Origin of the sequence: Methylomonas sp. AM2-LC, from assembly GCF_039904985.1 — a bacterium.
Taxonomy (GTDB): Bacteria; Pseudomonadota; Gammaproteobacteria; order Methylococcales; family Methylomonadaceae; genus Methylomonas.
This window is the reverse complement of the sequence record NZ_CP157005.1, coordinates 2,652,887-2,768,229: the sequence shown is the minus strand read 5'-3', so window position 1 is coordinate 2,768,229 and position 115,343 is coordinate 2,652,887. Positions and strand designations below refer to the sequence as shown.

Genomic DNA, 115,343 nt, shown 5'->3' with positions numbered 1-115,343 from the left:
TGCCTAACACCAATAAAATTTTAAAACTGTATCCCGATGCCGATGGCATGAAAACGGGTTTTACCTGCGGCTCCGGTTTTAACTTAATTGCCTCTGCCAGACGCAATGGGCATCGGGTTATTGGTGTGCTACTGGGTGCGCATTCCAGTGCAGAACGTTTTGCACAAATGGGCGATTTACTGGATATAGGCTTTGAAAAATTTAATAATGTCAGCACTGCTCAACATGTATCAGAACTGCACGCATTAAACGACACCCCACCGCCTTTTCAATTATCGTCTAACCGATGTGCAGGCAGTGCCGAACTAATGGGTGCAGAAACAGGTGGCCGTACAGAGCCTATACATGTTAAACCGCTGGATAAATACACCGAAACACATAAGCATAACGAACCAGAGTCGGAACCTACCACGTTGGCCTCTAATCATTGGTCGGTAGTTTTGGCGGTTGCCGGACGTAAACAGGATGCAGAACATACACTGGACACGGCACGCCAGTCTTTAGGTGTTTTGGCAAACGCTGGGCAGTCACAGCTGGTAAAAACAAAATTTAAAGGTGCACCCAGCTGGCGACCAGGCTGGACTAATCTAACCGAAACCGATGCACATGCTTTCTGCAAATACTTACAAAGTAAAAATCAGAGCTGTACCTTGGTATCTGGTAGAAGCAGCCATCATAAACCAAGCCTGCCAGTCCATCATACTGTTCATAGTAAACATATTTTACCAAGCAAACATGTCAAGCTTAATACACAGAGCAAGTCAGTAACACAGGTGACTAAACACACCCCTAAACATAGCAAACACCTTAAACAAGTGCATAAAGAAATTTCGTAACCTTTATATTTAGGCATAGACACAAAGATGATGCGTCATCACCACAGATGCGCATCACTTTCTAAGCATTAATAAAGCTTTTTGCCCTTACCAATATCTATTAAATCAGTTACATGTGCTTATTGAAACGCGGGTGACGTAAACACATAATCATTATTTTTTACGGTGGTATGGCAGGCAAAACAGGTAGCACTTTGTTGGGCATCATTCATAACCAACTTGGCTCCTTCCCAGCGACCAAACCCCCAACCGCCGGTTTCCTTATACTTTAAACTATCTTTAACCATTGCTTCAGCACCCGCAAACTCTCCAGGTACTATCGCTTGTGGCCAACTGGGATGAGTTTGTGCTTTCCATGATAATTTGGCAATGACTGTACCATCTGGCCAGGGTTTGGTTTTTCCTGCACGTCCAGCATGGATGGCAACTGTATTACCCACAATACTGCGCACATAGTTTTTATCCAATCGATGTGACACTGATAACACGCGCCAATCTATATAATCACCATAAACGGTTTTCGAGGTGGGTAGACTTTCAGCAACAGCCAAAGAAGAGCTAGCTAGACTGCTTATGGCTACTATTAAGCCAAGCAAACCCAGTTTCTGTGTAATATTCAAGGCAATCTCCTACGGGTTATAATGATATAATTGTCACAAATTAACGTTAATAATATGCGGATGCAAGTGGTACTTCACTGCGTTGAATGCATTCTGATGCGGATACATTCCACAGGCTTTAGCCTCATCCAACCTAGATATAAACTATAACGCTGAATAGTGACAAACATTTTAAAGCACTTATCCAATTAACTATACAGCGAAAATACGGTTTCGCACATTGTAAAGTGCATTGATTTTATACTTTAAAAAATTACGCTGATAACACCCACAGGAATACGCATGTCTGGCAACAAACTTAATCTACCTTCTACACTACTCTGGTTGAGCATTGGCATTTTAGGTGTTGGCGCGTTAGGATTTATTGCTTTACAACGCGGCGAATCCATCAATAGCCTCTGGCTGATTATTGCTGCACTGTGTGTGTATGCGTTAGGGTATCGATTTTACAGTGCCTTTATCGCCACCAAAGTCTTAATGCTGGATGCCAGTCGAGCCACACCAGCCGAACGTTTTAATGATGGTCGCGATTTTATTCCTACCCATAAATGGGTGGTGTTTGGGCATCATTTTGCAGCCATTGCCGGTCCCGGCCCTTTAATTGGCCCCACGCTGGCTGCACAATTTGGCTATCTTCCTGGTACCTTATGGATACTCATCGGTGCCGTATTAGGTGGCTGTGTTCAGGATTTTGTTACCTTATTTTTCTCTATACGTCGTGATGGCCGCTCTTTAGGACAAATGGCCAGAGACGAATTAGGCCTAATTGGCGGAACCACCGCCATGCTGGGCGTTATGTCCATCATGCTAATTTTAATTGCGGTATTGGGATTAGTGGTGGTCAACGCCATGAAACACAGTCCATGGGCAACCTCTACAGTTGCCGCTACCATCCCCATTGCCATGCTGATGGGAATTTACCTGCAACAACTGCGCCCTGGACGGGTTCTAGAAGCCACTTTAATCGGAGTAGCACTGTTAGTAATGGCCGTGGTGGGTGGCGGCTGGATTGATGATAACCCAATGCTACGCACTTTTTTCGATTTTGAAGCACCGCAATTGGCCATGATGCTAATTTTTTATGGTTTTGCAGCGGCTGTATTACCTGTGTGGTTACTACTTGCTCCGCGCGATTACCTGTCTACCTTTATGAAACTGGGTACCATTGGTGCGTTAGCCATTGCCATTTTACTGTTACGCCCAGAATTAAAAATGCCCGCATTAACACCGTTTATTGATGGCAGTGGCCCTATTTTTGGCGGCAAACTGTTTCCATTTGTATTTATTACCATCGCCTGCGGTGCTATATCGGGTTTTCATTCACTGATCGCTTCGGGTACCACCCCTAAATTATTAGCCAATGAACAAGATGCTCGCTTTATTGGTTATGGTGCCATGATGATGGAATCGTTTGTTGCCATTATGGCCATGATTGCCGCCACCGTTTTAGAGCCGGGTGTGTATTTTGCTATTAATAGTCCCGCTGGCATGGTGGGGAGTGATGCGGCACAGGCTGTTGCCAAAATCAGTAGCTGGGGTTTTATCGTCACCCAGGAACAAATGCAAGAACTGGCAAAAACCATGGGCGAGTCCACGCTATTTGCCCGTACCGGTGGCGCGCCCTCCTTGGCAGTCGGCATGGCCAGTTTGTTTGCACAAGTATTTGGCAAAAATCTACTGGCAGTGTGGTACCACTTTGCCATTATGTTCGAAGCCTTATTCATACTCACCACGCTAGATGCAGGTACCCGCGTTGCGCGCTTCATGTTACAAGACATGCTGGCCAGTTTTAATCTAAACCTGGGCAAATCCACAGACTATGCCAATATATTGATCACCAGCGCCATCGTCGTTTCGGCGTGGGGCTATTTTCTCTATATGGGAACCATAGACCCGCTAGGCGGCATTAACAGTCTGTGGCCACTGTTTGGCATCGCCAACCAAATGTTGGCGGCAATTGCTTTATGTGTAGCCACCACTATTCTGGTTAAATCGGGCAAAGTGCGCTATGTCTGGGTCAGTGCCCTACCCTTAACCTGGTTAATCATTGTCACCAGCTGTGCGGCTTGGGAAAAGTTATTTGACAATGACACCAGAGTGGGCTTTTTGGCGCATGCCCAGCAATTATCAGATAAACTGGCCAACGGTTTACTCTCCGCCGAACAAGCGCACAATGCACCGCGATTAATCTTTAACGATTATCTGGATGCAGGTCTAACGCTTATGTTTATGTTAATCAGCTGGTTATTGATTGCTGATACCCTACGCGTGATTTATTGCGTACTGAAAGGAAAATCTTATCCCCCATCCAGCGAAGCTGCACACATACCCAGCCGCTTGGTGGAAAATTGGGTCAGAGATTAATTTTAGGGAACTTCAGAAAACCATCAACAAGGGTCCCAGAGCAAAGTCGAAAGGCTCAGGCTGAACGGTGGCATTTATATATCAATGCCTTACCGTTCGTACTGAGCTCTTCGAGACAACTCAGAAGAGCCCTGTCGAAGCACAAAAGCCAGGTTTTAGACTAAACCTAAAACCATCCACACACTCAATACTTTACTGTACTGCCTTATCCTCTACTAGCTAAGGGTTTAACCGCTCTTTGCGGTTCGCCTATATAGAGTTGGCGTGGTCGGCCAATTTTTTGATTAGGATCGGATATCATTTCGTCCCAATGCGCTATCCAGCCCACGCTGCGCCCCATGGCAAACATGGCGGTAAACATATTACTGGGTATGCCCAGCGCTTTCAGCACAATGCCAGAATAAAAATCGACATTGGGATACAATTTTTTCTCCACAAAGTAAGGATCTTCCAACGCAATACGTTCCAGCTCTAATGCCAGTTTGAATAATGGATCGTCGTGCAAATTAAGCGCATCCAATACTTCGTAACAAGTGTCACGTATCAGTTTGGCACGCGGATCAAAGTTTTTATAAACCCGGTGTCCAAAACCCATTAAACGGAATGGATCGCTTTTATCCTTAGCTTTTTTAATGTAACGGTCAATATTATCAACACTGCCAATTTCCAAAAGCATGTTTAGTACTGCTTCATTGGCTCCCCCATGCGCGGGTCCCCACAGGCAAACAATACCGGATGTCACACAGGCATAGGGATTTGCACCGCTAGAACCAGCTAATCGAACCGTAGAGGTAGACGCATTTTGCTCATGATCGGCATGTAAAATTAAAATTCTGTCCAATGCTCTAACTAATACCGGATTTGGGCGATATTCTTCACAAGGATTGCCCAGCATCATACGCATAAAGTTTTCAACATAACTTAAATCATTGCGTGGATACATAAACGGCAAGCCAATACTGTATTTATAACTCATCGCCACTATGGTGGGGATTTTGGCAATAATACGGATTGCACACATATCGCGATCTTCTTTAGAACGAATATCTAGCGCATCATGGTAAAAAGCCGACAAAGCCCCTACCACACCCACCATAATCGCCATAGGGTGTGCATCACGACGAAACCCTTTAAAGAAATTGGTTAATTGATCATGCAATAAGGTGTGATGGATAATATCATCGGTAAATTTGTGTAACTGTGTCTGATCGGGTAGTTCACCCGTCAACAGTAAATGGCATACTTCTAAAAAGGTGCAGTGTTCGGCCAGTTCTTCAATAGGATAACCACGATACATTAAAATACCAGCATCACCATCGATATAAGTAATTTTAGATTTACAGCTAGCCGTTGAGGTAAAACCAGGGTCGTAGGCAAACATACCTGTGCGTTGATACAGTGTTTGCATATCCAGTACATCTGGCCCAACTGTGCCGCATAAAGTACTTAATTCATAATCGGTCTGTGTAGTCTCGTTTTTTAAGGTAAACTGATAATTCGTATTCATATTTTAATTCTCCGTAATAAAAACGCTTTTTCTGCGTGGCTCGCTGCAAGTATTCCTGTAAAAAAATTTAAAATTTCTTACTATAATAAATAATGTACAAAATTGGTTAATCAGCCATTGCCCGCTTCGGCATGACTTTTTAAACCTATTACATTTAGAACCGATAGTGATATCCAACGCTCCTTTACTAAAAATGCAAGCTTTACGCCAAAATGTCATATTTGGCTGTTATGGCAGCAATAGTTTGATTATTGCTTATAAATTCAATGCATCTAAACCTATCGTAAAAAATCTGACTTAATCAAAAACACAGATTATGCACTATAACTGTGCGTCATGTTATTATTGGTGCATAGTGCAATTCAGCAAAAAAGCCAAACCTTAAAATCACCGCCCTAACATTAAGCGCCACTTTAACCAGCAACCCTTTCCAACAGTTAGGTAACTAAGAGTAAGTGAACATTTAGCACACACGGGCATGAACAGGTATAATTCAATAAAGTAAGACCCTAGCCATTTAGCCATTCAACCCCTGACTATTTTAATGAACGATTCAGTTGTATACGCTTTAGATTTTGATGGTGTAATTTGTGATAGCGCCATAGAAACAGCTATTTCCGGTTGGAAATCCGCATGCCAAATTTGGGATGATATGCCTGAAGCCATACCAATGGACATGATCGAACACTTTCGTCAAGTAAGACCCATCATAGAAACCGGTTACGAAGCCATTTTAACTATGCGCTTGCTGTATGTGGGCGAGTCTATCGAAACAATTTATCAAGGTTATAGCCAGTTTTTTCAAACTTTGATGCGGGACGCGCAGACCAATAGTACCGAGTTAAAAAAGATATTTGGTGAAACCCGAGACAATTGGATTGCAAATGATAAGCAGGATTGGATAGAAAAAAACCCGCTCTATTCAGGTGTGGCAGAAAAATTGATGCAACTTAATCAAAGCAATACCTGGTATGTGATTACTACCAAGCAGGAGCGTTTTACCAAAAAAATTCTGTATGCCAACCAAATCGAACTAAACGAAGCGCATATTTTTGGATTGGAACGTAATATGAGCAAACCCGATATATTAAAAATGCTTTTTTACCGCCACTCCGGCCAAACCATGCACTTTGTAGAGGACAGATTGCCAGCACTGCTAAAAGTACGCGAACTCCCCGAACTGGATACTGTTAAGTTATCCTTCGCCTCTTGGGGATATAACTGTGCCGCCGATAAAGTGCAAGCCAAAGCCCACGATTTTACCTACTTAACACTGCACGAATTTTTAGTATAAATGCTTCGGCTTTATTGTTTAATTAACCAGACACACGGGTAACTTTCTGTAATCCCTGTTTAGAAAAAAACCATAATTCCGAGCCAAGAAAAAAAGTCGCCAGTACCAAAACAGCTATAACGCCCGTAAACATAATGCCATAATCAATTATATTTTTAAACATTTGATTTCTCACTTTATTTATTAAAATATAGATAAAGTTTATTGGCTTTGAAGTGTATTAACTGCGTGGTTTTTGGCAAAAAATTAGTTAATTTTGTTACCAAAGTCTAGAATAATAAGATGATTGCCATTGAGCGCAACAACCCAATTTTGCTTTCCAAATCCCCATGTACAGACCCGCACAATTTGATCAACAAAACATAGAACTAATGCACAATTTGATTCGTTCTAGACCATTAGCCACATTGGTGACAATAGACTCTGACGGCATCAATGCCAATCACATTCCATTACATTTATCAGCATTACCTGCTCCCTATGGCACCCTGCAAGGGCATGTTGCACGATCAAATTCCCTCTGGCAAGATTTTGCAGCCGATACCGAAGTATTAGCCATATTCCATGGGCCGGAAAGCTATATTAGCCCCTCTTGGTACGCCACCAAGAAAGAAACAGGAAAAGTGGTTCCCACTTGGAATTACGTGGTAGTGCATGCTTACGGTACATTACGCATCATTGATGATGCGGCATGGATTCGTCAGCAACTGCAAGCCTTAACCAATGAACAAGAAACAGACTTTGCAGACCCCTGGACGCTGGACGATGCACCTGCAGATTTTACTGAAAAACTGATAGGCTCGATTATTGGCATTGAAATGGTGATTACCCGGTTAGCGGGCAAATGGAAAATAAGCCAAAATCAACCGCTAAAAAATCAGCTGGGTGTCATTCAAGGGCTAAATTCTAGGCAACAAACGGAGATGGCAACGCTGGTAAGCAGCGGGATAGATCAAGTTTGATCATCGGAAAGTATTGCATCATCACGACTGCTAATTAAACCCCGGCATACGATTGATCTCTTCAAACAACCATTGACGAAACGCGATAAAGCTTGGGTTTTGTGCCGATTCCTGGGTATAAATCAAGTAATAAGTAAAATCCATGGTCAAACTTTTTTCAAAGGGAATGACAAGTCGCCCAGCGCCAATATCCGAAGCAGCAAGCATGGTGTGCGTAATGGCCACACCCAGCCCATTAACTGCCGCTTCCAGCGCCATGTAAGCATGATTAAAATGCATACCGCGAACCGGATCGACTTTATCCACTATACCCATGGCTTCCAACCAAATTTCCCAATACGACTTCTGTTGAATCTGATAAATTGGATCAACATGCAACAGTGTAACGTTGGCTAAATCAATCGGTTTTTTCAAAGCTTGCTTACCCTTTAATAATGTAGGGCTACATAAGGTAACCACCTGACCTGTAAACAGCTTTTCTACCTCAAAACCAGGAAAATCGCCAGAGCCAAAACGCACCGCCACATCAATATTGCCGTGTTCAACATCCACTAACTCTCTATCTTGCAAAACAGTCATGGTTTTAGAGCCGACTAATTTGGTACTGGCCGTAATTCTAACTTCGATATCCGGATGCTTGGCAACAAAATGATAAAGACGCGGCATTAACCACTTATTTGCAAACGAAGGTGTCACGTTAACACTAAAAATGGGCGCAGTATCAAAGCTTCGCATCTCATCAACCGCAGCAATCAGTAAATTAAAACCACTTTGTAGCTTATCCAGCGAGGCCTGACCCACAGCTGTTAAAACTAAAGCGCGATTGCCGCGGTGAAATAACCGTACATTAAGATGATCTTCCAACGCCTTAATCTGATGACTAATCGCCGCAGGCGTAACATACAGCTCGTCCGCTGCTTTTTTAAAGCTTAAATGTCTGGCCGCAGCTTCGAAAGCACGAAGCGAATTTAAGGGGGGTAAGCTACTACTCATAGGCTTAATTACTCACAATTAGTAAACAAACTATTAATAAAGCCTGCATTAGATTAGTTTTTTTAAACAATCAGGTTATATTTTATCATTTGTCAGCAAGTTACACATCACCTATAGTGGAATCGTCATCAACACCGATGACGACTTTGGACAAAATTATGAACATCAAAAATTTAATGCTTATTACAGTATTGTCTTTGACCGCTGCAACAGCTGTAGCTAAAGACACAAACAATCTTGCGATTCAGAAAAGTAGTGGCGGATTACCAGCAAGCCCGCTTCAGTATCAAATATTAGGCCCTAAGCCCAATAAACCAGCTGAATTCGCGCGTTTCGAAGCAGTACCCGTCCGTTACACTAAAGCAAATACTTATCAGGGCAACGCCATCAGTCCTAATCAGTTAGAAGTGCTTGGGAAGAAAGTGAAATAAGTGGGCTACCAGCTATCGCAATGCGCTAACTTTTATTGGCGTATTGCGATCTTCCTGGCGATTGCCATTACAATCACTCAATTGTAATGACGGCGGTGACATGGAAAAAACCACTGAACTGACTTTACTTAAGGCGCTAAGCCCCAGTATTTGTCGGTTTTCGCCTGGAAAAACAGCGGCATCAACGTTTTTTAACACACAGTTGTTACCAATATCAATAGACTGAATAGTGTAGAGCGCTACGACTTTAACGGAACCATCCGCTGTCACCCCTTTGATTTGATTAGTGTATTTTGCTTGCCCATTGGCTTTTAAAATAGCCAGAGTATTTTCGTTGATAATGGTATAGCTTGAACCGGTATCGACCAGAAAATCCATTTGCTGCATACCTTTAATATGAATAGGAATATAAAAAGTACCCGCTTCGCTTACGTGCATCGCGATAGGCTTGTCTACGTCACCGCCTAAGCAGTTGTCAAAAGACATTAAACAAACAATCAAAAAGATAATTCGCATCATAACCAGCTCTGCCTAATAGAGTTAATGCCCAGCAATGCGAGTGCAATGCATGAGTAATTGACGAATACTAACATTAATATTAGGTATAAAACAATTGTACGAATGTCTTGATTGTTTACATGTAGTAAAACAATATAAATTTAGGGTTATATGCAAAATAATGTGGGTAAAAAACCATATAAATCAATCTTGTTCGCTTCGAAAAATATTAGTAGAGACTTGTAAAATTAAATCCGTTCGTCCTGAGCCAGTCGAAGGATGAGCGGATTTACTTTTGGCTAATCGTGAAACCACTGCCCAATTACCACACATCATGACTTCTTTCTTCTTACGACTCCATCCTTTGATTTGTCTTTCCGCTGACAATGCTTCATAAACATATACCACATCTATGAGGCTAATGCCGACTCAAGGTTAAGGAATGTATTCACTAAGTCCTCTGACATAACACCCGGTAACATGATTATTCAACACGGACTAATAGCTTAGAATTCAGGTAGCGAGTCAAGGTTATTGGGCGTGAAGTTGTCAGCTACGGTTTTAAGATACCAAGTTTCAACAATAACATTAGCCCGGCGACCATCCACCAATGTATAAAAGGTTCCTTGTCCAGAAGTGATAATGTTGGCGACATCTGCTTCGGCCAGTACCCAACGGCCATTTCCATTCCCTGGGCCGCTGACCATCTGAATGAACTGTCTATGCCCACCGCCTCTTTCGGTAACTTTGCGAACAGAGTCTATCTGGTAATCGTCCGGCACCAGAACAGGCACGGGTGGGGACGGTAGCATACAAGCTCCAAGAGTGTCCGAGAAATAGGAGGAAACAACAACGCCATTGTAAACCCCCGAAGAGCAACAAACGTCGCAGATTTCGTTCCAGTTGGTCGGGTTGCTCGGGTTAATCTGCATGGCATCGCCGTGCGGATCGGTCATGGCTTCGACAATCTCATGCGAAAAGGTGAAGGTGATATTGGCGAGCGTCGCGGAATAATCGACCCACGCGTATTCTACGGAAGGATCTCCGGCATCCCAGTAATAGGAATGTGCACCCGACGCCCCGTTGGCAGTGTTAAAGCCGGGCGGCATAAAGATGACCAATAGATCCCAAGATTGGTGTGGGCCAAGAGTATGCACAATTGCGCGAGCTGCACTTTCAATATCAGACGGTTGAAATGAGGGGGGAATGTTGACCGTGGAACTGGTGACCACCAGCGGAGGCCCGGCAAGATCAAATCCCCATCCTGTCCCAAGACCATCGAAATAACTATAGGAACCATACTGATTGGTCACTGGTGTGGAAAGTGAAGTTAACGCAGCGTAAATGGCACCAACGCCAGGTGTAATGGGCGTGTTCCAGATAGCCCCCCAAAAAACGCAAAGCACCACGGGTTGATTAAGGAATGGACCACCGCCAAAAGTTACGGTTGTTCCAGCCGGGGCATCGCAAGCTGTATGAAAAGTCGTAGGTGTACCTGGTTGCCCAGGGAACTGAATAGCCGAATCAAGCCCGCGAGCCGGAATATGCGTGATGCCTTGTCCAGTACTTGCCGTTAGTAGAATTTCCTGCGGGGCATTAACCTCCACGGTGCGATAAGGTCCATGTGCCCAAGCGCGTAGACGTCCCAAACGTTCTTCACGTGTTTCGGATTTATTCTTCATGGCACATCCCCTTGTATAAAATATCATGAAATTATTTATTCCAAGCAGCGTGAAGCCTGCTCTTAAATCGCTTTGGCGACCTGTAACTAGCACAAGCACGATGATGTATCAAAACTTTACGGACACATCAGCAATTATTCTATTCTCACTTCAAATTTTGGCTGTAAAAAAGTATATGAGTTTGAAAGCTAGATTTCTATATCAATTTTCATAGTTATTTAGTGAAAGATTACACTGTTGACAAAAAAATTATAAACAGGCAGGTAAAATGAAGTTGAGTGATGGTAATAGGTACGCAAATAACATTGATACTAGACGGAAAATCCGCTCACATTACAGAGGTGCGGCAGCGATTGCAGACACCGCTACCACCTGTTTAAGTTTTTTAAATTCGATAAGCTGTTTTCCGACACTGTAGCCTTCGACCATGCGGCACATTGCGCTAAAGATAATGTTCCCTATTAGGGGGTTTAGGCCCAAACCGCCGAAAATTCTGGCGACTCTTTAGCAAACTGTTTTTGAATAGATGATCCTCATTCAAGTTTTTCAACCTTGTGCTGCAAAAATTCAATTAACCAATTTGCCCAGAAACCAATTAGGTTAGTATTCGCCTATGGAGAAACGAATCCCTCATTGCAAGCTATTGGTGATCAAAGCCATGGTGGAAGCAAGCAAGGTGCGAACGAGTTACTCGGCTGAACAGGGAGCGGCGCAAGCGTATCCGATATGCTGGCTGTCGTACTGGCACTCACGACTGCGGATTTCTACAAGAGTATGACCACCCATGCCGACCATACGATCTGGCAGGATGTGTACCTGAAATTAACGGTCATCGATAACGTGCTGATTGTATCCTTCAAGGAGCTTTGATCATGAAATATCCTGTTTGCGGTGCGGCGGAACTGATCCATGATACCCGCCGACCAACCCTATACCTATAAGGGTGTTATCATCACTATCGAAGCAGTTACCGGCGACTTTTGTCCTGTGTGCGATGAAGCCGTTCTGGATATGGCAGAATCGAAGCTGCAATTCAACAAACAAGTTAATGCTGCTTATGTCGATCCAGGTTTTATCGCCAATGTACGCAAGAAGCTTCGCCTGGATCAGCGCGAAGCTGCTGAATTCATCGGGCGGCCAATGCTTTCTCACGCTATGAGAGTGGCAAGACCAAGCCACCAGTGGCCTTGGTGAAGTTGCTCAAGCAGCTAGACCGTCACCCTGATCTACTCAAAGAAGTAAGAACTGTCTAAGGGATATAATAATTCAACTTAATTTGTTTTATGTATCGATTAGTTAAGATAAATTTTGACAAAATTATATGAGTCCAGGCCAATTTTCTTATTTGACTGCTGTAAACTTCGTTTGTTGAAAACTGTAGGCGTTAAAACTTTTGAATGTCTGGGCTTCCTTGGCTGTTCTGACTAATTAGCAGTTCTTCAAGTTGATCTCACAATACGCTTAAAGCCTGCTGTTTATCACCTTGGTTATTGGCCTGAATGATCAGGGTCACGGTTTTTATCTACAAGGATGTAGAGTATGCAGAAATTGCAGGAGCAAATTTCTGCCCGGCTGGCATTGCGGAGTTCACTACCCAGGGTGTATTTATGTGGTAGTGGCTAAAACTGGCGACGATATTTCAAAATGCAACGCCAGATTTAAGGTGTCCGGGTAAATCGGCATATGTTCGTAACGCGCCATTCCTTTCCTTACCTCGCAGATCGCCTTTATCCTAAAAGGGTCAAATGACCCAAAACACACAATTACTCACCGTGACCACGTCGCTTCAAGCCCAGTAATGCCAACATACCAGAGCCAAACAGCCACACAGCGCCTGGTACCGGTACGGCGTTCACTTGTCCAGGGCTGACTGCCCAAGCATACAATTGGAGGTTCTTATAGACACTGTACTGGAGGCCATAGACAGTAACAAAATCCCATGCATTGCTAGTATAGCCCACATACTCCGTACCAGACCAGTACGTATAGGTGTGGGCGTTTATGAAAGGTCCCACTGAACCCGAAGTATCATTTAAGGCTCCTGTGCCCAGAATGCCAAAATTTGCCGCAGGATATTCTAATGCGTGAAGTTCGTTGTAATATAGCTCACCCAGTTGGCTATTAGTAATATTGTTGCTACCAGTTTGATCTGGTTGGGTTGGCAAAGCCCACTGATTTGAACCTCCGTAATTTTGCGTGTCCAGATAATGTACCAATGCTTGACCCGCCCACCAGTCTACGGTGCCGCCGCTGCCAAAATCCGCTGCAGTGAGTGTGTAGGTTCCAGTAGGATCAGGATAAGGAAAATTAGTATTAGGCGTGTCATGAATCACGCCATTGCTTGCCTTAATGATGGCATTGACGATGTTATTATAGCTAGTTGAGCCGTAGGCCCCTTCCCAGGTGCCTAACAGGTTCGCGTCCTGTGTCCAAGTAGTGTTATTACCTGAGTCATAAACCAAATTTTGGCCGTTGACCGTTTCGCTGGTCAGTGCCGCCTGGGCGCTAAAGCTAGCCAGACCGAATACTAGGCCAGCGGCCAGCAGGGTTTTTCCGAGTTGCATGGGTGATTTCCTTTCGTTTGTGTTGGTTGGTTCTATTTGGTGTGCTGCCCAATCGGCTGACCTTGACTTTTTTACCACCCCAAAAAAAAGATATAGCTAGTAGCTAGAGCTAGTGGCTAATTGTATGCAAGTCTACATTATCATATTTGCTAATTGTTTTACATTTAATTTTTGTGACACTATATGCTCACAGCATGTTTGATCATAGCTACTGGCTTAATGGTCTCTGAAAAAAAAAGCAAAGCAGAGAGAATGTCAACGGCTGCTTTTTTTAAGATAAGTGGCCGTTTTGAATCTTTTTGGGTGGCTATTAAACCAGAATATACAGGCAAACGTTACCAGCACTTATTCCGGTGCCAATTTGCCCGCACTATCGTGGCCACTCTGGGAATCAAGGAAATGACTCAAAGTACGCTGATTCAGAAATTATGTACCTACACGCAATCAAACCCCACCCGTAGCGCGGTCTTCGAGTTCAATAAGCTAATCCGCAGCATATACGCATTGCGATATATGCTCGACCCACAAATCGTGCGCAACTCGCATCATTCGCGCAGGTTGGCGGCTAATCGCAAATGCGATCATTTACTATAACTCCGCCATCCTGTCACGGATACTCGACAAATATAAAGCGTCCCCAAAACTGAAGATTTTGGCGCTCATCAAGAAAGTCTCGCCAGCGGCCTGGCAGAATATTCATTTTAATGGCCATTATGCTTTCAGAGATAGCAGACAGAGCATAGATCTTGATGCGATTGTGGCCAAATTGGAGTTGGAATAATAGCGCTGTAACGCTTGCTAAAGACTCCCCGGAATTTTCGGCTGTTTGCCCTATTAGGCAATGCGATGTCAATTACGACTTACCGATTTGGATTCTAGTAAGTATATTAGAATAAGAAGATCAAAATTGACAGATGGATACTGAAAAGCAAGGCATCATATAGCCGACTATTCGCAAAATCAGAGCAAAATAATTGTCGCCATGATTAATAGTTTTGAGTTTTTTAAATTTTATATATTGTGGTGGAGATAGGTGGACTTGAACCACCGACCTGTGGGTTATGAATCCACCGCTCTAACCAACTGAGCTATATCTCCATTACATCAAAGACGTGACATTAAAATCTAAACCTAAAATCTTTTGATATATAAACAATCTTATTTAAGGTTTAGTAATTAGAAAAAGGTTTTTCTAACTCAAATTTTTGTACCTTACAACTTCCTTTTAACTTTCTTTCCCTCTGTTTGAGCCGTGTATTATGCCACATCTAAAAATTTCTTCAACTATTATCAACAAAAGATACACAACTTTAAATCTTTAAAGTGTAAATAATTTGTAACTATTCAGCGTAAATAATTAAAAAAAAGCTTGACAAGGTTTTTGGTCGAAAAATAAAAAATTCAGTGAACTGCCAGCTTGTAGTGGAATGACGTATTTAGCTACGCATTCGGCAACTACAATTCCTCAATTGCAACATTAAATAGAAGGGTAGTGACTCTTGGTCGTTCGTGGCCTACATCGCAACCTCGAAGGCAAAAATCGACTTTTAAAACTGGCCTTATAATACCGCTAACAGTAACGGTTTAGCGGTATATTAGTTTGACTGTCGATAATATCAACATTGAAGACACCATCAAAAAAGTTCAGCAACTGATCGCTGATGAAGAGCATATGTCATCAGCTTTGCGTGCGACCTTAGAAGTCATGATCATGCTGATTCAAATAATGGCTAATCGTTTAAGCCTGACTAGCCGAAATAGCAGCAAACCGCCTTCTACGGATCGTTTTAAAGATCAAGACAAAGTCAGTGGCGATGACGAGAACAAAGGCAAAAATAGAAAGCGCGGTGGGCAGTTCGGTCGGATAGGTACAACTTTAAAAAAAGTGGACGATCCCGATGAAATTGAAATTCTGGAATTAGATCGGGCGACTTTACCACCAGGGAACTATCAGGAAGTTGGTTTTGAGATCCGCCAAGTATTTGATATTGAGATTCAGCGCCTTGTGACCGAATACCGCGCTCAAGTTCTGGAAGATCAATTTGGCAAACGTTTTACAGCCTCTTTTCCGGTTGAAGTCACTAAAGCGGTGCAATACGGGAATGGCGTCAAAGCACAGGCCGTGTATTTGTCTCAATATCAACTCATTCCCTACCAACGTGTTCAAGAGCAATTTCAGGATCAATTCCAACTACCGATCAGTGTCGGCTCAATCTTTGAATTTAACCAGCAAGCTTATCATTTGCTCGAACAATTTGAATTGAAACTCATCACGAAAATACTCGCCTCGTCCCTATTGCATTCCGATGAGACCGGGATCAACATCAATGGGAAAAATCATTGGCTGCACTGTATTTCGAACCAGCAATGGACGCTCTTTTACGCCCACGCCAAACGCGGCATGGAAGCAATAACCGCTATGAATGTTTTAACCCGTTTTACAGGTATTCTCTGCCACGATCACTGGAAGCCCTATTTCCAGTTGAACTGCCTGCATGCCTTATGTAACGCTCACCATTTGCGCGAGCTGACCTATGCCGAAGAACAAGAGAACCAAGCATGGGCTAAGGATATGCGAGAGTTGCTTGTTTCTATCAATGAGGCTGTTAAGGCCCAGGGCGGTGTTTTATCCGATTCTATAGCGGCAGGCTATACCGATCAATATCGGGCAATTCTTAAAGAGGCTGAGCAGGAATGTCCTCCCCCGCTCCCAGAGAGAAAGGAAGGACAACGGGGACGACTTAAACGCAGTAAATCGCGAAACTTATTGGAGCGGTTAATCAACTTTGAGCAGCAAACCTTAAGGTTTATGACTGATGCCAAGGTACCCTTTACCAATAACCAAGGAGAGAACGACATCAGAATGACCAAGGTTCACCAAAAGATTTCAGGCTGTTTTCGTAGTCAGGAAGGTGCTGATATTTTTTGCCGTGTTCGAAGTTATTTATCAACATGCCGGAAAAACAACATATCAGCCAGCGAAGCGTTGACACTGCTCTTTAATGGCAAATTGCCGGATTTTATACGGTGACGACCAAAATTCGCTGAGCGTGATAAATTACGCTGAATAGTTACAATAATTTAAAATCGCCCCGAAAGGCGATTCTTAAGTCATGATCGTCCCCTCACTCTGGATTTGGGCCGTTATGGCAGCTATAACAACTGACTTGATAACCTGCAGCCCAGGTTTTGACACCATAATCACCCGCGTTAATAGTTGTCGCTGACTTGACTGCGCTCAATGGTGTACCCACACTGGAGCTACTATGACAATAAGTACAATCTGGGGAAGTTGCCGTACCTTTTTTATTAGCTTCCTGATGCTGACTAACCCAGGCTTGACCTGTAGTATGCATGCCGTGCGGGCCACCATTTACAGTATTGGGTACAGTGGTGTGACAAGCTTTACAAGCCGCAACGGGTCCTGCGTGTCCTTGTAAGGCAATGCTCTGCAAATTCTCTTCGGCATGACCAGACGGATATTCCGCATGTGTAGAGCCATGACAAGCCTCACACTGCAACCCGCCATGTCCTTTACTAAAACGGTATAAATTCAAACCAGGTACTGGTGTATCTGCATTGGTAGCAAAGGTATGGTCAGCAGGTAGAACAGCGTTACCATTTAGGTCAACAGCAGAGGTTGATCGACCACCCGGTGCAGCATCGTTATGGCAGGATTCGCACACCGGCTCGTTGAACCAACCTTGACGTGTATTACTACCCACATTTTTCAAATTGCCGTGACAACTTTGACAACTCATGGTGGCGTTGCCTTTGGCATCGACCGCATTACCCATTACACCACGTAAACAACGTGTCAGTGAACCGGGATGACATTCATAACAGGACGAACGATTATTGATACTACCTAAAGCTATATTGCTAACTGGATCAATTACATCGGCGTGTTTAAGATGTATTGATTGAGTAAATGCTGGAATCCCGGCAATTCCCCCCATTAACGTTTTCTTATTTTCTTTATCAAAATACGCGTTACTGGCATGGCAGGACACACAAAGTACAGGCTTACCATTATCTGCCGATGCCAGCAGACCTTTGGCATAACCTGCCTTGGTAAGCGCCGATTTAAATGTGCTATTGCTGGCCTGTTTTTGGTCATGCAACATTAAAATATTACGCTTCCAATCTTTGTTTGGATCATTGTCAAACACCCAGTTTGGTGAAGGCTTGGCTGCTACTTGCGCCGGAGTGCCAACATCTATAGAAGCATGGCAATCCTTGCAGGTCATTTCATCACTTACCGGTAATAGTGTTGTGGCGGTAGCCAAAATATTGCCGGTGGTAGCATCTCTGGCGACCACTTTTACATTAGGATAAAAGTTTTTATTCATCTTATCATCGTAAGGGGTAACCGGTATGCCCTCAGCTTCGAACCAACCATAAGCCAGATTATAAGTCATTGCTGCTGGTGTCAAAGACGGCGTTTTATTACCGGGCATTGGTGTACCGTTGGCAAGCCCATCAAGGTTTAGACCCACATTAGGTGCAGGGTTTAAGCCAAATAAATCATAAACCCAACTCCAAAAATTGGTTTTGTTGGCGCTACTGGTGTTTATAGACCCAGTGCTATCCGCAACTGCTTCGTAAGTTAACAAAACATTTGTGTTTACTAACTTACCGTTTTTATCTTTTAGTTGGGCATGTAAAGTATTATAAGGCGGCAATATTGAAAAGATGGAAAAATCTAGACCATCCATACAATGCATCCCCAAATCATTCCAAGCTAAAAGCATGTAATTACCTACCGCAGTTGAACTTAAAACCGTTACAGTGACTGTTTTACTGGTTTTATTGTCGTTTATGGTGATAATCGCAGTTCCGGATTAAATGCCAGTCACTACAGCAGTGGTATTTGACAAACTGACGGTTGCAATCGAGGTATCCGAAGAGCGAACTGTTAGCGTGCCTGAAGCATTAGCTATCGAAATATTGGCAGTACTGCCCGCATTGATGGCAATGGTAGATGGAGAAACTGTTAGTGCAGGGATGGCAACAGTGTTGACCGTCACAGCAACCGTTTTTGATGTTTTGCTATCAGTAATGGTGATAGTTGCGAAACCCGTCTTAACACCTTTTACTACAGCAGTATTATTAGTAAAACTCACTGTGGCGACTGTCGAATCCGACGAATGTACACGCACAGCTCCACTAGCATTAGCCACCGCTATATTGCTGCTAGCCCCTACATTTACAGCAATAGTGGCAGGAGAAACAGTCAGTGTCGCGTAAGATGCAGCCTTGACTGTTAAAGTTATCGTTTTAGTACTTTCCTCATCCTTAACCGTGACAGTTGCCGATCCAGCCTTGACAGCCTTGATGGTAATGGCGTTACTGGCATAACTTACTGTAGCAACGCTGTTATTACTGGAGCTGACCCTGACAGTATCGGAGGCTTCAGAGACTGTTACTTTAACGGCATTACCTGCTGTAATGACCAGCGAATTGCTACTAAGGTAAAGAGCATATGCGCTATTGAATGCACATAACCCAAAAATAATAAGCAAAAAACGATAGGCAAATAGATTGGTGCGCATGACATATACCCTTAATATTTAATTGTTTACAATTTAGTACTCAGTATTAGTGAATGATTAATTTAGAATATACTAATATATGTAACTAAACAAAAGTAACCAAGTCTATTATCTAATTTTTAGGTTGATGAAATGTTGATTTAGATCAAGATTATTTGTATTAATGAATGTTTATGTGCTGTACAAGCATAAGACGAATAGTTGCAGTTGATTGCAGGGTGATTCTTGATATTTTCCAGATGTCAGTAGTTTGTAAACTAACACCCGTATTTCGTTACACTGCATACGGGTTACGTGTGTACTATCAAATAACCGCTTTAGGATAGGAGCCCAGAATTTTAAGGAATTTGACATTGGTTTTTAGCGATTCGATGGCCTTGGCAACATCGGCATCGTCTCTATGCCCTTCTATATCAATAAAAAACACATAATCCCACAAAGCCTGACGAGACGGACGTGATTCTATATGCACCATGCTAATACCATACTCAGCAAACGGTGCCAGTATTTTATGTAATGCACCGGCTTGATTGCCTGTAGAAACCAGCATAGAGGTTTTATCTGCCCCGGTAGAAACAGGTTGTTGCTGACCGATGACGATAAAACGCGTGGTATTATTGGCTTCGTCTTCGATATGTCTTTCCAGTACATTCAAATCATACAACTCAGCAGCAACCAAACTGGCTATGGCAGCCTTAGTGTTATCTTGCGAGGCCAGACGCGCGGCCTCAGCATTACTGCTAACAGGTGTACACACCACATTGGGTAAATTGTTCAGCAGCCATTGCCGACATTGCGCAAGCGATTGCTGGTGCGAATAAACTTCGCTAATCTCTGCCAAAGATTGCATATTGCCCAGTAAATTTTGATGCACGCGAATTTCGACTTCACCACAAATTTGCAATGTCGAATCGATAAACCGATCCAGCGTATGGGCAATTACCCCTTCTGTGGAATTTTCAACCGGCACCACACCAAACTGACAATGTCCGGTATCCACAGCCCTAAAGATATCGGGGATGGTGGCGACTGGCACATCTTTTACGGCATGACCAAAATGTTTAAATACCGCCTGCTGGGTAAACGTACCTTGCGGCCCTAAAAAGGCTACTTCTAAGGGCTTTTCCAGCGCCAGACAGGCCGACATTAATTCTCTAAACAAGTGAACAACAGTATCGCCCGCCAAAGGCCCCGGATTTAAAGAGCGGATACGACGCAGTACTTGGGCTTCACGATCAGGACGATAAAAACTTCCAGTTTCTCCCGCCGCTTGTTTGGTACGCGCCACTTCCAGCGCACAGCCCGCCCGCTGATTAAGCAACTGTAAAATCTGTTGATCTATCGCATCGATTTGATCACGTAATTCAGAAAGTGGGATTATGCTGCTCATGGTCGTTAATTAATGCGTACGTTCAAACTCTACCATAAACTCAATTAAGGCATCAATTCCCGCTTCGGGCATGGCATTGTAAATGCTGGCACGCATACCGCCGACGGATCGATGTCCCGGTAAAGAGCCAAGACCCTGTTTTTCGGCTAATTGTAAAAACTCTTTATCCAATGCGGCATCAGCCAGTACAAAGGGTACGTTCATGCGCGAACGATAAGCCACATCTACCGGATTGCGATATAAGTTGGAATCATCAATGGCACGATACAGTTTTTTGGCTTTGTTAATATTTCGCTGCTCAATGGCCGCAACACCACCTTGTTTTTTTAACCATTGCAACACCAAGCCCAGTAAGTACCAGTTATAGGTTGCCGGTGTATTCAACATGGAATCACCTTTGGCTTGCTGCGCATAATCAAATACGGCCGGCACATTAGCCGCTGCCAAACCCACCAGATCTTCGCGGACTATCACCACGGTTACCCCTGCTGGACCCATATTTTTTTGAGTACCCGCATAAATGAGTCCGTAACGACTCACATCAAATTCGCGCGATAAAATATTGGATGACATATCACACACCAGCGGTATAGCGCCGCTATCGGGTATGTCAGAAAACTCGACACCATGTATGGTTTCGTTAGAGGTATAGTGCAAATAGGCTGTATCGCTGTCTATGTGCCAGTCATTTAAAGCTGGGATAGTGGTAAAGCCACTGGCTTCTGCACTGGCAACAATTTGTACCTGGCAATATTTACTGGCTTCTTTAATAGCACTGGTAGACCAGGCTCCAGTATTCACATAGCTGGCTTTGTGTTGACCATTCAGTATATTTTGCGGTATTAAAGCAAATTGAGCGCTAGCGCCGCCTTGTAAAAACAGCACTTTATAATTAGCGGGTATTGCCATTAGCTCAATCAGGTCGTTCTTCAGCGTTTCGGCAATTGCCATAAACTGTTTGCCTCGATGACTCATTTCCATCACCGACATGCCACTGCCCTGCCAATCCAGCAACTCTTGTTTGGCTATTTCCAACACTTCAACCGGTAACATGGAAGGACCGGCACTAAAATTAAATATTCTGGACATTATTCCTCTTCAGAACCGTTATCGGTTTGCTCAATATCTGCATCATCAGTCAGCTCGGTGTTAAGTTCTTCGTCGTCCTCGTCCTCATCACCCAGTCCATCTATTCTATCTACACCAACCACTTTTTCGCCTTTATCCAAACGAATGACGGTCACACCCTGTGTATTTCTACCGACCACAGAAATTTCTTTAACGCGGGTTCTCACCAAGATACCGCCATTGGTAATCAGCATAATTTCATCGCTGTCGTTAACCAGAACGGCACCCACCACTGCACCATTACGTTCGGAGGTTTGTATGGCAATTAAGCCTTGTCCACCACGTCTGTGCTGGGTAAATTCTTCCAGCTTAGTGCGTTTACCATAACCATTTTCGGTAATATTTAAAACTGTGCCTTCACTAGCAATAATCAGAGAGATCACTTTTTGATCAGATTGCAAACGAATACCGCGTACCCCGGTCGCGGTTCTACCCATAGAACGCACATCGCTTTCGTTAAAGCACACCGCTTTACCGTCACTACTAAACAGCAGTACATTTTGCTGGCCGTCGGTAATCGCCACGCCCACTAGTACGTCATTTTCGTTTAGATCAATAGCAATTTTACCGTTGCTACGCTGACGTTCAAATTCAGGTAACGGTGTTTTCTTAACAGTACCGGAAGAGGTGGCCATAAAGATGTATTTATCGGCACTGTATTCGCGCACTGGTAACATGGCATTAATTTTTTCGCCTTCTTCCAAAGGCAACAGGTTTACAAACGGTTTACCGCGTGAGGCACGGCTGGCAACCGGTAAATCGAATACCCGTAACCAATATACTTTACCGCTTGAAGAAAAACACAAAATGGTATCGTGGGTATTGGCAATAATCAGTTTTTCGACAAAATCATTTTCTTTGGTCGCTGTAGCCGATTTACCACGTCCACCGCGTTTTTGTGCTTTATAATCGGTCAACGGCTGGGTTTTAACATAGCCTTCGTGCGACATGGTGACTACCATGTCTTCTTCGGTAATTAAATCTTCGCGTGATAAATTAGAGTAATCCTGAATGATTTCAGTACGACGGGCATCCGCATACTGGCTTTTAATCTCTTCCAGCTCTTCCTTGATGACTTCCATCAAACGCACATCACTACCCAAAATAAACAAATATTCGTCAATCAGTTCCAGTAAAGATTTGTATTCATTAACAATCTTTTCCTGCTCCAATCCGGTTAAACGATGTAAGCGTAAATCTAAAATAGCTTGCGCTTGTGCTTCAGACAAACGGTATAAGCTGCCATCCATGCCAAACTCGGCACCTAAATCTTCCGGACGCGAACGATCAGCATCCGCTCTGTCCAACAAGCTGGCCACTAAACCAGACGCCCAACTTTTTGCCAACAAACCAATTTTGGCTTCTTGTGGATTAGGCGAGGATTTAATCAGCTCGATCATGTCATCAATATTGGCCAGCGCAATTGCCAAACCTTCTAATAAATGAGCTCTTTCCCGTGCTTTGCGTAAATTATAGATAGTACGGCGCGTTACAATTTCGCGACGATGATCAATAAACGCTAATAGAATATCTTTCAACGGCATCAAATGTGGACGGCCATCGTACAAGGCCACCATATTGATACCAAATACGGTTTGCAACTGGGTTTGCTTGTACAGATTATTTAATACCACATCAGGCACTTCGCCACGACGCAGTTCGATAACCATGCGCATACCGTCTTTATCAGATTCGTCACGTAAACCGGAAATACCTTCCAATTTACCTTCTTTAACCAATTCGGCAATTTTTTCCAACAAACGCGCTTTATTAACCTGATAAGGTAATTCGGTAGTAATAATGGCCTGGCGTCCGCCATCACCAATATCTTCAAAATGACTGCGCGCTCGTAAATAGATACGGCCACGTCCGGTTTCATAGGCTTCGTAAATACCCGACGCACCATTAATAATGGCAGCGGTAGGAAAATCCGGACCTGGAATAATTTCCATTAACTCGGCAACGCCCAGATCGGCATTTTCAATCAAGGCCAAACACGCGGTAATAATTTCACCCAGATTATGCGGCGGAATATTGGTCGCCATGCCAACGGCAATACCAGAAGAACCATTAATCAGTAAGGTGGGTATGCGGGTAGGCATTACTGTGGGTTCGGATTCGGATTCATCGTAGTTAGCGACAAAATCAACGGTTTCCTTATCCAGATCAGCCAAAAGCTCATGGGCAATCTTAGACATGCGCACTTCGGTATACCGCATTGCCGCTGGTGAATCACCATCCACCGAACCAAAGTTACCTTGGCCGTCGATCAGCATATAACGTAAGGAAAACGGCTGCGCCATCCTTACTATAGTGTCGTAAACAGCCGTATCGCCATGCGGATGGTATTTACCGATCACATCACCGACGACACGCGCCGATTTTTTATACGGTTTGTTCCAGTCGTTGCCAAGTTCTCGCATCGCAAACAGCACACGACGATGCACTGGCTTTAAGCCATCTCTGACATCTGGTAGGGCTCGACCGACAATCACGCTCATGGCGTAATCAAGGTAGGATTGTTTCATCTCGTCTTCGAGATTAACCGGAATAATTTCTTTTGCGAAGTCTGACATGTGTCCGTGATTCCAGTGCCACCGTTAAGGCGGGTCCCTCTAGCCGTTAATACTGTTATCCAGCATTCCAAGCAGTGTAAGGGTGTAAAAAACCACTATTGTAACAAACATAACAGGCTTAGTGGAGAACCAGTGCATGATGTGGGGTAAAGTTGCAAAGACTTACCTGGACAATTTAACTATCAACAGGCAATATCAGTTGTGTTTAACGTCATTTGTTGATGTTGCACACAGAAGTAAGGCATTGATTTTTTATAAATATTGGTATAATAAACCCATCGATTATGCTTTTATGGATAACCTATTTAATAACCTATGTCTGAAACTGATATTTACGAACTGATAGAATGTATGACGACACTAATACGCTCTGAAGAGCGTAAGAAATGTGCCGAACTGGGCTTGCAACCCGTACATTTTCAAATTCTAAATTACTTGTCACGCTGTAACAAATACAGCGATACACCTGCAGCCATTGCCAATTACTTAGGCATGACCCGCGGCACTGTTTCGCAATCGCTGATCATTCTTGAAAACAAAGAATATCTAGGCAAATCCACAGACCTGACTGACAAACGCATTAAACATTTGCGCTTACTGCCAGAGGGCGAAAAGGTATTAAAACAAGCGCGACCTTCCGATTTGTTTCAAACTGCAACGTCCATTTTACATAGCACAGAAAATTTATCTGCTGATACCAATGTTTTTCAGCAAGCATTAACCGCACTACAAAAAGCCAATCACTCGCAATCGTTTGGCGTCTGTAATAGCTGCCGAAATTTCAGTGAAAAACACGGTGAGTTTTTTTGTCAACTGACGCAAGAAAAACTCAGTAAAACCGACAGTGACAAAATATGCCAGGAACATATACCGGTATAAATTCATACTCGGCATAATGTGTTATATCCGTGGTGGTTTTACTCAGTCGAAGCAGAGAATATACTTCCGCTCCGACTGAGGAATAACTAAAACTGCTTAGCCTTTTCCCGGCAACATGCCAACACTACCCGGCTTTATTCTTTTACAAGATACAACCACATCTTCTTGGTGACAGTTATTTAAGGTGTTATTGTCAGTACAGGTATTACAAACAGTTTTGCCTAAATCTTTAACCTTATCAACATGCCAACCATAACCTTGTGACTGGCAAAACTTCTTGCTGTATTTATCTATCGTAAATGGTTGTGTAGCCGTCTGCTTTGCGGTATTTAACGCCTCGCAGCGCACAGCCGGAAGACTGTTAGCCATTAAATCCCGATAAATATACTCGGTGGCGCATACTGGCAAACTTAAACCGATACTCAACACAAACAGCCCTATTACTGTGTATTTCATTTAACTAATCTCCCCGCTCATTGATAACGCGAATATTCATCATGCGATTTTCTTCGTTAATTTGCGCTTTTATGGGTGCAAATTTTTCATGTTCATTCAACCACACCGCCACAATGATGCTTACAAAAGCAACTGCAGCGAGTAATGAATAGCCTAAAAAATGGTCTTTACCTTGTTCATGCATGGCAATTCACCATAACGAGTAAGCTATAGTTATGGAAACTGTTTTTCATTGCATCCAGGCAAGATTTTATAAATTTATTTTTAATTGTCATATACGCTCCTGAAAGTTTTAATAGCGAATCGCTACATTATCGAATATAATCCCGACTGTCAAGTTGGTATCGAATCGATACTTTATTGATACTTTTTAATTTTTGGAGTCAAACACATGAAAAAATTATTATTAGGCAGTTTATTGCTAAGTTCATGCCTTTTGAGTGAATCAAACTTTGCCTACGAGAACAAGCACAACAGTCATAGCGAAGACTATGCAAAAGTTTCAAGCTATAAAACCAGCGCGGCAATGGAAGAACAAGAAGTTGCCTTATGGGAAGAGCTCACCATCTACGCAATGATTGCAGGAATTTATGCCACTTATTTGTTGATACAAAAAGAATAAAAAAGCAACGGTGAGTTCAACTGGTCATTGCAACGCATTCGTTTAGTTTATCACCAGGCATCATGTAGCCCAGTGTTTTTCTAGGTCTCGTATTAAGCTTTAAAGCAATCTCATCTAGGTCTTGCTGACTATAACCGCTTAAATCGGTCCCTTTGGGAAAATATTGTCTTAATAATCGGTTTGTATTTTCATTGGTTCCTCGCTGCCAAGGGCTTCTTGGATCGCAAAAATACATTGCCACATCGGTGGCTACAGTAAATCTTTTATGTTGAGCTAATTCAGTACCACGATCCCATGTCAACGAAGCCATTAAGCCGGAAGGAAGTTGCTGTACCTGACGAATTAATGCATTCACAACATTCGTCGTATCTTTGCCATCAACTTGAACCAGCAACACAAATCGTGACCGACGTTCAACTAGAGTAGCAATATGGCTGTTTTTAGACCCCGTAATCAGATCACCTTCCCAATGCCCAGGTATTGCACGATCCTCAACCTCTGCAGGTCGATCTTTTATCGATACCGCATCAATAATTTGCCCTCTTGGCTGGCCTTCAGTTGTTGATGCCTTACCTCGCCGCATCATTCGTTTCGATCGTAGATGTCCGATTAATTCCTTTTTCAAAACGCCGCGTGCTTGAATATACAGGCTTTTATAGATTGTTTCATGTGAGACATGCATATTGATATCGTTTGGATATTTATGTTTAAGCCAGCCAGCAATTTGCTCAGGAGACCAATCGAAACCGAGTTTAGTTGCCACCATGATTTGTAGTTGAGAATGTGTAGCCAGTCGACAGGGCTTAGGTCGCTGTGCTTGATCCCATGCTTTTGAATCAGCTTCGATTGCTCGATATTGATCTTTATTACCATTACGGGCAATTTCACGGCAGATAGTAGAGGGTGATCTTGCTAGTTTTGATGCAATCTGTCGCATTGATTCACCAGCCGCCAGTCCTCGCGATATTTCTTCGCGCTCAACTAGACTCAGTGACCTAGCCGATCTTGAGCGAGTTGCAGGAATAATTCCACCATGAGCGGATAAAACAGTATGCACGGATCCAGCATGCTTACCAAGGGCACGACCTATCTCACTGAGTGATTGTCCTAATTTCCATCTTTGCCACAACTCAACCTTTTGAGCTGCGGATAAACCGGGTCGACCTTTCTGTGCCATTGATTCACCTCTGTTAATAATATTAAATCAGATAGTGTTGCAATGACCAGTTGAACTCACCACAGATTAGATAAATATTTAAAAGCACGTTACTGAGTTTCGACTTTCGCCGAAACTCAGCATACGGCACTTACAGACAGAAGAAAGTGGCGGGATAATTATTCAGTCGCTAACCAGGACTGTAGCGCATCAATAATCTCCTGCGCCTGTTTTTCGCTGGAAATATTAAATTTGGATTTTTGCTGATATTCACCGTTACGTTTTTGATAACGGCGAATAGTGAATCTGTCAGCGCTGTATTGTTCTTTACTGGGTTCCCAATCTTGATAGCGATAGATAACAGTGGCCCATGCGCCTTTACTTAGTACTTTTTTATCCAATTCTTTAACGGTTTCTATACCGCCATCTTCGTAACGAACGGTTAATTCTTCAACGGTTTCAGCCATGATACTCTCTAGCAATGTTTAAACGGGCGCAGTCTACCATACAGTAATTGTGCTGCCCACCTTAAGTTTATGGGCTAATAAAATCACCAAACGCGCGACTACCTTCTCCAGTACGAATAGTATTAACTACTTTCAAGGTGTTAGCATCAATGACCGATACATTATTATCGAACCAATTGGCCACATATACATGTTGATCGTCAACATGGGTGCTAATACCCTCGGGTTTATCGCCAACAGTCAGCACTGCCACCTGTTTTAAGCTTTGCGTATCTACCACAGATACCGTGCTATCATCTTGATTAGTCACAAATAACAGGCGATTATTTAAAGCCAGACTCAGCGCATAAGGCCGAGCGCCTACCTTAACGGTGGCAATACGTTTTAGATTGTGAGCATCCAGCACCGTGACATCATCACTTTCCACATTAGCTGTATAAAGCCGCAAGCCCTGACTATCCAGTGTTAACCCAAACGGATGCGCGCCTACTTTCGTGGTATTGCGAATGCTGTATTTTTTTAAATCCACTTGCGAGACAGAATCATCCATGCGATTAGCAACATACAAATAACGGTTATCCGGACTAACGATCATCCCCGAAGGCGATTTACCAACAGCAATAGTGGCAATGTTTTTAAAGTTTTGCGTATCAAACACCGATACGTTATTTTCATACCAATCGGCTACGAACACTTGCGCACCCGGTCGATCCACGGCAATACCTAAAGACCCCCCACCCACTTTAACGGACTTTATAGTCGTAAATTGTTTAGCATCCAACACCACAAACCCGCCAGCCTCCGGAGTGCTAATATATACTTGCGACAACGCTCTGTTAACGGCTACGCCCGCAGGTTTTCCCGGTACTTTAACGGTGGCTATCACTTTCTGATTAGCTGTATCAATCACCGATACCGAATTATCCAATTGGTTACTAATAAACGCCTTAACCTCAGCGTTGGCATTACCAACTAAGATAAAAAACAGCAAGGTAGATAAAATTGGAAAAGTAAAATTTAGCATAGACATAATCGTTAAGATTGTTATAGAGGCAGCCCAATCTACGAACTAAGCAAAAGCAATTCCTAAACTGGGCAGAACAACGTGAAGCTCAACAATGGATGCAGACATAACATCAATTGTTGTCTGCTTGAATTTAACATCAGCCTCAAAAAATGCAGACTTAATTGACTATAATGGTTGGGCTTCCTGGCGTCAGCCCAACCTAAGAACTAAAAATGAATCACCATCAACCCATCTAAGATGTTAATAGCATTCATAACAACTTAACGTTTAATATCTATCTGTACACTGTGTCTGGCATTCGGTGTAATCAATTTAGACAAATTGGTTAAACCATGTGTCAATACATCATTCACTGCTTTATCAGCTGCTTCTTCGTTTAATTCAGCGGGTGGGTTATTATTCACATAAGCACGATAATAAGTAGTTACCCATTCAACTTCAGCTTTACCGCCTTTATCGGTAACGGATAATTCAGCCGCATAATTGCCTACAGGCAATACTGGAATATGTTCATCCTGACCTGCATGTTTAATAGTACCGATATTGCTCATTTCGGTAATTTTATATTTATAAGTCATTTTGGCCGCATCATAGGCTTTTAATTCTTCGGTTATGGTACCGCCGTTTGCCAATGTCAGTACCCGAATAGCACCTTTAGCATTGCTACCATCACCTTTTACACTTTTAACGGGTGGCAACCAAGACAAATCATCATAGTTTTTAATCAGATCCCAAACTTTTGCAGCGGGTGCATCAACTTCTAAAGTAGCTGTCATTTTAGCTCTGACCGGACCGTGGGCATTAACCACACCAGCAAACATCAGCAAGGCGGCAGAAATGATAAGCGAGGTTTTTTTCATAAAACGTTCCTATGGGTTAACACAAAATAAAGACAGCAATTATAAAATAAAAACTCGTCTTCAGGCGATAAACAGTTATAAAAATAGCAGAAGCTAACTGGCAGGCATACTGATTTAGCTTACTACAAACTTAAAATGTTCCACGCGGAACTCCTAACAACTTACCTTATGCAACATTAAAAACAGTGTGTAATCAACTATAAGACTATCATCTATATTAATGTTTTTAAAGTGGTTTTCAATGATATTTTTTTTCAAAAAAAATCCCAACCTAATTATTAAACACACCACTCTTACATGCCGAAAATTTGCAGTTGGTTTTTATGTGTATTTTTTATCCGCAAAATGACTATAAAACATACGCAAAAAATTAAAAACCGAAACTTATAACCAGTTATAGTTATATTTAACATTAAATATATAGTCTATACATTTAATATATATAGACTATATGTATATTTTTGTCTCTAACTAACTCTGTATTAGACAACAAATAAAATTAAGTTTGCAAATTAAACAAATACCACGAACAAAGCCAGTAAAATAGCTCTCTTTCATCCTCACCATCCATTACATGCAACTCCGTTTATCTCGCTTACTCACCCGCTCAGCGTGGCTTAATGTGCATACCTATCTGGCCCTTAGTCTGGGGTTGGTATTTTCTATCATCGGTTTAACGGGTAGCCTGTGTATTTATAGCGAAGAACTGGATACCTTATTTAATCCTGACCTGTATATAGAAGCGACCCAGCAACCGCTGCAATCTCCGGATCAAATTATTGCCGCAGTACGCGCCGCCCATCCTAATCGACACGGCGTATGGACTTTGGAGATGCCACGTACCCCGCACAGCCCCATCACCGCTTGGTTCGAAAACCCCGCAGAATCAACAGGAGCCTTTTATGCGCCGTTAGTGGTTGCGGTACATCCTTATACGGGTAAAGTGTTGAGTAGTCGCTTTTGGGGACAAACCTTAACCACCTATATAACCGATCTACATACTCAATTATTACTCGATGGATTTGGTCGGCAAATAATGGCTGTACTTGCCTGGCTATTATGTGTTTCTGTTTGTAGCGGCTTGTATTTATGGTGGCCGAAAAATTCGCATGTGTTAGCAGCTTTTTCGGTACGTCATGATCAGGGTTTGTGTCGGTTTATCTTTGATTTACACCGCTTACTTGGTGTATTTAGCGCTACATTATTGTTGATACTGGCCTTTACCGGGTTTCATCTGGCTTATCCGCCACTACTTGAATATTTAACCTCTGCAGAAGGTATGGGGCATGGCGATGAGGGTCCCACCGTACGTAGTTCGGCCATACCCAATGACAGGCCCATAAAATTACAAGAAGCTGTATTAATAGCCAGAGCGCCCTTCCCCAGCTCTGAAGTGCGACGTATATCCACACCGCGTGGAGAAACAGGCACTTACCGCATTAATCTGCGCCAACGTGATGAAATCAATCAACATCATCCCATGACCACCGTATGGATAGATCGTTGGAGCGGCCAGATTCGAGATGTACAAAATCCACAGAAATTTAGCAGCGGACAGCGCTTCACCACCTGGATGTGGCCTTTGCACACCGGCGAAGCCTATGGCAACACCGGTAAATTTCTATGGTTTTTAGGCGGACTCAGCCCAGCATTTTTATATGTCAGTGGTTTATGGCATTGGCTATATAGACGCGGCGCGGTGCAAGACCGGCCAGTGGATATAGCCGCACTAGGGCAGCATTTGTTAGCAACAGTACAAAATGCTTATCATTTAAGTCAAAAAGCATGGATTTATCTAAAACCTAAGCTACAAAAATTACTTAATTATCTTAATACTATCAATAAGTAACTTTATTTATCTATAATTTACATTAAAATATTTCGTAATGGTTTGAATTATTAATCTGCCTAAATGGATAGGCGTAGAATAGGCACCGCATCTTAAGATAGTTGAATCATTGCACTATTAAAGCAAAATACCCCTACAAACTTGCTACGCTTAATACTTTTGCATTAACATTAACTAGACGTTTATTGGTCATAAAACACACTGAACTTAGGTAGTTGTCATGCAAAGCAAAATCATACTCGTAGTTATCACGCTTATGTTTCCCATTAGCACTGCTTTTGCTGATCAAATTGGCAGTTATGTCGGTCCGCATGGACACAATCCTAAGCAGCTAGCAAAAGAGCTAGACTTAACTCCACAACAAACCAATCAGTTAGCTATTATTCTTAAAGAAGAACATGAAAAGTTTCGTGCCCTACATGAAGAAGCACATGCACGTATAAAAGCGGTTTTATCCGGCGATCAGGCAGAAAAATGGGAACAGTTAATTGCCAATCATAAAAGAAACCATCATCACCGCGATGCCTCACCAGAAATTGCACAATAATCGCTGTTGGTATACAACAAATACAGCAATTGTACCGCCGCCTATCAATGCATAAAAATGATCAGGCTTACAGCATAATGTTATTATATAAGCAATTTAATACCTTTAAATCCACCTGCAATGACGATTGAATTTGATTTTGAAGTAGATGCTACTGGCTTGCAATGCCCTTTGCCTTTGCTACGTTTAAAAAAAGCGATTATGGAAATTGACAGCGGCAAAGTGGTTAAAATAATCGCCACCGACCCTGCAGCACATTTAGATTTTGGTGTATATATCAATCAGGCAGGACATACAGCCTTAAAATCCTTTAAAGAAGCAGAAAAACATATTTTTTATATTCAAAAAAAATAGTATCTATACACTTTAACAGAAAACCATATAGGATGTGCCGACGCCAGGAGATGATAGATTAACTTCCAATTGATGCGCCGCCCGTTGGTTGGCACATCCTACCCAGCCTACTTCTGCTAAGCCAATTAGATTACTCCCCCAAAGCCATCATCGATTAAAGCACTAAAATCCGTTTCCAGTTTCTCCACCCGCACAGGTCTACTAAACAAGTATCCTTGCAACATATCGCAGTTTTGCGTTTTAAGGAATTGATATTGATGTAGATCTTCTACACCCTCCGCCGTAACATCCAATTTTAACTCATGAGCCAAAGCAATGATAGCGCGTACCAAAGTCATACTACCTTCATCATCTGGAATATTTTGCACGAAAGATCGATCTATCTTAACGCTGTGAACCGGAAATTGGCGTAGATACATTAAACTGGAATAACCGGTACCAAAATCATCGATACTAAGCCGCACCCCCAATTCATTAAGTTGCTGTAAAATTTCCAGGGTGCGCTTGGGGTCTTGCATGACAGCAGACTCGGTAATTTCAAGTTCTAGAGCAGATGGTTGCAGACCGGTTTCATCCAAAACAGTTTTAATACAATCAAATAAATCCGGTTCCTGAAATTGCCGGGCTGACAAATTAACGGCAACCAGTTTAAAAAGACTATTGCTATCCTGCCATGCTTTAACTTGTATACAAGCAGTTCGCAATACCCATAGACCTATGGCTACAATTAAGCCGGTTTCTTCAGCAATGCCAATAAAACGATCAGGATAAACCAATCCCCACTCAGGGTGTCGCCAGCGCACCAGCGCTTCCACACTGTTGGCACAGCCATCAACAGGATTAATTTGTGGCTGGTATTCAAGCACAAACTCACCATTCTTTAAGGCTAGTCGTAAACCTCTTTCTATAGTCATGCGCTCCAGAGATCTTGTCGTCATTTCCAGCGTATAAAACTGATAATTATTTTTGCCACGCTCTTTGGCTAAATACATGGCTGTATCGGCATTCATCATCAGATCATGACTAGATTGTCCATCATTTGGATAAACACTGATGCCGATACTGGCAGTAATAACAATATCCTGTTCTTCAAACGAAAAGGGCTGCGCCAGCGTATCAATAATTTTTTGTGCAATCCGTCCAATGTCGTTAATATCGATAATATCGCTCAACATTAGGATAAATTCATCACCACCTAGCCTGGCCAAAATATCGTTACTGCGTATGGCTTTTTTGAGGCGTTCACTCACCGCTTTTATCAAGCAATCCCCAATGCGATGCCCCAGGGTATCATTGATCAGCTTGAACCTATCCAAATCCAAAAACAATAAGGCTAATTTATTATCATGCCTATGCATTGCAGACAATGCCTGATTAAATTGCTCAAGAAAATTAACTCGATTTAGTAGTCCGGTAAGTGGATCGTGATTGGCGATATAGAGTAATTTCCGTTCGGCGGCCTTACGTTCCGAAATATCCTGAACTTGGATAATGAAATAAAGGGGTTCGTTCACATCATTTCGCACCAACGATACGCTTATCAGTGTCCATACCCTTCTATCCACTTTTTTATGTTGACACTGCACTTCGGTTTGAAACGATAACAGTTGGTTGGATAACACTTTGTTAAGATGACGACTGAGCGATTGCTCATAATGATCGACAGGCACATGATCTTGAAGCAGAGTATTCAACAATTCTTCATGCGTGTAACCTAATATTTCGCAAATTGAACTGTTAACCTGTAAAAAACGACCATCAATAGACACCAAAGCCATACCAATAGCAGCTTGTTCAAAAGCACTATGAAAACGTTCTTCGCTTTCGCGCAGACGACGCTCAATCTCCAGACGTTCGGTAATATCGCGAAACACCAGCACCGCGCCTAACAACGTGCCGTTATTGCCAATAATAGGTGCCGCACCATCATCAATGGGGATAAGCGTATTTGTACGATTTAACAGAAAAGTTGTAGAACTTAAACGCGCTAAGGCACGACTATGCAAAGCTTTTAAAACCGGATTATCTATCACAGACAAGTCAGATTCCGTCTTCAGTGTCATGATTTCGGTGATTTTACAACCCTTGGCACTCTTTAAACTCCAGCCAGTTAAAGCCTCAGCTACCGGGTTCATGAATTGTACATTCCCCTGGTTATCCGTCGCAATTACCGCGTCGCTGATGCAATGCAAGGTTTTGGCAAACCATTGTTCACTTTCCTTTAACTTGCATTCCAATTTGTGTTTATACAGAGCGACTTCAATGGAAGAATGCATCTCATCTGCACGAAAAGGTTTAATCAAATACCCATAGGCACCTGCTGTTTTAGCCCGTTGTAACGTAGCAGCATCACTATATGCTGTTAGAAAAATGACGGGAATATCTAAAGAATCTTTGATAATTTGCGCAGCACTGATACCGTCCATACTGCCTTTTAAGACGATATCCATCATGATAAGATCTGGCTTTTGTTCAGCCGCTAACGAAATAGCCTGCCCGCCGGAAAAAGCAATGGCAACCACCTGATAACCGAAACCTTCTAACAGTTTGCGAATATCCATAGCGATAATGCCTTCATCTTCAACGATCATAATTCTGCTGGCATTCATCGTGTGTTACTCTTAGAGTTTAAGAAATACTGCAAAATTGCAATGTAAATTTACAACCAGTTGTTGTATCCATGGTCATATTGCCCAACAAATGATTGGTTAAAAATTCGACTAATTGCAGGCCGAGTGATGGGCTTTTTCTCAAGTTTTGTTCTGTTAAAACAGCTATACCGTTATCCGCTATCTCTAGCACAAAATTATCTTGAAGTTTAGCAAAACTCACCTGAATTGTTCTGGGTCTGTTATGTGGAAAGGCATGTTTCAATGCGTTAGTGAGCAGTTTATTAATAATCAAACCGCAAGGTATAGCAGTATTTACATCCAGAAACACATCCACTACCCGGATATCGACGCTGATTTGCTCGGATTGCACCTCATAACCGAATAAAAGATAATTAACTAGACCCTTAGTATAGTCGTTAAAATCGATTCTAGCTAAATCATTGGATTGATAAAGTTTTTCATGTAGAAAAGCCATAGATTTAATCCGATCTGCACTTTGATGCAATAAAACGACTTTTGCCGGATGGATGGCACTGTTTGCGGCAATAAATATGACTGGAATAAAAGCGGCTAGATACAAGCAAGATACTATGAATATGCTTACCAACTAATGCACCCACTGCATATCCAAATGTTTTTTCCAGAGTCTGATTAGCCATCAACGCTATGCTGTCATTACTTTGCGATTGAAACCCACAAGCTGCGGTATTAAGTAGCTCATCCATCCGTCAAGCACCCTAACTATTAAGATAGTCTTTCATAATTTGTATGGTTGTACTGCATTGCATTTTTTTAAAATGTTTCCAGCCAAATGCTCATGCATATACTAAGCATAATCAGTGTCGTTTTATTCAATGCCAATAAATCACAAGAATTATGCACATAAAATGCTGCAATTAGTTTAGCCAGCCGATTGTTTTCAATTCCGATTAAAAGGCTACAAAAACAAAAACCACCCGTATAGATTTACTCACGCAGACTGATTACAGGCCAATTAGCTTGACGGGCAAATTGCAAAAGCTTTTCATCGGGATCAACCGCTACCGGATGAGTAACCCATTTTAAAAGGGGTAAATCGTTATGTGAATCGCTGTAAAACCAGCTATTATCCATATTTTCTACATGGTTTTCCAGCCAATTTTTCAAGTGGGTAATTTTACCGGCCTGATAACAAGGGGTATCGGTAAACTTACCGGTATATTGCCCATTCACAAATTCTGGTGTCGTGGCTAACAGGTTATCAATACCATACAACTTGACGATGGGCGCGGTAATAAAGCGATTGGTTGCTGTGATAACCATTAGCGTGTCACCCTGCTGCCGGTGTTTATCAACCAGTGCTTGCGCAGCGGGCAACACAATCGGCTTTATGCAGCTTTCCACAAATTCTTCACGCCAACGGTGTAATTGTTCGGCATCATGCAAGGCTAACGGGGCAAGCGAAAACTCTAAAAATTTAACAATATCCAAGCTACCTTGCAGATAATCTTCATAAAACTTTTGATTTGCCTGTTCATAATAATCGCGATCAACAATGCCAGAATCGACTAAAAACTGACCCCATAAAAAATCACTATCATTGGCAATTAAGGTATTGTCTAGATCAAAAATGGCTAAGCTCACAGGAAACCTTTAGAAAAATAAAATTAAATGCGGTAGATGATGGCTTCTGCCGTTAATTTGTGGAACAATTGCACCATTAAAATTAATTAAGTGCGTTTTCGAACTTATTATTATAGTCGATAACAATGCGCTACAAATATAACAGGTTTTTTTGACATGATAGACTCGAAGGGATATCGGCCTAATGTTGGCATTATCCTTTGCAATGACGAGGGTCGTGTGTTCTGGGCAAAGCGCAAGGGCGCTAATTCATGGCAATTTCCGCAAGGCGGTATTGATGACAATGAAGACCCAGAAACTGCGATGTATCGCGAATTGTGGGAGGAAACGGGATTAAGCGCAGAACATGTGCAGTTAATTGGCAGAACCAGATATTGGTTACGTTATAAACTGCCCGATAAATATGTGCGTAAAAACTCGATGCCGCTGTGCATAGGCCAAAAACAAATTTGGTTCATTTTACGTTTGGTCACAGACGAAGCCAATGTACGTTTTGACTGCGGACTAAAGCAGGAGTTTGATAACTGGAAATGGGTAGACTTTTGGTACCCACTTAAAGATGTGGTTTATTTCAAGCGCCGTGTTTACCGTAAAGCAATGGATGAACTGGGCATATTACTGACTGGAGAAGACATTAATGTCAAAGCAGACAGTTATTTGTCTAAAAAATAACACATAAATGTAATGAGGCTGCCAGTTGTCTAACCACCATTACATACGCTTTCGTCTAAATCTAGGCTACGATCAGTTTTTGGCTGTCTATCAGGGCATCGCAAAAACAGTAGTAGCCAGAGCCGATGATGGACGCAATATTTCCTTTCCCGCCGGCAATATACAGCGATATCTAAGTAAAAATGGCATACAAGGCTATTTTGAACTAGAACTGACCGAAAAAAATAAATTTATTGCCATCAAAAAGCTGGATTAACGCCACGTAAACTAAAGGTAAATTGTGGTTGAGCTACAGCAAACTGCATCAATTAGCAAAAAATCAAATGCAGCTCGCTCATCCTAACGTAGGATGATGGCATGGACTTCTCCCCACCCCTAACGGTGTCATAATGCACCTGGCAAATAAACAAGGGTAAGGAGAAATCCATGATCAAGAATAACGTAATTGGTTTAGATTTAGCAAAAAACATTTTTCATCTGGTGAGTTTTAATGCTGAACTGAAACAGATTAAAAAGAAAGTAAAGCGAGCGGATTTATTGTCGTACATAGCGAACTTGCCAGTCAGTATCATTGGTATGGAAGCCTGTGGAGGCTCGCATTATTGGGCGCGAGAAATCAAGAAACTGGGGCATGAAGTGGTATTGCTGAATGCCCGTTATGTGAAAGGGTTTGTGGTGGGCAATAAAAATGATTATAACGATGCAGAGGCTATTTGGACGGCAACACACCAACCGAAAAGACGAACAGTTTCGCTTAAGACGCTTGAGCAGCAAGATATTCAAATGCTGCATCGATTGCGTCAAAGTACAGTGGATGAACGGACGGCGGTGGCGAATCGAATTCGGGGTTTTTTAGGTGAGTGGGGAATTGTGCTGCCTATAGGCATCAATCAGCTCAGAACGCACCTCACTGAAATTATTGAAGATGCTGAGAATGGTTTAAGCGTGATCAGTCGAAATCTGTTTGCCAAACAGCTTGAAAAACTCAAGGAATTGGATAAAACGATCAAAGAGTATGATAAGCAGATTGATCAACTCTGTATTCAGAGCGAATTATGTCAACGATTTGTAGAGGTTCCAGGTATAGGAGCCATTACGGCTACTATGGCTGCATCGGATATAGGGGACGGTAAAGGCTATACCAAAAGCAAAAATTATGCAGCCAGTTTAGGCATTGTACCCAAACAGCACACGAGTGGTGACAAGGTGGTGTTGTTGGGTATCAGTAAACGAGGTAATGGCTATCTGCGAACTTTACTGATTCACGGCGCCCGATCAGTCTTGAAAAACTGCCAAGGTAAAACAGACTCGCTAAGTCGATGGTTGCAGGCGCTAATTGAACGACGTGGTTTTAACAAAGCGGCCGTCGCACTGGCCAATAAAAATGCCCGAATTTTGTGGGTAATGGCTACACAAAATAAGAGGTATGAGGTTAGGTCCGCCGATGTAGTCATGTCGTAGCGTGTAGGCCGGGTTATCCACGCCTTACCCAACACCTACACGTGATAGAAGGGTTCCGGTGTTGGGTAAGGCGTGGATAACCCTCAGTTGATATGATTAAAAGTGAATGGTGTAACACAGAGTAAAACAGATTGCGGAGGCAAGTAAATCCAATTGATGATAACAACAGGTCAGACCGGTGCTATTTATCCCGTTCAAGCACATAGATTTTAAAAATCGTTAGGATGTTTGTGGAAATAGCGCGCGAATACGTTCATCAAGGTTCAGTGGTTAAATTAATCAACCTCTAATTGAAACCGAATATATGGCGGCAATCTTGATTACTTTTGAAATCATTCATTTTGGTAAAATTTGTCTTGCAATAGGGGGGAAGTCCATATATGTGGTGAGCGACAGCGAACCGCATCAATCGGCAAAGAAGAATTTCCGGCTGGATAAAAAATTAATCTAACAACGCCTGTATACGACTATGACAGGAACCACAGTGCGTGCCTGCTTCCAGACACAAGCCAACCGCTTCAACGCTGCAAAGTTTATGTTTTTTAATAGCTGACTTTATACTTTCTTCATCCACATTAAAACAATAACAAACGGTAACGCCCTCCTCAGCAGCTATTTCTGTCGTCACAACTTGCATCTGTATAACTTCATTTTCCGCAACTTGGGCTGTTTGCTTACCTAGCCATGGGCTAAACCAACGACTTTTTGGAGGGCTGTGTTTTTCTGTCATATCTTTGCTCGTTACCCATTCAAGTAAGTTTAAAATAAGCGAATTAATGTATGGAAGCAACGTGAGACGCATTAATCGCCACTGTTACGCTACAATCCATAAATATATGTTAGCGAAGCTTAACTGATAAAACCTACAGTATGCGTCACAGTTCAGCACATCAACGATTTTAGGGGACAAAAAAAAGGTGTCTGATTCAAAATCGAGACACCTTTGTCAATAATTATGACTAGTTACAGACTCAGCAGGAGACTTGATAATAGTAAAGCAGAAAATATGCCAACCTATACAATCCAGAAATAAAGGCAATTTACCCACTTTAATTTTTAAAAAGCCCCGCTAACGCACCAGTAAATAGCACCAAAAGCGTAAAAACGCACCAACTTAAGGCGCTAATATCACCCAATTGACCTAACAAACGATAATAGATTCGCCCTGCCCTATATCACTCTGGAAAACTGCTGTTGTTTCTGTGTCAGATATTTATCAAATACCATACAAATATTACGAATCAACAAACGTCCGGCTGACAACACCTTGACGCCCTGGCTTGATAACGTTAACAAGCCATCTGTTTGCATTATCTGTAAGTTTTCCAATTCCGGCGCAAAATAACTGCTGAAATTGATACTAAATTCGCGTTCTATGCGACTAAAATTTAGATCGAAATGACAGATTAACTGTGTAATCACCGCGCGGCGCAATTTATCATCCTGATCCAGATCTACACCACGAAACACAGGCAGTTTTCCATCGGCAATGGCTTCACTATATTCAAATAATTCTTTCAAATTTTGCATATAGGCATCGCCGACCCGGCCAATTGAGGTTACCCCCATACCCACCAGATCACAATCCGAATGCGTGGAATAGCCTTGAAAATTGCGATATAACTTGCCTTCACGTTGTGCTATGGCCAATTCATCGTCCGGTCTGGCAAAATGATCCATGCCTATGTACACATAACCCGCATCGGACAGCTTTTTTCCCACCATTTGCAATATATCCAATCGCACAGAGGGCGCGGGTAAATCCGCTTCATTAATTTGGCGCTGCGTTTTAAAGCGACTGGGCATGTGCGCGTAATTAAAGATCGAGAAGCGATCCGGCACATACTCCAGCACTTCATCCAGCGTTCTGGCAAAAGTGTCTTCGGTTTGCAGCGGCAATCCATAAATTAAATCAATATTGGTGGACCGAAAACCTTCCCGCCGGGCAGCTTCCAGCACGGTAAAGGTTTGTTCTTTGCTTTGCAGACGATTAACGGCTTTTTGTACCGCCGGATCAAAATCCTGTAAACCCAGACTAATGCGATTAAAACCCAGGCCCCGCAGTTGCGCAATGGTTAAATCATTAGTTTCGCGCGGGTCTACTTCAATTGAATACTCGCCGCTGTCATCATTATGCAAATTAAAATGTTCGCGCGTAGCCAACATCAGGCTTTGCATTTGTTCAAAACTTAAAAATGTGGGCGTTCCACCGCCCCAATGCAACTGGTTTACCTTGCGATTTTTATCAAACAAAGCCCCTTGCATGGTGATTTCTTGTAACAAGCTTTCCAGATAAGGTACTGCATGCGCACGGTTTTTGGTAATAATCTTATTACAGGCGCAGTAAAAACATACCGTGTCGCAAAACGGTATATGAAAATATAAAGATAACGGGCCACCCGCCGCATTGGATTTGTCTATGTGCTGGCGGTATTCGGCATCAGCAAAACCTTCATGTAATTCCAGCGCGGTTGGGTACGAAGTATAACGTGGCCCGGATTTGTCGTAACGGTGGATTAAATCCAGATCGAATTTGATTGATTGATCCATTAGGGCACTTCTTGATTAATAAGTAGGCTGACAGCCTGTGATTCGGTGGTGACATCCAATGCAGAGCTGCCGATTAAATCACCACTTTTGGGTATGGCATCGCCAGATTTAGACACTCTAGCGACTATTTTTAATTGTTTAAAATCAGCCAGATGTATACCGGGTTGCATGGCCATACTGTCATTAAGTTCCACAGTCAACGGTAAATCGGCCATTTTTTTACGCACAATGGCCAGCGGCATTTTCATGCCATTTAACGCCTGTGCATAAATAAATACGGTTTGTTGTGGTTGCGTAGCGGCTTTTTGCGCGGGTGCAATATCCACACTCACTTGAATACGGGTGGTAATAGCAACACTGGCTTGGCTAGCACTGCCCGCCTCTTCTTCAGCTTGCTGCGCCGCCAGTTCGGCTATCATTTGTTGCACTTGTTTACTGCCATCCGAATCGGGCGGTAATTGCACTAATAGCTTATGCCAATAATTCAACGCCTGCTTAGTATCGCCCTCTTCTGCTTTTGCCATACCCGCCAACCATAAAGCGTTGCCATTATCCGGTGCTTTTTTTACTGCCTTTTCTATCAATTCTGCCGGTTCACCTGCAAGTTGACCGTTATTATTCATAGCTAAACAGTTCGCGTAATTCAGCATCACTTCAACATTGTCCGGTTGAAACTGATAAATGCGGGCAAACACATCTTTGGCAGCCGGATAGTTTTGCACATACATATAAGAACGACCCAGCATTAGCCATCCTTCTAAATCTTCCGGATTTTGTTTCAGGCGCTCAATAATTTGCGGTATCATCATTCTGACATTACTCAGATGTTGATCGGTTTCCTGTTGCATTTCAATTTTGCTTAACGCTTCCGGCTCACCCAGGCCCACATACAAAGCTAAACTCAGCAAAGGTAAAAACAGGATGATAACAGCTATCATCCAGCGGCCATTGCTTGAATCCTTTATTGCAACCGACTTACGCGTATCGATCTCATTACTCAGATTAGCCTGTAACTCCTGATATTGGGCGTCAAACTGGTGTTGTAGTAAACGACCATCTTGCAATTGCTGTTTTAATTCAGCCAACTGCTGACGGGCAATTTTTAAGTTACGTTGTTCACCATCAACAACCACTAGCTCAGTCTTTTTTAATAAAGGCAAAAGCAAAATAATTAGCGCAACAGCAATCATGGTCGCGACTATTAACCAAAATTGAATATTCACTCCTGATCACCCTTTTCCAAAAGCTTTTGCACACGTGATTGCTGTTCTGCATTCAGTTCAGACGCAGTCGCTTGTTTATTGCGCCGTTTAATAATGAGTAATACCGTGACTAGCCCACCCAGTAAAAATACGGCTGGCCCTAACCATAATAAAGCCGTTTTTTCGTTAAACAGCGGACGGTACAACACAAAGTCGCCATAGCGCTCGGTCATATAATCCACAATCTGCGATTTTGACTGCCCTTTTTGTACCATTTCATAGACTTGCCGGCGTAAATCTTTGGCTAAATCCGCATTGGAATCGGCAATAGTCTGATTTTGACAAACCAGACAACGCAACTCCTTAATCAAATTTAGATAAATTTGTTCTTGTTCTGGTTGTTTAAAGTCATGATATTCAACCACGGCACTTGCCAGTGCGGCATAGCTAAACAACAGTAAAACCATTACAAATTTCATACTGTCTCCGCCTGTAATTTTTGTATGAGCGGTAAAAACACACGCTCAACATCGGCAGGCGTAACAGGACCTGTGTGTTTGTAGCGTATAACGCCGTGTTTATCAATCACAAAGGTTTCAGGTACCCCATACACACCGTAATCAATACCGGTACGACCATCCTTATCCATAATACTTAGCTGATAAGGATTACCGTGTTTTTCCAGCCACAGATTAGCCGCATCACTTTCGTCTTTATAATTAAGGCCAATAATTGGCAATATCTGCTGTTTGGCCAATTGTATTAACACGGGATGCTCATCACGACAAGAAACACACCAGGATGCCCATACATTAAATAACCAAACCTGGCCTTTTAAATCCGCCGTTGCTAAGCTTTTTTCCGGATTTGCCAATATCGGCAACACAAATGCAGGCGCGGCTTTGTCGATCAAAGGTGACGGAATGTCTTTGGGATTAAGTTTCAAACCCAAAGCTAGAAATACGGCCAGACCAATAAACAAAAACAAGGGAATTAAATATTTAAACATGCGCAGTGGCCGATTGTTTTGGAGTGATACGATAACGACGATCACAAGCCGCCAGTAAACCACCGCAGGCCATGAATACGCCACCCATCCAAATCCAGCGGATAAAGGCTTTATAATAGATACGTAAGCTCCAGGCACCATCGTCGCCTAAGGGTTCACCAATGGCAACAAACAAATCCCGAAATACGCCTGCATCAATGGCAGCTTCGGTCATCGGCATTTTTTGTACGCGGTATACACGTTTTTGCGGTGCCAGCTCAGCCACCACTTCGCCTTTATAACTGACGGTTAAATAACCTTGTTGCGCACGATAATTTGGCCCTTCGGTTTGTTTAATACCGTGAAACTGAAAAATATAACCAAACAAATCCAGGGTTTCTTCAGGTGCCAGGCGCACATCGCGTTCGATACTGTATACCGAAGTAAAACTAATACCAATCACAAACACTGCTATACCCAAATGCGCCAGCGTCATACCGTAAAACCCCGCGGGAATTTGCTTAAAACGCTGCCAACTAAAGGTTTGCAAACGTTCTTTAAAGGCCAGTAGCGATATAGAGGTCGTCCACAAAGCCAACAAACAGCCCAACGCTGCCGCCCAGGAATAAAAAGGCATTAATAATGGCAGAGCCAACGCAATAACCACACAAGCAACAGCCAGACCGATTAAACGTTTACTTAAGGTTTTAAGATCATCGCTTTTCCAACGTAATAACACCCCAAAGCCTACCACCAACGCTAAAGGAGCCATCAAAGGAATGAACACCGCATTAAAATAAGGCGGGCCAACCGATAGTTTTCCGAGTCCCAGCGCGTCTATCACCAGTGGATACAAAGTACCCAGTAAAATACTGGCAGCAGTCACCACCAGTAATACATTATTAATTAATAGCACAGATTCTTTGGAGACCATTTCAAAGCGAGCCGTACTTACCACTTGCGGGGCGCGAATAGCGTAAAGCAATAAAGAACCGCCCACCACTACCGATAAAAATACCAGAATAAATACACCACGGGTTGGATCGCTGGCAAAGGCATGCACAGACGTCAATACCCCAGAACGCACTAAAAAAGTACCCAGTAAGCTTAAAGAAAACGCAAAAATAGCCAGTAACACGGTCCAGGTTTTAAACACCCCACGCTTTTCGGTAGCTGCCAGCGAATGCGTCAGTGCGGTACCAACCAGCCACGGCATAAACGAGGCATTTTCAACGGGGTCCCAAAACCACCAGCCGCCCCAGCCTAATTCATAGTAAGCCCACCAACTGCCTAAGGTGATACCCATGGTTAAAAACGTCCAGGCAACATTAGTCCAGGGACGCGACCAGCGCGCCCAGGCGCTGTCTAACCGGCCTTCTAATAAAGCCGCAATGGAAAAGGCAAAAGCCACCGAAAAACCGACATAGCCCATGTAAAGCATAGGCGGATGTATGGCAAGACCTGGGTCTTGCAATAACGGATTCAAATCACGGCCTTCCACAGGAGACGGAAACAAGCGCGTAAAAGGATTGGAGGTAAATAATAAAAACAGGATAAAACCCACACTCACCAAGCCCATAACACCTAACACGCGTGCCCGAGTAACATCGGGTATAGACTTGCTAAAAGCAGCCACCAAACCTGTCCAAATCGATAAACACAAACCCCACAACAATAAAGAGCCTTCGTGTGCGCCCCATACACCGGATATTAAATAGATTAACGGTAATGCGGTATTCGAATTTTGGGCAATATAGGCCACACTAAAATCATGTGTTATACAGCTATAGGTTAAGCTGGCATAAGCTAAGCCCATAAACAATAATTGTCCATAAGCCGTAGGCTTTGCCAAGGCTACCCAGCCGCTGATAGAACGTGCAGCACCGATAATCGGTAACAAGCCCTGTATCACAGCCATACACAAGGCCAGTATTAATGCGAAATGCCCTAACTCCGGGATCATTTTGACTCCATAGGTTTTTTTAGACTGCCCGCTACTTCCGGCGGCATATAATTTTCATCGTGTTTGGCCAACACTTCTTCAGCGATAAACACACCACGCGCATCCAAGCGGCCTTTTGCCACAATACCCTGCCCTTCTCTAAATAAATCCGGCAAAATTCCGGTATATTCAACCACAACTTCTTTACTGAAATCGCTTAAAGTAAAGCGCACCAACAAACTGGCATCGGGACGTTGCACACTGCCTTTTACCACCATCCCGCCCAAACGAAAAGCAGCATTCGATGGCGCTTTGCCCTCGACCACATCGGTAGTTGAAAAGAAATACATCAGGTTTTGATTAAATGCTTGCAGAGCAAAAGCAGCCGCCAGCCCCAAACCCAGCAACATTAAAGCGATCAACATCAAACGGCGTTTTCTGGCTGGTTTCATCGGTTTCCGCGTTTTTGTCTAAGAGATAATTGGCGTAGCAATTGTTTACGCTGCACAATAGGTAACACAATATTGATTAACAACACCAGAAAGGTAATGCCATAAGCCGACCATACATAGAATGCATAACCACCCATGGCAAAAAAAGTTTGCAGGGTCATACCTGATTCTCCAGCAGCGATTTCACCCATTGCGAACCCGATTCACGTTTGAGTAATTCCAGTTTCGCCGCTTGTAAAACAGCAATAAGGTAATAAAATTTAAAAGCTATTGCCATAATCAGTAATGGCACCAGCATGGTAACGTGTATAGAGGGTTTATCCATTTTGGTAACAGTAGGCCCCTGATGCAAGGTGTTCCACCATTCAACTGAATAATGGATAATGGGAATATTCACCACCCCAACCAAGGCCAATATAGAAACAGCACGCGCGGCATTGCGCTGATCTTCAATCGCGCCATGCAAGCTGATAATGCCTAAATACAAAAATAACAGTATCAATTCTGAAGTGAGCCTGGCATCCCATACCCACCAGGTTCCCCACATAGGTTTGCCCCATAATGAGCCGGTTACCAGCGCAATAAAGGTAAAACCGGCGCCAATGGGCGCACTGCTAATCAACATCACTTCAGCCAGCTTGATACGCCAAACCAGAGCAATACCGCCCATAATGGCCATTAACACATAAATGAACAAAGACATCCAGGCCGCTGGCACATGGATATAGATAATGCGATAACTATCACCCTGCTGATAATCGGATGGGGCCAAATACAAACCACCATACAAACCTGCCAGTAAAAGCACCCCAAAGATCACTGTCAACCAGGGTAACAACCGATCCGCTAAGGCATAAAAATGCGGCGGTGAAGCGGTACGATGAAAAAAACGGCCAACAGCATCAGGAAAAACAGACATATTAATTAACACTCATTTTTAAGGCAGCTGTGGTGGGTAATGGTACCAACACCAAAGCCAGGAATAATAAAGCCGTCAGCATGTTTAACTGTGCATTGACTGGCAAACCGCTAGCAGCTCTATCCACAGCACTACTGGCAAAAATCAGTACCGGCACATATAAAGGCAACACCAGTAGCGATAAAAGCATCCCACCTCTGCGTAAACCCACCGTTAGAGCTACGCCAATAGCCCCGATTAAACTAAGCAAGGGTGTAGCTAAGATCAAAGTGAGCAATAAAGTTCCCATGGCTTGTTCAGGCAAACCTAAAAACATGGCCAATAAAGGCGCGACTAATAATAAAGGTAAGCCAGTCACCAACCAGTGCGCAATAATTTTACCCAACACTAATAGCGACAAGGCATGCGGACTGAGTAGCATTTGTTCTAGCGAGCCATCTTCAAAATCGGAACGGAACAAGCCATCCAGCGATAATAAGGCCGCCAGCAAAGCCGATACCCAAATCACACCCGGCGCCATGCTTTGTAATAAATGCGCTTGCGCGCCCACTGCCAAGGGAAATAAAGTCACCACCAGCACAAAGAAAAACAATGGATTAGCCATTTCAGCCCGACGACGAAAAGCCAATAACAAATCACGGCGAATAATGGCAAAAAAAGCAGAACTTAATGACATGAATCTAAATGAATACGCTGTAAGTGCATATGCGACAAACTTAAATCGTGATGCGAGGTTAAAATCACCATACCGCCCTGCTGCACATGGTTAACCATCAGTGTTTCAATTAATTCTATGCCTTGTCGGTCTAAAGAAGTAAAAGGTTCGTCCAGTATCCACACCACTGCATGGGTAATTAACAAACGCGCTAACGAGACCCGCCGCTTTTGGCCAGCCGAAAGCGTATGCACTAGATTATCATCAAAGCCGGCTAACTCTACTTTCTGTAAAGCCTGTTCGATAGAATAAGCACCGCTGTGTTGTAAAGCCAGGGAAAATTGTAAATTTTCAAGTACCGACAGTTCCTTTTTTAGTCCATCGGCATGTCCCACATACGCCATATCCGCATAATAGGAACTTTCATCCAGCGTTTGACCACACCAATAGATAGCACCCGCATCCGCTTCGCGAAAACCGCATAATATGCGTAGCAGAGAGGTCTTACCACTGCCATTACTGCCTTCCAATAACAGCACCTGCCCAGGTTTCAAGCTAAAATTAAGTCCAGAAAACAACAACCTATCATCACGACTGCATGACAAATCTGTAACGACTAAAGCGGTTTGTTGCGAATTTTCCATGACTCCTGATGAGTGGCGCAGTTAAATGGGGGTATATCTTACCAAGAAATGCAGCATAATTTATAATTTAGAACACATGCCTAAAGTCGTACACGCATTTTTTAAGCTTTAGAGGTGGATTATCAACTTAACATCCCAAACGCAATTAGAGTAAGGCGTTTGATTTCCAGTTAGCTTGTGATAGCCTAAACCCAACTTAACTATTCATTGTTATACTTAGCCTGCCAACATCAGCACGCACATCAATCGCGCTAGATGGGCGTCACAAGGCTGCATAGTTAGCAAAAGCATACCCTCAACCATCAAAATTAGGCATAGTACGTTATGACTGACGATAACCTACAGAATCAAACACAATCGCAATCTCTGCTGGTGAATATTCAAAACGCGTCCGACCCAGCCTTTGAACGCAAAATATTTGCTGAAGTGGCGAGTGAAGGTCAGCAATTGGGTAGCATATCCGATGTAGTTGGAATTTTGCTGAACACCTATGAAAAAAGCGTTTCAATAGCCGATCCCAGCATAACTAAAACGATCCAACAGTTTCGCGATATACAGCAACAAATTGCCAATAAAAAGAAAGAACGCTCGGCACAACAGGTGATTGATGCGCTAGAAACCATGCGCAGCGAAGATAACGAAACCTATTTGTTAGTGGCTGCCAGTCTGCGTAAATGGTTGGATGATCATCCTGATGTGAGCAATGATTCAAAAAAATAACTCCGATAATCTAATACTTGGCAAGTGTGCGCTGACGTACCGACTTTGTTCAAAATTATCAGTAATATTAATTCTAGCAATGCCTCCGCATTTCAAAACATTCACATACGATAAACCAGTTGTAGCATGCTAGTAAAAGCAGTAAATTCTTGTCCAATATGTCTTCAAGCTAATTCATCTGAAAGGATACCAATATGAACACTCAAAATTTAATCAAAGTATGGGATCTCCCGCTTCGAATTTTCCATTGGCTGCTTGTTGCGGGCTTTATCATTGCTTACCTAACAGAAGATGATCTGTTAACACTACATGTTTGGGCTGGGTATCTGGTTTCAGGACTATTGGTTTTTCGTATTGCCTGGGGATTTATGGGTAACGAATATGCCAAATTCAGTCATTTTCTGGTTACTCCTGGACAAGCTATCCTCTACATTAAAGAGCTGATGGCTTGCAAAGCAAAACGTTATTTAGGACATAACCCGGCCGGTGCGGTCATGATTTTATTATTATTGCTTAGTTTAACACTGACGGTGATCAGCGGCTTTGCCGTTTACGGTGCAGATCAAGTGGCTGGTCCATTCGCAGGGATCGGATCAAGTAACGAAAAAATGTGGGAAGAATTGCATGAGTTTTTTGCTAACACTTCATTAGTCTTGGTTTTTATTCATGTGACCGGTGTAGCCTATGAAAGCTATATCCATCGAGAAAATCTGGCAAAAGCCATGCTAAATGGCTATAAAAAAATATCGACGGAATCCAGAAACAAACTTCAGGAGTGATAGCTTTCAAAATTGCTTGCAATATTGATAAGTCTAAAGGGAATTGAGCAAATGCCGACCAGAGTTTTAGGTGTTGCCTCCCGTACAAAAAAAGGCTGGATTAAGCAAGTAAGCTATGTTGTACGTAAATGGTATCATCAACTTATTCAGCATAATGAAACACCTTATCGTATCGCCATGGGGTGTGCTTGTGGCATTTTTAGTTCCACGCTGCCGGTTTTTGGGCAAACCTTTATCGCCATTCTATTTGCCCGGCTATGCGGTGCCAGTGTCTTGGCAAGTGTGCCTTGGTCATGGATTTCAAATCCACTGACAACGTTACCCATCTGGTATGCTGGATACAAACTTGGCCTGTGGCTTTTACCCACACAAGAAAATACCCTGAGTTATGCAGAAATCAAAACATACCTGCAGAATTTCGAAACCATTAAAGGATCTCAAGAACTGGTGGCGATATCTTCTGGCATATGGGACGTGCTTAAGCCACTATGGTTAGGTACAGTTTTGATGGGAATTGCGCTGGCTTTTCTGGGCTTTGCTGTAATCTATTGGATGCTAATCGTAAAACAACGTCGCCGCCTGTACAGACGCCATTCAGGGCAGCCCATGAAAACCTTTAAGCCTTTACATAATGATTTTAAGGGAAAGTCAATGACAGAAAAAAAGTCATCTAGTACCCAAAGCTCAACTTTTGAGAACAGTATTGCCGGATTAAGTATTCTGGGTATTTGTAGTTACTTGGTATTTCACACGTTATTAGATAGAGGGCATCAAGAGTATACCCTCTCATTAAATTTCGCATTCTCATCAAGCCTTGCCCATCTGTTTGATGGTTACCAGCAATTAAGCTTAGAAGTGGCGCAACTGCCACTCCTGGCCGTCTTAGTCGTGGGTGGCATACCACTGGTCTTTAAACTATGCGTGAAACTGTTTAAAGGTGAATTTGGTGCTGACTTGCTGGCAGGCATATCGATTATCACCGCCGTGTTGCTGGATGAATATTTGGCTGGCAGCCTAGTGGTGTTGATGCTGTCTGGTGGTGTTTCGCTTGAGAATTATGCGGTACGTAAAGCATCTTCAGTGCTGGAAGCTCTAGCTAAGCGTATGCCATCAGTTGCACATCGAAAAATAGATGCCACACTTAATGACATTAGCACAGACCAAGTCAAAATTGGCGATACCTTACTGATTTTACCTCACGAAATCTGTCCCGTAGACGGTACCGTGCTAGACGGTGAAGGCTGCATGGATGAATCCTATTTGACCGGCGAACCTTATATGATGTCAAAAACCACCGGTTCACCCGTCATGTCTGGGGCAATCAATGGGGATGCGGCATTAACCATTAGAGCAGACAAACTTGCAACGGATTCACGCTACTCCAAAATTATGGAAGTCATGCGCTCTTCCGAACAGTACCGTCCCAACATCAGACGTTTGGGAGATCAACTGGGCGCGCTTTATACACCATTAGCGGTTTTAATCGCGTGCGCAGCCTGGGTAGTGAGCGGCGATGAAATGCGATTTTTGGCAGTATTAGTGGTTGCAACACCTTGTCCATTACTAATTGGCATTCCAGTCACCATTATTAGTTCTATTTCGCTGGCGGCGCGTCTTGGAATTATCATCAAAAATCCGGCTATTCTTGAAACCATCGGCGCATGCCGCACAGCTATTTTTGATAAAACCGGTACATTGACTTATGGACGCCCGACCCTGACTGCATTGATTCCTGACAGTCATTATAAAGAACAGGAGGTATTAACCTTAATTGCCAGTTTGGAACGCTACTCTAAACATCCACTGTCCAGCGCCATTGTTAAAAAAGCCGAAAAATCCAACATCGTCTTATTAACCGTGGCAAATATTACCGAGTTGCCTGGACAGGGGCTGAAAGGTGATGTTGCAGGCAAACAAGTTCAACTAACCAGTCGTAAAAAATTTATTGAGCAACAACCCAATAAAATGGACTTATTACCGCCAACCACAGGTGGCCTTGAGTGTGTTGTACTTATTAATAATACTTATGCTGCGACACTGCAATTTCGTGATGAAGTGCGTTCGGATAGTTCATCATTCATTCATCACTTACGCCCCAAGCATCTTTTTGAAAAAGTGTTATTGGTTTCTGGAGACCGGGAATCTGAAGTTCGTTATTTGGCTGAACAAGTTGGGATTAAGCATGTATATTTTAGCCAAAGTCCTGAACAAAAATTGGACATTGTCCGTAACGAAACGCAGACAGCAAAAACTCTATTTCTGGGTGATGGCATTAACGATGCCCCCTCATTAACAGCCGCTACCATCGGCATTGCTTTTGGGCAAAATAGTGATATTACGGGTGAAGCTGCGGATGCAGTCATTATGGATAGTTCACTATTAAAAGTCGATGAACTGCTTCACATCGGCGAACGCATGCGTAGTATTGCTTTGCAAAGTGCAGTGGGTGGTATGCTTTTAAGTGTGGTGGCCATGGCATTTGCAGGATTGGGTTACTTAACGCCAGTTGCTGGGGCAATTACCCAAGAAATTATCGATGTTTTTGCAGTTTTAAACGCCTTGCGTGCCGCTTTTCAACCAAGATCAATTTCAGATTATGCATTGAAATAACATTATTACATAAATGCTAACTAAGCAAATATTAAAATAGCAACTGTGAAAGGATTTACCCCCACAATGACTAATTGGCCAGTAAAACTCGTGCCAACTCTTTGGTGGACACAAAGCGTTTCTCAAGTTGCTCGGTAATATACAGTTGCTGGTCGTTAGCGATACCTAAATCCAATAACACGCTATCCGCTACCCAATCAGTTTGATGAAATAATGCAGACACCATTTTGGCTGCACTACCCACCAACAGTATTTGCAGCGGTGTATTGACCGACACCTCCGGGTTACGATGCTGGGCAATAACACTGGTTAACACTTCGGGTATTTCCATGTGTCTTGCTATCCAAGCTCCTATAGCACAGTAATCTACCCCCAGGCTTTGCTGAAATGTCTGATTCACGCAAACGGATAAATGTGTACTGGTGTGATTTAATACTTGGTCGGTTTCCAAGGCAAAATTATCGGCCAACCACAACAAACCGATATTATGCAAAATACCGCTACTACGCAAAATGGGTTCAATATCTAAGGGATAAGGCGTTTTGTCCGGTATGTGGTTGAACAACAACACAGCCGTTTCTGCCACCAACAAACTGGTGGCCCAATGACGGATAGGTTTAAAAGCGGGACAGCGGGCAGTATTAAAACTTGAAGAAACGGCAATGGCAATACTGACACTTTTGATCAGTGCATTACCCAGACGTATACAAGCCGCTTCAACGCTGGTCACTGGTATAAGCGGGCTGGCCCAGGCGGAGTTTGCCAAACAAATTAAACGCGCACTGATAACCGGATAATGATAAATGACATCGGACATTTGCTTTGGCGTCATGTCATTATCGGCAAGCGCTTCCAGCAAACGCTGAATATTCATCTTTAATGGCGTTATACGAATTTGATCTTTATATTTTTCCAGAAAGTTGATAGGTAAACTGTCGGCTGGATATATCTGGCTCATTGATACTTAGGTCATTAATTGTTTTGCCGTATAGTGTAATCAATATTGAGCAAATCCGGTATTTTCTCGCTACTAACCGGACGGCTGAAAAAATAGCCTTGCACTATTTGACAACCCAAGCCCTGCATTACCAAAGCCTGATCTGCGTTTTCCACTCCTTCAGCAATGATGATATAACCTAAAGCATTGGCCAAACCAATAATCGTGCCAAGCAATAAAGCCGTATGGGTATTGGTTAACACGTCATCGACAAACACCTTATCCACTTTTAAGTAATCTAAAGGCAGTTGTTTCAAAGAGGCCAGACAAGAATAACCGGTACCGAAATCATCAATGGCGATGGTTAAGCCTAACTTACGTAATTCTGTGAATATGTGTAAAGAGCCTTCTGTTTGCAAGGCACTTTCAGTCACTTCCAGTTCCAAATATTGTGCCGGTATTGACGTTTCTTTCAATAACTCCTGAATGGTGATCAATAAGGCCGGATCTTGAAAATGTTTGGGGGCAATATTGACTGCAACTTTCATAAATGGCAAGCCTTGCGCACGCCATTGTAAAATTTGCTGACAGGCGTTGCGTAATACCCAATTACCTAATTCAACAATCAACCCCATACTTTCTATCAGTGGAATAAAATCATTGGGGGGTATCATGCCTTTTTCTGGGTGCTGCCAACGCACCAACGCCTCCATAGCCACCATCCGCCCGGTCTGCATAGAAATTTGTGGTTGATAATGCAGCAAGAACTGATTCAGTTCAAACGCTTCCAGTAACATTTGTTCAATTTCAAAGCGCAGCAGATTCTGACTGGACATTTCTTCAGAATAAAAAACATAGCGTTGTTTACCCGCTTGTTTAGCGGCATACATGGCTGCATCAGCTGCTTTCATTAAATCGGTCTCATTGCTACCATCATTCGGATAAAAGGCAATGCCAATACTGGCGCGAGGCTTGATAGACTGTTGATTGAGCTGCAAGGGTTGATTAATTGTATGCAGGCAACGCTCTGCTATTTCGGCGGCACTGTGTTTGTCGGCAATACCATCCAATAATATACAAAACTCATCGCCACCCAGTCTGGCAGCAAAATCAATATCGCGAATCACCAGTTTAATGCGCTCAGCGACGGTTTTAAGAAATTCATCACCCACATCGTGACCAAAACTGTCATTGATAGATTTAAAGCCATCCAGATCGATAAATAAAAAGGCAAATTGTTGTTCATGGCGATGAGCATAGCCAATAAAATCGTCTATGCGTTTATGGTAATAAGCCCGGCTAGCCAAGCCAGTCAAATTATCAAAATAAGCCAATTGATGCATTTGTTGTGCGGATTGTTTTTGGTCACTAATATCTTGTACTGTGCCAGTAATCAGGATATTATTGTTGTCGGTTAAAGTTTCGATTTCCTGATGCACATCAATATATTGGTTAACACCGACTTCAATACGATATTCAATAGCAGTATGTTTTAAATTAATAATACTGTCTTTAACCAAGTGTCTATCTTCTGGATGTATTAGCGCTAAATAAGCATCCAGAGTCTGATCAAATGTTTGCACAACAATGCCGCACAACTCGGCTAAATGCTCGGAAATTACAAATTGTCTGCGGCTTGCATGCCAGGTCCAATAACCTAAACGGGCTATGCGTTGTGCCGCACTTAATTGAATCTTGCTAGTTCTTAGTTCGGCAGTGGTCTGACTGGCGCGGAAGTTAAACCATAAGCGATTAACTAAAATTGGATAATTTAAGGGTTTAATTACAAAATCATTGGCACCAGCAGCAAATGCCAGATTAATGGATTCCAAATCGCCTAATCCGGTTGCCATAATGATAGGCACATCCGACATTTCGGGTAAATTACGCATGGCACGGCAAGTTTCAAAGCCGTCCATTCCTTCCATAACGGCATCTAATATGACTAAATCAGGCGTAAGTTGCGCAATAAGTTGCAGTGCTTGTCTACCACCACTCGCTTCAGTGACAGAAAATCCAGCTGTATTTAACGCCATGCGGGTGATAGATCGAAAATTACTCTCATCATCCACCAACAGTAATCTGACTACGCTTGATTCGTTTTCATCAACTTGTTTATTGACATTGAAATCGTGAGCAGCAACACTGTCAATTTGTTTAGCCAAAGCGATAATAACCTGTGGCAATAAAGCCTCTAGGCTGTGCATAACTCCGGATAAAGCATCTATATCCTCTTTCCTAGCCAAATTCTCTATGGATTGGCAACAAGCGGCTAAACCAACAGCACCCAAGTTAGCACAGACTGATTTCAAACCGTGTGCAGACTTCATTAACGCGCTGTAATTTTGTTCCGCTATAGCAGCTTTTAATTCCATCAAGTTCTGCGGGGCGGAATTAATAAACAGACGAATTGCATTGTTTGACAATGTTTCACCATTATCGGTGACAATGCCCCTTAACGCATCCAATGCCTCTAGGTTCAGTAAAGCTTCATCACTTGCTAATGGTTCTGGCAATGTTGCGATAAGTTTATGTTCGGGGTGAACATGTTCAATCTGTGCCGCGTTAGAGAGTGTGGGTAAAGTTAACCATTTACCGATGATGGCCTGTAATTGCTGTTTATTAAATGGCTTACTTAAATGACCATCCATACCCGCCTCAAGGCATTGTGTTTCTATGCCTTTTTGCACATCCGCCGTTAATGCAATTATCGGTATGCGCCTTTGTTCTAGCGTGGTTTGTTCGCGCAGCCGTATAGTTTTGGTCGCTTCAAAACCATCCATTTCCGGCATATGGCAATCCATCAAAATTAGATCAAATTGTTTATCGGCGCACATTCTCACTGCTTGCAAGCCGTTACTAACCACTTCAACCTGATAACCCAGATCGCGCAGCATGTAGAGACCTACTTGCTGGTTAATGGCTTGATCTTCAGCCAGCAGTATCCAAATACTCTTGTCAGGACGTTGATTTTCAGGGATGCAGTTTGTAGAAGAAGCGTCGCAGCAGGCCATCATGTTTGCAGTTAATACATCTAGCAAACAATTTAACAGTTTTTGTTGGATAATGGGTTTAGTCAGAAAACAACTAATACCAAAATCTAACTGATTCCCCTCATCAATCTGTATATTGTCCGAACTTAGCATAACCATCGGAATAGCGTGATAACGTGGATCGTGATGAATAATTTTTGCCAGGGTTAGACCATCCATTTTTGGCATATGCCAATCTAACACTATCAGTTGAAAGGGTTGTTGATTGTTAGTTGCGCGCTCTAAACTCTCCAACGCTTCTACACCACTAGCAACACAGCTTACTTTTACACCCCAGTAAATTAATTGATTGTATAAAATATCACGATTAGTCTCGTGATCATCTACCACCAAAATGGGAATACCTTGCAATATGGTGATATCTGCTTTGTGTAAAGTGGTATTGGCGCTACGCTCCAGTTTTAAACTAAAATAAAAGCGAGACCCCTTATCCAGAGTACTACTCACTTGCAATTGGCCACCCATTAAATCCACCAATTGTTTAGAAATAGTCAAGCCCAAACCCGTGCCGCCGAAACGCCGGGTAATGGAACCATCTACCTGCGTAAAACTTTCAAAAATCAGTGCGTGTTGCTCAGGGGCAATGCCGGTCCCGGTATCAATTACTTCAAATAATACGTGTAACTGCTGATCGTTATCGGGTGTCAAGCAGCTGGCTTTTAATTGAATTTCGCCGAATTGGGTAAAATTAATAGCGTTGCCCAGTAAATTAATCAATACCTGGCGTAAGCGTTCGCCATCGCCTCGAACCATACCAGTCAAATTAACGGGTAAATTCAAGATTAATTCAAGATTTTTATGATGCACTTGGCTAGCCAGCATTTCCGAAGTTTCTTCCAGTAAGGCTCGGATATCAAAGTCATACAGGTTTAATTGAAACTTATTCGCTTCGATTTTAGAAAAATCCAGAATATTATTGATAATGCTTAATAATGTTTCAGCAGAGCGATAAGCGGTTTCAGCCAAATGAGTTTGATGTTTGTTTAACGAGGTATTAATTAACAGCTCAGTCATGCCCAGTACTCCGTTCATCGGGGTACGGATTTCATGACTCATAGTTGCCAAAAATTGCGACTTGGCTTTACTAGCTATTTCTGCCTGTACTTTTGCGCTGATTGCTGCTTTGGTAATATTGAAGTTATTGCGAATTAATTGCACCAGCACAACCATAAACAGCAAGTTCATCACGCCAACAGCAATGCCTAAGTAAAGGTTGATTGCAGCCGCTATTTGCGAAGCTCTCAGTGTGTTGACAAAATTAACATAATTAACACTACGAAAATGACGAATATTCTCACGTAAACTAAGCAGGGATTGGTTCATTTCTGCTGCCAAGCCAGCTTTGTCTTCGCCGCCATTATGCAAAAGGGTTAATGAAGTCTGTTTTGCCAGTTCAAAATAATGTTTAAATTCAACTTTTAGCTGATTTATATCGGCTGCTTGAGCCTGATAAAGTGTTGCCATTTCTGCAAAATTTTTGTCAGCTTGCAGATAAATCCCCGTGGCGATGTCAATGTCATTACGTTCACCCGTCATGACTGATTGCATTAAATGTTCTTCTACATGATCAAGCCTGACAATATTGGCATCTATGCGCTCTAAAACAGGAAAGTACACCTCTTTGATAGTGGAAATTTGTGCGTTGTTTTTAATGGAGGTGTGCAAACTGTAAATGATAAAAACCATGAATACCAGAAATGCAACCCCAACCATGAGCATAATTTTACGCATGGGATATATTTGTGAGTATGCTTTAGCGGGCTTTGGCTTCTCTGTAGCCGGCTTAATGGGTAGCTGTAATAATTTTTTAATGTTCATCATGGCGTAAATACCACCTTTAAAGAATTGTTAAGCTCTGATTTTTCAATGTAACCAATTATTTTGGGATTGGCTGCAATCAGTTTAAGCAATTCTGTGCTAGTAACAATCTCTTTAGGCGGATTGCCTTGACCAGAGAATACCATTTTTGACCAATAGGATTTTAGCTGTGAATTGGATTTTTCAGTAACCTTGCGATGAAACTCATCATGAGCAGTGGACTCATCAAGCTGTTCTATCGGTTCGGCCTGATTACCATCGGGAAAAGTTGATGTTTTGCCCAGGAAAATAGCCGAAATCTTTTCTTTATCCAACTGGCTTACACTGGATTTGGCACTGACCACTACCACAATTTCGGCTTGGCTGGGATAGTGTAACAACATTAAAAATAGAAACAGGTAAACGGGTTTCATGCCAGCACCTTAAAAAACAAAGTCAAGGCTGACACTGAACACATCTACTTGCGTGGGGCCATTTCCAAAACCGGGTTGCTGATTAACAAATAAGCCACGACCGGTTCCCGCTAAACCGCCCTTGGTGGTAGTCTGTATATGATCCCACTGGCCTTTTAGGGCTAAGTTTGACATAAAATCATAACGAAGACCCAAGCTGATGGTATGTTGATCCATGGCATTAGCTTGAATAATACCCGTTACTATTTGATTAACAGTCGATCCAAATAGTAAATTGGTATCGCTATTGTAAGTAGCGGGTGAGTCATTATGGTAATTGGAATAGGTTAAATAAGGAGTAAACTTTTGAATATGTGCGCCGCTACTCACATACCAAGTCGTGACCCCTGAAACAAAACTGGTTTTAGCCGTGCGCTTTCCAAATTCCCCCATCACAAAATAATCGCCATTATCCCAGTTAAGACCAAAGGAACTGAAACTAACATTTTTACGTCTGGCACTGACTTTGTTGTATTGCGTACAGGCAGTCTGATCAAAACCTGATTGGCAGATACTATTTAAAGCCTTGAGTACATCATTGAAATTATCAGGCATGCCGATTAAATCGCCATCACTAAAGCCGGCACGTAAGGTTAAATTACTATAGGTAGCCGACACGTTAATACCGAGTATATTATCACTTTTAATTGAAGCGCCATTCCTCGGCAAAGCCAGTTGAGTTACACCAAAATAGGGCTGTATCAACCAACTAATATTACCTGTTGTCGGACGCCATAAAAAGTCTAAGCCTTCCATACGATCTAGAGGTGCCGTATAGAATTCGACGGGTGGTCTAATCCAGGGATTGGCATAATTAACATCCAGATAATCAGACAACATATAGATTGCTGGCCGAATTCGACCGGCACGAACCTCCAGATCGGGTATGATTTTGAATTTAGCAAAAGCCCATTCCAATACTGGCGTAAAGGATTTATTGTACTGTTGTTTAGATAGGCCTTGAGCGGTAAAGCTTAACCGATCAGTTGCTTGATAACTGAGTTGCATGCCCAGCTTGCTATCCACCACCAAACTAGTATCATTGGTCCAGCCTGCCCCGGCGGGTTGAAATATAGTATTAGCAACAAAATCGGCACCGCCACTGCTGCTATTGACCAGGCCGCCCGTACCAAAGCCTTTTAAGGTAAAACCATAACCGAGATCGATAGCCTGAACATTTCTTGCAAATAAACAATAGAAAGCAAAATAAAAGAGCTGATTAATTTTCATTAAAGCTTAAATTTTGTCGATTTAAATAGTTAAAAATCATAATAAAATTCTTCATAAGATTCACCTTTCAATTGTATAGTTAATAGAGTTTAAATTAATTTTTAAATTGTAAGAATGTGATGAGAATCAAACAAATACATTTAACATTTATGGCTACTTATTATGCTTCTTTTAATCCTTAAATGGACTGCCATTTCATAAATAAAAGCGTGTTAAGTAGTTAGCTATTTGAATAGCAAGCAGATTACAAATTCACTATGCACTACCATGTGCTTAGTTAGAACTTGATGGAATATGTTGACCCTACGGCCCCGACAAGCGTCATTCCAGCATTATTATTGGAAAAATATTTCCTGATGTGTATCAAAGCGGCACTTTCAACAAGCTCAGTAAGAACGGTCGTTATTTTCATTTTAGAGAACTTCGAAAAACCACCCTTCGACATGGTTCACCTGAGCAAAGTCGAGGGCTCAGGGCGAACGGCGGCATTTATATATCAATAAGTTACCGTACATACTGAGCCTGTCTAAGCACCAAAGCCAGGTTTTTCGAAGTTCGCTTTATTTCTTAGACTGCCAGTACTTACAACACATCTTCCAGTTTTTATCAACAAGACCAATCCAGAAGTGATAGATATCCAATAAATTTTAAATAAACTACGCAATAGTTACTTTTACGTATAGAATTTTTTATATTCTCACCTATAGTCACTTAATAATTCGTTTAAAATTCTTTAGGAAATAAATATGCGCTACTGGATAGGAGTTGCATCAAGGGACCATGTCATGCAGGGCATTGCTGGTGGTTTTTGTCAGCTTTGTCACGGCAAAGCTCAGCCACTAAAACGCATGAATGTAAACGACTGGCTTATTTATTATTCTCCTAAAACAGTGTTTAATGAAGATAAACCCTGTCAAAAATTTACTGCAATTGGTCAAGTTGTAGGTAGCGATGTTTATTCATTCGAAATGACACCTTTATTTATTCCGTACCGCAGAGACATAAATTTTCTAAATGCAATAGAAGTCCCCATCCGTCCCTTATTGGACAGGCTTTCATTTATTAGAGATAAAAGCAAATGGGGATACGTTTTCCGGTTTGGTTATCTAGAAATTCCGCAAGCAGATTTTGCATTAATAGCCGAAAACATGCTCGTGGAAAATAGTTAAGGTGCTGCTCAAAGTGATGCGTATCAATCGCGATAGATGCGCCTGCTGGCGTCGGTTCCTATAAAAACAGACAATTACGCTGAGTTGCTACAAATTATTTTTTAATATGTAAACCTCTTACTGCTAATCTTAGCTGTCTTAAATCCCGCTCATCACTAAGTCTTTCATAGCGCAAACGACTATACAACTGAGTAATCTCGTTAATCTGCTGCGCTAATTGTGGAAACTTTAACTGAGCGCGTTGGGCAAAATCTAAAGCCCCCTCCCCGGTTTGTATTACAAGACCCGCTTTAGCCAATTTGGTACAAAATTGCTGATAAAGATGTACCGCTGGCTCTGGTATATTTTTGCGTCCTCTAAGGATAAATAACACCAGTAATAAAACTAACAAGATAAACGCACCCGCAATCCAAACTATTAATTCAGTTAAACTGGTAATTCCCAAATGCATAAAAATCAGGGATTGGCTATGCTCACCATAATGAATGATCCAGCGTTGCCACTGATAATCGACATTGTGCCAAACTTGTTGCAGGTTTTGTATAGACGACTCAAATAAGGAGTGATTTGTATGTTGGCTTGGGCTGAGGACATTATCCAAACTAACCTCCGCTGCATTATCGACCAGTACTATAGCGCTAGTAGGGTCTACTCTTACCCAGCCTTTAGTGTCCAGCCACACTTCTGCCCAGGCATGCGCATTGGCCTGGCGGATTTCCAAAAACTCACCGATGCTATTTAGCTCTCCACCGTAATAGCCCGTCACTATGCGCGCAGGAATGCCAGCCACGCGCATTAAATACACAAAGGAACTGGCATAATGCACACAAAAGCCGCTTTTAGTCTCGAATAAAAAGCCTTCGATGGGTGAATGCCCCATATCTGGCGGGCTTAAGGTATACACAAACTGTTGATCACGATAATAACTTAACAACGCAGCAATAAATGCTTCAGGCGGAGTGGTAAAACCTTTTAATTGTTTAACCAATGCCAGCAGTCGTTGACTGGGTTCGCCCGGTAACTGCAGGCTTTCCTTATATTCGGTTTTAGTGATATAGCCGGTGTTATAGTTAACATTAGATAGCAGATCATATTCGCTGGCTTTGCTTTGTTTATGCAAGCTAGTGAGTTGATAATAACCATTACGTTGTAGTTTACTTTCATCGTATTGCACAGGAATATCCAGCCCATAAACCCAGTTAAATTCTTGGGGTTCCAGCAATTCGGTATACTCATAAGGCGCACCTTGCACCAGAGCTTTATCCATATATTGCACAAAATCATTATGCACAGCTCGCCAGACGCGTCCATCGGTATAACTTAATACCGGCCCGCGCCAATACAATGCCTGTCGAGGCGGAATATCACCTTTAAACTTGACTCTGAACACCAGCTCCTGTGAGGTAAACAACTCGCTGATAGCACCAGGCTCTAGGGTTTCACTTAAACCGGATAAACTACGATGCGAATTAACTTGCATCCACTTGGGTGCCGGAAAACGTGGAAACACAATAAAAATGACTGCAGCCAAAGGTAAGCCTTGTAACACCAACATAGCCACGCGAATAAATGCACTTTTATCGGGTGCCTGATTAGCCGCTAAGGCCAGCAATGCCGCTAAACAACAGCCACTTAATATAAGACTATACACCAGTATAGCAATGGTTTGGCTGTACAAAAACAAGGTGGCGATCACAATAAAAGCGGCATATCCCAGCACATAAACGTCTCTACTGGTATTTAACTCTAACAACTTTAATGTAAAAGCCATGATGAAAATAGTAACGCCCATTTCCAAGCTCCAGCCACCGGAAAACTGATACACCAGCAGTAAAATACCGAGCAAGGTCACCAGTAAAATTAATCGGCTAGTGGCTAACAAGCGGGCATTGCGTATGGCCAGCATGCGCCACAGCAGAATGGCAGCAAAAAAAGCAATGCTGGAAAACGGTAAATTGGCACTATGCGGCAGCATGATCAGGCCAATGCTAGCCAGTAACAATAATAGTGCTTGCGGATTGATAGACTGTGTTTGCATATTAAAACAAGGCTAAGGCTTCCAGGCAGGCCGCATAATGGCTGGGGCCAGTACCTAAAGCAATACTGCGCGAGGGAAGTTGCAAACCATAGCTTAACCCAGCCTGTTCGGCATCGATAACCCAGCGGCATAATTGGCTTAAACGTTCCTCGCAGTGCCGCCCAGGTGTGAAATCATAATCCAGCCACAATTGCGAAGTGCTAATGCTGTTGGCATAAATTTTACTAACCAAACCCTGCCCTTTTGCATAGGCTTGCCAATGTATTTGCCTTAAGGGATCGCCAGCTTGATAAGGACGTACACCGTTATAATCGTCTCTACCTTGCGGGTCTAAACGTTGCTGACCCTGTGTCGGCTGTCCGGCATTAACAGGGAAAGGCAAGGCACTCGTTGCCGGCGCTGGATAGACCAACACCTTACTAACAAAATACAAGGGCGACCAAGCCCGGAATATGCCCAATGGAAACCTGCCTGCCAGCACTAGTTTCGGCATAAACAACCAGCCACGCCGATGCGTACTACATAATAAGGTGATGGTTTTGCTAGCATTGGCAGCCAGATCAATCTGCACACTATCCTCTAAACTGGCAGTTAAGCCACTCCGCGATTGACGATATGGATTGGTAATGGTCAACATAAAACCAGCAGACTCACCCGCAAACACCGGTTTTGCATAACCCATGTGTAGTTCTAAACCCGCCAAGTTGCGGTAGGTGTGCAAAATGGTAATAAAAAATACACTGAATAATAAAAAACCCAAAAAATAAATCAGATTATTGTTATCCATTAACCCCATTAGCCCTAACAGGCCAATAGTAAACAACAGGGTGATACCGGAAGCTGTCGGTAAAATGTAAATGCCGCGTCGATTAAGCTGGATAGTTCCGGTAATCGGCTGGTTTCTCAGTAGAAACTGGCGAATTTTTACAGATAGCGTGTTGATATCCATGCTCAATATTTAATTAATGGATAGGAATGCTATTGAGTATGGGGGCCACCACAGCCTCAGCACTGCTAGCATCTGAGCGTAACCGATGCCCCGCCACAGCGACTAACACCGCTTGTACATCTTCGGGTAACACGGCAACACGCTGTTCTAAAAAGGCCCAGGCTTTAGCAGCCGTTAACAAGGCCAAACCCGCTCTGGGCGATAAACCGCAGGGATAATGCTGGGTATTGCGGGTAAAACCAAGGATAGCCTGTAAATAATCCAATAAAGCAGGTGCCGCATACACTTCGCTAATTTGCTGTTGAATACTCAATAAGGCTGTATGACTGAGCATGCAAGGCAGCTTTTCCAACAGACTGTGTCGGGAGTTACCCGCCAATAAAGCGCGTTCGGCAGCGTGATCGGGATACCCCAGCTCTATACACATTAAAAACCGATCCAACTGCGATTCCGGTAATGGAAAAGTACCGGCATGGTGTGAGGGGTTTTGCGTAGCAATGACAAAAAAAGGCGCAGGCAAAGCATAAGTTTGCCCGTCGATAGTCACTTGCCGTTCTTCCATGGCTTCTAATAAAGCACTTTGCGATTTAGGCGTGGCACGATTAATTTCATCGGCCAGTATCATCTGTTTAAACAAAGGACCGGGATGAAATTTAAACTGCTGCTGATCGGCAATAAACACCGAAGAACCTATAATATCGGCAGGTAAAATATCGCTGGTAAATTGTATGCGCTGGTAATCCATTCCAAATAATTTTGCCAGTGTATGCGCTAAAGTGGTTTTACCAACCCCAGGTACATCTTCTATCAATAAATGGCCTTTAGCCAGTAAACAGCAAATGGCAAGCCGCAACTGCCGGTCTTTTCCCAAAATAATTTGATTGGCGGTGGCTAATAAAGCCTGTAATTGACTATGCATGACGGTAATGTTTTAGCTTAACATAATGGTAAAATGGCATCTTAGTAGATGAAAGTACGACTCAGTTGTTGAGGTTTACTGCGCGTAGAGCTGGAGTGTAACCCTGATAAACTGTTACTATAGACATATTAATCACCCAAGGCTAACAGGAGTTAAGTTTGACACAAGTTCAGGATATTACCAGTCCAATGACGGCTATGGAAAAGCGCGCAACTGCCTCACTGGCCAGTATTTACGCACTTAGAATGCTGGGTTTGTTTATGTTGTTGCCGGTTTTGTCCTTATTTACGGAACAAATGCCCGGCTCTACCCCAAAACTGGTGGGTTTAACCATGGGGATTTATGGTTTAACACAAGCCGTTTTACAAATTCCGTTTGGTTTACTGTCAGACCGTATTACCCGCAAGACCATTATCGTGATTGGTTTGGTATTGTTTGTAGTGGGCAGCGTGGTTGCCGCCTTAGCCACTGATATATACGGGGTATTAATCGGCCGCGCCATTCAAGGTTGTGGCGCTGTTTCCGCTGCCGTCATGGCTTTGCTGGCAGACTTAACTCAAGAAGTGCATCGCACCAAAGCCATGGCCACCATAGGTGCCAGCATTGGCGTATCATTTGGGGTTGCCATCACCCTTGGCCCTATCATTGCGCAATACTTTGGCATTAGTGGCATCTTTTGGATAATCGCCATTTTGGCCGCTTTGGCAATACTGGTCGTCTGGTTTGTAGTACCTAACCCGGTAAAAATAACCACGCACCGCGATGCTGAATATATACCGTCAGAATTAGGCTCTGTCATCAAAAATCCGGATTTATTACGTTTAAATTTTGGTATTTTTGCCCTGCATTTAATATTAATGGCCAGCTTTGTGGTGGTACCGCTGCTACTGCGCGATGCCGGTTTAGAGGGTGGCAAACATTGGCTGGTCTATCTACCCATTTTGGTAACCTCTATGGCAGCCATTATTCCCTTTGTGATTATTGCCGAAAAAAAACGGCAAATGAAAAAAGTGTTTCTGGGCGCAATTGCCATGCTGATTATTGCCAATTTGGGTTTTTGGTTTCTAAATGGGCAACTAGTGGGTTTAATCGCCTGTTTATGGTTGTTTTTTTGCGGCTTTAACCTATTGGAAGCCACTCTGCCCTCTTTAATCTCTAAAACCGCCCCCGGCGATTTAAAAGGGACGGCCATGGGCATTTATTCCAGCGCGCAATTTATCGGTGCCTTTATCGGTGGTGCCAGCGGCGGCTGGTTATACGGTGCGTTTGGTGCCACCGCTGTATTTAGCTTTTCTGCCGGTATTGCGGTTTGCTGGATATTAATCGCCAGCTTTATGTCTACCCCGCGATACTGGGCCAATTTATTACTGTCGTTAGCCACGGTTAAACCGGAGCAGGCTGAAGACTTTTCCAAGCAATTACTAGCCATAAACGGCATTGAAGAAGTACGTCTGCATTTTGAAGAAAATGCCGCTTATTTAAAAGTTGATAACCAACAACTTGATAAAAACGAATTAAGTCGATTTTTAACACTCTGGCAATAATACTGCCACATGCAATTTTGATACGGAGATAACCACCATGCTGAACAAAGTTATGCTGATAGGCCGCCTGGGCGCTGATCCAGAAGTGCGCTACATGCCAAGCGGCGATGCAATTACCAATATCCGCCTTGCCACCAGCGTGCGTTGGAAAGACAAACAAACCGGCGAAAGAAAAGAAGAAACCGAATGGCATCGCGTGGTATTTTTCCGCGGTTTAGCCAAAGTTGCCGGCGAATACCTGAAAAAAGGCAGCCAAGTGTATGTAGAAGGCCGTATCCGCACCAATAAATGGCAAGGACAAGACGGTCAAGATCGTTACACCACCGAAATTATTGCCGACGAAATGCATATGTTAGACAGCAAAAGCGGCGGCACAGCCAATTATGGCGGCGACAGCGCCCCACCCGTCAGCAGTTACGACAACCGCCCAACTCCCCCCGCGTCAGCAGGCGGTGCACCCAATTCTGCCCCCGCTTCTTATGATGATTTTGATGACGATATCCCCTTCTGATTCGTATAAATAAATAATAGTTTAAAACTGTTCAGCATATTTTATTACTGTTAATATTCAAGGCACTGTAGGATGTGCTGAACGAAGTGATGCGCATCGTGACTTCGGAACATCCTACACTAAAACTGTTATTGTAATGTTTTACTCGATTACTTATTATTAGTACAAGTTTAGCTAAGGAAATGTACTAATGCGCCCCTCATATGCTCTAGACCTAAAGCGAAATGCTATCCGCGAACTGGTAAGTAGTTGTCACTCAACTAACCCACGCATTTTTGGTTCGGTACTACATGGCACTGATTTAGACGGCAGCGACCTTGATCTGCTGGTTGATGCATTACCTGGAACGACACTATTTGATCTAGGTGGTCTACAAATTGAACTAGAGTCATTACTTGGCATTCATGTTGATGTGTTGACTCCTGGTGATTTGTCACCGAAATTTCGTGAGCAAGTGTTGGCAGAGGCGCAACCCATTTGATCAATAATCGGCTGCCTGACTATATTGTTCACATGCAACAGACGGCTAAAGCTGCTTTCAGCTTCGTTGATGGTTTAGATAAAGCCGATTATCTTGAGGATAAGCGCACTCAGCTGGCCGTTTTTATGAGTCTTATCATCATTAGCGAGGCAGCTTGGTTTATTCTATTTTTAAAAGTAACCTGACCCGTTATACACGCAAATTAATAATTAGATTGTTATTTAACCCACCATTAATATATCAATGTTAAAAAAGCGAAATACACTAGTTGCGGGACTTTTCAATCTTATATGCCCAGGCTTAGGGTATCTATATATAGGAAAATTAAACTTTGCACTTGGATTACCATTGTTGATATTGTTTTCGATTGGAGTATTTACTTGGTCTAAATTTATTTTTTATCCATGGGGATATAGCTTTATATTGATAGTTATCATAGCAATACAGATAACATCAACAGTCGTTGTATGTGTTATGGCTTATCGCTCAGGTGAGACTAAGCTTAAAAGCTATAACAAATGGTATATCTATGTTGGATACGTTATGCTTTCAACTATATTAGGAAATGAACTAATAAGTAATCGAGATAAAATATTTGGGTATGATTCATTTCGGGTTGTATCAAAATCAATGCTAAACACTTTGATACCAGGCGATTTAATTGTTTCTAATACATGGAAGTATAAAGTAAGAAAACCAGAAAGAGGAGCGTTAATTGTTTTTCGCTACCCAAAAAATCCAGAAACGAAATATGTTATGAGAGCTATCGGCTTGCCAAATGAAGTAATTAAGATTGCAAATGGAAAAGTTTTTATAAATAATGAAGAACTGGATGAAGCCTATTTAGATCCTAACTGCAATCAAAGTTTATCACTTCAAAATCCAGGTGAATATTATATACCTGATCATTCCTATTTTGTAATGGGTGACAATAGAGACAAAAGTAATGACAGTCGGTTTTGGGGGTTTGTTCCTGAAGAAAACATACTTGGAAGCGTAGAATATATTTGGTTTTCGATTGATCCAACTACAGGATTTATAAATGAGCGAACAGGCAAGATTGTCAATTAAAAACTCTATACCCATAAACTGCTAAGGTACTTTTTTAAAGTTAAATCAATGAAAAATTGTAATAAGATATTGTATTTGATTTGGTTTAGCAGAAGCACTATAGATGTACGAAGTGATGCGCATCTATCGTGATTAAATAACGGGGTCAATTCCGAATGGCACTGACTTAAGCGAATTTTCTTTAATATTCAAAGATATAATTACGCTTGCAAAAGCGGACACGTATTATCAAACGCAAACGGTAACAGGCGTTTCAAAACTGGCAGCCTCACTTTCCAGCAGCGAACAATCAAAAAATTAAAAAGGTTGCCTAACTGCCTCCACCCGCTTTGCATGCACTCCAAGCAGTAACGATGTACCACCTAGTTCGCTAAATCCAACAGTTGAAACAGGTTTCAAAGTTCATCATCCACCGGCAATAAGGACAACACATTAACTTTTAAACTTTGCCAATCGCTACGCGCGGGCTCTGTGTCGTACACGATGGCTTTGCCCTTCTCCTGGGTATGCCACACCAGACTGGGTTCCCCACCCTCCGGATTTGGCTGTATTGCCAGCCGATAGGCGTTTGCTGGCTGCACCATGGACTGGAAACGCTCGGCAACCTGTTGAGCCAATGTGGGACTATCAATGATTAAACCAATTTCAGTGTTCAGATGTTTAGAGCGTTGATCAAAGTTCATTGAGCCTATGAATAGCCGTTTGCGGTCGAATACATAGAGTTTTGCGTGCAGACCATAATGTCCAAATTTCGATAAAGAGGGGCTTTGACCGCTTCCCTTGCTATTGCCCAATTGTGAGCGTATTTCGTAAAGCTGTACGCCATCCTCCAATAAGGGGATACGATAATGCATATAGCCGGATTGAGCCACTGACATATCAGCCGATTGCAGCGAATTAGTGAGAATAAGGATCTTTGCATGATGTGTGCGAAGATTTTTGAATAACTGTATGCCTTCTTCATCCGGTATCAAGTAGGGTGTTACCATCAATAATTCAGATTGCACAGTACGTGCGGCGTTCATGATTGCCGGATGGATTAACCTGCCCGACAAAATACCGTTGTCTACCTGTTTTTTGTCGGGACTATCGTAAATCAGTTGCGCTTGCGCCCATACTATCGGTAAGCGCCCTTCGACAATGTCTTGAAACGGTTTTCCGCTGGTCACTCGTTTTACAAACGCTAAACCTTCTGCCTTTAACTCTAGGTGCTCTTCGTTCAAAAGCTGGCGTTGTTGATTTAATTCGGAAACAGTGGGCAGTTCGTAGGAGAGTAGTTCCGCCGGGATAGACAGATCGCAATTCCAAAATTCATCGAAAGTCGCAGACAACTTTTGGACGATGGCACCTGCAGCAAAGACATCGTCATCAGCGAATTGGGATTCGGGATCAATTTGAAAATATTGATCACCTATATTGCGTCCGCCTACTAAGGCGATAGCGTTATCAACCACCAGCAATTTGTTATGCATCCTATAATCCAGCCTGGTCGCATTGAATAGGAACTCCATCGATTTAAATAACTTGAAATGACCGCGATAAGCAAAGGGATTAAAAATTCGAATCTCGATGGCGGGATGTGCAGATAAGGCTGCAATTTGCTCATCGCCAGGCTCCGTTTCTCCGTCATCGACGAGTACTCTGACGCGTACCCCGCGATCGGCGGCTTTTAGCACAGCTTCGGTCAATAATTTACCGGTTTTGTCACCGTGAAAAATAAAGTATTGTAGGTCTAGGCTATGTTCGGCAGCGGCGATCATTTGCATGCGCATCAAAAAACCATCAGCACCTGCCTGAATAAGACGAAAGCCAGACTCACCAGGATGATTGCGCTCTGCTAGTTCAAATCGTTGGCCGAGCCTGGTTTGTTCGGGATGGGGCAAGGCATAAGATCGCTTTTTAGAGATTTCGGAATACGATGGCAGCGTTGCGCAACTGCAAAAAATCGCAGACATTGCTATAACCAACAAAATTCGAAATAGGGCTACTATTCCCGTTCTACACTTAATAGAGAAATAACTTGTTTCCATTGATCCTAAAGACGGAGAATTACCGAATTAGCATTCGTTACTTATACTTTAGGAGTTGAGGCTGTGTCAAATTGGAGAAAACTAAGGTACATTTCACTTAAGGGCGTAGGATGTGCCAACCAACGGGCGGTGCATAATTCGAGTTTAATGACATCAACTTTAGGCGGAATTATGTTGCACATGGGACGCAAAGTTTACGGTATTCGGTCATACTGATAGATTAACTTGTCAGTCTTGCGCCGCTCGTTGGTTGGCACATCCCAACTAATTACACTGATAACCAAGCTAATCGGTACCATCAATCGGCGCGTATTTGTACTGCGGAAGCAGTTGTAAGCATTTTCATTACATGACTAACCAGCATAACCAGCATAACCACCCCTCCCCCTTCCAGCAAGAGGAGTAGTTTATGAAATACTTAATCCTAACAATTATATAGCCTAACGATTACTTATCTAAGCACCAAGCCAGTGGCTCCTGCAGGAATACCGGAAATGCTGCTTATACTTTTTAAGCCACCATTCCATTCAATGCCATACACGCCGATACTGTGATCACCATTGTTCAAGCTATACAAAATATTACCATCATGACTAACAACTAGATCCGTGGGTGTGTTTGCTATAACAGCTTGTGACATTAATAATGTTAAATTACCCGCATGATCAATGGCAAACGAGGATAGACTGCTAGCGGGTGTATCGGCAGTAAATGCCATACGGCCGTTAGGCGTAGTGGCCAGCCAGCATGCCGCAGTTTTACCAACCGCTACGGCTTTATCCAACAATTTAATTTCGCCATTTTCCTGTAGTTTATAAGCGGATACCGTTGCGGCATTGGCTGCACCGCCCTCTGCTTCTGAGACAAAGAAGCTATCGTGATGACCAAACGCAAAACCGAACGGTGTGTTTCCAGCAGAATTAATGGTATACGTAGTTGCTGGAATACCATCGTCATCGAGTAAGATACTGGTTATTTTACTGTTGGCTTTTTCGGTAACAACCAAAGTATCACCGTCTTTATTAAAGCTGATTTGCGCTGCACCCGCACCCATACTCCCCAAGCTAAGATAAGATTTTGCCAAAGGATGTAACTTACCTTTAGAACGATCAAATTGATAACCAAAAATAGAATTGTCACCACTGTTTACCACGTAGACCTTATCATGGCTAACGGTAATACTAATTGGTGTAACCCCTGATTCTTTAACATGATCCAGCAAAACCAATCCATTTTCGTTGATTTTAAATACCGACACTTCATTGCTGCCGGCATTCACTGCAAACAAAAACCGATGGTCGTGGCTTAATGCCAAAGCCCCCTGATTACCCAAACCTGTGGTAGTACCTTTACCACCCGTAGCAAAATGTTTAACTGAAGTAGTATTCCCCCAGTTATCAATGTGTAAGGCATATACCGCATTTTGACTGGCATTCGATAGCGTGTAGAGTGTATCACCCTGTATATCGTCTTCATCGGCTTGGCAAACAGGTGCCATTAAAGGTGTCAGACAAAGTGTTAAAGTAGCGAGTTTAAAATACTTGTGCATAAAAATCCTAGTCTGTTAGTGTTAGAAATTCCGTTGCAATGTCCTATTAATGGCTAGTAACGGTAGGACTATTGTGCAGAGATTCAGATCACGAATTCATCACACTTGCATCAAATTTCAGTGATAAATGACGTGATAATTAGAAAATTTATGGGTTATGCGGGTGTAAGTAGGCACATCAACAGCAACAAATGCGCCTTGCTTGGCCTTACAATGCCAAATTTATGCATCTAATGGCACAGTTATAATAATTTGCGTTCCCTCTAATGGTTTACTAAATAGCTCTAGATGCGCCCCCATTGCAAGCGCATACTCACGCATGAGTAATATACCCAAATTATTAGAATTTACATCATAAGCTTGACCATCATTGCTGATATCAATACATAGATAGCGAGATTCGTTGTTATCAATTGTTATTTTAATACGAGTCGCTGCGGACAGTTGCACGGCATTATTAAGTGCTTCGGATATCACTCTGTATAACATAGAGGTCTTGAAAGTATCAATACCGTGACAGTCGCCATTAATCAGTAATTCGCACGGTATTTTGTGACGGCGTCTAAATTCCTGACATAAATTAGCCAAAGGCTGTACCAATCCTTGCGAAAAATCAGGGCTGCGTAATACATTAACTAGAGTGGAAATGGATTGATTACATTGATCGGCTTTTGCCAACATGGAATTGGCTCTTGCTACTAAATGCGGGTCTGCCTGATTTTGCAGTATAAATAAGGAAATATCCAAACGTAAGGCTAATACTACTTGAGCAAGATCATTGTGTAATTCTTTGGCAATAACGCCCGATTCACGCTCTAACAACGAATGCCATAAAGAGATAGTATCCACTAGCTGTTGCTGTTTACGCACAGTGTCTGTCAGTGGATCAATATTTTCTATTTTATGCTTCATACCTGTATTTTCGCACACTCAACACCAAACATAGATTATATACTTGGTTTACCGAAATTACGGCGCTTCAACTAAATGACGGTAATACTGGTAAAATATAAGTTCTAATTAAAAAAACACGATCATGAAAACCCTTTTTACCACTTCATTTACATTGATACTGTGCTTAACCCTACATACCGTAGAGGCAAAGACCTTGTGTACATTGGTTTCAGATCCATTAAACAATACGTCGATTATACAAGAAGGTCAGTGTGATGAGCAGGTAACGCCCGCCTCCACTTTTAAATTGGTTTTAAGTTTAATCGGTTTTGATTCGGGATATTTAATCAACAAAGATACACCGGCCCTGCCCTACCTAGCCAGTTACGCAGCAGAAATAGAAAGCTGGAAACAAACCACCACACCAAGTTTATGGATGGCAAACTCGGTGGTTTGGTACTCGCAACAGCTGACTCAATGGTTGGGGCAAAAGCAATTTACGTATTATGTTAACCAATTTCAATACGGTAATCAGGATTTAAGCGGTGATGCAGGCAAAAATAATGGACTTACCCATGCTTGGTTGAGTTCTTCTTTAAAAATATCCCCCTTGGAGCAACTGTCGTTTCTTAAAAAACTGGTTACTCGACAATTAAAGGTATCAGATACGGCTTATGAACAGACTGAACAACTTACTTTAATCACCACGCTTGACAATGGTTGGGAAATTCATGGTAAAACCGGGTCAGGACGCTTTCCATCATTACCGGAAAACAGTACAAACGCGGTTAATCTTGGTTGGTTTATAGGCTGGGCCATCAAAGATGCTAAAGTGATCATTTTTGTGCATAATCTTATACAAGATAATGAACACCCCCCTGTTTCCGCTGGCATGACGGCAAAAAAGGAAATGATGCTATTATTGCCAACAATACTTCAGACACTGTAAGGACATGAGATAGAATAGGTTTATTACTTTAATAACCACTTTTTAACTCATGGTATATTAGAAATAATCTAAGCGCACTAATCGCACCATAATTGACCGTTTAATGATGCATTTGCACCATTATGGATCAATACATAACATTTCCAAGTTTCAATTTATTAGCTTTTACGCTAATTTGAAATTATGGTCTATTTCTTGCTTAATATCTCTAAATTCTTGTTTGGCTGTAATATGAAACATTAATTACCAATTACAAACAATATATTTACTATAATGGAAGCACTACCTCTTAGTACAAAACATAGTTTCGACGGTAATAGGATCGTTGCAAAAGAAATATGTCAAGTTGTTGCTGATACTAATAAATCAGTATGATTGCGGAAGATAACAACTTGCGCAGCACCCAATCAACACAATTGGCGTTTCAATTAGAAAATGCAGTGAATAAAAGAGTTATTTCCCTTTTAGATTTACTGTTTAACAATTATTGATTGAGCATAATGATGTTAGAAAAAATTCTAAACACACTTAACGATGAAATACACTCTTATAGTAGTATTGCATTACGCAGTGCATTTCAACCCATCATAAGCTTATCGCATCAACGCATTGTAGGCTATGAAGGATTAATTCGCGGCTTCTCTGCAATGGGTGACAGTATTTCGCCCATTGATATATTTAAAATAGCTGAAAGCAATTCTGACATTATTTATCTTGATCGCTTATGTAGAGCCTTACATATCAACACTTTTAGAAATTGTGATGATGATATCAACTGGTTATTTTTGAATGTAAATCCCGATGTAGTGGTTAATGGTAGAAAGCAAGGCCAATTCTTTGCTCAATTGCTAGAATTAATGCAAATAAAGCCCGAAAGAATTGTCATTGAAATTTTAGAAAGTCCATCTTTAGATGAAAAACAACTGTTTAGATGTGCTGATTTTTACCATGAAATGGGATGTTTAATTGCTATTGACGATTTTGGAGCGGGTCATAGTAATTTCCAAAGAATATGGCGAATTAAGCCACAAATTGTTAAGCTGGATCAGCATATTATTAGACATGCCTGCATTAATAATATGGCAAGACGCATGCTGCCTAATATTGTAGCCACTATGCATGAGGCTGGCAGTCTTGTATTGATGGAAGGCATAGAAAATGAGCAAGAATCCATGATTGCTATGGAGGCAAATATTGATCTTGTTCAAGGCTATTATTTTAGCCGCCCAGCCTTCACACTGGATTCTAATACTAATATTAAACCCATTGTAGAAAATCTGTTTACTACTTATAAGGCAAATTTTAGCAAAAGAATTAAAATTAACCCCTACCTTAGCTATATTGAGGCCATGCAGTCGGCACTCGTAAAACTGCAAGTATCTACCAACCTGGATGATTGGTTACATTCAATTAGTATTGTATTAAATTTACCTGGGGCTGATCGTTATTACTTGTTAGATGAAAATGGTATACAGATTGGGGAAAGCTATTTAATTAACAAAATTGACGAGCCTGCGTATTACCATTTTAAGCCTATGTCGAATGGAAACAAGGCAAATTGGATACGCCGTCCCTATTTGCAACGTGCGTTGCAAGAGTATAACAAAGTACATATCACACGACCCTATTTGTCGATTGCCAATGGACGTCTGTGTATTACCTTGTCGACAGCGTCTATAATGCATGGCTCTATCATCATTTTGTGCTATGACATTGATATCAGCAAAAGCGCATAACAACTCCATGTCAATTATTCGTAATACTCCAGCATGAGCTGTTAACCATTAGATTTTAACAGCATAAATAAAAGGCTAAGTTAACCAATTTCCACACGATTGCGGCCATTTTGCTTGGCGCGATAAAGCCGTTCATCCGCCACATGAAACAAAGCCACAACTTCACCGTCGGCAACATCCACTCGCGTACCGCCAATAGAGACGGTTACAATCTGCCAGTTGGCATTTTCTTTATGCGGAATGGAAAGCTGGCGAACTGCATTAACAATGGTGGTTGCAATGCTTGTAAACGCCTCCATTGTTACATTGGGCAGTATCACCGCAAATTCTTCGCCGCCATAGCGGGCGGCAAAAGCATTTTGAACAAGTTTATCAAAAAGCATTTTATTAAGCACTTCAGTAATCGCCCCCGCAAAACGCTTTAAGCATTCGTCGCCAGCCAGATGACCGTAGCTATCATTAAATTTTTTAAAATTATCGATATCCAGCATTAACAGACCAAAAGCCAAGCCCATCTGTAAGGCACTGCCCCATACTGTATCAATCTGTAAATTCATGTTGCGGCGGTTGCTCAACCCAGTTAGCCCATCTAGATTAGCAAGCTGATCTAGCTTGCGGTTGGCTGTAGACAGGCGCTGTCTAAGTGTTGCAATACGCGCCATCGCTGTCATTTTGGCTTGTAAAACGGCTTCTGGGACAGACTTGGCTATAAAATCGTCACCACCCGCTTCGATTGCAGACAATAGATTTTCAACCGTATCAGAAGAAGTCAGAAAAATAACAGGTGTCCAAGCCCATTGCTGCTTGGCTTCAATAGTGCGGATATGGTGCGTGGCTTCAAAACCATTCATGACAGGCATCTCTATATCCATAAGAACCAGATCAGGTGCCGAATGAAGAAACAACTCTACGGCAATCTTTCCATTTTCGGCCAGTATGACTTCATAGCCAAAAGCTAAAAGCCTAGCATTCATTAATGCAGAAACCGCTCTTGTATCTTCAACAAGTAAAATTTTCAACTAGCACCTCTTAGTTCATGTAAAGTTATTTTAAGTAACCATTTGGGTGCTGAGAATAATAAGTTTTTTAGTTTACGGCTTAAAGCATAGTATAAAAAATATTAAGCTTTTTTTGCAAATTAAAAATGAACATTGTATTAATAGTTATAATTTTTATAAGCTTATAATACTACATTTTGCAGTTAAGAGTTTAGGAAATCAATTCGAATTAATCACTATTTGTATGAGCGTTATGCAAGCATAAGATAATGGTTAGCATAGACGATGAGTTGACAAAGCATTACACTATATTTATTTAAAAAACTGAATATTATTAAAGCAGTATTAAGATATTATTTCCCCAATACAATTATCTGTTAGCGCGTTAACTAATACTGCATATCGATATGTTTGGCAAAATATGACTCTTCAACCCTAACGGCTATTATTTTATCCGCATTCCGTTCATAGTCTATACCGGGTGGCGCAATTTTTGGCAATATGTCTTTACGAATATGACTCAGATCCGCTTGCATATAAGTTTTATTAGAAAACGTCAAGGGTATATATTGCTCCGCAAAACGTGGATCTTGATAAAATTTTGATAAACCTGCAGCAAAAGCTTGTTGCGATCCAAAAATAAAAGTAGGCTTTATATCAACAAATAACAACTTAGTCATAAATTCACGATCACTCATATGCTTAGCGATTGCCTTACTACCCAACCCCCCTAAATCAATCAAATCTATAGTTGCATTATATGCCGCCCCGCCTGCATCGTGATGAGCCAGGGTAGGATGGGCAATGGACAATCGTTTTGCCACATTGGCAAACTCCTGACCAATAGTGGCGACAACAGACATTGGTGTTGTTGGTAATGCTGAAAAATTCACTAACGCTTTAGTTTCGTCGACAAACATCAACACTGTGATTAAAAGCAAGGTAAGGTTTGCTTTTTGACCAAAAGCATGGCAAAAGCGTGGCACTGCGTCTGCAACCAATATCATTAACACTGGCAATAAGGGAGCTAAGAATCGATACTGCCCCATCCAATCACCCCCTGCATATATTACAAAAATCAGTTGCGAAACCACTATAGATGCAGCAATGCGAATAGCGGGATTGCGTAAATTGACCAGCGGTAACAATGGCAAAACCAGATACAAAGCGGTGGAACTTAACCAATCAAACACATATCCCCAGCCACTACCAAAGGGATTAAGTATTTTTAGAAAACTGGCATCAACAGCTTTAACATAGTAAGGATTGGTAAATAGCTCTCCAAAATAGCTAAAACGAAATACTAATAAAACTATTAATACCATAAATGGCAATAGTCCTATTTTCAGACAATTGATAATAAAGGTGGAATATCGAAACGTCTCACCAGAGGCAAAAGCCAAAGCACAACCAATGACAATTAAGGGCGTTTCTGGTCTGGTTAATATTAATATCGATAAACAAAACGTCATCCATCGCCAGCTATTCAGCTGCGCCGCTCTAACAATGCATACAAACAAAAAAGCCTGCATGCCGTGTTCTAGTCCAGATGCAGACCATATTAGAAAGGGTGCTTGTAATCCCAGTACCAAAAGTAGAGCTAGCAAATAGACAGATATTTTCTGTGTATGGTAAATCACCACTATCCACGCCAACCCTAAAGCCGCTACACCTAACACAATACTTAACATTTTGGCGCTGTACGGAATATCAGCGCCAAAATAATTCATTGCTGATAACAGTAACAACCAAGAGGTATCCGAATATCCTTCTTCAGGTACATGGCCTGGAAATAATACCAAGCCATAGCCATTCACAAAGTTTTGCACGTAAGCAAAGGTTATCGCCGCATCGTCAATTATCCAATTGAATAATGGTTTTTGCATTGCCAGATAACTACAAGCAACCGTCAATCCTAAAATTAATTGATAGACCGGCTGATTTATGTTGTCAAAATAACACCATCTTGCCAATATCAACGGTATTAGACACAGAAAAACCAGACCCAATGATACTGTCACCGTCATACTGGCTAGCTTAAAATCAGTTATATTCGTTTGTGGCAACATCGCAAAACGATTAGCAATTAATTCTGGATGCAAGCAAATTTCCCATCCAAAAATCAACAACGAACAACTTAACAATGCGAATATTTTGTTTCGTGAAATACCGAACAGCATGTTTATGCCTTTCCCTATTCGAATTGGAGTGTAGTCACCAACACCAATAATTCCTAATTGTCGTTTCCTTGAAATGGGGCCATTTTTCATTCAGGCTATTTACCTAATTCTTCTCAACAGGTAACTGATTATTTGTTTTACTACGTTGAATCACAAAGGCTTTTAAAATTCCTGTTTGCTTGTTATAAGTGCCTACAACATGGGTTTGTTCCCCCACATACAGAACCGTGCTACGGGAATTTTTAATCGCATCGTTTGCATCAACTTCCACAAGTTTCCCAGCTGGGGTTTCCAGGGTAAATTGTTTGTCACTTATACTCACTATTTTGCCTGTGGTTAAATTTCCAGCAAAACCAGGGGGTAGCTCTTCATTATCGATGGTTGCACCAATGACTAAACAACACCAACCTGCAATGATAATCGACAGTAAATAATGCATCTTGCACACCCTTATTTTGTTAGTAATCCAAAAATGGCTAATTGTTTATAGCTCGCTACGTACACATAGCCATTTGCAACAACCGGAACGAGATTTGCATTGCCGCCGATATTTGGCCAAGTGCCAGCATCAGCGGTAAATATGGTTGCCAAACTATTGTTTGGATCGAAAGCATAAAGTTTAATAGGTGAAGTACTACTTAAGGGGCGTGAGACGGCCCAAATAATTTGATTAACAGAAGCTGCTGAAGAGATACTGGTAAAAAAACCCCAATCTTGGCCACTACTCAGGTTTTGTGATGTGGCTTCATGAATAAGCTGTGGAACTTCAGTTGACGAAGTCTGTACTTTCCAGGTATTGACTGGCAGCCCGCCACTAGTAACAACATGCGCTATACCATTACCATCAACATACATTGACTGCCCACAAAAGCATGCACCCATCTGGGAAATGCCTAAAACATTATCAGGCCCTCCCTCCGTATATCCCCCCAAATTGTCACTATTAAGCAGGTAAATTAATCCGTTTTTTCCAGCAGCAACAGCCAAATTGGGTATTTTTCCAGGTTGCGGTGGCAACAACAGCACGCCACTAGCACCAAAATCACCATCTATATCATCAAGAAACTTTACATCATAAGGTGTAAAAATATCTGTAACCGTACTTAGATCTGGCGAAACTTTGACCACGCTTTCCTGAATATTACTGACACCGTTGTAACTGGTTGTGTTGTCAGCATTAGACCCACTATTACCTGTGATAAAAAATAACTGACCCGATGCGTTTGAGGAAATGCCATACCCAGACATCCAGATAGCTGAAAGCGCTAGTGTATTAGTGGCTTCGCTGTCGGTCAGTTGATTTGCGGTAAGGGGTTGCAGTGTGTCACTAGACCAGCCTAACAACCAGCCTCGTGATTTATTGCCACCCAAATCGCAGAAACTGCCAAAGCCTGCATAAACATTATTATTGGTTAAAATCAATGCAGGTCGTTGCCGTTGATAAGTGGCATTGAATGTAAATACACTACCGTCAGTCAACTTATGTGAGGCGGTAATCACCACAGGTGGAATTTTGTCAGTCAGGCTACCTAAATCAAGCGCATGGATACGATATACAGGACCATTAGTTTCGCTCGTGTAAGTAATTAAATATAAAAGATTCTTTATCGGGTCAATAACCGGGGTGCTGGTAATACCCACATTGGGACCATTATTCATACAGGTAATAGGCCACACAACCGGTGATCCCAAATTACTACTTAATAGTATTTGTCCACTTAATGCATCAATTGCATATACAGTATTACTTTCAGTAACGACATACACTACATTATGTGTACCCGTAAAATTACCTTTGCTAATGCTTACATTCGGTACCAGTAATGGTTGTGCGTCCACCTGATCGTCAAGTGTGACCGTGTTTAATAAACCAAACTTAGCAGTATCTGCAACATTGGCTGGGGTAAGCAAGGTTTCATTTGCATTCCAGCCTGTACGCAAATTATCGTTATGGTATGTGGTTACCGCTACGGGTGGAATATTGGTGCCATAAATAAGGGTAGAAATACCAAATTTGATTAATTTTGGATTTGAAAACTTAACAGTGACAGCCGGTAACTTTTGCGCCGTTAACCAACCTAAGTTGGGTAAGGCAACAACTATGCTAGGATTGCCATTATTATCTGTACTGGTAGCATTTTGTAACTTTACATTGGCTGGTAAGCCGGTAACAGCAACGGTTATGGAGGTGTATAAAGGGTTTCCGGTATTGGTTAACGTTAAGGTTGAATCATAGGTGTGAGTAGTCCGATTCAGTACCAGCCCAGTAACAACAGCTTTGACTTGACCACTGACATTACTTTGATTACTCAGTACCGCTGCAAGACTAATACTGCTGCATAACAGGTTGACCAGAAGCGTGATAACGAATATTACTTTCATGATATCAACCTATAGTTTTAAGTTTAAGTCAGGGTAACTTTTCAGTTTTAATGTGGACTAACTGTTTGTAATTTAAACAGCATGAACAATATGTCGACGGTTTTTAAAAATAAACGCCATTATCGCTGCCGAAAACAACCCAAACGTTCCTGGTATGGGCACTAAAGTCGTATCAGGTACACCCGCCTTCCAGATAACGGGATTAGTGATATCGGAGCTGGCTTTATTCAAAGTTAAACTACCCGATGCTGTTCCATCGATACTAAATAATAATAATGAATTAGCCGTGGTTATATCGGTGGTCGTAAACAGACTGCTACCGTTACTATCTAATAAATAAATGGAAAAAGAATCAGGCACACTGGCAAGCGGATCAAAATTTTCAGTGGCGGTAAAATTAAAAGTAAGGGAGTTACCCAATTTTATCGGTTGAATTAATTCATTGAAAAACTGTGTGTTTTTAAGAACAACACTTGATTGTAGACTCCCAGTTACATCACCCTGGGTAGTGGGGTTAGCCGAAGATAAATCGCCATCCGTTGTGAAACCAGAAAGTGTAATTGAATTGGAAAGGTTTCCATCACCTGCTACAAAATCAAACACTAATTCTGCATTGGTACCAATATAAGGCGTGGTAATAATGTCAGTAACAATCTGTGTGGCATGTGCGGACATTAATATAAATTGACTCACTATTATCGTCAAAAGGTAATATCGGAAAGTATTATTTTGTATCATTCCTTGCTCCTAAGTTTGAATAATAGGCTAGTCTACTTATGCAATTAACTTTCAATAAGTTGCCCTATAAATTTACGCGTTAATAATAAACATTACCGCTTATTCAGTATTAATCTGGACAGACGCAATCAGTTATTAACTGGCACAACTTGAGTTTAAGTTTATAATGAGTTCTAGCATTAAAGATATAGGTATTATTACCTATTAAATGACTACCTAAACCTAGACAAGTCTAAATCCGGCGTAAGTTTGTTAACAATTTTATGTAGAAAAGCGTTATAAGTAGTTAAGCACTTAGCAACAAGTCTGTATGTAATTTAATATGTCGAATCGTACAGACTGCACAATGTAGTGCATAGTGGCATTTTTGCTAGGTGCTTACCCGATCATTCTAAATTTTTCCTGATTACCCGCCTTAACAATCGGTTATTGCCACCGAATGCAGGAATGGGTAACGGTTTACATGAATTTTTTCCGGCAGGAAAGTCGCTTTGATAGGATTGACGGGTGTAGCCTAATGGCATGACTTACCCAAACTCCAATTGGAATTTGGGTAAGTCAGCTAATTATTTAGCGCTTTTCAATAAATCCCGTATTTCGGTTAATAAAACCACTTCAGGACTAGGTTCTGGTGCAGCTGCTGGAGCCGGGGCGTCTTCATTTTTTTTGAGTTTATTAATCAGTTTGACTACCACAAAAATGGCGGCAGCAATAATGGTAAAATCAACAGTACTTTGAATAAAATGACCGTAATTTAAGGTGACAGCAGGCGATTTATCAACCGCTTCTTTTAAAGTGATTGCTAAATTAGAGAAATCAACACCACCAATTAACACGCCTATAGGCGGCATGATAACGTCTGCTACAAAGGATGATACTATCTTACCAAAGGCAGCACCGATCACAATACCGACTGACATGTCGATAACGTTTCCTTTGATCGCGAATTCCTTAAATTCTTGTAATATACCCATTTACTCTACTCCTGAATTATTATTAAGATTGAATAGAATAATACAAATGCAACAATTGTGCGATCTAGAATTGCGCTAATCATGATCAAGATTAGCGAGCCTCATCAACTACAGTAGTATATCAATAGTTTACCGTTCGTACTGAGCCCGTCGAAGCACAAAAGCCAGGTTTTTCGAAGCTCCCTAGAGCTTAAGCGTTACTTTAAATATACAATGGAGCCATTTTTCGCCAATAGCGCCCCTGATGCGCACGACCATCCCATTCGTACATGACATGTGGAATGCCTTTATGCGTGAGTATGCGCCCAAGTAAGTGATTATTTTCAAGAAACGGATCTTCTTTACCAATGACTATAATAATATCCAGTTTACGGATTTCACTGATATGTTTCTCGCTAGTCAAATTAGGTAAAAAATGAGTGGGGGTATGAAAGTAAATATCTTCGTTGTAATAACCGTCGAATTGATCTTTAAATTCTTCCACACCCATGGTCAAATCGAAACGTCCAGAAAACGCCGCTAATTTGCGGAACAATTGCGGATGCCTAAATGCGATATTGGCAGCATGATAAGCACCAAGGCTGCAGCCATGTGCAATCCAGCACTCATGCGAATTTTTAGCATTCATAAAAGGCATAACTTCCGTCAGGATATAATCTTCAAACTGTATATGTCGTAAAATACGATCTTGAGGACGATTCCAAAAACAGTAAAAAGTTTCGTGATCAATACTGTCCAAACACACCAGTTGCAAATAGCCGGCAGTAATTTTATCTTTTAAAGACTCTACAATACGTAAATTTTCATATTCATAAAAACGACCATCGCGGGTTGGAAAAACCAATACTTTGGCACCAGCATGGCCAAATACCAATAATTCCATATCGCGTTCTAAACGCGGACTGTACCAATGATGATATTCTCGATTCATAAATTAAGGTTGCATGTCTCCAAAGAACTGCTGTAATTCCGTCAATAATTGCATTTCTTGCAGCGCTTTATTGGGGTAATCAAAATGACCAGCATCCAGTATAAATAAATGTTTTTCGGCAGCCCAGGCATTATATAAGGAAAATTGACCTGGTGGAGCGACGACAGGATCAAACTGCGCCAACGCAAAGTGTCCTGCTTGAGTGACAAAACCGGCCGCAGATGCAGCATCATAATAAGCTAATGTTGCAGCAATATGACTATTCTGACTGGCGTATTGTCTAACAGCGGCTGCACTGCCTATGGTTTGCAGCGTTAGTCGTAAGGGTTGGTTACCAAAAGTAGGCACATTAAAATGCGCTCGTTGTATACGTTTATCCCACGGTAATGCCAAAGCACCGATCCCGCCACCAAAACTGATGCCCATATAACCAACGGCATTGCCTATATGTGGATATAAGTCTAATAAAACAGAGACCGCCATCCATATATCTTCTACACAACCACCCAGGATATAGTCGTCACGATTATGAATGCCATGCAATACATGTTGATCAGGTATAGAAGAAACAGATGCATAAGCGCTACGCGCTAACCCCCGAAAACAGGGAAATATAAATGCAGTATTTGGAATAGCCAGATGATAGTCAGGCTGATCACGACCACCGTAACCATGACCAACAACAATGCCTTGTTTTATTTGCTGATGTTCAGGTAATAACAGCCAACCATTAATTTGTACATGGTTAGTGGAAGCATAACTAAGATCATAGACCAAATAGCCGGCATGAGCCCCACACGCAGAAATCGAGTAGTGCGGGGTATGGCTAAGGGTATGCTGATAACGTAATTGCCAGTATTGTTGAAAATCAGCAGGTGCTTGTGGAGCTGGAACTGATAATAATCCATCAAGATTATAGCCGTAACTGGGATCGAACGGATAGTTATGGCTAAATTGAGTCATAAAATATAGCTAATAGCTAAAAAGATGTTGTGGTCTGTTCATCCTTTATTCTCAAAGCAGGGTGCAAACCATTTTAATAAAAAATAACAACAGCGGCTAAGAAACCAGTCTAACGCAGATAATGATCTTTTTTTGTAAAAAACTGCCAAGGTTAAGGCTTACACAAAACGACATAGTCTACGTTTTCCTGATTACGCCCAGCACCCAAAGGGCAAAAGCCTTAGTCTACTATTTTGTATTTTTCACGCGATGCATCTACCATATCCCGTAATTCTTTACCAGGCTTAAAATGAGGTACATGCTTTTCGGTTAAAGCAACCGACTCACCCGTTTTAGGGTTTCTACCTAAGCGTGCTGAACGATGATGTAATGAGAAACTGCCAAAACCTCTAATCTCAATTCGGTCACCACTGGCTAAAGTATCACTCAAATGATCAACCACACAGCGTACAGCCAATTCCACATCTTTAAGAGCAAGATGGGGTTGTTTTCTTGTTAAAACTTCTATTAATTCTGATTTTGTCACAGCAAACCCTGAGTATTAATTGAAAAAAGGGTGATATGCTGATAAGGCATATCACCCTAAAGACGAATTTACTTGTCTATCTGTTTAAAGATATCGCCTAGCGTTGCAGAGCCGGCACTTTGTTGTGAATAGTCCTTAATTGCATTGGTCTCTTCTTCAACATCTTTAGCTTTAATAGATAAAGAGATGGATTTGGTTTTTTTATCGACACCAATGAATTTGGCTTCGATTTCTTCACCTTCTTTCAACAGGGTACGCGCATCTTCAACACGTTCACGTTGAATCTCAGACGCACGAAGATAGCCTTCCACATTGTCAGCCAAAGTGATGATTGCACCTTTAGCATCAATTTCTTTAACAGTACCTTTTACCAGACTGCCTTTTTCATGCACAGCAATATAGTTTTGGAAAGGATCTTGTTCCAGCTGTTTAATGCCTAAAGAAATACGTTCACGCTCGGAATCAACAGCCAAAATGACAGTTTCTACTTCGTCACCTTTTTTGTAATTACGGATGGCTTCTTCGTCATTTTCATTCCAGGAAATGTCAGACATATGTACCAGACCGTCAATACCGCCATCCAGACCGATAAAGATACCAAAATCAGTGATGGATTTAATTTTACCGCTGATTTTATCGTTTTTGTTATGTGTTGCTGCAAACTCATCCCAAGGATTTGAACGGCATTGTTTCATACCCAATGAAATACGACGACGTTCTTCGTCAATTTCCAGCACCATCACTTCAACTTCATCGCCTAATTGTACGACTTTAGATGGATTGACGTTTTTATTGGTCCAATCCATTTCAGAAACGTGAACCAGACCTTCAACACCTTCTTCAATCTCGACGAAACAACCATAGTCGGTCAGGTTATTGACCTTACCAAATACACGGCTGCCTGCTGGATAACGGCGGGCAATATTTTGCCATGGATCTTCATCCAACTGTTTCATGCCCAAAGACACACGGGTTTTATCTTTGTCGAATTTAAGAACTTTAACTTTAAGTTCTTGACCGATTTCAACACACTCGGAAGGATGACGCACACGACGCCATGCCATATCGGTAATGTGCAACAGACCGTCAACACCACCCAGATCAATAAACGCGCCGTAGTCAGTCAGGTTTTTAACCACACCGGTTACGATAGCGCCATCTTGCAGGGTTTTAACTAATTCTTCTCTTTCTGCGCTGTATTCGCTTTCAACCACTGCACGACGTGATAACACCACGTTGTTACGTTTTTGGTCAATTTTGATAACTTTGAATTCCAGATCACGATTTTCCAGGAAAGTGGTATCGCGGATAGGACGTACATCAACTAATGAACCAGGCAAGAACGCGCGTAACGCACCAACAGCCACGGTAAAACCACCACGGACTTTGCCGTTGATACGGCCGATAATAGTTTCCTGAGTTTCGAATGCTTTTTCAAGCTCACTCCAGGCTTTGCTTTTCTTAGCTTTATCGCGGGAAAGAAGAGTAGCACCCAAGCCATCTTCAAACAAATCGAGAGCAACTTCGATTTCATCACCAATATTGACTTCAAGATCGCCATCAGCATTCAAAAACTGCCATTTAGGGATTACACCTTCTGACTTAGCTTGTGTGCTAACAATAACGAATTCGTTCTCGATATCAATAACAGTACCGATTAACATGGCACCAGGACGCATTTCGGTCTTGGCAAAACTCTCTTCTAATAACTGTGCAAAGCTTTCGCTCATTTTTCTACTTTCCCAAACTTATTAAGGACTGCAATAAGTTTTTTCATGACATAAAATTAAAAAAAGCTGCTGAAAATCAGCAACCACCGCTTAGTCCGCCCGGACTAAATTAATTACCGCCTCTATCACCTGTTGAATAGTTAAACTGGAAGAATCCAGATAATACGCGCCCTGTGGTACAGTTAAAGGCGCTGTAGTGCGCTCACTATCACGTTGATCACGTGCTAGTATCTCTTTGGTAATCTGTATAAGGTTAGCATCAATTCCTTTCTCAATCAACTGCTTATATCGTCTTAATCCGCGTTCTTCTGCACTGGCGGTTAAATAGACCTTAAACTTTGCATCTGGAAACACCACACTACCCATATCGCGACCATCGGCCACCAAACCTGGAAGTTGTTGAAAATCCTTTTGTTTTTGCAACAAAACCTCACGAACCTCGGGGTAGGCAGCAATAATTGAAGCAGCATTACCGGTGGTTTCGGTGCATAAATTGGCACTGACATCCACACCATTAAGTCTAACAACTAATTCAGCACCACACTCAAATTCCAATTCCATGGCATAGGCAATTTCACAAATTTGTCTTAATTTGAGTAAATCGACCCCGGCTTGCGTAACCGCAATGGCCAAAGAACGATAAATGGAACCACTATCCAGATAATGCCAGCCCAGCTGCTTGGCAACTGCCCTGCTCACCGTGCCTTTGCCAGCACCACTGGGACCATCTATAGTTAAAACAGGTACTGTCATATTAAATACTGCTCAAATCTAAACCCAGATGCGTAGCCAATTGCGCAAATTCTGGAAATGAGGTATTGACGTTGGCACAGTCATGAATGGTAATGGCAGCATTTGCACGTAAGCCGGCTATTGAAAATGCCATGGCAATACGATGATCACCATGCGATTGCACTTCGCCGCCACCGATGTGACCACCGCCTTGAATGATCATACCGTCTTCTGTAGCTTGCGCATCTACACCCAATATTTGCAAGCCATCTGCCATCACTTGAATACGGTCAGACTCTTTTACGCGTAATTCTTTGGCGCCTGTAAGTACCGTTTGCCCTGTGGCACAAGCGGCGGCAACAAATAACACTGGAAATTCGTCTATCGCTAAAGGCACTAAATGTTCTGGAATAGCAATACCTGTTAACTGACTGGAACGTACCCGCAAATCAGCCACTGGCTCGCCACCGACAGAGCGTTCGTTTAATACTTCGATGTTAGCACCCATTAAACGCAAAATATCAATAACGCCGGTACGGGTAGGATTAATACCCACATGCTTTAAAGTGACATCAGAATCCGCAGCAATACTGGCACCCACCAAGAAAAAGGCCGCAGAAGAAATATCACTAGGCACATCAATCTGTGTAGCGGTTAATTTGCCCTGATTATTAATGCGCGCAGTACTGCTCTCGCGGCTAACAGGGTAACCAAATCCGTTCAGCATACGCTCGGTATGATCACGGGTTGGCGCAGGCTCTGTCACACTGGTTTCGCCTTCAGCATACATACCAGCTAATAACAAACAGGATTTAACCTGCGCACTGGCTATCGGCATATCATAATGTATGCCTTGCAAATTGGTTTTACCTTTAATATGTAAAGGTGCGGTGCCATTTTCCTGTGTTTCGATCTCAGCACCCATTAAAGCCAGGGGTGCGGTTACCCGGCGCATAGGTCGAGACTCCAAAGACTTATCGCCAGTCAAAATGGAATTAAACGGTTGCCCTGATAACAAGCCACTTAACAAACGCATGGAAGTACCGGAATTACCCAAATATAATGGCGCTTGCGGGGCTTTTAAACCATGTTTACCCACACCATGAATCGTCACTTCGCCATTCACCGGGCCTTCGATTTGTACACCCATGGCCCGAAACGCTTCCAACGTCGACATGGCGTCTTCGGCATTTAAAAAGCCTCTGACATGGGTAACGCCTTCTGCAAGTGAACCCAGCATAATAGAACGATGCGACATGGATTTATCGCCTGGAACACGAATTTCACCGCGCAAACTGCCGCCGGGCTGTACTTTAAATGTTATGGAGTGTGACATGATAATTTACTGTTTAGTCGTCTAATTGATCAAGAAAACGTTGCCGGGCATTTCTGGCATACGTAAAGTTTGCAAACAGTTGTTCGGACTGATCTTCAGCCAGTAACTGTTCAATGGTGCTTAATTCGGCCTGATACTGCCGTATCAAGGGTAGCAATTCGTGCTTATTTGCCAGACAAATATCCAACCACATGGTTGGATCACTGGAGGCAATGCGGCTAAAGTCTTTAAAACCGCCCGCCGCATACTTAAAAATTTCGCGTTGCTCATCCTTATGTCCCAGTAAGCCCACCAAGGCAAATGCCAGAATATGCGGCAAATGGCTGGTGGCTGCTAATACTGTGTCATGATGCTCTACCGTCATTAACGATACGCTGGAGCCTAATTGCGTCCAAAACTGAGTCAGAGCTTGGATCGCCAACGGGTCAGTATGTGCCAAAGGTGTCAGTATCAAACGCCGCTGCTTAAATAAATCGGCTTGCGAGGCTTCCACTCCGCTACGCTCTGCACCCGCAATGGGATGCGCAGGAACAAAATTGGCGGGCACCTGTGTAAAAACAGCTTCAGCAGCAGCCACCACACTGCCTTTGGTGCTACCTGCATCGCTATAAATACAGTCAGCTTGCCAATAGGGTGCGATTTGCTGAAAAACACTGCGCATAGCACCTACTGGCGTAGCAATAATCACGCAATCAGCATTGTGCAATGCCTCAGCCGCATCGGTATAAAAGCGGTCAATTACCCCTAACTCAACCGCCCGCTGTAGATGCGGTAGATTTTGTGCATGGCCCAAGGCCACAATCTCCGCACATAAGCCTTGTTGACGGGCAGCACGGGCGATGGAACCGCCAATCAAGCCCAAGCCAATGATGCATAAGCGTTTAAACACCCTTTAACACCTGTGCTAAAGCGTCAATAAACACCTTATTTTCTTGGGAAGTACCAATACTGACACGAATATGATTAGGCATTTCATAATTGGCAACTGGGCGCACGATAACGCCTTTTTGCAATAAGGCGTTATAAATAGCCATGCCGTTTTGCTGCACATCGACAGACACAAAATTTCCGGATGAGGGTATCCACTGTAAACCTAAGTGACTAAATGCCTGTGTCAATTGCAACATGCCGGCATTATTAGTAGCAACCGTCTGCTGCAAATACTCTGTATCGCCCAGCGCGGCTTCTGCTGCTGCTAAAGCCAAGCTGTTACTATTAAAAGGCTGCCTAACCCTATTCAATAAATCCGCAAGCTCAATAGAGGAAACACCATAACCAATGCGTAAACCCGCCAATCCATGGGCTTTGGAGAAAGTACGCGCAATAATCAAATTAGGATAACGCAACGGCCAATGCATAGTATCGCTACGTAAATCTGGCGCTACAAAATCAAAATAAGCCTCATCCAGTACACACAACACCTGAGCAGGTAAACTGGCAATAAAATCTTCCAGCTCGCTAGTGGCTAAAAGAGTGCCGGTGGGATTGTTTGGGTTGGCAATAAAGACTAAGCGTGTATTGGCATTAATAGCTGCACGCATGGCAGTTAGATCGTGTCCGTACTGTTTGGCAGGTACCACTTTTGCTTTTGCACCCACTGCTTGCGTCAAAATTGGATAAAGAGCGAAAGCATGCTGCGAGAACACCACCTCATGTTCTGGCGCTACAAAAGTACGCATCATTAATTCCAGTATCTCACTGGAACCATTGCCTAAAGTAATTTGAGCAGGGGTAACGTCTAAATGAGCGGATAATGCAGTTTTTAAGGCAAAACCGCTTCCATCTGGATAGCGCGTCAATTCTGGCAAGGCTGCCTGAATCGCTGCGGCGACTTTACGACCGGTGCCTAGTGGATTTTCGTTGGAAGCCAGTTTGACTATCTCTGTTAAACCCAGTTCGCGCTGTAATTCATCAACCGGTTTACCGGGTACATAAGGCACCAGTTGTTGCACACCGGCCAGGGCAAGCTCTATAAAATTGTTCATTGAATTAAAATTGGGTACTAAGCAGCGGTAAAAATTTATTTTGCAGACAGATCACTACACGCCTATAAAAACCAGGCTTAAGAAAACACCTTTGGCATGGCTAGCACAAATTGCAGTTGAAACTGTCTAATCTTGGCATTATCGCATTTTTACGTACTTAAATTAAAGCTGTAGTTTATATTTTACTGAGTATCCGCTCAGACTGCCCTAAAGCAAGCGTCATAACCACTTCAGACCTTACCAGCGATACAACGCATCGTTTCATGCAAATAAATGTTTACCCTGTGCTGGTTAAGACTTTATTGACGTTGTGGGTTAAAATAATTGCTCACTTTTTGTAGCCTGCAAAAAAGGCAGAACCTTGTATAAACAATACTTTCATTTCGACGAACTGCCTTTTTCAATTGCCCCTGACCCCCACTTTATGTTTATGAGTGAACGTCATCAGGAGGGATTGGCGCATTTACTGTATGGCATTAATATGGGAGGTGGTTTCGTAGCCTTAACCGGTGAGGTGGGTACCGGTAAAACCACACTGTGTCGTTGCCTGCTGGAGCAGTTACCGGAAAACTTAGATATTGCTTTAATATTAAATCCCAAACTGAATGCCCTGGAATTATTGTCCACTCTCTGCGATGAATTAGGCATTGCTTATGAAAAACACTGGCAAACTTTAAAATATTTTATTGATAGTATTAATCAACATTTGTTAAACGCTTATTCCAATGGCAGACGCACGGTTTTACTGATTGATGAAGCGCAAAATCTAAGCCTGGAAGTGCTAGAACAAATTCGACTGTTAACCAATCTGGAAACCAGCAAAACCAAATTATTGCAAATTATACTGGTAGGACAACCAGAGCTAAAAGAACTGCTTAATCAACAGAACTTACGCCAACTTAACCAACGTATTACTGCGCGTTATCATTTATTACCGCTTTCCATTACTGAAACCCGCGCGTATATCCAACACAGACTCTTAGTTTGTAAGGGTAATCCCAACCTGTTTACGGAACGGGCCATACGTAAAATTTATCAGTATTCCTCAGGTGTTCCCCGAATTATCAACATCATATGTGACCGGGCGTTATTGGGTGCTTATGCCAGCAATGTCACCAGCATTACCCCGGCTATTATTAACCGCGCCGCCCACGAAACCTTAGGCATTAGCCACCTACCCCATCGTCTAAATGCCAAGTTAGTGTTAATGTTAATTTGTAGCAGTGCAGTGTTAGCTTATATTCTGTACCAGAATGATTCTTTAACACACGCAACCAAACTTCTTTCCGTAAAAGCGGCTTCGACTCCGGAAATACAAACGAAAGTAAATCGCCCGCCAGCCGTTCCCAATGTTCCAGTTACGCCGCCGCCTGTTGCGCAGCCTGCCCAGGAAAGCGTGGCAACCACCAGCAGCGATACAAGCTTTAAAACTTGGCTAAACAATCCCGGCTTAACACTGAATGCAAGTTTTCTAGAGACGCTAAAAATCTGGAAAAAACCGATACCTGCCGACAATCAAATCGATTGTAAAAAGTTAATATTATTAGGCTTACATTGCCTGATGGACACGGCTGAGTGGCCAGAGTTATTAAAACTTGATCGCCCCGTAATTCTAGAGTTTGATTTACCCTCAGCAGAAAAACGCTATGCACTACTGATTGGCGTGCGTAAACAGCAAGCACTGATTCGGGCCGACAAGGATTTAAGCTTTCCAGTCAGCGATATTTTGTCACTATGGAACGGCCATTATCTATTACCCTGGCAATCAACCCGTCCTAAAATGACAAATATCAGCCCCGGCGAAGTGTCTACTAATGTGGTTTGGCTTAGACAACAATTAAGTGCTGTACTGGGAAAAACCAGCACTAGTAAGCAACCCTTATTGTTTGATGATAGCCTTAAAAACCAAGTAATTAGCTTTCAGCACCAGCAGCATTTATCCGCTGACGGTGTTGCTGGCGCGCGCACATTAATACAACTGGATAATATTTCAGGTGCATTAAACTCGCCACATCTGCTGCTGAAGGAGTAACATGTCTTATATTTTAAACGCCTTACGCAAATCAGAACAAGAACGTCAGGCCATACAACCTGACTCGATCACCCATCGTATCAGTGTTCAACATCCAAAGCGTTCCAAAACCTCAACCTTTCTGATTGCTATACTGCTTATCAGCAATTTGGCAATTTTGGTTTACTTTCTAGGCTTTACAGCAAAAAATCAACCCACTGCTGTAACAAGCTTGACTGATGAGAGCGGCTTACCAGCCGATGCAGCCACACGGCACAAAAAAACTACACCTATCACCCCCACCTCTAAACCCGCTGAGAACAAAACAGTCACTAACAACAAAATCGTTACAGCCAAACCAGCCGCAGTAGCCACACCTGTGATAGAACAAGCCGCTGAGAAACCAACTGTTAATATCGAAACCGTGCGCATAGAACCACCCCAGCCACAGCTACAAAAAATTGAACCCGTTGTTAGTCAGGAACCCGTAAAAACCGCGCCACCGATTGTGCGCAACGACTTACCCTTTATGGATGATTTACCTGCTGAATTACGCCGTTCGCTGCCAAATTTATCGATCAATGTATTTGGCTATGCAGCCACACCTGCGCAGCGTTTTGTGATGATAGATCTGGTTAAATACGTACCCGGTCAGCGTATCAAAGATATATTAGAACTTAAAGAAATACGCGAAGATTGTATTGTAGTCAGTTATGAAGAGACTACGTTCAAAATTAAACGGCCTTAGTAAAAGCGTATTTGTAGGCTAGCCCCCCCCCTACTCTACTTAGTCGCTTTCACTGCTTTCAGCCATGCTGACATTTCGTTTACTTTGGCGTTTTTTCCATTGCGAATAAAAATAAGTACAGCCCGATAACACACCCGCAGCGGTGGCAATATCCCCTAACCAGGGTGCCAAGATAACTATCATAGGCTCATCGTCAATACCTAACCAAACACCCACAGCACTGAGTCCGGTGGGCGTATAGACAGTAGCCCCAAATGCAGAAATTCCGGCAATAATGCCCGAGGCCATAGAGACACTTTCCACTCGACTTGCAACTGTTTCGTGATTCATTATTCGTTAGTCAGTAAATAAAATTAGAGTTGCCAGAACTTTTTCACAGCGTAAAATTAAATTGTAGCTTGAAATAGGCCTAGGCCATTATTTTATAGCCAAATACTCTTTCTGATCAATTAACAACCATCAATGACAACCACAAGTTTTTTCTGGCACGACTACGAAACATTTGGTACCGACCCGCAACGTGACCGAGTCTGCCAGTTTGCCGGCATCCGCACCGATCTGGATTTTAACCCCATAGAAGCACCCGTCATGCTGTATTGCCAAGTGGCAGCCGATTACCTACCCCAGCCCGAAGCATGCCTAATTACGGGCATTACCCCACAAATTGCCAATGAAAATGGTGTTTGCGAAGCCGAGTTTACCCGCACCATACACCAACAACTGGCGGAACCTGGCACCTGTAGTTTAGGCTATAACACGCTGCGCTTTGATGATGAAGTGACTCGCAATCTACTGTATCGAAATTTTTATGATCCTTATGCACGGGAATGGCAAAATCATAACTCACGCTGGGATATGATAGATATAGCCAGAGCCGCGCGTGCCTTAAGACCAGAGGGCATTAACTGGCCAGTGAATGCCGAAGGTATCACCAGTTTCAGACTAGAGGAACTAACCAAGGCCAACGGCATTAGCCATAAAGGGGCGCATGATGCCTTAGTCGATGTTTATGCAACGATAGCCCTAGCAAAATTAATTAACGAAAAACAACCTAGACTGTTTAGTTTTTTATTTGAAAATCGTAACAAAGCCGCCGCACAAAAGCTATTGCAAGTCGGCAGTTATAAGCCGTTAGTCCATATTTCCGGTCGTTTTCCGGCGCGTAAAAATTGTCTGGCCATTGTATTACCGCTTTGCCAACACCCAACCCATAACAACGAAGTGGTGGTGTATGATTTAGCCGTTGATCCAGAACCTTTGTTGACACTATCCGCCGATGAAATTAAACAACGCTTGTTTGTGGCGACTGAAGATTTACCCGCTGGCGTAGAAAGGATACCGTTAAAAACCATACATATTAATAAATGTCCGGTACTGGCACCTTTGTCGGTTATTAAACCCGCAGACGCAGAACGTCTGCAACTTAACCTTGAGCAAAGTGCAAGCTATGTACAACGCATACAAGCAGCGGGTGCATTGTTCCAGAAATTAAGTGACGTATACCAACAAGAATATGCGGGCAATCCAAATTCAGACCCCGACTTAATGATTTATAGCGGTGGTTTTTTGGGCGGTAAGGACAAGGCACAGTTAGTGAAAATCCAAAACACGGATCCTGCGCAATTGGGTCAATTACCCTCCCATTTTGACGATGACAGATTAGCCGAAATGCTGTTTCGTTATCGGGCGCGCAACTATACAGAGACTCTGAATAACAGCGAATTACAACAGTGGCATCAATTTTGCGCTGCCCGACTCCAACAAACCGACTCGAATAAAACACTTTCGTTTGCCACTTTTTACCAAAAAATACAGCATTTACAAAGCGAACACGGCACAGAGCAGCCAATTTTGTTACAACTTATTGCTTATGCTGAACAATTAAAGTCTTTGCACGCGGGTTATTTACAGGCAGATTAAGGGAGGCTTGATGCAATACTTACTGGGTGTTTATTCTATTCAATAGGATTTAGGCGCTTGTAGAATACTACTCAGTATCCAATTAAAAAATCCTATTGAAACAGAAAAGTATCTCAACAGAACCACACATAGGTATACTTAAATTGTAAAAGTTAAAATTAAATATGACAATTTAGAAAACCAGCTGCAATCTAATCGTACAACGAAAGACAAGGTTCGACCCAAACCTGTCATTGAGCCATTGATTTAAGCTTCCCGTTACCGGTCAGTCAAATGTGAACCCATGCCGGCCATTTCTAAATTGCGCTCAAACACCGCGTTCGGATAAGTGGCGTTATGTTAAATTTTCCTGAAAGAATCAATGGAATTAAAGCCATAGGACAGCCTGTTAAACATGAGACAGTCCGTGCTGTTTTATCTAATGTTTGTAAATAAATTCGTTAGTTACATATTGAAAAACCATCATTTTTAGTTAGAGAGGTACGAAGATAAAAAAGCTAAACAACGCCCGTTATATCTACCGCTTCGGGTTCGCAAAATTAAATGATGGCTTAGATTTAGTTTTAGCGATATTAATTATTGCTTCTGTTTGCATTTCTCCAGCAATCCTAAGAGCAAATTCAGGATTAGATTTTACTATTTCTTTTGACCAGCATTTAAAATCATTCTCATCAAATTTGAATTTAATTTTATAGTCTCCATTCAATTTAAGGTTATTAACTATACCATTGGCATTAACTCCAGATCCCCAAGACATATTATTGCAGTCATAACTATGAGTATAATGTTCTCTTGCCAGTCCAACGAATGATATTTGCATAATTATCTAAATTAGTTCGTTAAAAAATCTATATTTTAGTTTAAATTTCGGGCTTATAACCCCATGTTTATAGGCTATCCGAATGGTTGCCACCCTGCCAACCAAGATTTGATATTTTGAAAGTGTCGGCATGACCGCAATTTTCACAATAGCACTGAAATTGTAGGGTAAAACCTTTGGCGCATTTTGATTTTATATTTTGTTGACCGATTTTTTCACCATCATAGCGATTTTTTTCTGAATTCTCAGTAAGTCTATAATCTAACAATCGTAAAATCTTGTCACCTTCACATTTTGGACAGAAGAAATAAAAAAATTCACTGTAATCGGTAGCACCCCGTAATTTTCCTTCTTCAACTGCCTCGCTATTACTAAGCCAAAAGTTTGTTTTCATATTTGATTATTCAAAAGGTTGAGTGACTTTACTCATTTACGAAGGATTCCTTCCGGTCGGCCTGTAGCGGATGAACTGCTGTCATTTACTACAAGTGGGTTGCCTTTCTTCCAGTTAGAGGAGAGTCTCTGCCCTTCAGTTATCTCAGCATTAGTTAGTTTTTCTTCAATATCATTACGCACGTCTTGCGCATGTTCAACATTTTGAGCAGCCGCTAGATTAGCCCAAGAATAAGCATACACATTGTTTTTACTTATTCCTTCGCCTTTGTAATACCTTATGCCAAGGTATAATTGAGCTTCAGCAACCCCTTGTTCAGCGGCCTTTTGATACCACTCGACGGCTTTAGCTGAATTCTTGGGTACGCCTTCGCCATTGCCATACCTTAAGCCAAGGTTAAATTGCGCTTTGGCAACCCCTTGTTCAGCGGCCTTTTGATACCACTCGACGGCTTTAGCCGAATCCTTGGGTACGCCTTCGCCATTGCCATACATATAACCGAGGTTTAATTGTGCGTTGGCATTCCCTTGATTAGCCGATTTCTGATACCATTCAAAGGCTTTAGCCGAATCCTTGGGTATGCCTTCGTCGCCTTCGCCATACATTATGCCGAGGCTCAATTGTGCTTCGGCATTCCCTTGTTCAGCGGCCTTTTGATACCATTTCATGGCTTTGGCTGAATCCTTGGGTAGGCCAAAGCCATACTTATAACTGCGAGCAAGTTCTAATGAGGCTCCGGAATTCCCTTGTTCAGACCATTCCTTCCATTTTTTTGTAAGATTTTCTTCCCCCTCATCCTGTACAAGATATTCAACCTTTACGGCTGTTTCTTCGGTCTTAGCTTCAGAACTATGATCGTCGCAACCATACAGCGGCAACATGGCTATAAATAACATCGTAAGATTTGGCAATTTCATCATTTACCTTGAAAAATTAGAGCGTGGAGTTATGCATCATAAATCAAAGGATAAGGCTTTTCTAAAGACTAATAAGGACAAATCGTTTTCTCACAAAGGGTAAGTTTTGGAACAGGCCGCTGCCCCTATGAAATCAATGGCTTGCATGTTGCATATGTCAGTTGAAGAATTGAATGCGCTTGCCGAACTTCATTCTGCCAAATTCATCGCCCCAAAGCAGCCAGTCGTGGTCGTCCGCTTATGGCCGAACTTTGCCGGTTAATGTCCAATCAGAGTAAGAAAATTTAAATTTCAGAATTCATTTGGAATTTTACACTTAAATGATACACCCCCCTATCGTTCAATTAAACCTGCAACCGTGCCAACTTGCGTAGAGTTATAGTAGGCGGTGCGCCGAATATCTTGCGAAATTCATGACTGAAGTGTGCAGAATCGGTAAAGCCAGTAGCGTGTGCCGCAGTGGTAAAATTGTGACCACGGATGATTTCACGTATGGCTTGGCGCATGCGGTTCCACCCCCGGTAACGTCGAAATGGCACGCCAATTTGCTGGCTAAACATATGCTGGAAGCGTGACGACGATAATTCTACCTGGGACGCTAATATCTCTACAGAAGTTAAGTCGTCGCCGTGTTCGAACAAATAATCAATTATCTGCGTTAGACGCGGATCAACAGCCTGTACTTGCGAGCGTCGTTTAGCATATTCCAGCAGATTATGTAATGCTTCAGATGTCCAGTCTGGCTTGTTTCGATCCTCATACAAATCACGCATAAAATGTATTTCGCCACCGTTACCCACCAACGCACCATTCAGCGCTTGGCTATCGTTAATCAGCGGTTTAAAGACATCAACTGTAGCCACAGTCGGTTCGATATATAGCACAGTAATCGGTTCACCGCCGACATCCAGTTCATGCGGCACCCCTGCCGGTATGATGGCCGTGCGACACCACAACCAGTCTCCACCGTACAGCCGCAACCGAAATTTACCATAGAGTCCAGCCAAAAACACAGGTGCGCCGTGCTGGTGACTGGCGTTGTAATACAACGGCCCCGTAAAAAGAGTACGGCCATCGCGAATATCCCACAGCGCATTAAATTCGCCATTATCAGTAGCACGTTCATACAAGCGCGATGGTTGCGTCATTGGTTACACTCTTTTCGTCACAAGCCAGATAGGTTTTGGGCAGTCTAGCCGAAACAGCAGAGTAATGGCAAGACTAAGGCTTGCAAGCTTAGCAGCCTAAATAACATCAACTAGCATAAAACCAAAAAATAACAGAGGATAGCTATGAAGCCAGTAACTCAAATCCCCACACCTAACCTGATATTGCTCAGCTTTGCCGGGCTGTGTTTACTCATCGCCCTTATTATCGCCTGGGTGTTGGGTATCACTTTGTTTTTCCCAGATGGCACCTTTGCCAGCTATTTAACGGAACGTGCTGACATCATTCGCGCCCATATCGATTTTCTGATGATGGCGCAATTTCTGTTCATCTTTTTCCTGCTGTTTCAACAATATGCTATAGAGCCACCGCTATGGCTGGTAGCCGCCTGCTGTTTCGGCGCCTTTTTCAATCCTCTCTCTTTCTTGATTAGAGGACTTAAAGCAAAACCCATTGTTGCTATTCCCGTGGAACCCCATTTTCCAATACAAGCCATACTTAGCTTTTCTATGACCACAGTGGGATTTCTCGGCGCTGTATTCTTGGTGATTCGTGCTCTGTTAAAATTGCGTTCGACAGGTAAATAGGCTCTATTAATATTTAGCTTGTGCAATATAGAATTTAAAATAGCTAATCATGTTTGGCAATTGTAGTAGATGTAGTGCTTAGCAACTGCTGACTAATACGATTTATACCCGCTGACAACAAGGGTTTAATATCCGCCAATTGCCAATCAGGATGCAACTGTAATAATAACGCCGTAATACCGGCTACATGCGGGGTAGCAAAAGAACTGCCTGTCATAAAATCATAGGCTTGGTGTGGAACAGTGGTTAACACGTCCTGACCCGGTGCAATTATCTTGGCACTGCTTATTTCATCCCCCTTCCCTACTGCGATTACGCCGGGCATATTGGCCGGAAAACCACCGGCTTGCTCCTTTGCTGGAATTGCAGCAATAACCACAATGCCTTTAAAAAGTGCTTTTTCCAGCAATTGCCTTAACAAGGGATCATCTGGACCAGTCAGGCTCATGTTAATAATACGGCTATCTAGCCGTATAGCCTGGTTTAAGGCCAGTGCCAGGGTAAAACTATTGCAACTTGCTGCCAACGAGCCAGGGCGATCAGGCCAACAGGCGCGCAACGCATACACTTCGGCCTCTGGCGCTATACCGGCAATACCAATACCGTTATCGGGTCGTGCAGATAAAATACCTGCCACCGCTGTGCCATGCACATCGGCCATATCGTGATCGCTAGTTTCGGGTGCCAGATTTTGCGCAACTTTAATTTGCCCTTGCAGATCAGGATGATCGATATCAACACCACTGTCTATTAAGGCAATGCGTACGCCACGACCCGTGGCTATTGCATGCAAATCGGCAATGCCCATGGCGCGATAACCCGCTTGTAAAGTCAGATAAGGATCGTTGTTGTTAATGGATAGTGGCTGTTCTGCTAATACTTTAAAGCTGTTCATACGTTGCACAGAAACAACCTGTGTATCGTGTTGCAAATTATTGATTGCACTTTGCAACTGTTCTTGATCGGCCACTTCATAAACCACACAGCTCAGGCCCAATTCTGTCATCGGCCATTGCGTAATAAGTTTTAAATGATGACGTTCCGCCAGCGCTGATGCCTGCCGATGGCTCCAGCTGGAATTAAGATATTGCGCTGGAGATTTATAATTATCTTGCGCATTGCCATTGATAGTTCGGTTAATACTTTGATCAGAAAAAGTAACCAGTAGCCGACGGTTTTCTACACTAGTCTGGGGATCGAGTGGGTAAATAACACTATTTTCAGCACACGCCACCAACACCGATAGCATAAACACCCATAGTATTATCTGCATTTTTTTCATATCTGTTTAGGGCTGTGAAGTTGGCTCAGCCAGCATGACTATCGATTGATTACGCAAATAGCTCACGGCTTTATCCAGTGTTTGACTGTCATCTTTATTATCAACTAATAGCGTGTACATGCCAACACTATTAGGACCATCTAGTCGATGCGCATGAATAGGCAACAGCAAGGCATCAATATCTGTATCACTGATAGACTGGGTAAACACAACATGTAAGCGGTTGGGTGTAGCCAAAACAGCTTCATTACTGGCCAGTGTGTGGAAAGTATTGATGGCTGGCAATTGCCATGCAAAATAGATAGCCGGTAGCAAAGCCACAACGATGGACGCTGCAACAGCCCAATAGTGCGCATTACCTGACCTACGCAGAGTAGGATTTAAAAAACCTGTAGCCCAGCGCATCAACTTACCCCGTTTAACCGCATTGGTTTGATAAGCCGCTTGCTGAGCATGTTTTCTATTCTGTATTTTAGCCTGTAAATCAGCAAATGAAGCTGTCGGTGTTAATTGATTTTCAGCAGATTTTTTGATTAAAAAGGCAAGACTTTGCAATTCTGCCAACTCACAACTGCATAACAAACACTGTTGCAAATGCATCTCCACTTGCTGTTGTTCCTGCAAGTCTAAGCTTTGATTAATATACCAGGGCAATAGCAGTTTAATGTGCTGGTGTTGTGCTGCTGACTGGGAATCGAGTGGATGCATGGTATTAATTCTCTTCTGTATCTACAAATAATTGCAGTTTTTTTCGCGCATGAAACATTCGGGTCTTAACCGTGTTTTCCGGGCAGTTCAATATTTTGGCAATTTCCTGATAGGCAAAGCCATGATAAAAAGTTAATTCAATGACTGCACGCTGTTCTGCGGATAAAGTTGTCATTGCGCTGCTTAACCAGTCTGCGTTTTCCAGATAGTGGGCAGGATTGGCGAGCGGATCACCCAAACTATCGTTCAGTTCGTCAATATCAATATCAAAACTGCGCTGCTTACTGATAGACATCATTTTTAGCGACTTGTTATAGGCAATGCCGAACACCCAGGTTGATATTTTACTGGTGTGATTAAAACTATGTGGTTTATCCCAGATCACCAGTAATGTTTCTTGGATTAATTCCTCAACCACATCAGGAAACTGCGTCATACGCAAAATAAACCGATACAAGCGTGGATAATAGATTTTATAAAACATTTCAAACGCAGCCGTATTTTGTTCAGCAATAGCGGTCAATAACGCCGATTCATCCATATCAGCATTGCTTAAAATGGCTTTAGTTGCGGGTGGTTGGGTTTGGACTAAGCGCAGCATAGTTCAATCTATAATCCCTATCATTTAAGTTAACTTTCAAAAGTCTATTCCAAAAAGTCGCGACAAAGTTCAACGGATAGAATATTTTTTTAAAATCCTAATGAAACAGAGAACAGATATTTATTTTCGACTGGGCGTGGATAAAAATAGTCTGGATAAGCACCGTCAGCTGGATAATTATGCAATTGCACATCCACATAACGCATATCGACCACTAGATAACGAGTTAAATACCAGGAAGCACCCACATTCCAGTAAAAGTAATCCTGCCTAAACAATGCCTTAGCCTGAGAATAGCCAAGGCCTGCAGATAACTGAAAATCGTCTGCCAGATCATGACGTAAATTCAAATCGTAGCTAGGCACAGTGGCATGACGTTGATAAGCGTCAGGTGCCAGAATAACTTTGCCACTTATCCAGTCCTGATAATGCAAACTCGCAGAGAAATCTACGTAATCGGCATCTTCTGAAAATACCTTGCTGTTATACACATAACCCGTTGTAGCTAAATTAGTGTGCCAATCGTCATCTATAGGCAAATTGACACCCGCATAAGGCTTAACTTCCAAAGCCGAATAGCTGGGATTGACATGGTCATCAAAACTGACTTGAGAAAGCCCACTGCCCGCATACCAGCCACTATCCGACACATAATTTAAATCGGCCTGCGCCACTGGGTTGCCACGGCTTTTACTATAGCCGTGATAGACATAATCACTGCGAAAACTCACCTCACCATGCCACTCAGCCATTACCGATGAGCAATAGCATAGTAAAAATACTAATCGGGAAAAAGGCAGTGCAAATAGGGTTTTGGGGTTAAGAAAAAGCATCGAGTCATGCTAGGCAATGGTAGTTGGCATAGAGGTTAATGAAAATTCTACACCATCCACAGCGGCTACTACTATCTGTTTAATTTGTAATTGGTTAACACACCGTTACTAAACAAAAAATACTGGCTATTCTATGGGAACGATACGCCGAAAAGTAAACCTAGATAGGATGTGCCGACGTCAGGAGGCGCATCGATCGCGACCGATGCACTTCACACAGTCCAGAACACCCTATAATCCATTCATTTTTAAAAAAAACCAATCTAAATAGTAAAGAAATGACAATGATTATGCAGTTTGGGCGTACAAAATACGCCCATGCAAACATCCTGGCGAGTTTAATTTATCTGAACAATGAATAAATACTTCAGAAAGTGATATTACCTTGCAACCAAATCTTTTGCGTATCCGTAAACGCACTGTTGGCTGTATAAAAATCTGCATATTTAGCCAGCAAGGAATAATGTTTACCAAATTTTTTCAGCACCGAAAAATCCCATTCAGAGCCAAATTTTACCCCACCGGTATCATCGAAAAAATCATGATAAACACCAGTTAAAATGAGGCTATCATTCATCATTTTATAACTGGCAGTAGCAAAAACGTCACGTATGCCTTTACCCAACGCAGCGGCAGCAAGTGCAGTTGCACCCGTATTACCCGGTAAGGATAACGGATTTTTGATGACATCCGCCCAGCCTTGAAAAGCATGATTGGTACCTAATGGTGTATTAAAAGTTTTATTAACACCATAGCCATCTAGCTGTTCCATTGCCCCTTGTAAGGTAAAATCAAATGCCGTTAAACCCCCCATTAAATTTACCCTATCCGCCGTATAGGAATTGGGATTACTGGCGTAATTCGATTGTATACCCCATTCTGCGGTGTACAAGAAATTAACGGTATCATAAAATTTCGGCGATTTACCGTCGAAGCGTAGACCATAGGTTTGAGAAGACTTAGCGTAATTAACCTTATCTTGAAAATCCAGCCAATAACCGTAACCAATAACATTACCCCAGTCGTTAATCTTGTAGTTAAGATTCAACAAAGGAGCGCTTAGTTTGGCATTTTGTCCCAGTGGATCTTGCATATGGCCTAAATAAGCCGCGTTAATGGTTAAGCCAAACAAAGCCTGATAGTTGTGTAGCAAAGTCACCGAATCATAGGTTTGTTCCAACTGCCGCCAACCCACGTTACCAATAAAGCGATCATCATCGTACTTTATGCGTTGCCGACCAAATTTGACTAACGTATCATCTATGCCTTTATAGCTTAACCATAATTGATCCAACTCACTGCGTTGCGGGTCCTGTACCTTAGAGTATTGTGTGTTGGGTGATAAAACCCCTTGGTTATAATCATTTTCCAATGCATATAAACCTTGATATTCTGCATACGCCTGAAAATCATATAAGGTTGGCGATAACAAACCTAAACGTAAACGCGCTGTGTTGGCGTTCGCTGTTTCCACAAATTGTTTATGCGGACCAAAAGTGGGACCTTTATCCTGATTGACATTTTCATAGCGATAATTAATATCCGCTTTTACAGCACCATTATTACCATAATGATAGAAATTCAATGCATCTTCAACATCTTGGGTGTAATCAGCAAAGGCAGCCGTATTAGCCATACTCATTGATATTAACGCCGTTGGCAAAAGCCATTGCTTCATTTTTTGTTTTTTCATAAAGTCTCCAGGACGGTAGTTTTAGCTGACAATCAGAAATTAATGCGTGTGGTCACAGGCGCTAAGAAAGCTCAATAAACTTTCCCGGTATTGGTAATAATCAGGATGTTCCAGCAAAGCTTTGCGGGTACGTGGTCTGGGTAAATCAATGTCTTGAATTTTGCCAATTTTGGCGCGCGGACCATTGGTCATCATTACCACGCGGTCGGCCAGTAGTATGGCTTCGTCCACATCATGCGTCACAACAATAGCCGTAACATGGGTACGCTCCCAAACTTCCATCAATACTTCCTGTAATTCCCAGCGCGTTAGCGAATCCAACATGCCAAAGGGTTCATCCAGTAACAGTAATTTTGGTGATAAAGCAAAAGCACGGGCAATACCCACTCGTTGTCGCATACCATTGGACATATCCGCTGCTTTTTTATACATAGCATCGGCTAAACCCACACGAGTCAGATAATATTCAACGATATCTTCACGTTCTTCTAGTTGGGCATGTGGATAGACTTTATCCACACCCAGCATCACATTTTGAAAAGCAGTCAGCCACGGAAACAAACTGGGCGCTTGAAACACCACACCACGATCAGGTCCGGCTCCGTCAATCTCGCGATTATCCAGAATAATGCTGCCATCAGAAATTTCGTTCAATCCAGCAGTCATGGATAACACAGTTGACTTACCACAACCGGAGTGACCAATAATAGAAATGAATTCGCCTTTTTTAATTTTCAGATCAAAACCATCAACCACCGTCACAGTGCTATTACCGTCAGGCGTGGGATATACTTTAGACAAATTGGCAAATTCCAGATAACGAGCTTTACCTAATTGTGTTTGGCTGGGTTTTAGTGCCGAGCTATCCAACTTCCAGTCGTTGCTGGTATTGGGTCGCACCGCTGGCAGGATAATTTTATCTACGGCTTCGGTTTGGTTTTTTTCCATACCAATAGCCATTAAATAACGGGTAATTTCTGCCCGTAAACGTTTAAATTCCGGATTATGATTTAAAGCTGTTCTATCGCGTGGTCGCTCAAGATCAATGTTAAAAGCCGGGCCAAAACTGGCATTGGGGCCAGGCTTAAGCGGTATAACCCGATCAGCCATATAAATGGCTTCATCAACATCATTGGTAATAAGAATAACGGTCTTTTTTTCCTGCTCCCAAATTTGCAGTATCTCGTCCTGTAAATTGCCTCTGGTTAAGGCATCCAAGGCACTCAACGGTTCATCCAACAATAATATATCTGGATTTGCAGCTAAAGCACGTGCCACATTCACCCGTTGCCGCATACCACCGGATAATTCCGCCGGCTTTTTATCCATGGCTGCACCCAAATTGACCATACGCACATATTTTTCGGTATGCGCGCGGCGTTGACTGGGTGTCCAATCTTTAAATATGGCATCCACAGCCAGCGCCACATTATCAAACACAGTCAACCACGGCATTAACGAATAATTTTGAAATACCACACCGCGATCTGGTCCTGGCTGTAGTATGGCTAAGCCATTTTTTAACACTTCGCCACTATCAGCTTGGATTAATCCAGCTATCAAAGAAATTAGCGTGGTTTTTCCACTACCGGAAAAGCCCACAATCGCAATAAATTCCCCAGCACGAATCTCAAGATTAATGTCTTTTAGTATGTTTACACGGGCATTACCCTCCCCATACGATTTATTTACATTTTTTAATTCCAACAATGGTTTATAGGCATCGTTGGCGGGTGTGGTATGCAAAGTATCAGACATAGACAGTTGAAATATTTTAGCGGTTGCTTGTTGCATGATTCGCTCCTAAATTTTTTGAAACGAAAATACATTTTGTAAGGACTGCATAATGCGATCCAAAATAAAACCGATGAAGCCGATAGTGAATACTGCCACCATAATGCGGCTAAGTGAATTGGCGCTGCCGTTTTGGAATTCATCCCAGATAAACTTGCCTAAGCCCGGATTTTGCGCCAACATTTCTGCGGCGATCAATACCATCCAACCCACCCCCAGCGATAAACGCATGCCGGTAAAGATATAAGGTAAGGCTGAGGGCAGAATGATGCTCTTAATCTGCGTACTCCAATCTAAACGCAGCACTTTACCGACATTGACCAAATCCCGATCAATAGAAGACACCCCAACTGCCGTATTAATTAAAGTAGGCCATAGTGAACATAAAGTAACGGTAATAGCGGAAGTGACAAAGGATTTAGCAAACCAAGCATCATCACCTGTTACGTACACAGCACTAACAACTAGGGTGACGATAGGCAACCAAGCTAAAGGTGATACAGGTTTAAAAATCTGGATTAAAGGATTAATGGCGGTATTCAATAAAGGATTCATACCGCACAGTATGCCCAGTGGTACGGCGATTAAGGTGGCAATCATAAAACCAGCAAATACGGTACGCAAACTAGTAAAAATCTGATCTAAGTAAGTGGGTTTGCCGGTATAGGGTCTAAACTTTATTTCTGCTTTAGGATCTTCGGCCAATTTTTCTTTATTACGCAGTTCCTGGCGTTGGTAAAACTCGCTGCGCTTCTGCATTTCGGCACTGTGTTCAGTAATCAGCCCACTCACTTCAGTCCAAACCGCTACAGGGCCCGGTATGGCACCCAAACTGGTATTAACACCTGAAGCCGAAACACTCCAAAAACCCAAAAACAACATAAAAGCAATAATGGGCAATCCCATAATTAACCATAATTGGCGCAGTTGCTGTTTTGGATTTTCGCCAGCGGCAATTTTAAGTAGCGGTACAAACCAGATGAGACCGGTAATGTTAAAAAATTTAATCAGTTTTTTGATCATGGCTATTACCTGTAAGTGGTTAAAGCTATCGTTAAATATCGCCGCATCAGTGCAGCTAGGTTTAGGTGTTACCAGCGTTAAGCAGGGTTATAGGATGCGTTGAACAGAATGAAGCGCATCTGTCGCGATTGATGCGCCCTCTGGCGTCGGCACATCCTATAAAAACTTACCCTTACACTGTACATATCGGTCTAGGTAAGCACCCTCGAACCGCGTGGTATAATTTAATTTTTAATTAATCAACAACTTTGCCACCCGATACGGTTTGTTTGCCTTTTAAACCAATCGTAAACTTACTGAGATAATCGTTGGGTTTTTCAGCATCAAATGGAATTTTGTCGATAAAATAATTTTGTGAAGGTTTGATACCGGTATCCGCTGGAAAGTCTTCGGCTTTGGCTTTGCCCTCTGCCACCAGTTCTTGTGCAGCAGCCAAATAAATATCCGGTCTATAAACTTTTTTGGCTGTTTCCATGTACCAGGCATCGGGTTTGTATTCGTTAATTTCACCCCAGCGGCGCATTTGTGTCAGATACCAGATAGCACTGCTATAAGAGGGAAAGCTGGCGCCTTTACGGAAAAAAGTATTAAAGTCAGGCAAGTTACGTTTATCACCTTTTTCGTATTCAAAGGTTCCGGTCATACTGTTAGCTAGAACATCAAAATCAGCACCCACATATTGTTTTTGCGATAACATTTCTATCGCTTCTTTACGATTTTTATTATTTTCAGCATCTAGCCAAATGGACGCTCTAATCAATGCCTTCACCACCGCTTTATGGGTATTGGGATATTTGTCGGCCCAAGCTTGGGTAACGGCAAACACTTTTTCGGGTGTGTCTTTCCATAATTCATCATCAGTGATCACCGGCACCCCGATTCCTTTAAACACGGCTTGTTGATTCCAAGGTTCACCCACGCAGTAACCAAAGATAGTGCCTGCTTCCAAGGTTGCTGGCATTTGCGGTGGAGGTGTTACAGACAATAATGCATCTGCATTTATCTGGCCGGATATATCTTGTGGTGGCGCATAAAAACCCGGATTAATACCACCTGCGGCTAACCAGTAACGTAATTTTAGATTATGGGTACCGGCTGGAAATGTCATGGCCATATTGAAAGGTTTACCGGCACTTTTATATTTTTCCACCACAGGTTTTAAAGCATCTGCTTTAATTGGATGCACAGGCTTACCACCTTCCATAGCAACATTAGGCTTCATTTGTGCCCAGATATCATTCCCCACCGTAATTGCGCTGCCATTGAACCCCATGCTAAACGCAGTCACTAAATCGGCTTTAGTACCAAAACCATAACTGGACGCCAACGGCGCTGAAGCTAACATATGTGATCCGTCAAGCTCACCATTGATAACCCGATCCATAACCACTTTCCAATTGGCTTGTGCTTCCAGTTGCACAAATAAGCCTTCGTCTTCGAAAAAGCGTTTTTCGGCAGCTACAGCCAAAGGCGCCATATCAGTGAGCTTGATAAACCCGAATTTTAAATCTTCTTTCTCCAGTTTTCCGGCAGCAGAAACCTGGCTAGAAAAGCCAAGTCCTATCAAAATTGCCGTGGTCAGTAAATGTCTTGCTAGGCATGTCTTCTGAAATTTCATAAATAAAACCCGTTGATTGAAAAAATTTAGGCCAAAAAAAAAGGCGCCTTCGCGTAGGGTATTAGCCATACTCGAAAGACGCCTTTGTCTGGTTTGCTCAACATTGAGCCAAATTGTTAACCCCAACGCTGGGGTATTGCTTTACTTAAAGCAAATTAGATGCCATTATTTTTTAAAGCAAACCCTTAGTTTTATTTATTACATCAATTCAATCACTTGAAATTTTTAAAACCAAAAAAATAATAAAATAAAATTAAACCACGTCCTGTTTAATTGGCATTAATGTAATAAACAGCACAATTTTGGTGCGTAAGGGTGAATTCTTGGTGCAAAATGTAGCCTGGATGCAATGAAATGGAATCAGGGATTCGAAGCCCAAGCATTAAAAATCACCCAAACACAAAAATGATATGCCGAATGTGAGCCACGTTAAAACCAATACCCCGACTCCACACCGACCCTAAAAACAGCAACACCTCAAAAAATACCACTCACTTAAACAACTCAGCCATAGCAATCACATTTTTAGCCATTTCTCCAAGCGAAATCCCTCTATCCATAGCCAATTTACGTAAAGATTGATAAGCCTGTTCCTCAGTATACGCTTGCGATTTAATCAAAATTGCTTTCGCTCGATCAATCAACTTACGATCTTCCAACTGCGTTTTAGTCTTTTTAAGCTCGTCTTTCAGTTCCTTATGCTCATTAAAACGTGCAATAGCAATATCGATAATGGCTTTTAAACGTTTGGGTTCCAGACCATCGACGATATAAGCACTGACACCCGCCTTAATCACCTGATTAATGGTATCGGTTTGCTGATCTTCGGCAAATACCACCACCGGCACCGCATACTGTTGATTAAGCTCGCGCATCATGTTTAATACATTAGCATTGGGGCTGTATAAATTTAATACCACCACATTCGGTTGCAGCGTTTTAACCACATCCAGCAAATGTAAAGCTTGCAACTTTAAAGTGGCAATTTCAAAACCATACGCTTGCAAACTTTTTTCTATTAGGCCACCCGAATCAAATTCATCAATGACCAGCACTTTAAGGGCAGCCATCTCTAATTAATCTCGATTTTAAGTACCGTACCATCCGGCATGATTTGTGTAATAAAACTACGCGGTTCTTCCAAATAGAAAATCAGGCCTAGTAACACAATGCAACAACCGCCTAACAACAAAAAAAACTGACTGGGTGTCAAGAAAGTCAATAATATCAAATACACTATTGCCCCCGCATTGCCATAAGCACCCACTATACCGGCTACTTCGCCAGTAATGGCACGTCTAACTAACGGCACAAAAGCAAAAATGGCTCCCTCAGCAGCTTGCATAAAGACAGAACACAGCAAGGTTACCAATACCGTTAACAATAACGACCAATCCGCAGAAATCATGGACATCAGCAGATAACCAAGCGTTAATCCGACGGAAAACACCGTTAAGGCCAGTTTACGCCCCCAAGTATCACTCAGTAATCCTCCCACAGGACGGGCAATAATATTGGTAATGACAAAGCTGGAAGCCAATAATCCCGCATCGAACAAGGACAAATGCTGAGAAACACTAAAGGTCGTATAAAAAAACATCGGCAACATAGACAACACAGCCAGTTTGGAGCCAAAGGTAATTAAATAGGCAATCGCCAAAATAAACACTTGCCTATAGCGATAATGATGAATACTGGCAATCGGCTGTGTTAAACGCTGCGCATTGGTATTAACCAATTGATAAGCATGCATAAAAAACACCAACCAAATGCACACATGGCTTAAGGTGGCCCAACTAAGAGAAATTAAAGGGCTTTCTGGACTGGAAAGTTTCCAAGTCAATAAAGACATGCTGGCATATAAGGGTATCAGGCTTAACATATACAGAAATAAATCACTGATACTGCTTACCTCCATCGTCGCTGCACGTTTAGTTTTTAACCCAGCTAATTCGGGCGGAAGATTCTCAACATTTAGGTAATAAATAACCGCATAGATAATGGCCAATACTCCAGTGCTAGCAACCGCTAAACGCCAGCCCTGCTCCGCCCCCAAATAATAAGCCAAACCAGGCAATAATAGGGTTGCTATGGCAGAACCAAAATTACCCCAACCCGCATAAATACCTTCCGCAGTACCAATCTGGTTGGCAGGGAACCAATCGCCAATAATGCGCACACCTACAACAAAACCAGCACCAATAAATCCCAGTAAAAAACGCGACCAGGCAAGCTCCACAAAATTATCAGCCAGAGCAAACATAAAGCAAGGGATGCTGGAGGCCGCCAGCAATATACTGTAACTAATTTTTGCACCAAATCGGTCTACTACCATGCCAATAATCACACGGGCGGGAATAGTAAGCGCCACATTTAATAGCAAAATAATTTCAACTTGCTGCTGGGTAAGCCCCATTTCCTGTTTAATCAGCATCATTAAAGGCGCATGATTAAACCAAACCACAAAACTGACAAAAAAAGCCATCCAGCTCATATGCAATATTTTGGTTTTGCCTTGCATAGAGAACAGTTTGAAAGGAGAAATAGGCATGGCGGCAGTACAAGTTAACAATATTGAAATAATTTAAGCATTTTACATACCATTAACCACAGGTACGAAAATCTGCTTACACTAGCAAATATTAACACGTGTTCTCAACGTTATTTTGGAACAAACATTAGTGGTGATATTTCGAATTGCCTCACTGAATAATAAAAAAACACAAATAACGTCGTATTTATAATTAAGAATCAATGGCATATAGGATGTGCTGAACGATGTGAAGCACATCTGACGAGATTGATGCGCCCTGCACTTAAAACCAAACTTGTCGCCTACTGGAAAACATGCGGCAAATAGTTACTAAATACATAGCTTTAGACATAAAAATCCAAACCAAATTTGTCATTTAAGTTTGCTCGCTCAGATCAGATAGGACGTTGCATCTTGCAGTCTTGAGTTGAAAGGCAGGCATCTGACATCCCTTAACAAAATCCGACAGGCTGGTATTTCTGATCTATGGCACGTAAATGCTTGAAACTTGACGTTCAATTTATTACTATCCATACCAGATGAGCGCATCACTTGAAAGTTAATCTATCATCATGACCAAATAGCGTAGACATTACATTCCGGGTGCCACATGATTTTTTACCGTTAATCTTGCCGAACGCAAGGTAAACCAATTATTGATCGATCATCTTCGTTGTATATTGACATTACCTGACGACGATACCAGTTTTTCAACACGCTGGAATAGGCTTAAAGGCGCATTCTCCAAAAAAATTGAAAACTGGGAAAGAATTTCAGTTAGTAATAGTTGTAGACGAAGGGGTTTATGCAAATAAACTGGGGTAACATAATCCCGCCTGATATTTAGAGTATCGAAATCGAATGATGCGCGGCTCGTTGGTTGGCACATCCTTCGCCCTTTCTACATAAATAGGCATGCAGGACAATCAAGAAATATTCACCACAAAAAACGAACTTTTAACACAGGAGAAACTCCATGCAACTGCAAATAAAATCCCTGGCGCTGGTCGCCGCTATTCTGTCTGCCGCAACGTTGCTGCCGGCACAGGAGGCCGCTGCCGCTGCTGCTCTGGTAAAAAACGTTGAACAGCCTGGCAGACTGCCTTATCAGCAAACGGTGCAATTTAATTCAATTATCGGCAACTGCAACACTTTTTCGGGTAATACAAACGCTTGCCTCGTCAGCTTCAACGCCGTACCGGCTGGAAAACGCCTTGTGGTTGAACACGTCACGCTCCTAATCGCCACTACCGGCGGCGCACCCAATTTGGTTGCCTTCGGCGAGGATTTATCTACAAACACCGGCATCGTGGCGGTGATAAAACCGGATTTTTCAGCCGGTATCAATATATCAGGCTCAACGTTTTGGAATCTTGACCGGGAAGCGCGGGTTTACTACGAACCTGGCACCACGCCCAAGATTAAGATCCTGGTGCCAGGCAGCATAGTAGGCTTCGATTCCAGCGCGACAGTGCATGGTTACCTGATTGATGCCAATTAATTGATTTGGTGGAAATCCGCTGAAAAATGCCTTCGCATTGCCCAGTTTTTTTTGCCAGACTCAGGCTATCAGGAAAACTAGGCCTGCCCCAGGCGTTTTTCACCCTCTAAACTAGAATTAGACTTAAGCCGCTCAAACCTCTGAGAAGAATCGATGCAAAAAAGTAAACTTGTTATCAAACTGTCTACGTGCTTGCTGGTGACATTGCTGTTTGGGTTTTACAGTGGCGTTTTTCAAGATCCAAATGCAACGCAGCCTAAATCTACAGTGCTGAGTGGAAATAACGACAAGCCAACAGAAGATAAACAACCCCGTAGTTTATCGGAAACCGATAAGGCGCAGCGGGATGCAAGCCAGGAAGATATCGAAATTTCCCAGGAAACTGGTTTTGCCACAGTCACCCATTTACGAACCAATATTCAACAACCGCCGACCAAGAACCTGCTGCCGGAAGGCGTAAACCCAGCTGATGTTTATATTTCACCGGAGACGGGCATAGCGACTCTTATGCGAACGAATAGCAATTCCAGGCAGCCGCCGCTTGCCACTACTCCACTGCCGGAAGGCGTGAACCCGAAGGACATGCAAGTATCAACAGAAACGGGTATCGCCACTCTCACGCATGCGCAAGCCAATACTCAGCAATTTCCATCTGAGAATCCGATCCCGGAAGGCGTAAACCCGAAGGATATTTCTATTTCGCCAGAAACCGGTATCGCTACGCTTGCGAATACGCGCACCGATTCTCAAGCGCCCTTAGCCGAAAACCCCATGTCAAAAGATATCGATCCCGCTAATGTGTATGTTTCGCCGGAAACGGGCATCGCTACGCGAAGTCAGTAAGTGTGGGATATAGAACAATACCATTTGAGTAACCTTTAGTTTAATTAACAAAAGTAGTTTTCACACGTTTTGACACCCGAATATAGGGTACCCAAATTAATGCTACTAGAAAGGAATGAATAATCTGATCAGTAGTTTCGGATACAAAAATAGTTTGATCTGGAAACATGGACTTCAAGGCTAAAGAATCAGCAAATAAAAACAGCACCTGAAAAACCAAAATACTGATTTACCAGATTGGAAAAGATTTTTTTCCATAAAAAAATAGAAATCCGATATAAAACCAAATCAGCACCATTCCACCGTTGGTTAACCGTTCACACCATACCAAGGTTTTCCAAGCAGGCATATACGTATCGAAACCTGGAGTTGTCAGGGCAGTCCATAAACCATTGTTGAGTAATTCCTGGTAATCCAGATAAATTTGCCTAATCATTAGCAATGGTGTTAAAACAATACCAACTGCAACAAATATCAACCAACCCTTTATTCCACGTAGATTTTCATCCTCCATATTATTACCTCTAATATCACTGATGGTTTATATAAACGGCCGTCACTGGATAGTAAAAAGCGTCTGGTAAAAAGTAATTATGCGTCCGTTCGTGGTGAGCAGTAAGCCCTCGTCACTTGCCATTCAGTCGTTGTTGAATATCATGCTGTTTTTGCAGGGCATCAGGTAGTTGTTCGTAAGTTAAGGACTTATTGCAATCGGCTAATGCTTCATTAAGTTTATCCAGTTTCATGTAGGCGTAGCACCGATTGTTGTAACTGATGGCAAGAACGTGGTCGTTCTGTAAGTCGTCATCAAACAGGTAAGTATAGTGATTAAGTGTATCCAGCGATTTCTGAAAGTCACCGTTTACCGTATAAATGTGCCCGATTTTAATAGCCGCATCGTTCTGATAGCCGTCCGTCCGTGATTGTTCAGCTACTGCATGGAAATCATCAATTGCCAACTGAAGATTACCCATGTCCTGATAGCTGCGGCCACGTAAATACCGAGAATTCACATCATCACCGATATCTATCTGTTGTGAGCATGCCTGTAAGGCATTATCAAATTGCTTAAGATTATAATAAGCTAAGCATTGCAGGT

At 42.3% G+C, this 115,343-nt stretch carries 105 protein-coding genes, 1 tRNA gene and 2 pseudogenes (2 of these 108 running past the window's edge); 33 read left to right on the top strand and 75 right to left on the bottom strand.

Annotated features, from left to right (window positions below; genetic code table 11):
• Nucleotides 1-836 carry the 3' portion of a D-alanyl-D-alanine carboxypeptidase family protein gene (locus ABH008_RS12465; protein WP_347985946.1) on the top strand. The gene continues 505 nt to the left of window position 1, outside the view, so only the last 836 of its 1,341 coding nucleotides appear in the window; its start codon lies beyond the left edge, outside the window; the stop codon is at nucleotides 834-836.
• Nucleotides 837-955: 119 nt separating this feature from the next.
• On the opposite strand, the gene ABH008_RS12460 is transcribed toward ABH008_RS12465, so the two are convergent.
• A complete protein-coding gene (locus ABH008_RS12460; protein WP_347985945.1) occupies nucleotides 956-1,456 on the bottom strand; it encodes a cytochrome P460 family protein in 501 nt (166 codons plus the stop codon).
• A gap of 282 nt (nucleotides 1,457-1,738) precedes the next feature.
• Here ABH008_RS12460 and ABH008_RS12455 point away from each other — a divergent pair, with 282 nt between their 5' ends.
• Nucleotides 1,739-3,820 (top strand): carbon starvation CstA family protein, encoded by a 2,082-nt coding sequence (locus ABH008_RS12455; RefSeq protein WP_347985944.1) that lies wholly within the window; start codon nucleotides 1,739-1,741, stop codon nucleotides 3,818-3,820.
• Nucleotides 3,821-4,025: 205 nt separating this feature from the next.
• Here the strand turns inward: ABH008_RS12455 and gltA are convergent, their stop codons facing one another.
• Nucleotides 4,026-5,327, bottom strand: coding sequence for a citrate synthase (gene gltA / locus ABH008_RS12450; protein ID WP_347985943.1), 1,302 nt, complete (start codon nucleotides 5,325-5,327; stop codon nucleotides 4,026-4,028).
• A 544-nt stretch (nucleotides 5,328-5,871) separates the two neighbouring features.
• Here gltA and ABH008_RS12445 point away from each other — a divergent pair.
• Nucleotides 5,872-6,621, top strand: coding sequence for an HAD family hydrolase (locus ABH008_RS12445; RefSeq protein WP_347985942.1), 750 nt, complete (start codon nucleotides 5,872-5,874; stop codon nucleotides 6,619-6,621).
• A gap of 22 nt (nucleotides 6,622-6,643) precedes the next feature.
• Here the strand turns inward: ABH008_RS12445 and ABH008_RS12440 are convergent, their stop codons facing one another.
• Nucleotides 6,644-6,784 (bottom strand): hypothetical protein, encoded by a 141-nt coding sequence (locus tag ABH008_RS12440; RefSeq protein WP_347985941.1) that lies wholly within the window; start codon nucleotides 6,782-6,784, stop codon nucleotides 6,644-6,646.
• A 166-nt stretch (nucleotides 6,785-6,950) separates the two neighbouring features.
• Here ABH008_RS12440 and ABH008_RS12435 point away from each other — a divergent pair, with 166 nt between their 5' ends.
• Nucleotides 6,951-7,583: an FMN-binding negative transcriptional regulator gene (locus tag ABH008_RS12435; protein ID WP_347985940.1), complete on the top strand. Its 633-nt coding sequence runs from the start codon at nucleotides 6,951-6,953 to the stop codon at nucleotides 7,581-7,583.
• A 30-nt stretch (nucleotides 7,584-7,613) separates the two neighbouring features.
• On the opposite strand, the gene gcvA is transcribed toward ABH008_RS12435, so the two are convergent.
• Entirely contained in the window at nucleotides 7,614-8,576 is a 963-nt protein-coding gene (gcvA, locus tag ABH008_RS12430; RefSeq protein WP_347985939.1) for a transcriptional regulator GcvA, read from the bottom strand.
• A 158-nt stretch (nucleotides 8,577-8,734) separates the two neighbouring features.
• On the opposite strand from gcvA, the gene ABH008_RS12425 reads away from it, so the two are divergent.
• Entirely contained in the window at nucleotides 8,735-9,007 is a 273-nt protein-coding gene (locus tag ABH008_RS12425) for a hypothetical protein (RefSeq protein WP_347985938.1), read from the top strand.
• Nucleotides 9,008-9,019: 12 nt separating this feature from the next.
• Here the strand turns inward: ABH008_RS12425 and ABH008_RS12420 are convergent, their stop codons facing one another.
• Both ABH008_RS12420 and ABH008_RS12415 read right to left on the bottom strand, forming a co-directional pair.
• Nucleotides 9,020-9,526 (bottom strand): retropepsin-like aspartic protease, encoded by a 507-nt coding sequence (locus ABH008_RS12420; protein WP_347985937.1) that lies wholly within the window; start codon nucleotides 9,524-9,526, stop codon nucleotides 9,020-9,022.
• A 485-nt stretch (nucleotides 9,527-10,011) separates the two neighbouring features.
• Nucleotides 10,012-11,187: a DUF3892 domain-containing protein gene (locus ABH008_RS12415; protein ID WP_347985936.1), complete on the bottom strand. Its 1,176-nt coding sequence runs from the start codon at nucleotides 11,185-11,187 to the stop codon at nucleotides 10,012-10,014.
• Nucleotides 11,188-12,096: 909 nt separating this feature from the next.
• Here ABH008_RS12415 and ABH008_RS12410 point away from each other — a divergent pair.
• Nucleotides 12,097-12,381: a type II toxin-antitoxin system MqsA family antitoxin gene (locus tag ABH008_RS12410; protein ID WP_347985935.1), complete on the top strand. Its 285-nt coding sequence runs from the start codon at nucleotides 12,097-12,099 to the stop codon at nucleotides 12,379-12,381.
• Between the two features lie 569 nt (nucleotides 12,382-12,950).
• Here the strand turns inward: ABH008_RS12410 and ABH008_RS12405 are convergent.
• The gene (locus tag ABH008_RS12405) at nucleotides 12,951-13,751 is read right to left on the bottom strand and encodes a hypothetical protein (protein ID WP_347985934.1); all 801 of its coding nucleotides are present in this window, start codon (nucleotides 13,749-13,751) and stop codon (nucleotides 12,951-12,953) included.
• 372 nt (nucleotides 13,752-14,123) lie between these two features.
• Between ABH008_RS12405 and ABH008_RS12400 the strand changes: the two are divergent.
• Nucleotides 14,124-14,532: pseudogene (locus ABH008_RS12400) on the top strand (Tn3 family transposase); the annotation flags it as partial.
• Between the two features lie 240 nt (nucleotides 14,533-14,772).
• Here ABH008_RS12400 and ABH008_RS12395 read toward each other — a convergent pair.
• A tRNA-Met gene (locus tag ABH008_RS12395) sits at nucleotides 14,773-14,849 on the bottom strand.
• A 502-nt stretch (nucleotides 14,850-15,351) separates the two neighbouring features.
• Between ABH008_RS12395 and ABH008_RS12390 the strand changes: the two genes are divergently transcribed.
• A complete protein-coding gene (locus ABH008_RS12390; RefSeq protein ID WP_347985933.1) occupies nucleotides 15,352-16,782 on the top strand; it encodes an IS66 family transposase in 1,431 nt (476 codons plus the stop codon).
• 94 nt (nucleotides 16,783-16,876) lie between these two features.
• Here ABH008_RS12390 and ABH008_RS12385 read toward each other — a convergent pair whose 3' ends face one another.
• The 5 genes from ABH008_RS12385 to gyrA form a co-directional block, all read right to left on the bottom strand.
• Nucleotides 16,877-18,505, bottom strand: a complete 1,629-nt coding sequence (locus ABH008_RS12385) for a hypothetical protein (protein WP_347985932.1) — start codon at nucleotides 18,503-18,505, stop codon at nucleotides 16,877-16,879.
• A 90-nt stretch (nucleotides 18,506-18,595) separates the two neighbouring features.
• Complete coding sequence (locus ABH008_RS12380) at nucleotides 18,596-19,306, bottom strand: Ig-like domain-containing protein (protein ID WP_347985931.1); 711 nt, start codon at nucleotides 19,304-19,306, stop codon at nucleotides 18,596-18,598.
• Nucleotides 19,307-19,610: 304 nt separating this feature from the next.
• Nucleotides 19,611-20,696, bottom strand: coding sequence for a prephenate dehydratase (pheA, locus tag ABH008_RS12375; protein WP_347985930.1), 1,086 nt, complete (start codon nucleotides 20,694-20,696; stop codon nucleotides 19,611-19,613).
• Between the two features lie 9 nt (nucleotides 20,697-20,705).
• A complete protein-coding gene (serC, locus tag ABH008_RS12370) occupies nucleotides 20,706-21,785 on the bottom strand; it encodes a 3-phosphoserine/phosphohydroxythreonine transaminase (protein WP_347985929.1) in 1,080 nt (359 codons plus the stop codon).
• Nucleotides 21,785-24,400, bottom strand: coding sequence for a DNA gyrase subunit A (gene gyrA, locus ABH008_RS12365; RefSeq protein WP_347985928.1), 2,616 nt, complete (start codon nucleotides 24,398-24,400; stop codon nucleotides 21,785-21,787). Before gyrA ends, serC begins: the two co-directional genes overlap by 1 nt.
• Nucleotides 24,401-24,715: 315 nt before the next feature.
• Between gyrA and ABH008_RS12360 the strand changes: the two genes are divergently transcribed.
• On the top strand, nucleotides 24,716-25,279 hold the full coding sequence (locus ABH008_RS12360) for a MarR family winged helix-turn-helix transcriptional regulator (RefSeq protein WP_347985927.1): 564 nt from the start codon (nucleotides 24,716-24,718) through the stop codon (nucleotides 25,277-25,279).
• 96 nt (nucleotides 25,280-25,375) lie between these two features.
• Here the strand turns inward: ABH008_RS12360 and ABH008_RS12355 are convergent, their stop codons facing one another.
• On the bottom strand, nucleotides 25,376-25,735 hold the full coding sequence (locus ABH008_RS12355; RefSeq protein WP_347985926.1) for a hypothetical protein: 360 nt from the start codon (nucleotides 25,733-25,735) through the stop codon (nucleotides 25,376-25,378).
• Between the two features lie 4 nt (nucleotides 25,736-25,739).
• On the bottom strand, nucleotides 25,740-25,919 hold the full coding sequence (locus tag ABH008_RS12350) for a hypothetical protein (protein WP_347985925.1): 180 nt from the start codon (nucleotides 25,917-25,919) through the stop codon (nucleotides 25,740-25,742).
• 207 nt (nucleotides 25,920-26,126) lie between these two features.
• Here ABH008_RS12350 and ABH008_RS12345 point away from each other — a divergent pair, with 207 nt between their 5' ends.
• Nucleotides 26,127-26,357: a hypothetical protein gene (locus ABH008_RS12345; protein WP_347985924.1), complete on the top strand. Its 231-nt coding sequence runs from the start codon at nucleotides 26,127-26,129 to the stop codon at nucleotides 26,355-26,357.
• A gap of 16 nt (nucleotides 26,358-26,373) precedes the next feature.
• On the opposite strand, the gene ABH008_RS12340 is transcribed toward ABH008_RS12345, so the two are convergent.
• The 4 genes from ABH008_RS12340 to ABH008_RS12325 form a co-directional block, all read right to left on the bottom strand.
• Entirely contained in the window at nucleotides 26,374-27,534 is a 1,161-nt protein-coding gene (locus tag ABH008_RS12340) for an IS30 family transposase (protein ID WP_347985923.1), read from the bottom strand.
• A 158-nt stretch (nucleotides 27,535-27,692) separates the two neighbouring features.
• Nucleotides 27,693-27,980 carry a hypothetical protein gene (locus ABH008_RS12335; RefSeq protein WP_347985922.1) on the bottom strand — a complete coding sequence of 96 codons (288 nt, stop codon included), beginning with the start codon at nucleotides 27,978-27,980 and terminating at the stop codon, nucleotides 27,693-27,695.
• A gap of 67 nt (nucleotides 27,981-28,047) precedes the next feature.
• Complete coding sequence (locus ABH008_RS12330) at nucleotides 28,048-29,004, bottom strand: cytochrome D1 domain-containing protein (RefSeq protein WP_347985921.1); 957 nt, start codon at nucleotides 29,002-29,004, stop codon at nucleotides 28,048-28,050.
• Between the two features lie 263 nt (nucleotides 29,005-29,267).
• Nucleotides 29,268-29,867, bottom strand: a complete 600-nt coding sequence (locus ABH008_RS12325; protein WP_347985920.1) for an SRPBCC family protein — start codon at nucleotides 29,865-29,867, stop codon at nucleotides 29,268-29,270.
• 574 nt (nucleotides 29,868-30,441) lie between these two features.
• Between ABH008_RS12325 and ABH008_RS12320 the strand changes: the two genes are divergently transcribed.
• The 3 genes from ABH008_RS12320 (at nucleotide 30,442) to ABH008_RS12310 (ending at nucleotide 32,617) form a co-directional block, all read left to right on the top strand.
• Nucleotides 30,442-31,716, top strand: a complete 1,275-nt coding sequence (locus ABH008_RS12320; protein ID WP_347985919.1) for a PepSY-associated TM helix domain-containing protein — start codon at nucleotides 30,442-30,444, stop codon at nucleotides 31,714-31,716.
• A 220-nt stretch (nucleotides 31,717-31,936) separates the two neighbouring features.
• Nucleotides 31,937-32,263 carry a hypothetical protein gene (locus ABH008_RS12315; protein ID WP_347985918.1) on the top strand — a complete coding sequence of 109 codons (327 nt, stop codon included), beginning with the start codon at nucleotides 31,937-31,939 and terminating at the stop codon, nucleotides 32,261-32,263.
• Between the two features lie 120 nt (nucleotides 32,264-32,383).
• Nucleotides 32,384-32,617, top strand: a complete 234-nt coding sequence (locus tag ABH008_RS12310; RefSeq protein WP_347985917.1) for a sulfurtransferase TusA family protein — start codon at nucleotides 32,384-32,386, stop codon at nucleotides 32,615-32,617.
• A gap of 125 nt (nucleotides 32,618-32,742) precedes the next feature.
• Here ABH008_RS12310 and ABH008_RS12305 read toward each other — a convergent pair whose 3' ends face one another.
• The 4 genes from ABH008_RS12305 to ABH008_RS12290 all read right to left on the bottom strand — a co-directional run bounded on the left by ABH008_RS12305 (nucleotide 32,743) and on the right by ABH008_RS12290 (nucleotide 36,852).
• Nucleotides 32,743-35,226 carry an EAL domain-containing protein gene (locus ABH008_RS12305; protein ID WP_347985916.1) on the bottom strand — a complete coding sequence of 828 codons (2,484 nt, stop codon included), beginning with the start codon at nucleotides 35,224-35,226 and terminating at the stop codon, nucleotides 32,743-32,745.
• Between the two features lie 19 nt (nucleotides 35,227-35,245).
• The gene (locus ABH008_RS12300; protein WP_347985915.1) at nucleotides 35,246-35,704 is read right to left on the bottom strand and encodes a histidine kinase dimerization/phosphoacceptor domain -containing protein; all 459 of its coding nucleotides are present in this window, start codon (nucleotides 35,702-35,704) and stop codon (nucleotides 35,246-35,248) included.
• Nucleotides 35,705-35,708: 4 nt separating this feature from the next.
• Nucleotides 35,709-35,954, bottom strand: a complete 246-nt coding sequence (locus ABH008_RS12295) for a hypothetical protein (protein ID WP_347985914.1) — start codon at nucleotides 35,952-35,954, stop codon at nucleotides 35,709-35,711.
• Nucleotides 35,955-36,195: 241 nt separating this feature from the next.
• The gene (locus ABH008_RS12290; protein ID WP_347985913.1) at nucleotides 36,196-36,852 is read right to left on the bottom strand and encodes an HAD family hydrolase; all 657 of its coding nucleotides are present in this window, start codon (nucleotides 36,850-36,852) and stop codon (nucleotides 36,196-36,198) included.
• A 156-nt stretch (nucleotides 36,853-37,008) separates the two neighbouring features.
• On the opposite strand from ABH008_RS12290, the gene ABH008_RS12285 reads away from it, so the two are divergent.
• From ABH008_RS12285 to ABH008_RS12275, 3 genes are all read left to right on the top strand, one after another.
• On the top strand, nucleotides 37,009-37,524 hold the full coding sequence (locus ABH008_RS12285) for an RNA pyrophosphohydrolase (protein ID WP_347985912.1): 516 nt from the start codon (nucleotides 37,009-37,011) through the stop codon (nucleotides 37,522-37,524).
• A gap of 25 nt (nucleotides 37,525-37,549) precedes the next feature.
• Nucleotides 37,550-37,780, top strand: coding sequence for a DUF2835 domain-containing protein (locus tag ABH008_RS12280; RefSeq protein ID WP_347985911.1), 231 nt, complete (start codon nucleotides 37,550-37,552; stop codon nucleotides 37,778-37,780).
• Between the two features lie 170 nt (nucleotides 37,781-37,950).
• On the top strand, nucleotides 37,951-38,985 hold the full coding sequence (locus ABH008_RS12275) for an IS110 family transposase (RefSeq protein WP_347985910.1): 1,035 nt from the start codon (nucleotides 37,951-37,953) through the stop codon (nucleotides 38,983-38,985).
• A gap of 442 nt (nucleotides 38,986-39,427) precedes the next feature.
• Here the strand turns inward: ABH008_RS12275 and ABH008_RS12270 are convergent, their stop codons facing one another.
• The 11 genes from ABH008_RS12270 to ccmA form a co-directional block, all read right to left on the bottom strand.
• Entirely contained in the window at nucleotides 39,428-39,715 is a 288-nt protein-coding gene (locus tag ABH008_RS12270) for a (2Fe-2S)-binding protein (protein ID WP_347985909.1), read from the bottom strand.
• Between the two features lie 440 nt (nucleotides 39,716-40,155).
• Complete coding sequence (gene hemN / locus ABH008_RS12265; protein WP_347985908.1) at nucleotides 40,156-41,535, bottom strand: oxygen-independent coproporphyrinogen III oxidase; 1,380 nt, start codon at nucleotides 41,533-41,535, stop codon at nucleotides 40,156-40,158.
• Entirely contained in the window at nucleotides 41,535-42,758 is a 1,224-nt protein-coding gene (gene ccmI, locus ABH008_RS12260; RefSeq protein WP_347985907.1) for a c-type cytochrome biogenesis protein CcmI, read from the bottom strand. The genes hemN and ccmI overlap by 1 nt, the downstream gene beginning before the upstream one ends.
• The gene (locus tag ABH008_RS12255) at nucleotides 42,755-43,216 is read right to left on the bottom strand and encodes a cytochrome c-type biogenesis protein (protein WP_347985906.1); all 462 of its coding nucleotides are present in this window, start codon (nucleotides 43,214-43,216) and stop codon (nucleotides 42,755-42,757) included. Before ABH008_RS12255 ends, ccmI begins: the two co-directional genes overlap by 4 nt.
• A complete protein-coding gene (locus tag ABH008_RS12250; protein ID WP_347985905.1) occupies nucleotides 43,213-43,746 on the bottom strand; it encodes a DsbE family thiol:disulfide interchange protein in 534 nt (177 codons plus the stop codon). Before ABH008_RS12250 ends, ABH008_RS12255 begins: the two co-directional genes overlap by 4 nt.
• Complete coding sequence (locus tag ABH008_RS12245; RefSeq protein ID WP_347985904.1) at nucleotides 43,739-45,688, bottom strand: heme lyase CcmF/NrfE family subunit; 1,950 nt, start codon at nucleotides 45,686-45,688, stop codon at nucleotides 43,739-43,741. Before ABH008_RS12245 ends, ABH008_RS12250 begins: the two co-directional genes overlap by 8 nt.
• Nucleotides 45,685-46,119 (bottom strand): cytochrome c maturation protein CcmE, encoded by a 435-nt coding sequence (ccmE, locus tag ABH008_RS12240; RefSeq protein ID WP_347985903.1) that lies wholly within the window; start codon nucleotides 46,117-46,119, stop codon nucleotides 45,685-45,687. The genes ABH008_RS12245 and ccmE overlap by 4 nt, the downstream gene beginning before the upstream one ends.
• Nucleotides 46,116-46,280, bottom strand: a complete 165-nt coding sequence (gene ccmD, locus ABH008_RS12235; protein ID WP_347985902.1) for a heme exporter protein CcmD — start codon at nucleotides 46,278-46,280, stop codon at nucleotides 46,116-46,118. Before ccmD ends, ccmE begins: the two co-directional genes overlap by 4 nt.
• Nucleotides 46,277-47,038 (bottom strand): heme ABC transporter permease, encoded by a 762-nt coding sequence (locus ABH008_RS12230; protein ID WP_347985901.1) that lies wholly within the window; start codon nucleotides 47,036-47,038, stop codon nucleotides 46,277-46,279. The genes ccmD and ABH008_RS12230 overlap by 4 nt, the downstream gene beginning before the upstream one ends.
• Before the next feature lies 1 nt (nucleotide 47,039).
• Nucleotides 47,040-47,714 carry a heme exporter protein CcmB gene (gene ccmB / locus ABH008_RS12225; RefSeq protein ID WP_347985900.1) on the bottom strand — a complete coding sequence of 225 codons (675 nt, stop codon included), beginning with the start codon at nucleotides 47,712-47,714 and terminating at the stop codon, nucleotides 47,040-47,042.
• The gene (ccmA, locus tag ABH008_RS12220; protein ID WP_347985899.1) at nucleotides 47,705-48,337 is read right to left on the bottom strand and encodes a cytochrome c biogenesis heme-transporting ATPase CcmA; all 633 of its coding nucleotides are present in this window, start codon (nucleotides 48,335-48,337) and stop codon (nucleotides 47,705-47,707) included. The genes ccmB and ccmA overlap by 10 nt, the downstream gene beginning before the upstream one ends.
• Before the next feature lie 324 nt (nucleotides 48,338-48,661).
• Here ccmA and ABH008_RS12215 point away from each other — a divergent pair, with 324 nt between their 5' ends.
• From ABH008_RS12215 to ABH008_RS12205, 3 genes are all read left to right on the top strand, one after another.
• Nucleotides 48,662-49,057 carry a hypothetical protein gene (locus ABH008_RS12215; protein ID WP_347985898.1) on the top strand — a complete coding sequence of 132 codons (396 nt, stop codon included), beginning with the start codon at nucleotides 48,662-48,664 and terminating at the stop codon, nucleotides 49,055-49,057.
• Nucleotides 49,058-49,251: 194 nt separating this feature from the next.
• A complete protein-coding gene (locus tag ABH008_RS12210; RefSeq protein WP_347985897.1) occupies nucleotides 49,252-49,836 on the top strand; it encodes a cytochrome b/b6 domain-containing protein in 585 nt (194 codons plus the stop codon).
• A gap of 51 nt (nucleotides 49,837-49,887) precedes the next feature.
• Complete coding sequence (locus ABH008_RS12205) at nucleotides 49,888-52,446, top strand: heavy metal translocating P-type ATPase (protein WP_347985896.1); 2,559 nt, start codon at nucleotides 49,888-49,890, stop codon at nucleotides 52,444-52,446.
• A 70-nt stretch (nucleotides 52,447-52,516) separates the two neighbouring features.
• Here the strand turns inward: ABH008_RS12205 and ABH008_RS12200 are convergent, their stop codons facing one another.
• Genes ABH008_RS12200 through ABH008_RS12185 form a run of 4 tightly spaced genes read right to left on the bottom strand, consistent with a single transcriptional unit; the run spans nucleotide 52,517 to nucleotide 59,936 of the window.
• Nucleotides 52,517-53,404 (bottom strand): HDOD domain-containing protein, encoded by an 888-nt coding sequence (locus ABH008_RS12200; protein WP_347985895.1) that lies wholly within the window; start codon nucleotides 53,402-53,404, stop codon nucleotides 52,517-52,519.
• A gap of 14 nt (nucleotides 53,405-53,418) precedes the next feature.
• Nucleotides 53,419-58,257 (bottom strand): EAL domain-containing protein, encoded by a 4,839-nt coding sequence (locus tag ABH008_RS12195; protein WP_347985894.1) that lies wholly within the window; start codon nucleotides 58,255-58,257, stop codon nucleotides 53,419-53,421.
• Nucleotides 58,254-58,667 (bottom strand): phosphate ABC transporter substrate-binding protein, encoded by a 414-nt coding sequence (locus ABH008_RS12190; RefSeq protein ID WP_347985893.1) that lies wholly within the window; start codon nucleotides 58,665-58,667, stop codon nucleotides 58,254-58,256. The genes ABH008_RS12195 and ABH008_RS12190 overlap by 4 nt, the downstream gene beginning before the upstream one ends.
• Nucleotides 58,668-58,676: 9 nt before the next feature.
• On the bottom strand, nucleotides 58,677-59,936 hold the full coding sequence (locus ABH008_RS12185; protein ID WP_347985892.1) for a hypothetical protein: 1,260 nt from the start codon (nucleotides 59,934-59,936) through the stop codon (nucleotides 58,677-58,679).
• A gap of 746 nt (nucleotides 59,937-60,682) precedes the next feature.
• Between ABH008_RS12185 and ABH008_RS12180 the strand changes: the two genes are divergently transcribed.
• A complete protein-coding gene (locus ABH008_RS12180) occupies nucleotides 60,683-61,105 on the top strand; it encodes an EVE domain-containing protein (protein WP_347985891.1) in 423 nt (140 codons plus the stop codon).
• 94 nt (nucleotides 61,106-61,199) lie between these two features.
• Here ABH008_RS12180 and ABH008_RS12175 read toward each other — a convergent pair whose 3' ends face one another.
• Genes ABH008_RS12175 through ABH008_RS12165 form a run of 3 tightly spaced genes read right to left on the bottom strand, consistent with a single transcriptional unit; the run spans nucleotide 61,200 to nucleotide 65,011 of the window.
• Nucleotides 61,200-63,143: a DUF3488 and transglutaminase-like domain-containing protein gene (locus tag ABH008_RS12175; protein WP_347985890.1), complete on the bottom strand. Its 1,944-nt coding sequence runs from the start codon at nucleotides 63,141-63,143 to the stop codon at nucleotides 61,200-61,202.
• 1 nt (nucleotide 63,144) lies between these two features.
• Complete coding sequence (locus ABH008_RS12170; RefSeq protein WP_347985889.1) at nucleotides 63,145-64,092, bottom strand: DUF58 domain-containing protein; 948 nt, start codon at nucleotides 64,090-64,092, stop codon at nucleotides 63,145-63,147.
• A gap of 13 nt (nucleotides 64,093-64,105) precedes the next feature.
• A complete protein-coding gene (locus tag ABH008_RS12165; protein WP_347985888.1) occupies nucleotides 64,106-65,011 on the bottom strand; it encodes an AAA family ATPase in 906 nt (301 codons plus the stop codon).
• A gap of 158 nt (nucleotides 65,012-65,169) precedes the next feature.
• Here ABH008_RS12165 and ABH008_RS12160 point away from each other — a divergent pair, with 158 nt between their 5' ends.
• From ABH008_RS12160 to lepB, 5 genes are all read left to right on the top strand, one after another.
• Nucleotides 65,170-66,555, top strand: a complete 1,386-nt coding sequence (locus tag ABH008_RS12160; RefSeq protein ID WP_347985887.1) for an MFS transporter — start codon at nucleotides 65,170-65,172, stop codon at nucleotides 66,553-66,555.
• Between the two features lie 37 nt (nucleotides 66,556-66,592).
• Nucleotides 66,593-67,066, top strand: coding sequence for a single-stranded DNA-binding protein (locus tag ABH008_RS12155; RefSeq protein ID WP_347985886.1), 474 nt, complete (start codon nucleotides 66,593-66,595; stop codon nucleotides 67,064-67,066).
• Nucleotides 67,067-67,256: 190 nt separating this feature from the next.
• A complete protein-coding gene (locus ABH008_RS12150) occupies nucleotides 67,257-67,547 on the top strand; it encodes a nucleotidyltransferase domain-containing protein (RefSeq protein ID WP_347985885.1) in 291 nt (96 codons plus the stop codon).
• Nucleotides 67,544-67,732: a HepT-like ribonuclease domain-containing protein gene (locus tag ABH008_RS12145; protein WP_347985884.1), complete on the top strand. Its 189-nt coding sequence runs from the start codon at nucleotides 67,544-67,546 to the stop codon at nucleotides 67,730-67,732. The genes ABH008_RS12150 and ABH008_RS12145 overlap by 4 nt, the downstream gene beginning before the upstream one ends.
• Nucleotides 67,733-67,790: 58 nt before the next feature.
• A complete protein-coding gene (gene lepB / locus ABH008_RS12140) occupies nucleotides 67,791-68,618 on the top strand; it encodes a signal peptidase I (protein ID WP_347985883.1) in 828 nt (275 codons plus the stop codon).
• Nucleotides 68,619-69,013: 395 nt separating this feature from the next.
• On the opposite strand, the gene ABH008_RS12135 is transcribed toward lepB, so the two are convergent.
• The 3 genes from ABH008_RS12135 to ABH008_RS12125 all read right to left on the bottom strand — a co-directional run bounded on the left by ABH008_RS12135 (nucleotide 69,014) and on the right by ABH008_RS12125 (nucleotide 73,109).
• Nucleotides 69,014-70,573, bottom strand: coding sequence for a phospholipase D family protein (locus ABH008_RS12135; RefSeq protein WP_347985882.1), 1,560 nt, complete (start codon nucleotides 70,571-70,573; stop codon nucleotides 69,014-69,016).
• 526 nt (nucleotides 70,574-71,099) lie between these two features.
• A complete protein-coding gene (locus ABH008_RS12130) occupies nucleotides 71,100-72,197 on the bottom strand; it encodes a beta-propeller fold lactonase family protein (protein WP_347985881.1) in 1,098 nt (365 codons plus the stop codon).
• 222 nt (nucleotides 72,198-72,419) lie between these two features.
• Complete coding sequence (locus ABH008_RS12125) at nucleotides 72,420-73,109, bottom strand: ATP-binding protein (RefSeq protein WP_347985880.1); 690 nt, start codon at nucleotides 73,107-73,109, stop codon at nucleotides 72,420-72,422.
• 124 nt (nucleotides 73,110-73,233) lie between these two features.
• Here ABH008_RS12125 and blaOXA point away from each other — a divergent pair, with 124 nt between their 5' ends.
• A complete protein-coding gene (blaOXA, locus tag ABH008_RS12120) occupies nucleotides 73,234-74,040 on the top strand; it encodes a class D beta-lactamase (protein ID WP_347985879.1) in 807 nt (268 codons plus the stop codon).
• A gap of 500 nt (nucleotides 74,041-74,540) precedes the next feature.
• Nucleotides 74,541-75,776: an EAL domain-containing protein gene (locus ABH008_RS12115; protein ID WP_347985878.1), complete on the top strand. Its 1,236-nt coding sequence runs from the start codon at nucleotides 74,541-74,543 to the stop codon at nucleotides 75,774-75,776.
• A gap of 80 nt (nucleotides 75,777-75,856) precedes the next feature.
• Here the strand turns inward: ABH008_RS12115 and ABH008_RS12110 are convergent, their stop codons facing one another.
• The 14 genes from ABH008_RS12110 to hisC all read right to left on the bottom strand — a co-directional run bounded on the left by ABH008_RS12110 (nucleotide 75,857) and on the right by hisC (nucleotide 91,251).
• Nucleotides 75,857-76,795, bottom strand: a complete 939-nt coding sequence (locus tag ABH008_RS12110; RefSeq protein ID WP_347985877.1) for a diguanylate cyclase — start codon at nucleotides 76,793-76,795, stop codon at nucleotides 75,857-75,859.
• 368 nt (nucleotides 76,796-77,163) lie between these two features.
• Complete coding sequence (locus tag ABH008_RS12105; RefSeq protein WP_347985876.1) at nucleotides 77,164-79,044, bottom strand: hypothetical protein; 1,881 nt, start codon at nucleotides 79,042-79,044, stop codon at nucleotides 77,164-77,166.
• A 13-nt stretch (nucleotides 79,045-79,057) separates the two neighbouring features.
• Entirely contained in the window at nucleotides 79,058-79,393 is a 336-nt protein-coding gene (locus tag ABH008_RS12100) for a hypothetical protein (RefSeq protein ID WP_347985875.1), read from the bottom strand.
• Between the two features lie 11 nt (nucleotides 79,394-79,404).
• A complete protein-coding gene (locus ABH008_RS12095; protein WP_347985874.1) occupies nucleotides 79,405-81,336 on the bottom strand; it encodes a hypothetical protein in 1,932 nt (643 codons plus the stop codon).
• A gap of 72 nt (nucleotides 81,337-81,408) precedes the next feature.
• A complete protein-coding gene (locus tag ABH008_RS12090; protein ID WP_347985873.1) occupies nucleotides 81,409-82,074 on the bottom strand; it encodes an NF038129 family PEP-CTERM protein in 666 nt (221 codons plus the stop codon).
• A 566-nt stretch (nucleotides 82,075-82,640) separates the two neighbouring features.
• Complete coding sequence (gene mscL, locus ABH008_RS12085) at nucleotides 82,641-83,048, bottom strand: large-conductance mechanosensitive channel protein MscL (protein WP_347985872.1); 408 nt, start codon at nucleotides 83,046-83,048, stop codon at nucleotides 82,641-82,643.
• Nucleotides 83,049-83,250: 202 nt separating this feature from the next.
• A complete protein-coding gene (locus tag ABH008_RS12080) occupies nucleotides 83,251-83,979 on the bottom strand; it encodes an alpha/beta hydrolase-fold protein (protein ID WP_347985871.1) in 729 nt (242 codons plus the stop codon).
• A 3-nt stretch (nucleotides 83,980-83,982) separates the two neighbouring features.
• Entirely contained in the window at nucleotides 83,983-84,942 is a 960-nt protein-coding gene (locus tag ABH008_RS12075; RefSeq protein WP_347985870.1) for an acetylxylan esterase, read from the bottom strand.
• A 220-nt stretch (nucleotides 84,943-85,162) separates the two neighbouring features.
• Nucleotides 85,163-85,468, bottom strand: coding sequence for an integration host factor subunit beta (locus ABH008_RS12070; RefSeq protein ID WP_347985869.1), 306 nt, complete (start codon nucleotides 85,466-85,468; stop codon nucleotides 85,163-85,165).
• A 68-nt stretch (nucleotides 85,469-85,536) separates the two neighbouring features.
• Nucleotides 85,537-87,198, bottom strand: coding sequence for a 30S ribosomal protein S1 (rpsA, locus tag ABH008_RS12065; protein WP_347985868.1), 1,662 nt, complete (start codon nucleotides 87,196-87,198; stop codon nucleotides 85,537-85,539).
• 90 nt (nucleotides 87,199-87,288) lie between these two features.
• Nucleotides 87,289-87,951 carry a (d)CMP kinase gene (cmk, locus tag ABH008_RS12060; protein ID WP_347985867.1) on the bottom strand — a complete coding sequence of 221 codons (663 nt, stop codon included), beginning with the start codon at nucleotides 87,949-87,951 and terminating at the stop codon, nucleotides 87,289-87,291.
• A gap of 1 nt (nucleotide 87,952) precedes the next feature.
• Nucleotides 87,953-89,266 carry a 3-phosphoshikimate 1-carboxyvinyltransferase gene (gene aroA / locus ABH008_RS12055; protein ID WP_347985866.1) on the bottom strand — a complete coding sequence of 438 codons (1,314 nt, stop codon included), beginning with the start codon at nucleotides 89,264-89,266 and terminating at the stop codon, nucleotides 87,953-87,955.
• A gap of 13 nt (nucleotides 89,267-89,279) precedes the next feature.
• Nucleotides 89,280-90,155 (bottom strand): prephenate dehydrogenase/arogenate dehydrogenase family protein, encoded by an 876-nt coding sequence (locus tag ABH008_RS12050; RefSeq protein ID WP_347985865.1) that lies wholly within the window; start codon nucleotides 90,153-90,155, stop codon nucleotides 89,280-89,282.
• Nucleotides 90,148-91,251, bottom strand: coding sequence for a histidinol-phosphate transaminase (gene hisC / locus ABH008_RS12045; RefSeq protein WP_347985864.1), 1,104 nt, complete (start codon nucleotides 91,249-91,251; stop codon nucleotides 90,148-90,150). The genes ABH008_RS12050 and hisC overlap by 8 nt, the downstream gene beginning before the upstream one ends.
• Before the next feature lie 361 nt (nucleotides 91,252-91,612).
• On the opposite strand from hisC, the gene ABH008_RS12040 reads away from it, so the two are divergent.
• Nucleotides 91,613-93,283, top strand: a complete 1,671-nt coding sequence (locus ABH008_RS12040) for an AAA family ATPase (protein ID WP_347985863.1) — start codon at nucleotides 91,613-91,615, stop codon at nucleotides 93,281-93,283.
• A gap of 1 nt (nucleotide 93,284) precedes the next feature.
• Nucleotides 93,285-94,010, top strand: coding sequence for a general secretion pathway protein GspB (locus ABH008_RS12035; RefSeq protein WP_347985862.1), 726 nt, complete (start codon nucleotides 93,285-93,287; stop codon nucleotides 94,008-94,010).
• 39 nt (nucleotides 94,011-94,049) lie between these two features.
• Here ABH008_RS12035 and ABH008_RS12030 read toward each other — a convergent pair whose 3' ends face one another.
• The gene (locus ABH008_RS12030; RefSeq protein ID WP_347985861.1) at nucleotides 94,050-94,340 is read right to left on the bottom strand and encodes a hypothetical protein; all 291 of its coding nucleotides are present in this window, start codon (nucleotides 94,338-94,340) and stop codon (nucleotides 94,050-94,052) included.
• 132 nt (nucleotides 94,341-94,472) lie between these two features.
• Between ABH008_RS12030 and sbcB the strand changes: the two genes are divergently transcribed.
• A complete protein-coding gene (gene sbcB, locus ABH008_RS12025) occupies nucleotides 94,473-95,930 on the top strand; it encodes an exodeoxyribonuclease I (protein WP_347985860.1) in 1,458 nt (485 codons plus the stop codon).
• 517 nt (nucleotides 95,931-96,447) lie between these two features.
• On the opposite strand, the gene ABH008_RS12020 is transcribed toward sbcB, so the two are convergent.
• The 4 genes from ABH008_RS12020 to ABH008_RS12005 form a co-directional block, all read right to left on the bottom strand.
• Entirely contained in the window at nucleotides 96,448-96,750 is a 303-nt protein-coding gene (locus ABH008_RS12020; protein WP_347985859.1) for a hypothetical protein, read from the bottom strand.
• A gap of 67 nt (nucleotides 96,751-96,817) precedes the next feature.
• Nucleotides 96,818-97,144: a hypothetical protein gene (locus tag ABH008_RS12015; RefSeq protein ID WP_347985858.1), complete on the bottom strand. Its 327-nt coding sequence runs from the start codon at nucleotides 97,142-97,144 to the stop codon at nucleotides 96,818-96,820.
• Between the two features lie 32 nt (nucleotides 97,145-97,176).
• Entirely contained in the window at nucleotides 97,177-98,064 is an 888-nt protein-coding gene (locus ABH008_RS12010; protein WP_347985857.1) for a tetratricopeptide repeat protein, read from the bottom strand.
• Between the two features lie 341 nt (nucleotides 98,065-98,405).
• A complete protein-coding gene (locus tag ABH008_RS12005) occupies nucleotides 98,406-99,209 on the bottom strand; it encodes an AraC family transcriptional regulator (RefSeq protein WP_347985856.1) in 804 nt (267 codons plus the stop codon).
• A gap of 144 nt (nucleotides 99,210-99,353) precedes the next feature.
• On the opposite strand from ABH008_RS12005, the gene ABH008_RS12000 reads away from it, so the two are divergent.
• Complete coding sequence (locus ABH008_RS12000) at nucleotides 99,354-99,815, top strand: hypothetical protein (RefSeq protein WP_347985855.1); 462 nt, start codon at nucleotides 99,354-99,356, stop codon at nucleotides 99,813-99,815.
• A 43-nt stretch (nucleotides 99,816-99,858) separates the two neighbouring features.
• Here the strand turns inward: ABH008_RS12000 and ABH008_RS11995 are convergent, their stop codons facing one another.
• The 10 genes from ABH008_RS11995 to ABH008_RS11950 form a co-directional block, all read right to left on the bottom strand.
• The gene (locus ABH008_RS11995) at nucleotides 99,859-101,088 is read right to left on the bottom strand and encodes a S8 family serine peptidase (protein WP_347985854.1); all 1,230 of its coding nucleotides are present in this window, start codon (nucleotides 101,086-101,088) and stop codon (nucleotides 99,859-99,861) included.
• 15 nt (nucleotides 101,089-101,103) lie between these two features.
• Nucleotides 101,104-101,805, bottom strand: a complete 702-nt coding sequence (locus ABH008_RS11990) for a hypothetical protein (RefSeq protein WP_347985853.1) — start codon at nucleotides 101,803-101,805, stop codon at nucleotides 101,104-101,106.
• Nucleotides 101,806-101,809: 4 nt separating this feature from the next.
• Nucleotides 101,810-102,406 carry an RNA polymerase sigma factor gene (locus ABH008_RS11985; RefSeq protein WP_347985852.1) on the bottom strand — a complete coding sequence of 199 codons (597 nt, stop codon included), beginning with the start codon at nucleotides 102,404-102,406 and terminating at the stop codon, nucleotides 101,810-101,812.
• A gap of 89 nt (nucleotides 102,407-102,495) precedes the next feature.
• Nucleotides 102,496-103,239 (bottom strand): TorF family putative porin, encoded by a 744-nt coding sequence (locus ABH008_RS11980; protein WP_347985851.1) that lies wholly within the window; start codon nucleotides 103,237-103,239, stop codon nucleotides 102,496-102,498.
• Between the two features lie 367 nt (nucleotides 103,240-103,606).
• Nucleotides 103,607-104,932, bottom strand: coding sequence for an alginate export family protein (locus ABH008_RS11975; RefSeq protein WP_347985850.1), 1,326 nt, complete (start codon nucleotides 104,930-104,932; stop codon nucleotides 103,607-103,609).
• 39 nt (nucleotides 104,933-104,971) lie between these two features.
• On the bottom strand, nucleotides 104,972-106,726 hold the full coding sequence (locus ABH008_RS11970) for a nitrate ABC transporter ATP-binding protein (protein ID WP_347985849.1): 1,755 nt from the start codon (nucleotides 106,724-106,726) through the stop codon (nucleotides 104,972-104,974).
• Between the two features lie 9 nt (nucleotides 106,727-106,735).
• Nucleotides 106,736-107,749, bottom strand: a complete 1,014-nt coding sequence (locus ABH008_RS11965) for an ABC transporter permease (RefSeq protein ID WP_347985848.1) — start codon at nucleotides 107,747-107,749, stop codon at nucleotides 106,736-106,738.
• A 235-nt stretch (nucleotides 107,750-107,984) separates the two neighbouring features.
• On the bottom strand, nucleotides 107,985-109,367 hold the full coding sequence (locus ABH008_RS11960; protein ID WP_347985847.1) for a CmpA/NrtA family ABC transporter substrate-binding protein: 1,383 nt from the start codon (nucleotides 109,365-109,367) through the stop codon (nucleotides 107,985-107,987).
• A gap of 491 nt (nucleotides 109,368-109,858) precedes the next feature.
• Nucleotides 109,859-110,437, bottom strand: coding sequence for an ANTAR domain-containing protein (locus ABH008_RS11955; protein WP_347985846.1), 579 nt, complete (start codon nucleotides 110,435-110,437; stop codon nucleotides 109,859-109,861).
• A 2-nt stretch (nucleotides 110,438-110,439) separates the two neighbouring features.
• The gene (locus ABH008_RS11950) at nucleotides 110,440-111,918 is read right to left on the bottom strand and encodes an MFS transporter (RefSeq protein ID WP_347985845.1); all 1,479 of its coding nucleotides are present in this window, start codon (nucleotides 111,916-111,918) and stop codon (nucleotides 110,440-110,442) included.
• 958 nt (nucleotides 111,919-112,876) lie between these two features.
• Between ABH008_RS11950 and ABH008_RS11945 the strand changes: the two genes are divergently transcribed.
• Together ABH008_RS11945 and ABH008_RS11940 are read left to right on the top strand one after the other, a co-directional pair.
• Nucleotides 112,877-113,401: a hypothetical protein gene (locus ABH008_RS11945; RefSeq protein WP_347985844.1), complete on the top strand. Its 525-nt coding sequence runs from the start codon at nucleotides 112,877-112,879 to the stop codon at nucleotides 113,399-113,401.
• Nucleotides 113,402-113,554: 153 nt separating this feature from the next.
• Nucleotides 113,555-114,244, top strand: coding sequence for a hypothetical protein (locus tag ABH008_RS11940; RefSeq protein ID WP_347985843.1), 690 nt, complete (start codon nucleotides 113,555-113,557; stop codon nucleotides 114,242-114,244).
• 40 nt (nucleotides 114,245-114,284) lie between these two features.
• Here the strand turns inward: ABH008_RS11940 and ABH008_RS11935 are convergent.
• Both ABH008_RS11935 and ABH008_RS11930 read right to left on the bottom strand, forming a co-directional pair.
• Nucleotides 114,285-114,758: pseudogene (locus tag ABH008_RS11935) on the bottom strand (DUF2569 domain-containing protein).
• A gap of 112 nt (nucleotides 114,759-114,870) precedes the next feature.
• On the bottom strand, nucleotides 114,871-115,343 hold the final stretch of the coding sequence (locus tag ABH008_RS11930; protein ID WP_347985842.1) for a DUF4034 domain-containing protein. 1,417 nt of this gene lie beyond the right edge of the window; only the last 473 of its 1,890 coding nucleotides appear in the window; its start codon lies off the right edge, out of view — the gene reads right to left on this strand; its stop codon occupies nucleotides 114,871-114,873.

What these genes read in the sequence shown, in the direction of transcription:
- ABH008_RS12455 (WP_347985944.1), top strand. Translation starts at nt 1,739, where the DNA reads ATGTCTGGCAACAAACTTAATCTACCTTCTACACTACTCTGGTTGAGC.
- gltA (WP_347985943.1), bottom strand. Translation starts at nt 5,327, where the DNA reads ATGAATACGAATTATCAGTTTACCTTAAAAAACGAGACTACACAGACC.
- ABH008_RS12445 (WP_347985942.1), top strand. Translation starts at nt 5,872, where the DNA reads ATGAACGATTCAGTTGTATACGCTTTAGATTTTGATGGTGTAATTTGT.
- ABH008_RS12440 (WP_347985941.1), bottom strand. Translation starts at nt 6,784, where the DNA reads ATGTTTAAAAATATAATTGATTATGGCATTATGTTTACGGGCGTTATA.
- ABH008_RS12435 (WP_347985940.1), top strand. Translation starts at nt 6,951, where the DNA reads ATGTACAGACCCGCACAATTTGATCAACAAAACATAGAACTAATGCAC.
- gcvA (WP_347985939.1), bottom strand. Translation starts at nt 8,576, where the DNA reads ATGAGTAGTAGCTTACCCCCCTTAAATTCGCTTCGTGCTTTCGAAGCT.
- ABH008_RS12425 (WP_347985938.1), top strand. Translation starts at nt 8,735, where the DNA reads ATGAACATCAAAAATTTAATGCTTATTACAGTATTGTCTTTGACCGCT.
- ABH008_RS12420 (WP_347985937.1), bottom strand. Translation starts at nt 9,526, where the DNA reads ATGATGCGAATTATCTTTTTGATTGTTTGTTTAATGTCTTTTGACAAC.
- ABH008_RS12415 (WP_347985936.1), bottom strand. Translation starts at nt 11,187, where the DNA reads ATGAAGAATAAATCCGAAACACGTGAAGAACGTTTGGGACGTCTACGC.
- ABH008_RS12410 (WP_347985935.1), top strand. Translation starts at nt 12,097, where the DNA reads ATGATACCCGCCGACCAACCCTATACCTATAAGGGTGTTATCATCACT.
- ABH008_RS12405 (WP_347985934.1), bottom strand. Translation starts at nt 13,751, where the DNA reads ATGCAACTCGGAAAAACCCTGCTGGCCGCTGGCCTAGTATTCGGTCTG.
- ABH008_RS12385 (WP_347985932.1), bottom strand. Translation starts at nt 18,505, where the DNA reads ATGCTTTTAGCTTGGAATGATTTGGGGATGCATTGTATGGATGGTCTA.
- ABH008_RS12380 (WP_347985931.1), bottom strand. Translation starts at nt 19,306, where the DNA reads ATGCGCACCAATCTATTTGCCTATCGTTTTTTGCTTATTATTTTTGGG.
- pheA (WP_347985930.1), bottom strand. Translation starts at nt 20,696, where the DNA reads ATGAGCAGCATAATCCCACTTTCTGAATTACGTGATCAAATCGATGCG.
- serC (WP_347985929.1), bottom strand. Translation starts at nt 21,785, where the DNA reads ATGTCCAGAATATTTAATTTTAGTGCCGGTCCTTCCATGTTACCGGTT.
- gyrA (WP_347985928.1), bottom strand. Translation starts at nt 24,400, where the DNA reads ATGTCAGACTTCGCAAAAGAAATTATTCCGGTTAATCTCGAAGACGAG.
- ABH008_RS12360 (WP_347985927.1), top strand. Translation starts at nt 24,716, where the DNA reads ATGTCTGAAACTGATATTTACGAACTGATAGAATGTATGACGACACTA.
- ABH008_RS12355 (WP_347985926.1), bottom strand. Translation starts at nt 25,735, where the DNA reads ATGAAATACACAGTAATAGGGCTGTTTGTGTTGAGTATCGGTTTAAGT.
- ABH008_RS12350 (WP_347985925.1), bottom strand. Translation starts at nt 25,919, where the DNA reads ATGCATGAACAAGGTAAAGACCATTTTTTAGGCTATTCATTACTCGCT.
- ABH008_RS12345 (WP_347985924.1), top strand. Translation starts at nt 26,127, where the DNA reads ATGAAAAAATTATTATTAGGCAGTTTATTGCTAAGTTCATGCCTTTTG.
- ABH008_RS12340 (WP_347985923.1), bottom strand. Translation starts at nt 27,534, where the DNA reads ATGGCACAGAAAGGTCGACCCGGTTTATCCGCAGCTCAAAAGGTTGAG.
- ABH008_RS12335 (WP_347985922.1), bottom strand. Translation starts at nt 27,980, where the DNA reads ATGGCTGAAACCGTTGAAGAATTAACCGTTCGTTACGAAGATGGCGGT.
- ABH008_RS12330 (WP_347985921.1), bottom strand. Translation starts at nt 29,004, where the DNA reads ATGCTAAATTTTACTTTTCCAATTTTATCTACCTTGCTGTTTTTTATC.
- ABH008_RS12325 (WP_347985920.1), bottom strand. Translation starts at nt 29,867, where the DNA reads ATGAAAAAAACCTCGCTTATCATTTCTGCCGCCTTGCTGATGTTTGCT.
- ABH008_RS12320 (WP_347985919.1), top strand. Translation starts at nt 30,442, where the DNA reads ATGCAACTCCGTTTATCTCGCTTACTCACCCGCTCAGCGTGGCTTAAT.
- ABH008_RS12315 (WP_347985918.1), top strand. Translation starts at nt 31,937, where the DNA reads ATGCAAAGCAAAATCATACTCGTAGTTATCACGCTTATGTTTCCCATT.
- ABH008_RS12310 (WP_347985917.1), top strand. Translation starts at nt 32,384, where the DNA reads ATGACGATTGAATTTGATTTTGAAGTAGATGCTACTGGCTTGCAATGC.
- ABH008_RS12305 (WP_347985916.1), bottom strand. Translation starts at nt 35,226, where the DNA reads ATGAATGCCAGCAGAATTATGATCGTTGAAGATGAAGGCATTATCGCT.
- ABH008_RS12300 (WP_347985915.1), bottom strand. Translation starts at nt 35,704, where the DNA reads ATGGCTTTTCTACATGAAAAACTTTATCAATCCAATGATTTAGCTAGA.
- ABH008_RS12295 (WP_347985914.1), bottom strand. Translation starts at nt 35,954, where the DNA reads ATGGATGAGCTACTTAATACCGCAGCTTGTGGGTTTCAATCGCAAAGT.
- ABH008_RS12285 (WP_347985912.1), top strand. Translation starts at nt 37,009, where the DNA reads ATGATAGACTCGAAGGGATATCGGCCTAATGTTGGCATTATCCTTTGC.
- ABH008_RS12275 (WP_347985910.1), top strand. Translation starts at nt 37,951, where the DNA reads ATGATCAAGAATAACGTAATTGGTTTAGATTTAGCAAAAAACATTTTT.
- ABH008_RS12270 (WP_347985909.1), bottom strand. Translation starts at nt 39,715, where the DNA reads ATGACAGAAAAACACAGCCCTCCAAAAAGTCGTTGGTTTAGCCCATGG.
- hemN (WP_347985908.1), bottom strand. Translation starts at nt 41,535, where the DNA reads ATGGATCAATCAATCAAATTCGATCTGGATTTAATCCACCGTTACGAC.
- ABH008_RS12255 (WP_347985906.1), bottom strand. Translation starts at nt 43,216, where the DNA reads ATGAAATTTGTAATGGTTTTACTGTTGTTTAGCTATGCCGCACTGGCA.
- ABH008_RS12250 (WP_347985905.1), bottom strand. Translation starts at nt 43,746, where the DNA reads ATGTTTAAATATTTAATTCCCTTGTTTTTGTTTATTGGTCTGGCCGTA.
- ABH008_RS12245 (WP_347985904.1), bottom strand. Translation starts at nt 45,688, where the DNA reads ATGATCCCGGAGTTAGGGCATTTCGCATTAATACTGGCCTTGTGTATG.
- ccmE (WP_347985903.1), bottom strand. Translation starts at nt 46,119, where the DNA reads ATGAAACCAGCCAGAAAACGCCGTTTGATGTTGATCGCTTTAATGTTG.
- ccmD (WP_347985902.1), bottom strand. Translation starts at nt 46,280, where the DNA reads ATGACCCTGCAAACTTTTTTTGCCATGGGTGGTTATGCATTCTATGTA.
- ABH008_RS12230 (WP_347985901.1), bottom strand. Translation starts at nt 47,038, where the DNA reads ATGTCTGTTTTTCCTGATGCTGTTGGCCGTTTTTTTCATCGTACCGCT.
- ccmB (WP_347985900.1), bottom strand. Translation starts at nt 47,714, where the DNA reads ATGTCATTAAGTTCTGCTTTTTTTGCCATTATTCGCCGTGATTTGTTA.
- ccmA (WP_347985899.1), bottom strand. Translation starts at nt 48,337, where the DNA reads ATGGAAAATTCGCAACAAACCGCTTTAGTCGTTACAGATTTGTCATGC.
- ABH008_RS12215 (WP_347985898.1), top strand. Translation starts at nt 48,662, where the DNA reads ATGACTGACGATAACCTACAGAATCAAACACAATCGCAATCTCTGCTG.
- ABH008_RS12210 (WP_347985897.1), top strand. Translation starts at nt 49,252, where the DNA reads ATGAACACTCAAAATTTAATCAAAGTATGGGATCTCCCGCTTCGAATT.
- ABH008_RS12205 (WP_347985896.1), top strand. Translation starts at nt 49,888, where the DNA reads ATGCCGACCAGAGTTTTAGGTGTTGCCTCCCGTACAAAAAAAGGCTGG.
- ABH008_RS12200 (WP_347985895.1), bottom strand. Translation starts at nt 53,404, where the DNA reads ATGAGCCAGATATATCCAGCCGACAGTTTACCTATCAACTTTCTGGAA.
- ABH008_RS12195 (WP_347985894.1), bottom strand. Translation starts at nt 58,257, where the DNA reads ATGATGAACATTAAAAAATTATTACAGCTACCCATTAAGCCGGCTACA.
- ABH008_RS12190 (WP_347985893.1), bottom strand. Translation starts at nt 58,667, where the DNA reads ATGAAACCCGTTTACCTGTTTCTATTTTTAATGTTGTTACACTATCCC.
- ABH008_RS12185 (WP_347985892.1), bottom strand. Translation starts at nt 59,936, where the DNA reads ATGAAAATTAATCAGCTCTTTTATTTTGCTTTCTATTGTTTATTTGCA.
- ABH008_RS12180 (WP_347985891.1), top strand. Translation starts at nt 60,683, where the DNA reads ATGCGCTACTGGATAGGAGTTGCATCAAGGGACCATGTCATGCAGGGC.
- ABH008_RS12175 (WP_347985890.1), bottom strand. Translation starts at nt 63,143, where the DNA reads ATGCAAACACAGTCTATCAATCCGCAAGCACTATTATTGTTACTGGCT.
- ABH008_RS12170 (WP_347985889.1), bottom strand. Translation starts at nt 64,092, where the DNA reads ATGGATATCAACACGCTATCTGTAAAAATTCGCCAGTTTCTACTGAGA.
- ABH008_RS12165 (WP_347985888.1), bottom strand. Translation starts at nt 65,011, where the DNA reads ATGCATAGTCAATTACAGGCTTTATTAGCCACCGCCAATCAAATTATT.
- ABH008_RS12155 (WP_347985886.1), top strand. Translation starts at nt 66,593, where the DNA reads ATGCTGAACAAAGTTATGCTGATAGGCCGCCTGGGCGCTGATCCAGAA.
- ABH008_RS12150 (WP_347985885.1), top strand. Translation starts at nt 67,257, where the DNA reads ATGCGCCCCTCATATGCTCTAGACCTAAAGCGAAATGCTATCCGCGAA.
- lepB (WP_347985883.1), top strand. Translation starts at nt 67,791, where the DNA reads ATGTTAAAAAAGCGAAATACACTAGTTGCGGGACTTTTCAATCTTATA.
- ABH008_RS12135 (WP_347985882.1), bottom strand. Translation starts at nt 70,573, where the DNA reads ATGTCTGCGATTTTTTGCAGTTGCGCAACGCTGCCATCGTATTCCGAA.
- ABH008_RS12130 (WP_347985881.1), bottom strand. Translation starts at nt 72,197, where the DNA reads ATGCACAAGTATTTTAAACTCGCTACTTTAACACTTTGTCTGACACCT.
- ABH008_RS12125 (WP_347985880.1), bottom strand. Translation starts at nt 73,109, where the DNA reads ATGAAGCATAAAATAGAAAATATTGATCCACTGACAGACACTGTGCGT.
- blaOXA (WP_347985879.1), top strand. Translation starts at nt 73,234, where the DNA reads ATGAAAACCCTTTTTACCACTTCATTTACATTGATACTGTGCTTAACC.
- ABH008_RS12115 (WP_347985878.1), top strand. Translation starts at nt 74,541, where the DNA reads ATGATGTTAGAAAAAATTCTAAACACACTTAACGATGAAATACACTCT.
- ABH008_RS12105 (WP_347985876.1), bottom strand. Translation starts at nt 79,044, where the DNA reads ATGAAAAATGGCCCCATTTCAAGGAAACGACAATTAGGAATTATTGGT.
- ABH008_RS12100 (WP_347985875.1), bottom strand. Translation starts at nt 79,393, where the DNA reads ATGCATTATTTACTGTCGATTATCATTGCAGGTTGGTGTTGTTTAGTC.
- ABH008_RS12095 (WP_347985874.1), bottom strand. Translation starts at nt 81,336, where the DNA reads ATGAAAGTAATATTCGTTATCACGCTTCTGGTCAACCTGTTATGCAGC.
- ABH008_RS12090 (WP_347985873.1), bottom strand. Translation starts at nt 82,074, where the DNA reads ATGATACAAAATAATACTTTCCGATATTACCTTTTGACGATAATAGTG.
- mscL (WP_347985872.1), bottom strand. Translation starts at nt 83,048, where the DNA reads ATGGGTATATTACAAGAATTTAAGGAATTCGCGATCAAAGGAAACGTT.
- ABH008_RS12080 (WP_347985871.1), bottom strand. Translation starts at nt 83,979, where the DNA reads ATGAATCGAGAATATCATCATTGGTACAGTCCGCGTTTAGAACGCGAT.
- ABH008_RS12075 (WP_347985870.1), bottom strand. Translation starts at nt 84,942, where the DNA reads ATGACTCAATTTAGCCATAACTATCCGTTCGATCCCAGTTACGGCTAT.
- rpsA (WP_347985868.1), bottom strand. Translation starts at nt 87,198, where the DNA reads ATGAGCGAAAGCTTTGCACAGTTATTAGAAGAGAGTTTTGCCAAGACC.
- cmk (WP_347985867.1), bottom strand. Translation starts at nt 87,951, where the DNA reads ATGACAGTACCTGTTTTAACTATAGATGGTCCCAGTGGTGCTGGCAAA.
- aroA (WP_347985866.1), bottom strand. Translation starts at nt 89,266, where the DNA reads ATGTCACACTCCATAACATTTAAAGTACAGCCCGGCGGCAGTTTGCGC.
- hisC (WP_347985864.1), bottom strand. Translation starts at nt 91,251, where the DNA reads ATGAACAATTTTATAGAGCTTGCCCTGGCCGGTGTGCAACAACTGGTG.
- ABH008_RS12035 (WP_347985862.1), top strand. Translation starts at nt 93,285, where the DNA reads ATGTCTTATATTTTAAACGCCTTACGCAAATCAGAACAAGAACGTCAG.
- ABH008_RS12030 (WP_347985861.1), bottom strand. Translation starts at nt 94,340, where the DNA reads ATGAATCACGAAACAGTTGCAAGTCGAGTGGAAAGTGTCTCTATGGCC.
- sbcB (WP_347985860.1), top strand. Translation starts at nt 94,473, where the DNA reads ATGACAACCACAAGTTTTTTCTGGCACGACTACGAAACATTTGGTACC.
- ABH008_RS12020 (WP_347985859.1), bottom strand. Translation starts at nt 96,750, where the DNA reads ATGCAAATATCATTCGTTGGACTGGCAAGAGAACATTATACTCATAGT.
- ABH008_RS12015 (WP_347985858.1), bottom strand. Translation starts at nt 97,144, where the DNA reads ATGAAAACAAACTTTTGGCTTAGTAATAGCGAGGCAGTTGAAGAAGGA.
- ABH008_RS12010 (WP_347985857.1), bottom strand. Translation starts at nt 98,064, where the DNA reads ATGATGAAATTGCCAAATCTTACGATGTTATTTATAGCCATGTTGCCG.
- ABH008_RS12005 (WP_347985856.1), bottom strand. Translation starts at nt 99,209, where the DNA reads ATGACGCAACCATCGCGCTTGTATGAACGTGCTACTGATAATGGCGAA.
- ABH008_RS12000 (WP_347985855.1), top strand. Translation starts at nt 99,354, where the DNA reads ATGAAGCCAGTAACTCAAATCCCCACACCTAACCTGATATTGCTCAGC.
- ABH008_RS11995 (WP_347985854.1), bottom strand. Translation starts at nt 101,088, where the DNA reads ATGCAGATAATACTATGGGTGTTTATGCTATCGGTGTTGGTGGCGTGT.
- ABH008_RS11990 (WP_347985853.1), bottom strand. Translation starts at nt 101,805, where the DNA reads ATGCATCCACTCGATTCCCAGTCAGCAGCACAACACCAGCACATTAAA.
- ABH008_RS11985 (WP_347985852.1), bottom strand. Translation starts at nt 102,406, where the DNA reads ATGCTGCGCTTAGTCCAAACCCAACCACCCGCAACTAAAGCCATTTTA.
- ABH008_RS11980 (WP_347985851.1), bottom strand. Translation starts at nt 103,239, where the DNA reads ATGCTTTTTCTTAACCCCAAAACCCTATTTGCACTGCCTTTTTCCCGA.
- ABH008_RS11975 (WP_347985850.1), bottom strand. Translation starts at nt 104,932, where the DNA reads ATGAAAAAACAAAAAATGAAGCAATGGCTTTTGCCAACGGCGTTAATA.
- ABH008_RS11970 (WP_347985849.1), bottom strand. Translation starts at nt 106,726, where the DNA reads ATGCAACAAGCAACCGCTAAAATATTTCAACTGTCTATGTCTGATACT.
- ABH008_RS11965 (WP_347985848.1), bottom strand. Translation starts at nt 107,749, where the DNA reads ATGATCAAAAAACTGATTAAATTTTTTAACATTACCGGTCTCATCTGG.
- ABH008_RS11960 (WP_347985847.1), bottom strand. Translation starts at nt 109,367, where the DNA reads ATGAAATTTCAGAAGACATGCCTAGCAAGACATTTACTGACCACGGCA.
- ABH008_RS11955 (WP_347985846.1), bottom strand. Translation starts at nt 110,437, where the DNA reads ATGGCTGCCCTTAAAGTGCTGGTCATTGATGAATTTGATTCGGGTGGC.
- ABH008_RS11950 (WP_347985845.1), bottom strand. Translation starts at nt 111,918, where the DNA reads ATGCCTATTTCTCCTTTCAAACTGTTCTCTATGCAAGGCAAAACCAAA.
- ABH008_RS11945 (WP_347985844.1), top strand. Translation starts at nt 112,877, where the DNA reads ATGCAACTGCAAATAAAATCCCTGGCGCTGGTCGCCGCTATTCTGTCT.
- ABH008_RS11940 (WP_347985843.1), top strand. Translation starts at nt 113,555, where the DNA reads ATGCAAAAAAGTAAACTTGTTATCAAACTGTCTACGTGCTTGCTGGTG.